The following is a 99,120-nucleotide window of genomic DNA, read 5'->3' as shown; positions in this document are numbered from 1 at the left end:
AAACCATTTGTTCGCTCATGCGTAATATTTTGCTCACGGTCTTGGGCGACTCTCCTTCGTGCAAAGCCAATAAACCCAAGGCGCGTGGGCGAAAATTGGCGTGATGATGCTGTTGCGCCATGCTCTCTAACATGACGATTTCATCGGGCGTGAGTGGTTGACCTAAAAGATTACGTTTCAAGCTTGGCTCCTATGAAGAGCCTATTTTGAAGCAAAATTCATTCCAATTAGTTGCAAGGAACTACTTAGATCGATCTAAGCCATTGGCCGTGCGGCCAATAGCTATCAACTTCAAAAAGAAGGCTACTGAATTTGGATTGCAAACCTATGCTGGCAAAGTTAAGCACGCCTTGCTCAGTGATCTCGTCATCTAAAAATTTGGGCGTGAATGGTTGCAGGCCGTCATGCCTAAACTCGCAGCAAAGCCAGAGGGTAAGATATTAAATTCTATTGATGGTGTGCTCTATTGTTATAAGAGTTCATCAACATCAGTCGCCTATTTGCTTGCCGCATGCGCCTTATTTGAAACATATGATCAAGCTATGCTGGCGCTTGAAGCGACTGATCAAGAAGAGCAAGTGGTCAGTAGTCGCCAAACGATACGTATTAATGAATACGAATTACTCAAATACTATGCAGCGTCAAATGGCGACTATCGAGCAACCACGGAGCTGTTCCCAAACATCAATGACTTTGTGGTTCGCAATCGATTACAAGCACTTGGCTTGCCAAACTTTGGTGGTAGGGGCCACCCTAATTTGTTACAAGCAGCTAGTGCTTTTTATCTGGAGCAAAAATCATTAATTGAGTCCGCTACTGTATTTGACATTCCCTTGCCACAACTGGAAAGTCTAGTGCGAAATGTTGGAGTGAGCATGGCGAAGGTGCTGAAAATGATTGCTCAGGGCGGAGAACAGCGATTCTTTACGAAGACACAACAAAATCTGCCGACTGTATGTTTTGCTAACTGAACCAAAAGCAATGAATAACTAATCAAAGGAGTGACCAGACTAATCTGCACTCTATGCTATGTGCCTTAATTACGATATAGAGCACCTTTGTAAGCGTTAGTCACAACTTTAAAAATGCCCCTTCGCTGCAAGTGGCATTTTTAGTGGGTTCAATTTCACGACTATATTAGACAAGTTGCGACTTTAATTGCTAAGTTGCGACTTTAATAGGTTGGAATATCAGAAGCGTCCGGGATGCAACAACTATTCGACAGTCACCGATTTGGCGAGGTTTCTAGGTTTGTCTACATCAGTGCCTTTGCGATGTGCTGTGTGATAGGCCAAGAGTTGCAAGGGTATACTAAATACAATCGGTGCGAGTGGGCCGGTGTTCATTGGCAAAATCAGGGCTGATTTGACGTAGGGCAGTGCGGCTTCGCAGCCTGGCTCGGCGATGAGGAAAATTTGCCCTCCGCGTGCTTCGACCTCGCGCAAATTTGACATTAATTTTTCAAACAATGCGTCATTGGCAGCACACACAATCGCGGGCATGTTTTCATCCACCAGCGCCAGCGGGCCGTGTTTGAGCTCGCCTGCAGCATAACCCTCTGCGTGAATGTAGGCGATTTCCTTGAGCTTGAGCGCACCTTCCAGTGCAATAGGGAATAAAGTGTTGCGGCCTAGATAGAGCGCATGCTGGAAGTGGCTCAGTGCTTGCGCCCAGCCTTCCATCTCGGCTTCCTGTGCCAATACCGCAGTGATCATCGCAGGTAGGCGCGGTAGCCAGTTGGCCAGCTCGGCTAGCTGCGTCCCATCTAGGGTTTGCCGTGCCTGAGCCAGACTGCCAGCCAAGACATAAAGTGCAGCCAGTTGCGTGGTAAAGGCTTTGGTGGAGGCGACACCAATTTCAATTCCGGCCTGGGTCAGCAGCACCAGATCGGCTTCACGAGTCAGGGTGGAATGGGCCACATTGCACAAGGCCAGGATTTTCACGTCGCCGCGTTCTCTGGCATTTCTGATGGCAGCCAGCAAGTCAGCCGTTTCACCCGATTGCGAAATGGCAATAATCAGGGTGCCTTGCTGTTCAAGGCCTTGGCTATAGCGGTATTCGCTGGCGATGTCCACGCTGACTGGCATACCGGTATATGCCTCTATCCAGTATCTGGCGACTAGCCCGGCGTGATAACTTGAACCGCAGGCAATAATCCGTACCGCGCTAGCCCGGCTAAAAATATCTGCAGCGGTGTCGCCAAACAATTCAGGTTTAAACCCCTGACTGAGCGCCTGATTCAGGGTGTTGGCCAGCGCGACGGGTTGCTCGAAGATTTCTTTTTGCATGTAATGGCGATAAGGGCCAAGTTCGGCCGAATCACTGCACACATCCAGCGTACGCGTCTGGCGTTCGGTCGGCAGCCCGGCGTGATCCCAAATCCGGATGCCGCTAGCATCCAGCAGCGCTATGTCACCTTCTTCGAGATAAATCATTTTCTGCGTCAGAGGGAGCAAAGCGGCGATATCGGAGGCAAAAAAACTTTCCTGAAAACCCAGACCGATGACCAGAGGACTACCTTGGCGGGCACAAATGACTTCAGTCGGATGAGCCAGATCAAGCACGCCAATTGCAAACGCGCCTTTAAGTTTCTGAATGGCCAGGCGGACAGCGGAGAGAAAATCAGCCGTGATTTTGGATTGCTGTGCAATCAAATGAGCGATGACCTCGGTATCGGTATCTGAGCTGAAAGCAAATCCGTCGCAGATCAGTTCTGCTTTGAGTTCGGCAAAATTCTCAATAATGCCGTTGTGTACCACCATGACACTTTCTCCCCCCAAATGGGGGTGTGCGTTTGCTTCGGTAGGGGCGCCATGCGTTGCCCAGCGCGTGTGGGCAATGCCAATGAGGCCATTTGTAGTTGATGCTTTTTGCGCCAGATCGGCCACACGCCCAGCTACACGAATCCGCTTCAGTTTCGACGCATCGCCGGCATGCTCAATAGTGGCAAGACCACTTGAGTCGTAGCCGCGATATTCCAATCGCGCCAAACCTTCCAGCAACATGGGTACAACATTTCGAGTCGAGATAGCGCCAACAATTCCACACATAAGCCAAGATCCTTAATTGATGCAGTGCAACGCCCGAACTGTAGGCGAGTTGCTTGCTAGTGTCCCTAAACAAAACACCTTATAAGCAGAGTGCAAGTGCTTTAGCGGGTCTTGACCGTTTGACGGATGGCGCTATCAATGCCTAGCTGGCTCACTACATTGAATTAAAGGTTTATGCGGGTTGGAGCTTGATATGGCCATTCAATTATTAAGTCTAGGCGTCATTGGAGTGCGCTTGCTTGATCGAATTCTAACGGCCAAAGCAATTTACCCAGAAGAGTTGGCCGATCAAATCGTAGATGAAATCAATCAATATTTAAGCCGGGCACCAGAAGCCGAAAAAGCCATGTTGTTTAATCTGGCTTGCGAAGTGCACGAGGCGCTAGCTGATCGCTATGGTCGGGTGGATGCACCCCAAACTCGTCTTGATATTTCACAGATAATGGGTCTTTTGGTCTATCGCGCCAAAATGACGGCAAATCAGGGACGCTGAAGCTGCCATTTTTCATCCCCGTTTGTTCAATATGAACTACCAAAACTCACCGTATGGTTTGTGGCTATTTGTTGTATCAATCCCAATTTACAGTCAAATTCAATGCTTGCTCAGCCTGTTTACTGCAGGCTGGCTTTGAATTGCTGCTCCAACTGTGCATATTGGCCATTGGCTTTGATGGTGCTCAGACCTTGCTCGAACACTTGGCGCAGGCGTAAGCCGTCGGGGTGTTTTTTGCTAAAGCCGATATAAAACCTGGCCTGATTGACCAGACCCACTTCGATGATTTGTGTGCGGTAGCGCTGGTTGTTTTTCTGCATCAATTTGGCGGGCGTGCTATTGACCAGCGCATATTGTACCCGTCCGGCAAGTAGCTTTTTGAATTGCACCTCGTCGCTGGGCGAGCCGTCTTTGAGGATTTTACGGTTATTCATGATCAGTGGCGGGTAGGTGTAGCCATTGGTGATGGCGACCGTGTGGCCTTCCAGATCGGCCACCGTGATTTTGCGATGCGGTGCTTTGGCAAAAATGGATAGGCCTTCTACAAACAGCGGTGTTTTGTGAAAGTGGTATTGCTGCTCGTTTTCACTATTGATTTCGATGTCAAAGCAGGCCAGAGCTGCGCCCGATAGTGTTTCGCGCAGGCAGCGGGTAAATGGCACCGCGTTGTAATTGACCTTGATGCCCTGGCTGGCAAAGGCTGCGCTGATCACTTTGGGGGCAAAACCCTGTATTTTGCCTGCGGCAACGTAGGAGTAGGGGGCCCAATCGTCTTCGGCATTCAGTGTGATGCTTTCGGCGGCGTTGGCGCTCGGTAGTGACACGCAGGATAAAGTCAGCAGACTCAGAGATAAAATTAGGGCAAAAATCTTGTGCATGGCCATATTCGTGCGTTCTTTTATACTTGGTCTTTTTGCCACTGCCTCACAGGCTTTGGAGTATTTCTATAGGGTATATCTAGCTAGGCTAGTTATTGATTGATTGCTATCTGGCTGTATACCCAATTTGGTATCTGCCAGCTTATCAGCACAATTCTTGTGCGTTATCCAGACTGTGCTGCTGTAATGATTGTCGGCGCAATCGATTTGCCGTGCAATCTTCAACTGGGCTTTGTTCAGATAACTGGCCTCATTTGCACAGTTGCAACTGCGTCCGTGCCGCTGATGCTGTACTCCTGTACTAGCTGCTGCAAAGGCCAACGCCCGTCTTCATAAGGCAAGATCAGTGGTGCCAGGCTGTGCTGGGCCAGACGTTTTTCGCAGGCGTCGGCAATATTGGGGTGACACATTGCCGCTGATATTGATTCTTGCAATGGATCGTCCGACCAGATGATGTGCTCAAGTTGAAAGCTGCGCAAAGCGCTATTGCGCTGGTGGTGGCTGGAGAGCACTGCCTGATTGCCTGTTAGCAACACCATACCGATTTGCTGCACCAGATCCCATTCGCTCGGCCCCAGGCAGGCAATGCGCCCCAGGGGGCGATAACGCAGTTCATTGTATTCGCCCAGAATGCCGGGAAGGGCTAGCGCCTGTTGCAAGGGACTGCGTCTGGCGGCATCTTCGAACAGGATTTCCAGATCCAGCCCCTGATCGATGTCGGGCCAGAGCTGGGCGATTTTGCGCAATTCTTCGACATTGCTCGCCAGCTCGCGGTAATGAGGCTGGCAGGGGCTGGCGTGGCGCGTGAACTGCCACAAAGTCCACGGGCTGGCCAGCTTGCCGAGCGGGTGGCTGCCCACGATGGCATCGGCCAGATTGCGGTTGATTCGGTAGTTGCCAGCCCTGGTTTGTGCGATCAGTTGCTCGATGTGCTGGCTAATCCGGCTGTGGATGCCGAGCGTAGTGCAATTGGCTCGCGCGTTAATCAGGTGCCCCAATTCATGCTGCTGGTCTGCGTGGTAAGCCCAGACATAGAGAATCGGGCCGGGGGGGGCTGGCTTGAGCGTGGCTGGGTCGTCAATTTCAATCAGGGTTGGCGCCATGAATTGCCCGTCTGCCGCACTGGTACTCAGTTGTGGCTGAAATATCTGGCAGCCTTGCGCTCTGCGCTGGCTTATTTCCTGCTCAAGCGCGGCCAGTGCGGCGGGGTTGAGCATCGGCCCCAGATCGCTGGCAGCATGCGCCGGGTCTCCCACCACTAGGCTGTCCATCGCCTGTTTGAGCTGCAAAATCAACTGTTCCGCAATCTCTTGTTGCACACATAGCAGTCGCAAGGCTTCAGGGTGCTGACCGGCATTCGGCCACGCCGAATCCCGTACATCCCTGATTAGCAATGGTAGGGTGGCGCTGCTGTCCGCAACCATCACATTCAGGCTATGGGGATGTGCCAGCAGAACGCGGCCAGCGCCAAATTCGGCCAGCGTCTGGCGGACTTTATGCGCGCTGGCCTGCGTGCCCTGAAAGCAGACGCCTTGGCAACGCTGATCCAGCGTCAGTGCCGCGCCCAAGGCTGCGCCGCCGGGCAGCATTTGCAAGGCCGCCTCGGGAATGCCAGCCTGATGAAAACACCGGATGGCCTGCGTGGCGATCAGGCATGCTTCGGGCGCGGGTTTGGCAATTACCGTATTGCCAATGAGCAGGGCGGCGACAATCGGCGCGATCCACATCGCCAGTGGCGAGTGGCGATCACCAATCACAATCACAATGCCCAGCGGCGCTGGTGCTGTTTCAGGCCAGGCTGATCGGGCTTGCTGGGCATGGTAACGGCATAGATCAATGGCCTGACGCAATTCATTTCTTGCTTGCAGCAGGGTGTAGCCGCATTCGCTGACCAGCAGGTAGATCAGCGCGGCCTGGCGCTGCAACAACTGGTTTGAAACGGCGTTGATCAGTCTGGTGCGCTCCTTGATGCTGCGTGCATGCCAGCTGGCCAGCTGGGCTTGTGCGCTGGCAAACGCGGGCTCGATGGCGGCAAATGGTGCATCGTAGCAATGCCCGATCACTTGCCGGGTATCGGCGGGTTTGTAGCAGATGCGTGGTGCAGTATTGCTCTCTGGCTCTTTTTCCATAATGGGTCTAGCGATATACCCTTCACTATGATTTGAATTCAATAATGAATACCAGGCCAGACCCTGAGGCCAGAATAAAGGATCGTCAAGAGCCGGGGTTTCCCGTGGGGAAAAAATCTTGCAGGGCGCAGGAAAATGGCGCTCGCCCTTGGCGAGCAGCTCGCCAGCCTCTGTGCTCCCCGGCAGCTGTTGCACGGTGTCCGGATTGGCATGATGCTGCAAATAGCGTCTGACCAGATACGGCAATAAATCATGATGAGCGCCCACCGGGGCATACAGCCGGCACGGCCGGTCGATCCCCAGCTCTTTGGCGAGCTGATACAGCGTTTCACCCAGCCCAAAAAGTGCCTGAAATTCAAAATCATGCGACCCGGCCATCTGGTGAAGGTAAGACAGGGTAAAGGGATTGTGCGTGGCAAATTGCGGGTGGATACGCCCACCGCTTTGCAATAGTGCCTGGGCGCAGGCCAGATAACATTGCTCGGTGTGCTCGGCTTGTGTCCAGACCGGGTAGTGGCCGAGCGCTGCCTGCTGTGCCTGCCGGATTTCTCGCTCCCAGAATGTGCCTTTGACCAGCCGAACCTGAATCTGGCGTTGCGTCTGCTTGGTATACTGATTCAGCCATTTGACCGTATGCAGGGCATTTTTCTGGCAAGCCTGTACTGTGATTCCCAGCCCATCCCAGTGCGCCAAATGATCGGCCTGCAGCAGCCGTGACAATAACTGCAGCGTCAGTAGCTGGCGGCTGCTTTCTTCGGCTTCGATCATCAGGCCAATATCATAGTGCTTGGCCAGCAGGGCTAGCTGGAGCAGCCGCGGATACAGCACTTCCTGCACTTGCTGGTAATGCAGCAGAGTAAATTGCTCGTACAGTGTGGATAGCTTGACCGAGACGCTAGGGCTGAGCCGCGTGCCGCCCTGATGGGTACGGCCAATCAGGTGGATCGCAATTTCGTATTGCTCAAAGCAATAAGCCGCGTCTTCCCGGCCAATGGCCGGCTCGCCCGAGAGGGCAAACGCGTATAGAAAATCCGGGTCTTGCTGCTTCAGGGCGCTTTCAATGTCCCGGGCGATGATCAGCTGGCTTGCCAGCATATGCATGGCTTTTTTCATGCCTTCGCGGATGACGGGCGTTGCCAGTGGCTGTGGTAGATGTTCTGCCACATCCAGCCCCAATGTCGCCAGATTGATTGCCCATGATGGGCTGACACCGCGATAGGCGTGCCACTGGGCCGAGTGCAATTGCGTTTCAATAAAACGGTCTAGCTGTTGCTGATCGCCGATGCGTAAAACACCTTCGGCAAGATTGAGCAGGGCTTGTCCGGCAGGGCTGGACAGCGGGTATTGCGTCAACAGATTATCCACGCTGCCTTGCGCTTGCCGGGCAAATTGCAGCTTTTGCTTGAGTAAATGGGCCAGTGCATCGGCGCGCAAACTCTGCTCGGCCACCAGATGGACTGCGCCCCTGATTTGCCTGGCCAGGCTTAGCTCGTCAGCCAACTGAGCCTGGGCCAGCGGCGCAAACATGGTGGGTAAGGCGGGAAAGGCTGGCTGGGCCCGGATCATGGGCGGCTCCAGAAAAGCATCAGTGCAGAAGGCAATGTGTGGCCCTGTTCTGAAATGATCGGGTTTGCTGCCCTAGACTTTAAAGCGGCGGATGGTGTTATCCAGACTCTGTGCAATCTGGCTTAAGCGCTCGGAGAGCCGGTTGGTGCTGGCGGCTGCGCTGTGATTTTCTTCGCTGGCCTGGGCGATCTGCTCGACATGGCGGGCAATCTCATGGCTGGCCGTGCTTTGCTCCTTGATTGCGCTGCTGATGCTGGTAATGTGCTCGACCGAGCGCCGTGATACCACTTCAATTTGCGCCAGCGCCTCGGCAACGCTTTGCGTGCTGCGCACGCCGTTTTCAACCAGATGCGTAGCGGCCCGCATCCCTTCGGCGGCGGTACTGGTGTCTCTTTGCACCGAATCAATCTTGCTGGTGATTTCTATCGTCGCCTGCGTGGTTCGCTCGGCCAGCTTGCGCACTTCATCGGCGACCACCGCAAAGCCGCGCCCCAGATCGCCCGCTCGGGCCGCTTCAATCGCGGCATTGAGGGCCAGCAAATTGGTCTGGTCGGCAATATCCTTGATCACCATGGCAATGCTGCCAATTTCATCCGAGCGCTGATTAAGCTGCACGATCACCTGTGAAGAATGATTGATTGAATCGGCAATCTGGTTGATTTCAGTCGCAGCTTTTTGCGCCGTTAGGGCGCCTTCGGTCGCGGTTTGTGCTGCTTCGTGGGTTTCATGCTCCATATTGTGCGCGTTGTCGGCAATCATGTTCACGCTCACAGTCAGCTGCTCAATCGCTGCGGCCGTTGACGCCGACGCTTCGGCTTGCAGATGAGACGACTGGGTGATTTGCGACGAGGCGCTGGTGAGTTCGTGCGCGGCACTGATCAGCTCGCTGGAATTGCGGTTGGCCTGCGAAATCACCTCGCACATACCGGTAAACAGCCGATTGAGTGCGCTGGTGGTTTGGCCGATTTCATCCTGATTATGTGCTTTCAGGCGCAAACCAATATTACCGGTTCTGTCCATCTCGCCGATATCGCGCTGCATTTCATCTAGCGGCCTGCGGACGGCTTGGCTGATAAAATACACCGCAACAACTGCGACAGTTGTAGCTAGCAACATCAAAATCAAAGTGTTGCGCAAGGTGCTTTCTTCATTGGTGTTTACTTTTTCTGCAATCGCATTGACTCCTTGAATCGCCGCTTCTGCATGCTCATCAGAATCTTCGGATAGCTTGCGGATTACGGCCTTGTATTTATCAAAAGCCTCATTTGCTTCCTGAGTGGTGGTAAATTTGCCAGCAGCTACTTGCGCAGCAACTTCATTGAATGCAGTTGCATACGCATCAATCCCTTTTGAGAGCCCTTGTAAATCATTCGCTTGTTCAGTGTTGGCTACTTTGTCCAACTCGCTTAAGGTGATTTTTGAATGGTTTAGAGTTTTATCCCATTTTTCTTTGTATTCTGTTATTTTCTCGGGCTTGTTCAAATTCATGAATAAATCTTTCTCATAGCGCCGCAGCAAAAGTATATCTTCGGTAAAATCTGTCATCCCGACACCGTAAACGAGATCAGTGCTTAGCAATTGTTTGACCATCGCTGCCGAACTGCGCATGTGGTAAATTCCAGATATTCCAACCGCTATCAACAGTGCGATCAGGAATGCAAAGCCGACAGTTATTTTTTTGGAAATTGTAAGCTGGTTGAACATAAGGTGCCTCAATTTAATAGAGAACTGTTACTCAGTATAAAACCCAATCTTGTCTTAGCAAGCTGAACGATCAGTTGCAGGATTTGTTAGTCGAAAACAATATACAAAATTAACAATATTGTAATAAATATGTATTAATTAGTGGTGGTAGGGAGTGGTTATGTCAGGTGCTTGTGAGTTAAGCCCGTATGAGTTATTGGGTGGTGCAGCCGTGTTACGCCGATTAGTGGATCGGTTTTATGACATTATGGCGACAGATCCACGGGCGGCGGGCATCCACGCCATGCATGCGCCAGACAGCGCGCTGATTCGTGACAAGTTTTTTGATTTTTTGTCCGGCTGGCTGGGCGGGCCGCAATTATTCATTGAAAAATACGGTCATCCGCGTTTGCGGGCGCGGCATATGCCGTTTGCCATTGGCGAGGCCGAGCGCGATCAGTGGCTGCTCTGCATGTATCAGGCGATGAGCGAAATTACGATGAGCGATGCGCTGCGCGAGCATCTGGAAGAAGCATTTTTCAAAACGGCTGATTTTATGCGGAACAAAGACTAGGGTATATCGCTGTAGCCCTTGCTGAGATTGGTTTGGCGATGAATGCTAAGGTGAAGTATGTAAAGGCCGCAAAACAGCGGCCTTTTTCACCCCTAGGCGTACTTAAAAAATACCGCCCGCAAAATCATTCTGTCGCCAGGCTTCATACACCGTGATGGCGACGGCATTGGATAGATTCAGGCTGCGATTGTCCGGGTGCATCGGCAGGCGAATCCGGTCTTGCGGGGCGAATTCGGCCAGAACTTCGGCGGGCAATCCGCGCGTTTCCGGGCCAAACACCAGCACATCACCGGGTTTGAATTGCACCAGATCGTAGCGCTGCGAGCCTTTGGTGGTGCCGGCAAAAAATCGCCGTCCAGCCAGGGCGGCGCGGCAATCGGCCCAGTTTTCATGCACCTGCATGTGTGCGTATTCATGGTAATCGAGCCCGGCGCGGCGCATTTTTGTGTCGTCAAGCGGAAAACCCAGTGGTTTCACCAGATGCAGCGTACAGCCGGTATTGGCGGCCAGACGGATAATATTGCCGGTATTGGGCGGGATTTCGGGCTGGTATAAAACGATGTCGAACATAAGCTCTAAGGGTCACATGACAGCAGGTTGAAAAGCGCGGCAGCGGGCGGCTAAAGCTGGCAACAACGAGCGCCACGCCGAGTGCGGCAATGATACCAAAGCCGTGGCGAGGCTGTCGCAGGAACTGACTTGCCGCCTATTGGCGGCCCTGGCTGCGGCAAATGAGCTGATCAGGCACAAAACTCGTGGCTTTTGCCTGACATCAGCGGCGTGTGGCTGTTAGAATCGTTGCAACTTTTGTTTGCGAATCCATCATGAATCAAACTGCCACGCTCCTGATCAGCTGCCCAGACCGCAAAGGCCTGTCTGCGGCGATTGCCAACTTTCTGTATACCTATAACGCCAATATCGTTCACTCCGACCAGCATCAGGACAATACCGATAATCTGTTTCTGATGCGGATCGAGTGGGATTTATCCGATTTCACGCTGGATATGAACGCTTTTTCGGCGGCTTTTCAGCCGATTGCTGACCGATTCGAGATGACCTGGAAAGTGGCGCTGTCCAATCGCCCGCAGAAAATGGCCATTTTCGTGTCGAAATACGATCACTGCCTGGTTGATTTACTGCACCGGCACAAAAGTGGCGAACTCAATTGCGAAATCCCGCTGATTATTTCCAATCACGAAGATTGCCGCGCGCTGGCCGAGTTCTACGGTATCGAATACCACGTGATTCCCGTTACCAAAGACAATAAAGTGCAAGCCGAGGCCAAGCAAAAAGCGCTGCTGGTCGAGAAAGAAATCGATCTGATCGTGCTGGCGCGCTATATGCAGGTACTCAGCCACGAATTTACCGCGGCTTACCCGCAGCGAGTGATCAATATTCATCACAGTTTCCTGCCCGCGTTTGACGGTGCCAAGCCATATCACCGTGCTTTTGCGCGTGGCGTGAAGCTGATCGGCGCGACCAGCCATTATGTGACCGAAATTCTCGATGACGGCCCGATTATCGAGCAGGACGTAAACCGGATTTCTCACCGTGATGATGTCGAAGCGCTGATCCAGAAAGGTCGCGATCTGGAGCGCGTGGTGCTCTCGCGCGCGGTGCGCTGGCACCTGGAGCACCGCGTACTGGTGTATTCAAACAAAACAGTGATTTTCGACTAAGCGATTTTCGATTAAACCATCTTCGACTAGCTCAGCGGTGGCGGGCTAGACACAATGCGCGGCGATACCGCGCATTGTTTTTTTGCTGCACGAATTACAGGCAGACCAGCGCAGTGCCAAGCAGGATGATGATTGCACCGGCAATGGTATTGCCGCCGATATGTTCACCCAGAAACACTGCGCCCCAGAGCACGCCAAAGACCGGAATCAGAAAAGTAACCGTCAGCGTTGAAGCCGCGCCGATCTCCCTCACCAGACGGAAATACAACAAATAGGCAAAGCCGGTACACAGGACGGCCAGCGCAATAATTGCCAGCCAGACCGATGGCGTGGGCGTTGCTAGCGGCTGGCTGCTCAAAAATAGCGGCGCCAGCAGCAGGCTGGCTCCCCACATACTGCCGTGCGCGACCTGAAACGGCGCAATATGCTGGGCTTTGAGCTTGGTGTAGGCACTGGCAATTCCATAGCACAAAGTGGCTCCCAGGCAGGCCAGAATGCCCAGACCGGCCCCGACCTGAGTGCTGATCCGGTCAAACCCCACCAGCACCGCCACCCCCAGCATGCCAAGCAATAAGCCCAGACACACTTTGCGCGCTGGCATTTTGCGCATTAGCAAGGCCATGATCACCGCGCCCCAGATCGGTGCCGTGGCATTCAGAATCGACATCATCGACGCATTGAGGGTGCGGGCTGCAAAGCCGTAAGCCAGAAAAGGCAGCGCGGTATTAAACAGGCCGAGAAACAGATATTCCCGCCAGTTCTGCCAGTCAAACCGGTGCTTGAGCGCCGCAGCCACCAGCCCCAAGAACACCGCCGCCAGCCCGATGCGGGCGCTGATCAGCCAGATTGGCCCTAGGCTGGGGACGGCAATACGCATAAACAGAAAGGAAGCGCCCCAGATCGCAGCAAGCAAAATTAGGCGGGTGGCATTGGCAAAAGTCATGGCGGGCATCGCATCAGCAAGGTGGCTTTATTGTGCGATGCCTTGGCGGTGATAGCTAGGGTCTGTTGACGTTTGGGTTGCAGTCGCGCCAGCCGGATGTTTTATATAAAGTCTCGATTTGGCCGCTTTTGAGCTGACCCTGCGTTGCAAAAACCTTGCATAGAATGACTATGCGGTGGTTTTCGCGCCTGGTTTCAGCTCAAAATCAGCACAAACGCGATCTGCAAACCAAACGTCAACAGACCCTAGTGGTCATTGCTGCCGGATTTCCCGTATTGCCAATAGGCGATAAAGCCGTAGTGGCCGAGTATCGCAATTGCCCACGTTGCCAATGTGCCGGATTTATTGCCGCCAGTTCAACTGCTCGTGCAGTTTGACCACATCGCCAATAATGAGCAGCGCTGGCGGTTTGATGTGGCTGTCGTGAATGGTTTGCGCCAGTGTGCTGAGTTCGGCAATCACGACTCTTTGCTGCGCCGTGGTGGCGCGCTCAATGATGGCGACAGGGGTATTGCCTGCTCGGCCATGTTCAATAAGCTGTTCAGCAATATACCCTGCCTGTGCCACGCCCATGTAAACGACGACGGTTTCATTAGGATTCACCAGACGTGGCCAATCGAGCTCGAGTTTGTCGGCGTCGCTGTCGGTGGCGCGGCGATGGCCGGTGACAAAAGTGACCGATTGCGCGTAATCGCGGTGCGTCAGCGGAATGCCGGCGTAGCAGGAAGCGCCTGCCGCCGAGGTGATGCCGGGGACGACTTCAAACGGAATTTGCGCAGCGGCCAGCTCGGCAATTTCTTCGCCACCCCGGCCAAAAATAAAGGGGTCGCCGCCTTTAAGCCGCAATACTTTTTTGCCTTCCTGCGCCAGACGCACCAGCAGCAGATTGATTTCTTCTTGTGGCAGCGCGTGGTTATTCGATTTCTTGCCGACATAAATCCGCTCGGCGTCGCGGCGCACCAGCTCCATAATTTCGGCGCTGACCAGATTGTCGTACAGCACGACATCGGCTTGCTGCATCAGGCGCAGCGCGCGGAAAGTGAGCAGGTCAGGGTTGCCCGGGCCGCTGCCTACCAGATATACCGCACCCCGTATTGGCACCGAGCCCTTGTTAATTGCGTCCTCCAAGGCAATACGTGCCGTTTCAAGCTGGCCGGAAAAGACCTGATCGGGGATGGGGCCAGCCAGAACGTTCTCCCAGAATTGGCGTCGGCTGGCCGGATCGGGCATTTTTTCCTTGGCCAGTGCACGCAGCTGGCTGCCCATTTTGGCCAGCTCACCCCAGCCGTGCGGGATCAGTGCTTCCAGCTGGCTGCGCAAATGTCGCGCCAGCACCGGCACGCCGCCACCAGTGGATAAGGCGATGGTCAGCGGTGAACGGTCAACAATCGCCGGGGTAATAAAACGGCTGTGCGCCGGATCATCGACCGAGTTGACCAGAATGCCCGCCGCTTCACAGGCGGCAAACACCGCCTGATTGACGCTGGCGTGATCGGTGGCGGCAATCACCAGCCTTTGCCCGGCAATGTGCGAAAGTGAAAACTCGGCCGGACGCCAATGCACTTTGCCGTGCTTGACCATTTCACGCATTTCATCGCACAGCTCGGGCGCGACCACCGTAATATCTGCGCCAGCCGAGGCCAGCAGCCGCAGCTTGCGCACGGCAATTTCGCCACCACCGACGATCATGCAAGGCTGCTGTTTCAAGTTGATAAAAAGCGGGAAGTAGTCCATGGGTTTCACCTGCACAGTAAGGGGGCTATTGTCGCTTGGATTGGCCACTTTGCGCATAGAATTTGCCCGCTATTATTGATTTAAGTCGATTATTTGCCGGGCAAAGCATGGCATTATCGGCAGAGTGCGCGCAGCGACTCGCCTTTTAAGCTGCGCGCGGCGGGACCGGCGTTCGCCAAAACCATGAGCAATCTATCAGGAGATAACGATGAAAAAGCCAGTTGCATGGATGATGTTGGCCTTGGGCCCCTTGCTGGCCTTGCCAGTGCAGGCATCGGGCGTTGAGGCATTGATGAAATCGAAAAGCTGCTTTGCCTGTCATGCCACCAATACCAAAATGGTCGGCCCCTCGTACAAGGATGTGGCGGCCAAATACAAAACCGACAAAGGCGCGGTCAGCAAATTGGCGCTGAAAATCCGCAAAGGCGGTTCGGGAGTCTGGGGCGGGGTGCCCATGCCAGCCAACGCGGTCAGCGAGGCCGAGGCCAAACAGATGGCCGAGTGGATTTTGAAAGTGAAATAATACCGCGGCAGATTTTGCGGTTGTCTTGGAACTTCGTTGTCAGATCCGGTCTCCCATTACGACTAATCGGAAGTCATCCGAATGAATGTGGAGCCTGATCATGCTGATTCGTCGTCCCGGCGATATATTGCCATCCGAAATTACACCCAAAGACGTGTTTTTAAATCGTCGGCAATTTATGACTGCGGCAGCCGGCACTGCTTTGCTGGCTGGTGAAGCTGCCGCAGCCTTAAAAGGCATCCCCAGCCGCTATTCGGCCTCCGAGCAGCCCAATAGCCGCAAAGAAATCACTTCCTACAATAATTTTTACGAATTTGGCACCAGCAAGGAAGACCCGGCCAGAAATGCGGGCAGCTTGAAAACCCGCCCGTGGCAAGTGGTGGTCGAAGGTGAGGCGGGCAAACCCAAAACCTTCGGCATTGAAGAGATATTAAAGCTGGCCCCACTGGAAGAGCGTATCTACCGCCTGCGCTGTGTGGAAGGGTGGTCCATGGTGATACCTTGGGTGGGTATCCCGTTGGCCAGCTTGCTCAAAGCCGTACAGCCAACGGGCAACGCCAAATTTGTCGCCTTTGAAACGCTCAATGATCCCAAGCAGATGCCGGGGCTGGCGAGCCGGGTGCTGGACTGGCCGTATCGCGAGGGCTTGCGCATGGACGAAGCTCTGCATCCACTGACCATACTGGCGGTGGGCTTGTATGGCGAAGTGCTGCCCAATCAGAATGGCGCGCCGATCCGCCTGGTGGTGCCGTGGAAATATGGTTTCAAGAGCATCAAATCCATCGTGCGGATCCGCTTGCAGGCGCAACAGCCCGCAACGAGCTGGAATCTGGCTGCGCCCAATGAATATGGCTTTTATTCCAATGTGAACCCCGCAGTGGCGCATCCGCGCTGGAGCCAGGCTACCGAACGGCGAATCGGCGAATTTCTCAAGCGCAAAACGCTGCCGTTTAACGGCTACGGCGATCAAGTGGCCCGCTTGTATCAGGGGATGGATCTGACGAGATTTTTCTAGGGTATAGCCTGGAAGTTATTTTTGATATTGCTCTGTAGCGATATACATATGGGGAGTAATTCAGGTGTTGCTGCGCTTACTGCAAAGCGGGTCTTTATGGTTTGTTCTGTCGCTATTGCCATTGCTGCGCGCTGTGTTTCTGCTCTGGCAGGGTGAGCTGGTCAATCCGGTTGAATTTATAACGCGCTCTAGCGGTACCTGGGCGCTGGTTTTTTTATTGCTGACGCTGGCGATCACGCCATTGCGGCAGATGAGCGGCTGGTCGGGCTGGCTGCAGTACCGGCGCATGCTCGGGCTGTATGCGTTTTTCTACGCCGTGCTGCACTTTGGTATTTATCTTTGGCTTGATCAGTTGTTTGATTGGGCTGCAATCGTGCGGGACATTATCGAGCGGCCTTTTATTACGGTCGGCATGTTGGCCTTGCTGCTCTTGATACCGCTGGCCATCACTTCGACCAAGGCCATGATGCGTCGACTCAAGCGGCGCTGGGGGCTATTGCATCGCCTGATTTATCCGATAGCCATTCTGGCGGTGGTGCATTTCTGGTGGCTGGTGAAAAAAGACCTGAGCGAGCCGATGATCTATGCCGCCGTGCTGGCGCTCTTGCTCGGCTGGCGCTGCCGTGCCTGGTTGTTCGGTTTTACAGGCCGCCTGAAGCAACAAAATGTACGCGCTCATAGTCCGCGCCGCGACCCAGCAGGGTAACCAGACGGATGCGATTCATCTGCTTGCCATCCCAGTAATCGAGCAGCCGCCCCTGTCTGAACCAGCCGGGAGGCAGCAGCAGCGTGGCTGGTGACTTAAGCGCAGGCATCGCGCCGAGCATCAGCACCTGGGTGAAGTCACCTTGGCCAAAGCGGGCCGCATCCTGCGCGCGGATACAGGCTGCTTCGGGAATGCCGGGTAGCAGCTCGATGCCGATTTCCCAGTGCGCTGCGTATTGTGATAACCAGCGGATTTGCCCCAGAAATTGCGCTTTGCCGTCGGCCAGCAGGATTAACTGATGCAGTTGCAGGCGCTGGGCGAGTGCGCCACTGCTGTTTAGGCACATGCCTTGCGCCGTTTCATTCACAATTTGCCATTGCTGTGTTTCCGGCGCTGCTGGCGCGATCACTGGGCGAGCGCGGGTCTGACCAAACATCCGGATCTGCATCAATTCGGTGCTGCTCATTTGATGTTCGTTTTGCGGCGGTGGTGCAAATTGATGGCGCGCCAGCCACAGGTGCAGATTGTTCAGGCCAACTCCGGCCTCAAGATATTGCTCGCTACTGCGGCGTACCAGCGTGCGCTCCATGGGATGATCGCACCAGAGCCGATACAGATCACGCAGGATTTCTTCGGCTGCCTGCGGCCCAAGCTCATTGCCCAGACCAATTTTCTCCGGCATTTCACCCAGTTTGAGTAGTTTGATCCGCTTGCTGATCACCTGAGCCAGTGCCAGCGTATCAATTTCGAGTTCGCTATCCTGTGTGCGAGGATTGGCGCGACGTGTGGCCGGGGCCGGGGTGGCCAGATCGATGCAGAGTGGCGCACGCTGCGGCAGGGTGGGTGCCTGTGCCTGCAGTGAGGTGCGCGTAGCGAGAATTTCCAGCCGGTTATTAAGCCAAACTTGCTGCTTGAATGAATACTGCGCCGGGTTGGCCATATTGAATAACAAGGCGTGCAGAAAAATCGATTCCGGCGTACTGGTGCCGCTGATGGGGATCAGGCTGTCGCGTGCTTTGAGTTTTTCAATGTGCTGGGTTTTGGCCAGTTCGTAATAAGCAAACAATTGCCGCCATTCCTTGTCTCCCGGCTTGCGGTAGATATGCGCCAGATGTTGCAGATTTTTATTGGCGTAATACAGCGTGCGCTCGGCCAGGAGTGGCAAAAATTCAGCAATCCCCAATTGATTCTTGCACGCGGCATGCCAGGCGCGCGCATAGGCTGTTTCAAGCAAGCGCCACAAATTTGCAATTGATTGCCAGATTTTCTCTTCTTCGTCGCTCAGAGGCAGCGCTTTACCGATCAGTTTGCTCAGTGTTGCGTCTTGCAATACGTGCACTGACTCGCGGAACTGTTCAACAATTTTCAGGCTTTCCAGCGCGGCCAGATCACTTTGGTTCAATTCCGACAGTGCCTGGCTGATTTCTGCATGGGCAATCGGCACATTGATCATCGGGAGTAATTTGAGCCAGTCACGGGCAGTACGCACATCATCAAATTGTGGTGTGCTACTGCCGCCCAAAGCGGGGAGTGTGCGCTGAATCAAAACCTCGATCATGGCTTTAATTGCTCAAGTTGGTGTTGCAATTGATCAAGAAGCGCTAGCGCCGGGGTGTAAACCTGACGATCCCGACTCGCGTTGGCCCAGATCGGGGCAGGAAAGTGCAGATCGTCGTGCCAGCGCGGGATAATGTGCCAGTGCACATGTGGCACCATATTACCTAAGCTGGCCAGATTGATTTTAGTCGGATTTAAAACGCTGCGCTGAATGCTTTCAACGGCCCAGACGATATTCATTAATTCGGTGCGTTCTGCAACGGACAGGTCAGTCATCTCGGCCGCATGACGATTCAGAATAACCCGGCAAAATCCGGGGTAATCAGGCTCGTCGGCCAGTACGACGCGTGCCAAGTTATTGCGCCAGACAATTTTGCCGCCGTCTTGCTGGCAGAGTGGGCACTGGGTAGGCATGGGTGAAGTCCGTCAGCTAAATAATCTTTTGATTATATTACGCGCAGGAGGGATTGAGCGGGCATTCTGCTCGAAGGGAGCCATTTTGCGTGAAGAAGATTACAAGATAGCGACAAACGCTGGCTGGTAAAAGGCTGAAAAAACAATGGCGTCAGAATCCTTGCAGATTCTGACGCCATGATAGCTTACGACAATAAGCTGAAATTACAGCAGGACGCGCTCGATACCACCATTGCCTGCTTGCGTAACGTATTCGGGCATCCAGTTCTCGCCCAGTACCGCCTTCGCAATTTCGACCACGATGTAATCGGCTTCAGTGCCCGAATCTTCGTTATAACGGCTCAAGCCCTGCATACAAGATGGGCAGGAAGTCAGGATCTTGACTGGCGCTTTGGCATCGCCCGCATCGGCGCGCAGTTTGGCCGCGCCTTTTTCCATCTCTTCTTGCTTACGGAAACGAACCTGAGTCGATATATCAGGGCGCGCCACCGCGAACGTACCCGACTCGCCGCAGCAACGATCATTCAGATCAACACGTTGACCCATCAGCTCGTTGGCCACGTCGATACCTTTATACGTTTTCATCGGCGTATGGCACGGCTCGTGATACATATACTGGGTACCGCTCACACCTTCAAGCTTGACGCCCTTTTCAAGCAGATACTCATGGATATCCAGCAGGCGGCAGCCCGGAAAAATCTCCTCGAAACGATATTTGAGCAGTTGATCCATACACGTCCCACACGACACGACCACGGTCTTGATATCGAGGTAGTTCAGCGTATTGGCCAGACGATGGAAGAGCACGCGGTTTTCCATCGTGATCTTGTCGCCTTTGTCCTGTTGGCCGCTCGAAGTTTGCGGGTAACCACAACATAGATAGCCTGGCGGCAACACTGTAGTCGTCCCCACATGCCATAGCATCGCTTGTGTGGCCAAACCGACCTGACTGAACAGGCGTTCCGAGCCGCAACCGGGGAAGTAGAACACCGCTTCATTTTCTTCGTTCAGCCGTTTCGGATCACGAATGACTGGCACGACATTGCTGTCTTCAACGTCCAGCAGCGCACGCGCGGTTTTCTTCGGCAGGCCACCCGGCATCGGTTTGTTGATGAAATGAATCACCTGCGCCTTGATGGGGGCCGTGCCAAGTGTCGATGGCGGCTGTTTGGTTACGCCCTTGAGCAGGCCAAAGCGTTTCGCCAGCGAATGCCCCAGACGCTGGGCTTTATAGCCCCAGCCTATCATCAAGGCACGCATCAATTTGATGGTGGCCGGATCTTTTAAGGTCAAGAAAGTCATGCCCAGTGCTGAGCCCGGGTTGAATTTCTTTTTGCCTTCTTTGCGCAGGAAATTACGCATCGCAACCGACACATCGCCGAAGTCGATTTTCACCGGGCAAGGATTCACGCAGCGGTGGCACACGGTACAGTGATCCGCCACATCGCCAAGTTCTTCAAAGTGCTTGAGCGAAATACCGCGGCGAGTTTGCTCTTCGTACAAGAATGCTTCGGTCAGCAAACCCGTCGCCAGAATCTTATTACGCGGGCTATAGAGCAAGTTCGCGCGCGGTACGTGCGTGGTACACACAGGCTTACATTTGCCACAACGCAAACAGTCTTTGACCATATTGCTAATGCTGCCAATATCGGACTGCTCCAAAATCAGCGACTCAGTGCCCAAGAGGCTAAATGACGGCGTGTACGCATCGGTTAGATCGGCGCCCGGCATCAACTTGCCTTTGTTGAAGTGGCCGTTCGGATCGACTTTTTGTTTGTACGCTTCAAATGGGGCAAGTTCTTCGCGCGTTAAAAATTCGTACTTGGTAATACCAATGCCGTGCTCGCCCGAAATGACACCATTCAAATCACGTGCCACTTGCATAATGCGCGCCACTGCGTGGTGGGCACGCTGAAGCATTTCATAGTCGTCTGAATTGACTGGCAAGTTGGTATGCACGTTGCCATCGCCCGCGTGCATATGCAGCGCAACCCAGGTCCGGCCTTTAAGTACTTTCTGATGCAGCGCATGGATCGCGTCCAAAATCGGCTTGTCGGTACGGCCGCTAAACAGTGTTTCCAATTCGGTCAGCAATTCGCGCTTGTACGAAATGCGCAGCACAAAGTCGCGCAGCGCGTGGAACACGCTTTGCGGCAACTCATTGGCGTCAACCGCTTTTTCCAGCGGCATATGTGGGAATGCGGTTTGGTACAGCTCGAAAGCGTCGTCCAGATTGGTGTTAATCCATTCCCAGTGTTTGCGCGTTTGCGCAATAAACGCCAGCGCCGATTCACGACGATCTCCGATCAGCACATCGTGACTGACGGGCGCGTCGCTGGTATCGAAGGGTAGACGACCTTGGGCGAAGAAATCGCTCAGATGATCGAGCAACTCGAGTTTGTTATGGATCGACAGCTCGATATTGATGCGCTCAATCGCGTCCGAGTATTCGCCCAGCCGTGGCAATGGAATGACGACGTCTTCATTGATCTTGAAGGCGTTAGTGTGTTTGGCAATCGCGGCGGTGCGGGCGCGATCAAGCCAGAATTTTTTGCGCTGCTCAGGCAATACGGCAACAAAGCCTTCGCCACCACGGGCGTTGGCCAGCTGCACCACATGGCTGGTGGCTTCACCGAGCGCTTTTTCATCGTCCGATACGATATCGGCGATCAATACCATTTTCGGGCGACCTTTGGATTTGGCCTTGGTCGCATAGCCGACGGCACGCACATAGCGCCAATCCAGATGCTCCAGACCAGCTAACTGAACCGTCGGGTGCGCATCCAAATAATCTTTGATTTCAACAATCGATGGGACCGCGCGGCTGACTTCACCGAAAAATTCCAGACAGACAGTACGGATGTGATCGGGCATGCGGTGCAGCACAAAGCGCGCACTGGTGATCAAACCATCGGTACCCTCCTTCTGTATACCCGGCAAACCCGCAAGGAACTTGTCGGTCACGTCTTTACCCAGGCCTTCTTTACGGAAGGTGGTCCCTGGAATCACCAGAGTCTCGATGCCCAGTGCGGTTTTGCCGTCGGGTTTGAATTTGCTGATGCGGAAAGTCGCTTGCGCTGCATCGTGGATTTTGCCCAGATTGTGATCCATCCTCTCGATGAACAACCAGTTGCCATCGGGGTCGACCATTTTCCAGCTCACCAGATTGTCAAGCGCAGTACCCCACAGCACAGCTTTTTTTCCGCCGGCGTTCATCGCGACATTACCGCCGATACAGGAGGCATCGGCCGAGGTTGGGTCGACGGCAAACACAAGACCAGCTTCTTCAGCCGCTTCCATGACGCGGCGGGTGACTACACCGGCACCGCACTGGATCGTTGAAATTTCGTGTTCAACACCCGGAATGCGCATTTTCTCAACGCCCTGATGGCGATCGAGTTTTTCCGTGTTAATCACGGCGCTCAGTGGGGTAAGCGGCACAGCGCCGCCGGTGTAACCCGTACCACCGCCACGCGGGATAATGGTTAGCCCCAGCTCGATACAGGCCGCCACCAGCGGAGCCATTTCGGCTTCGGTATCAGGGCACAGTACGACAAAGGGGTATTCAACGCGCCAGTCGGTGGCGTCGGTCACGTGAGACACGCGAGCCAGACCATCAAACTGGATATTATCCTTGCGCGTAAGCGAGCCCATTTTGCGCATGACTTTTTTACGCAGGATCGCTACATCACGGAATTCACGTTCAAATTCATCAACGGCTTGGCGTGTCCGCGCCAGCAGCACATTGACGCGCTCGTTTTCCTGGCGGCGTTTTTCAATTTCGGAGAGCCGGTGATGCATGGCTTCAACCAGCAGCTTCAGGCGCTTATTATTTTCCAGCAAATCATCCTGCACATAAGGATTGCGCTTGACGACCCAGATATCACCCAGCACTTCAAACAGCATGCGGGCAGAGCGGCCTGTTTTGCGTTCCTGACGCAGCTCATCCAATACGCGCCAGCCATCTTGGCCAAGCAGGCGAATCACGATTTCACGGTCGGAAAATGAGGTGTAGTTATACGGGATTTCACGCAGGCGTTCTTGCGTGTGAGCGAGGGGCGCGGCAGTCTGGTCGGCCATGAAGGGCATCTCCGGCGGGAAATACGACTAAAGACCGAATTTTAACGGAAAAACGTCAGGTAAAACTCGCAAATTTAATAAGGATATGGCGAGTAAGGTAGAAAATATTGATATTTAGCTAAATTTGCATCCAGTTCATGCTTAAAAAACGATCTGATTACGACCCGCTTGCTTGGCTCGATATAAATTCTGATCGGCCCGCTGGACGAGCTGCATCAACTGGGTGTCATTCTGATAGTGTGTCACGCCAATGCTGATGCTCATGCTCAGCCCATGTTCGATTTTGTCCCATGACCAGTTTTGTACCATCAGGCGCAGGCGCTCGGCCACATCGCGCGCGGGCATGCCATTGCGCGACGGTAGCAGGATCAGAAATTCTTCCCCGCCCCAGCGGCAGACCAGATCGTCCTGACGGCAGCCGGATTTGAGCAGGGCAGCGACTTGGCGCAACACATAGTCGCCAACCAGATGACCCCAGCGGTCATTGACGCCCTTGAAAAAATCAATATCCAGCATCAGTAGTGCCAGCGGTTCACGGTGTTCCGGGTTCGATTGCAGTAGTGCGTGTCCACGCTGCTCGAAGCCACGGCGGTTTAAGAGCCCGGTCAGTTGGTCTTGCGACGCGATATGGTCGCTGTAAAGGCGTGCTTTGCGCTCCTGATCGTTTTGCGCGCGCAGATGGATGTTTTCCTGTCTGGTTCTTTCGGCTTCCAACTTGGTTTCCATGGCATGCAGGCGTTGCAATGAAGCCTGGCGCAATAACTGGTAGTGATGCTGGTAGGCTTGCTGGTGCAGCTTGAGCGCCAAAGCAAAGTTACCGCTGTATTCTTGGGCTTCGGACAGGGCGAACTCCAGTTGATAAATTAAATGACCTGCACTCATCTGTTCAGCTGCCTGCAGGCCCAGATTGAAAAACTCGATAGCCTTGTCGAGCTGGTTTTCCCGGCGCGCCAACAGTCCGAGGTTATACAGATTGTGCGCTTCTCCCCAGCGGTTTTCATGTCGCTGGTTGATCCCGCGAGCACGCTCCAGATAAGAGCGTGCAAGGGGCAAATCATTTTCCGCCAGCGCCACACGGCCTAGCGTGCCCATGGCCGCAGCTTGATATTCCAGATTGTGCGCTTGTTGTGCGTACACCAGGGCACGTTTCAGTATGGTTTTGGCGCTATCGAGTTGCTTGAGTTCAAACTGGTCGGTACCAATATTGATTTCGATTGCGGCCAGAATATTCTGATCCTGGCATTGGTAAGCGTGATCGCGGGCCTTGAGGTGGTGATTGAGCGCATTGTAAAAATCATCATGCGCAAAATACAGCTGACCCAGTCCAATCTGCCCCTTGATATAGATGTCTTTGGCGTCAATGGCCAAAGCGGCATCCAGACACAACGCCCAAGTATCCAGTGCATTATCGTAGTCGCCCATCGTGTAGCAGGCTCTGGCAATTTCCTGCAGGCAATCGGGGGTTAGCGTTTGAAACTGGTGCAGATTGGCCATATACAGAGCGTGGCGCATCAGGTGCAGTCCTTCGGCCACATTGCCCTGCAAGCTCATAATGCTGCCCTGAATGAAAATGGCCTCGGTGAAGCCAAAATCATAGTTGAGCTGGATGGCGTAAATGGCGGCTTGCTGCGCACAGGCCAGCGCTTCGGTAGGATGCTCGCGCGAGAGAGCGCGCGCACGCTGATTCAGGTTGTTTACATCTTGTTCTGTGGTCATACGTGCATCCCTGCGTCAGCGCTATAGCAGTTCCAGGCGCAATTCCATGGTTTCCAGATCACTTTCCAGTGTGCTGGCCAGTAGTTGATTGCGCAAAGTCTTGTGCAATAAAACATGCCCTTCGGCAATATCGCTTTTACCGAGCTTTGAATAAATTTCAGCCAGCGCCAAGTGGGCATTGTATTGCAGATGAATTGCACCCAGACCGCAGGCTTTGTTCAGTGCCTCAACCAGCTGCTCCCGTGCCATCTCGATATGGCCGCTGGCCAGATAGACTTTGCCCAGCGTGAGCATGGCACTGGCTTCGCCCCACTGATTGATGTGCATGCGGTTGATTTTCAGTGCCACGAGCAAACTCATCCGGGCTTTGTCATAGTCGTCGCGCAGTAGCTGGATTTGCCCGATCAGTGCATAAATCTCGGCTTCATTGCGGTAATTGTGGTCGGCTTTAACCAAAGGCAGCGCGCCTTTGAGCACCACGTGGGCATCGCTAAGCTTGTTGCAGCTAATCAGGTCGGCGGCAATATTGATCAGGATGGCCGCTTGCAGCTGGTAGTCGTCCGAGCTGGCGGCCAGTTCTTCGGCCCGGCGATGATGAGCCAGTGCCGACTCATAATGTTCATGCGCGTAATACAATTGGCCCAGGCCAATATGCGCCTTGATACGCGTATCCAGAATGATGGCCGAGTCGGGCAGGGTGAGGCAGCGTCGCCAGTAGTCACTGGCCTTGGCGTACTCGCCCATCGTGTAGTAGGTGCGCGCATACGTTTGCAGCAGCTCGCCTTCCTGTTGCCCGATGTGGTTCTGGCTGGCCAGCTGGGCGATTTGATCAAGGTAATCGAGTACTTCAGCGTAATGGCCAAAGTCATAAACGCACAGGGCAGTGATGCACAGAGCATTGGCTTCTAGCTCGGGCAATTGCAACGCTTTGGCGTGCTTGCGGGCATCCAGAACGATGGCCAATGCTTCGGTGCTTTGCGAGTGTAGGAGTTTGCGTGCACGGGCGATTTGGCGCCTTAATTCTGCCTCGTTCATGGGTCTGCTGTCGGTGAAAGGCTCAAAGCGCAAGAATACCACTGTGTTCTGGCTTACACCGCAATCGCCTATGCCGCTGTCAGCAAAATGGCACGGCAATCGTTGGGCGTGAGATCCTGGTTTTCTCCCAGTTTTAGACGCTGATGCCGGATTAGCTGGGCGGCAACGCCATCGGCGGCTTCTTGCGCGTCAATGCCGTAATCGCCGAGCCGAGCAGACAAGCCCATCTGGGCAAAAAACTGGCTGGTCGCTTCGATTGCTGCGGCAGCCACTGTGGCATCATCGCCGGTCAGCGCCCAGACTCGCCGCCCGTATTGTGCCAGCTTGGCCTGCTTGGCGGTAAAGCGATAGCGCCATAAAGCGGGCAGTACAATGGCCAGCGTGCGCGCATGATCCAGACCAAAGAGCATGGTCAGCTCGTGCCCCATTGCGTGAGTAGCCCAGTCCTGAGCCTGCCCCAAACCGACCAGGCCATACAGAGCCTGATTGGCCGCCCACATCAGATTGGCGCGAGCATCGTAATTGTCCGGCTCGTTGAGTGTGATCGGGCCGATTTCGATCAGTGTTTGCAAAATCCCTTCGGCCAGTCGGTCTTGCACGCGGGCTTCGTTTGGGTAGGTGAGGTACTGCTCCAGTGTGTGCACGAAGGCATCGACCACGCCGTTGCCAATTTGCCGTGCGGGTAGTGAAAACGTCAGTGTCGGGTCCAGAATGGCCAGCTTGGGAAACACCAGCGGATTTTTGAATGACAATTTGTCATTGCTTTCCCGTCTTGAAATGACCGCGGCAAAATTGCTTTCCGAGCCGGTAGCGGGTAGCGTGAGGACGGCTGCCAGCGGCAGGGCTGTTTTTAGTTGTGTGCGGTTGCCGATAATCAGCCAGCAATCGCCGGTGTGCGGCACGGCCGCGGCGACAAATTTGGCCCCGTCAATCACCGAGCCGCCACCCACCGCCACGATGTAATCAAGCGCATGCTCGCGCGCAAACTCCACCGCCCGCATCAGTGTTTCATATTCGGGGTTGGGCTCGATGCCGGAAAATTCCTGCCAATGATGCTGCTGCAATGCCGCGCTGATCTGCGCGTAAGCACCATTGAGTTTGATGCTGCCACCGCCATACAACACCAGCACCCGGGCCTGTGCAGGAATCAGGCTGCCCAGTTTGGCAATCTGTCCTGCACCAAATTCGATCTGACAGGGATTATGAAAGCTGAATGCATGCATGTCGGCGTCCTTTGCTTAAGGCGGGGAAGGGGTATTGCTTTGTGGCAATTGTCTGGGTTGATTTCCAAGCAGATACTGGCTTAGGTATTTTCGAGTTGGGCTTCCAGCTGCTGCAGGCGGGCAAAAATCTCGGGTGAGCCTAGCCGATTGAAGTGTTCCTGGTAAAGCCGTTGGTGTTTTTCGGCCAGAGCATGGTTGCCCACCCTATCGTAGGCGCGCGCCAGCACGGCATGCACCACATGAACTTTGCTATTGCATTCGTACTGGTTGGCCAGCGCCAGCGCTTCTTCAAATGCGGTGATGGCCTCATTATTGCGCTCTTCGGCTTGCAGGATTTTGCCGGTCACGATTTTCCAGCTGATTTCACCCCAGGCCCAATAGCGCTCCATTGTGTGACCACGCTCCAGTAGCTGGGTGATTTCATCGAGCCGGTCTTCTTCAAGCAGAATCAGTGTGCGGTAGCCTAGCGCCTCGCCCAGATATTCAAAATGCTGGATTTCTTTGGCCAGCGTTTCGGCTTCATCCAGATATGTCAGTGCCTGCTCATGCTGCCCCAGCTCACAATAATCAGCGACCAGATTGATCAGCAGACGCACATACAGATCAGTTGCGATCTGCTCGTTCACCCACTTGAGTGCACTCAAGTGGTGGCGCAAGGCGTCAGTTGGCATGTGGAAGGCAAAATACAGCTGGCCCAGCGAGATATAGGTATTGATCCGTGTGGCTGCCGAAAAACCCTGGTTTTCCAGGTTCAGGCAATCGCTCCAGTAGTCGATCGCGGTGCCAAAGTCGCCTAAGGTGTAATGCGCGATGCCGATATGGTAGAGCAGCTCGCCGCGTTCGGCCTCCAGGTTTTCGGTTTCGGCGATCACCAGAATCTGGTGCAATAAAATCAGCGCTTCATGAATGCGGCCAAAGGCGGTGAGCATTTCCACTTGCTGATAAATCACCGCAACGCGGAGCGCCGGCTCGTCTGCTGGGCTCAGCAGGGCAACGGCCTCGTCGATCAGGCGCAATGATTCTGCCGAGTCGACATAAATCAACTGTTTGCTTTGCTCGTAAAGCTCGCGGATGCGCTGGAGATTGGGGTTCATGGCAATGGGGGTGATTGGATGCGTTACGATAACGCTTTCTGGTGCCGGATTCAATGAGTATTTCATCATCCTGACAAGATAACCCGCGGCGCTGTTGGGCGCGGCGGGTTCGGGGGATCATTGATCGCTGCTGATCTTTTGACGAATAAGATCAGCAGATCGAGCAGAGCTTACTTCGGTAGTGCCTTCAGCGTGGCTGAAGTCGGTTTGGAGAAGTTGTAGCCGTCTTTTTTGTCCCAGTTGATCGACCACGTCATTACGCCGCGATAATCCGGGTAGGCTTGTTTGGGCTTCACCATGCCGCAGTTTTTCAGCTGCGTCAGGCAAGTGAGTGCATCGGTTACTACTTGATTGCTCACAAAGCCGGTATTGGCCGAGCTGCGGCCACTTGGTACGCCAAAAGCGACTTGATCAGCACGCAGGCCTTTGAATTCCCAGCCGGTGCCGCCAACGGTTTTAAAGCCTTCGATCAGCATTAATGAACCGCCAACTAGGCCATCGACTGTGCCTTCATTGAGCGCGCCATTCGAGTATGGTGTCCACAAGCCGCCATTATTGTAGTACTGCACATGGATCATGTTCAGATCATCGCGCAGCGCGTCAATAATGGGCAGATAAGCACCCCAGATACCAGAATAAGCCACGTAGCCACCTTGAACATATGGATGTTCCGGTGCCATTGACAGATAGAAGCTTGGCCCCACTTTGGCTTTGAGCTGTTTCACTGCGTCGATCAGATTATTGATAATCGGCGTACCCAGCACAACACCGGCACCGCTTTCCAGATCCAGATCGATACCGTCAAAACCGTACTTGGTGATGATGGCGTGCAGACTGTTGACGAAGTTGGTGACGTTTTCCTTGCTCGACAGCGTCATGCGGCCTTCCTGGCCACCCAGTGAAAGGATGACTTTTTTGCCTTGTGCCCGTTTGGCAGCGACGTCGGCAATAAATTCAGCCTCGGTGCCGCCATTTTTGTCCAGATTAAACGCCACCGCACCATTGCCCGCATCGTCGGCAAACGAAATCATGATCACGTCCCATTCCGGTGCCACATCGCGAATGCGATACGTGTCACCCGATGGATTGGTGAAGTTATGCCAGTAACCAATCAACGCGTGTTTAGGTAGTCCGCTAGTGCTGCAACCGCCATTGCCAACGACGGTTGGGCAAGGGGTTGGGCTCGGCGCTACAGTCACATAAGGCGTAGCTGTTGGTGCCGGAGTTGGCGTGCATTCAGGCGTAAAGCCTGGACTAATGCAGCTACCAATCGGCGTTACTTTAGGAGTTGGCGTCGGTGTGACTGCTGGTGTTGCCGTGACGACAGGCATGCTCACTAGTTTCCATGGACCCCAATCGCTTGAGCTAGGTGCTTCGCCTTGAGTCCACCATTTGGCTTCATAAATCGAGCCGTTGTAGCTGACGCGCTGGCCCGCAGTATAGACCGCTGAAGAATTCCAGTTATTGCTTGCCGGTGAGCTGGTGATATGTGGCGTGGCTGTTGGGGTGACTACAGGGAGTGGCACTTTGCATTCCCCATCGACAAATGGGCTACCTGTTGGGCAGGTAGGCTGCCAGCGTTGAACTGGGCAATTATTGGCGCCATTGGTCGTGATCAGTTCCCAGCGCGCAGGCGGTTTAAGCTGCTCGGTGGGCTGGGGAAGTGGCGATGCAACCGGACACAGGGTGGTCTGTGGTGTTGGCGATGCAGTAGCGCTGCTGCCTGTTTCTTTCCACAAGGTAGGTGTTGCTGCCGGATTCCAGTTTGCACCGGCAAAAGCCGTGTGCGTTACCAGTGCGGTATAGGTTTTACCATTGTAATCGACACTGTTTCCCGCCGTGTACGTCGTGCCTTCTTGCCAGTTTGCCGCTTGTACCGTGGCAGCGAGCAGCATTGTGCTCAGCAGCAGCGCAAGGCGGCTGGCCTTTCCTGATAAATGTTGACTCATTTGAGTTGACTCCATCCTGTTGTTTTTGGTGGCGGCCTGATGAATTGCCGTTATTGTTTCCTGACTTTGCATTCAGGAATCGCAATGCTAGGACGATTTTGAGTCGATGACAATGAATCCAATCTCAGTGTAAGTAAATGATGTTTTACTAATAAAACTGGCGGCAAAATATGTCTAGATCAGTTCGATGCCTTCGTGGGGTATATGTCTAGACATCTTGATTTTATTGACCTAGGTTAATATACCCATGCTTTGTTTATGAAAATAAAAAAGGGCAGCGAAGCTGCCCTTTTTGTGATTGTTGCAATTGTGCTGATCAAGCTTTTTTGCCTTCAATCGCCAAGCGAATCTCGTCCATATGGTGTTCCAGATAATGAATGCTGGTGCCACCTTTGATAAATGCTTTGTCCAATAACAATTGCTGGTGCAATGGAATATTGGTTTTAATGCCTTCAACGACCATTTCCGACAAGGCAATCCGCATCCGCGCCATGGCTTGCTCGCGCGTATCGCCATAAGTGATGATCTTACCGATCATACTGTCGTACGTCGGCGGAATCGTGTAGCCCTGATACACGTGCGAATCGACGCGAACGCCGGGGCCGCCTGGCATATGCCATTTGGTGACTTGGCCTGGGCTTGGAATAAATTTCAGTGCGTCTTCGGCATTAATCCGGCACTCAAAGGAATGGCCTTTGAGCTTGACGTCTTCCTGTGTGTAACGCAATGGCAAGCCCGCAGCAACGCGGATTTGCTCCTGAACGATGTCGATGCCGGTAATCATTTCGGTCACCGGATGCTCAACCTGAACGCGGGTATTCATTTCGATGAAATAGAATTCACCGTTTTCGTACAGGAATTCAAACGTACCCGCGCCACGGTAGCCAATCAAACGACACGCCGCCGCGCACGCTTCACCGATACGCTGGCGTTGTTCTTCGGTGACGCCTGGAGCTGGTGCTTCTTCGATCACTTTTTGGTGACGGCGCTGCATCGAGCAATCGCGCTCGCCCAGATAAATCGCATTGCCGTGCTGGTCGGCCAGGATCTGGATCTCAACGTGACGCGGCGTTTGCAGAAATTTCTCCATATACACCATCGGATTACCAAAGAACTGATTGGCTTCCTGCTTGGTGAGTGCCACCGATGAGAGCAAATCTTCTTCGGCGTGCACCACGCGCATCCCGCGGCCACCGCCACCGCCAGCGGCCTTGATAATAACGGGGTAGCCGACTTCGCGACCGAGGCGCAAAATTTCGGCTTCGTCGTCAGGTAAACCGCCTTCCGAGCCAGGTACGCACGGCACGCCAGCTTTTTTCATCGCATCTTTGGCGGCAACTTTATCGCCCATGATGCGGATTGATTCGGGTTTCGGGCCGATAAAGACAAAGCCGGATTCTTCAACGCGCTGCGCAAAGTCAGCGTTTTCCGACAGAAAACCGTAACCGGGGTGAATTGCTTGCGCGCCGGTTACTTCGGCAGCGGCGATCAAACGCGGTACGTTCAAATAGCTTTGCGCGGAAGGATTGGGGCCGATACACACCGATTCGTCGGCCAATTTGACATATTTGGCTTCGCGGTCAATTTCAGAGTGCACAACAACGGTTTTGATGCCCATTTCGCGGCAGGCGCGCAAAATACGCAAAGCAATTTCGCCGCGGTTAGCGATTAATACTTTTTCAAACATTTTCAAACTCCGTGAGGAGTGAGCTGGGTGCAAGCAACTTGCAGTCGCTCTCACGCACCACGCATCACAGAATTAGCCAATAACAAACATCGGTTCGCCGTATTCAACCGGCTGGCCGTTTTCTACCAGAATCGCTTTGATCACGCCTGAGTGTTCAGCTTCGATTTCATTGAGCAGCTTCATCGCTTCGATAATGCATAGCGTGTCACCTGCATTCACCGACTGACCCACTTCAACGAAAGACTTCGCGCCAGGGCTGGATGAGCGATAGAAAGTACCGACCATCGGTGATTTTTGCACATTGCCTTCAACAACTGGCGCAGCAGCTTCGGCTGCAGGTGCTGCAGCAGGCGCAGGTGCCGCAACGGGTGCAGCAGGAATTTGATATTGCATAGGGGCTTGCATATAGCCGTGGTTGGCTACGCTACGAGTGATGCGTACCTTCTCTTCGCCTTCGGTCACTTCCAGTTCGGCGATGCCCGATTCTTCAACCAGGTCGATGAGTTTTTTCAGTTTACGCAGATCCATTGATGCAATCCTCTCTGTAATAAAGGTGGAGATCAAAGCTTTTATAAGCTTATTGGTGTTATTGGGTTTTGAGCTTCTTGATCGCGAAGGTGAGTGCGAACTCATATCCTTGCGCGCCTAGGCCGCAGATCACGCCAGTGGCGAGATCGGAAAAATAGGAGTGATGCCGGAATGCTTCGCGAGCATGCACATTCGATAAGTGCACTTCAATAAACGGGATTTTTACGCCAGAGAGTGCGTCACGCAGTGCCACGCTGGTATGGGTAAAAGCCGCCGGATTGATCACGATATACGATACACCTTCGGTGTAGGCGGTGTGGATGCGCTCGATCAGTTCATATTCGCGATTGGACTGGAATGTGCTGACTTCGATTTGATGGCTTTTGCCCAGATCGACCAGGTTTTGGTTGATCGAATCAAGTGTAACGTTGCCATAGTGCTGCGGTTCACGCAGCCCAAGCAGGTTCAGATTGGGGCCGTGCAGAACCAGGATTTTGTCGTTGGACGACATAAAGCAATCCTTATATTCGCTGTGAATCGTCGGAGTTTGCCGCAACTTCGGCGAACTTGTCCAGAAAAAGCCGAGAAAATATTTAATTGGCTTGGTGCTTACACAATTGAAAGCTTTTGAAAAATTCTGTTACATGAGGATTGGCGCGGGTTACATGGCGTTTTGCTGATATAATCGCGACGATTTTTTATCCTGGCTTACGGCGTGCGTGCGCGATGCAAATTTCAGATTTTGATTACGATTTACCCGAACAACTGATTGCCCAGTTCCCCCCACAAACCCGGGGTGCAAGCCGGTTGCTGCATGTGGCAGGTGCTGCGCTCGACGATCGGGTTTTTACCGAACTCCCGGCGCTCTTGCAAGCGGGCGATGTGCTGGTGTTTAACGACACCAAGGTGATCAAGGCGCGGCTATTTGGTGAAAAAGTCAGTGGCGGCAAGATCGAGGCCCTGATTGAGCGCGTACTGGGCGAGCATCAGGCTTTGGCGCATATCAAGGCGTCTAAAGCGCCCAAGCCCGGCAATCTGCTGCATTTTCAGGGTGGTTTTATTGCCGAAATGAGCGAGCGCCAGGGCGATTTGTTCAAGCTCGATTTTTCTGCCGCGCATCCGGATTTAACCGTGCTGGATATTCTGGAACAATCCGGCCTGCTGCCCTTGCCACCGTATATTACCCATGTACCCGATGAGGAAGACGCCAAGCGCTATCAAACGGTGTACGCGCGCGATCCGGGCGCGGTGGCTGCGCCGACGGCGGGCTTGCATTTTACCGATGATTTGCTCGAACAATTGCGCGTAATGGGTGTAAAAACCTGTTTTCTCACCCTGCATGTCGGTGCTGGCACTTTTATGCCGGTGCGCGTGGATAATATTGCCGAGCACGTGATGCATCACGAGCGCTACCGGATTCCGGCTGACACGCAAGCGGCGATTCGTGAAGCCAAGGCGCAGGGGCGGCGGGTGATCGCGGTGGGCACCACATCGCTGCGCGCGCTGGAAGCGTCGTCGCAAACGGGCTTGCTGGCTGAGCCCGAGGGCGATACCAATATCTTTATCAAACCCGGCTATCAATTCAAAGTGGTTGATCGTTTGATCACCAATTTCCACCTGCCCAAATCGACTTTGCTGATGTTGGTGGCGGCGTTTGCCGGTTTTGGCACGATGCGTGCGGCGTATGCCCACGCCGTAGCGCAGCAGTACCGCTTTTTCAGTTACGGTGATTCGATGCTACTTGAGCCTGAACAGGGCGCTTGAGGCGGGTATTGAAGGCTTAAGGCATTGCCGACCAGTGGGTGAAAATCTGCTGGTCTTCGCCTTTTTTCTGCATGTCCTGCCAGCCCTGATCAAAACTGCTGGCCCATTGCTGCGCTTTGGCCGCTTTGGGGTTGAAAGCAATATACAGTGCCGACTGGTCTATCTGGCCCCAATCGCGAATATGCTTTAATTCGGCCTTGTCCAGCTGCTTGCTCAATGTCGCCAGTGTGCCTGCCGAAAGCAGCATAAATTCAATATTGCCAGCCGAGAGCTGGCGCAAATTGGCCAGCTCGCTGCTCGACTCCACTTTCAGCAGGCCGGGCTGGCTGAGCATTTTATCGGGGTATTCGTATCCAGCCGTTAACCCGACTCGCTTTCCAGTCAATACCCCATAGTACAGCTCGGCAGGAGCTGCAAGCTTGCTATTGGCGATCAGATGCAGCTTCATCACCAGATACGGGTGTTGCGGCCAGACAAACTGCGGTGTGCGTTCCCGGTTTTTGCCTACGTCCAGCATCGCGTCGTACTGGCCTGCCAGCGTCAGCCGCAGGCAGCGATTGTAGCTGCCGCTGATAAAGCTGGTTTCTACGCCGGCTTTTTTAAATGCGGCACGCACCAGATCAACCGAAGCGCCCACTGCCAGACCTTTTTGACTGAAGGAAAATGGCGCCCAGTCATTTTCGGCGCAAATCCTGATGGGCGCAGCATGGGCTGTGGCGGTGAAGGCGAGAAGGGCAAGGGCGGGGAGCAGGCGCATTGTTTGGCAGGACTCTTAAAGAACAAAAAAAGCTGGGCACTAGGGGAGCGAACACTGGCAATTTTAGATTATTTCGCTGTTTTTAGCCTAATGTTTTGTTTTTATTGAGCAATATTGCGCTTGCCATCGGCCTTGTGCGCCGTTAATCTTGCCGCCTCGCGCTGGACTGTGTCTCCGGCTGCTTTTTCAGGATGTTTTTCATGCAATTCGAACTCAAAACGACCAGTGCCGGCGCGCGCCGTGGCACGTTAACGCTCAATCATGGCGTGGTGCAAACGCCGGTGTTTATGCCGGTAGGCACGTATGGCACCGTCAAAGCGATGACGCCGCGCGATCTGAACGATATTAAAGCGCAGATTATTCTAGGTAATACCTTCCACCTTTGGCTGCGCCCGGGTCTCGAAGTCATCGAGCAATTTGGCGGCCTGCATCAATTTATGGGCTGGGATAAGCCGATGTTGACCGACTCGGGTGGTTTCCAAGTATTTAGCTTGGGCGCGATGCGCAAGATCACCGAAGAAGGCGTTAAATTCCAGAGCCCGATTAATGGCGACAAGTTATTTCTGACGCCAGAAGAATCCATGCGCATCCAGAAGGTGCTCAATTCTGATGTGGTAATGATTTTTGATGAATGCACGCCGTATCCGGCCGATCATAAAACCGCAGCTGAATCGATGCGCCTAAGCCTGCGTTGGGCGAAACGCTCGAAAGATGAATTTAACAAGCTGGAAAATCCGAACGCGCTATTTGGCATTGTGCAAGGTGGCATGCACGAAGACTTGCGCAATGAGTCGCTGGCAGGTCTGAACGAGCTGGATTTTCACGGTATGGCGATTGGCGGCTTGTCGGTCGGCGAGCCCAAAGAAGAAATGGAACGCATTCTGGCGCACACCGCGCCGCAACTGCCGGTGAACAAGCCGCGCTACCTGATGGGTGTCGGTACGCCGGAAGACTTGGTGTTTGGCGTCAGTCAAGGCATCGACATGTTCGACTGCGTGATGCCGACTCGCAATGCGCGTAACGGCATGCTGTTTACCCGCTATGGCAATGTGAAGATCAAGAACGCGCATTACAAGAAAGATATGCGCCCGCTCGACGAGAGCTGCGATTGCTACACCTGCCGCAACTTTAGCCGTGCCTATTTGCACCATTTGTTCCGTAGCCAAGAGATTTTGAGCTCGCAGCTCAATACCATCCACAATCTGCATTACTATCAAGTGCTGATGCAAGAAATGCGCGATGCGATCGAAGCGGATCAATTCCCGCAGTTTGTGGCCAAGTTCAACGCTGATCGGGCGCGTGGCGCAGATTAATCCAGAATAAAACCAAGCAAGAGCAATCAGACGGCGACCCTAGGGTCGCTGTTTTCATATGGGGTATATCTCTGTAGCGGTTACTCTATATTTTATACAGAGCTATACCGATGGTATGTATTTGGGCGGAGCAAATACGCCTCGATTCGTCTGGGCGCAATTGTCTATTCTGGAAACTTCAACAAGCAAGGTGCGTGTATGAGCGAATCATTGAAACTGGCGGAACTCCTGGGCGCGTTGTCCTACGCGCTGGATATGACCGAAGGCCAGCCCGAAGGCCATTGCGTGCGTTGCTGCTGGATTGGCGTGCATATCGGCAAGCAGATCGGCATGAGTGAGCAGGCGCTGTGGGAGCTGTATTACACCTTGCTGCTCAAAGATCTGGGCTGCAGCAGCAACGCCGCGCGGATTTGCGAGCTGTATCTGACTGACGATCAGAGCTTTAAACGTGATTTCAAGCTGGTCGGCACCAATCTCTCGCAAGTGCTCGGCTTTGTGTTCGAGCACACCGGGCGCAATGAAAGCTGGACCAAACGCCTGACGGCGATTCTGAATATCATGCGCAACGGCGACACGATCGCCAACGAGCTGATCCAGACGCGGTGTGATCGCGGCGCGCGGATTGCGCGGCAATTGCGTTTCCCCGAATCAGTGGCGCTGGGGATTCATTCTCTCGATGAGCACTGGAACGGCAGCGGCCGACCAGACGGTTTGCAAGGCGAGCAGATTCCGCTGTATGCCCGCATTGCTTTGCTCTCGCAGGTGATCGACGTTTTTCAATTTTCGCATGGCCCACTTGAGGGGAAGGCAGCTGCGCTGAATGAAATCCGCCAGCGTGCCGATTTCTGGTTTGACCCCTTGCTGGTGGCGGCGTTTGAAAAAGTCGCCCTTGACGATACGTTCTGGCAAACGCTGGCTGACCCGCAGATCGCGCAAGCCGTGCTTGAGCTTGAGCCTGCACAATTTACCGTGCCGCTCGATGATGACTACATGGACGAAATCGCCTCGGCTTTTGGCCAGGTGGTTGACGCCAAAAGCCCGTTTACCGCCGGCCACAGCGAGCGCGTCGGTTTTTATGCCGATCTGATCGCGCAGGAGCTGGGTTTTGATGACCGGCGCCGTAATTGGGTCAAACGCGCTGCGCTATTGCACGATGTCGGCAAGCTGGGCGTGAGCAGCGCCATTCTGGAAAAACCGGGCAAGCTGACCGACGACGAGTTCCGCGCCATTCAGCAGCATGCACGTTTAAGCGAGGAGATTCTGGGCAAAATTGCCCAGTTTGCCGACTTGGCCTTTGTCGCCGGCGCGCATCACGAACGGCTGGACGGCAATGGCTATCCCCGCCGCCTGAGTGCGCCCGATATCCGGCTGGAAACGCGCATTATCACCGTGGCCGATATTTTTGATGCCATCAGCGCCGAGCGCCCATATCACGCGGCCAATTCACCGGAAAAAACCATCGAGATCATGTCCGGCATGGTCGGCAACGCGATCGACCCAGCGTGCTTTGCTGCGCTCAAAACCGTGCTGGAGCGCGAGCTGGCTGGCGTGTTGTAGCAAGACCTTGCCACGGAATGGGCTGATCTGGCGCTTTGTTTGATGCAAATCAAAATGGTACTTGGTGCTCTGGGCAGTATGCAGGCTACACAATAGCCAGCGTTGACTGGTAAGGAGTACGAGTATGAGCCTGCTTATCGAATGGAATGAATCGTTGTCGGTTGGCATTCAGGAAATCGACGAACAACACAAAGTGCTGGTCAACCTGCTCAATGAATTGCACGATGCGATCCGCCACCACCATGGCCGTGATGCCTCGATTGCCGTGCTGCAGCGGCTGGCCGATTACACCCGCACCCACTTTACGGTAGAAGAGAGCCTGATGCGCATTTTGGGCTACCCCGAATACGAGACGCACAAAGCACACCACGAAGACCTGATCAGCCAGATGAACGATTTGCAAGCGCGGCTGAATAATGGCGAAGCGGTGTCGTTCGAGCTACTGCATTTTCTGCGCAATTGGCTGACCAATCACATCATGGAAGGTGATCAGCGCTATGTGGAGCATTTCCTGTCACGCGGCGCGCAAAAAAGCTGGCACAAGAAAAGCTGGCTGGAGCGCTTCTGGTCTTGATAGGGTATATGGCAGCAGATCAATCTAGTATTTGCTCGTAGCAATATACCTGCCTTGATTGGCGTGGAAGAACGCTTCAGTCGTCGGGTATCGCAGCCGCCAGCGCAATTCACGTTTGGCGCGCTGATTACTCAGCCGCCGTGACTCATTCATATACGACCACATCGTTGGCGAGAGCTGGCTTTGCGCAGTTTGGCGGCTGAGCTTGGGCACGCGGGGCAGGGTGGTAAAGTCGGCAACTTGGTCAAACCACTCGCTCATCGTGTGCGGTGCATCGTCGACAATATTGTAGCTACGCTGCGGCAGGCCGCGAAACAGCGCCAGGCAGACGGCATGCGCCAGATCATTGGCATGAATATGATTGCTGACGCTATCTTCGCTGGCGATGATGCCGAGCTCGCCCCGCGCAATACGCGCAGTGGGCAGGCGATCGAGCGCATAGATCCCCGGCGCGCGCAGCAGGCACACGCGGCGCGGCGCTGATCGAGTCTGTGCCCATTGCCGTAACTGATTCTCCGCGTTGATGCGGCGCAGGGCGCGGCCAGTGCTGGCCAGCTGCGGCGAAGTTTCATCAATCCACGCGCCGCCATGGTCGCCGTAAACCCCGCTGGTGCTGATATAGACGATGCGGCGCTGTGCTAAAATCGCGTTTTGCGGGGCGAGCGCGCCGCAGGTTCGCGGCAGCGAGAGCGTCGCCAGCAGGCGGCGAGTGCGCAGGTCAGCTTTGTCTTCGCCCGGTGGCGTGCTGTGGATAATCAGATCGGCCAGACCTGCCAGGCGCGATAAAGTCCGGCGCTGATCCAGATCGGCGATGATGGGGTGGATGCCCAGGGTATGCAGCTGCAGCGCTTTACCAGTGCTGCGTGCAGTGGCATACACCTTGAAGCGCTGCAGCAGCCAGGGCAGCGCCCGCCGAATAACGTCACCGCAACCAATAATTAACAAGCGTTTTTTTCGCACAAGTCGGAAATCCAAAAGAATGAGCAAGCAACTTATCATTGAACCTTCAGGTCAGCAACTGAGCGTGTTTGACGGTGAAACCCTGCTAGATGCAGCGATGCGCGAGGGCTTTAATATGCCCTATGGCTGCAAAAATGGCTCATGCGGCGCGTGCAAAGGTAAGGTGCTGAGCGGCGAAGTGGCGCACGGCGATCATTCGGCCAGCGCCTTGAGCGAGAGCGAAGTAGCGCAAGGGCTGGCGCTGTTCTGCTGCGCCACGCCAGTGAGCGACAGCGTGAGCATCGAATGCCGCGAAGTCACCGCCACCAAAGACATCCAGATTAGAACGCTACCAACCCGCATCGAGAAAATCGACAAGGTGTCGCACGACGTGGCGGTGCTCACGCTCAAGCTGCCATCGACCGAAAGGCTGCAGTTTCTGGCTGGCCAATACATCGACATCCACACCAAAACCGGCAATAAACGCAGCTTCTCGATTGCCAACGCGCCGCATCAGGAAGGTTATCTCGAATTGCACATCCGCCATGTACCGGGTGGTGAGTTTTCCGGCTATGTGTGGGAGACGATGAAAGAGCGCGAGATTTTCCGCTTCACCGGCCCGCTGGGCAGCTTCTTTTTGCGCGAGGACAGCGATAAGCCCATTATCTTTATCGCCACCGGCACCGGCTTTGCGCCGATCAAAGGCATTATCGAACACGCACTGCACCACAACACCCAGCGCGAAATGGTGCTGTACTGGGGCTGCCGCTCGCTCGATGATTTGTACATGCCTGCCGTACCGTCCGACTGGCAGCAGCAACACCCCAATTTCACCTTTATACCGGTGCTCTCCGCGCCCAAGCCGCAAGATCAATGGCAAGGCCGCACCGGCCTGGTTCACGAGGCCGTCTTGGCCGATTTTGCCAATCTGGCGCACTACCAGGTCTACGCCTGCGGCGCACCCGTGATGGTCGAGGCCGCAGTGAAAGGCTGCGTCGCCCAAGGCCTGCCGGCCGAAGAGTTTTACTCGGATGCGTTTTTTAGCAGTAAAGATTTAAAATAAGCGGTTATAGTGCTTGCGTATTTTTAAAAATAGTGTAGAATGCGCAGCTCTTAGCCGATGTAGCTCAGTTGGTAGAGCACCTGACTTGTAATCAGGGGGTCGCGAGTTCGATTCCTGCCGTCGGCACCAAGAATATAAGGGTTCCAGTTTTTTAGCTGGAACCCTTTTTTCGTTGGCGCTCGGAAAAAGCCGTTTTATGGTTACAATTCTGGTTACACTTGGCGAAGGCTAGCAGATCACTTATTATGCTTTAGCAGCTAAGCGCTGCCACTCAGCACCGAGACACAGTCGGCAATGCAATCGTGGTGGTGAGTGAGGTGGTCTTGCTGCTTTCTGCGCTTGCCGTCATTCAATCTGTTGCCACAGCCATCGGCAAACAATCAGTACCAGTACAAACCCCCACCAACTGAATTTGCGTTTTTGCATGCAATACCAGACCCAGACAATACTGCCTGCCGAGAGCAAGTAATTGCTCGATAGCAGGCCGATCAGCATTAACGCCAAAAAAGCTGCGGCGATTTGCAGATATATGCTGACCGGTGTGTTGGCATGGGCAGCTAGCGGCGGCGCTTGCTGCTGTTCGAGAAGCACCACATCTGGGTCGGCTGGGATCACTGCGCGCTGGCTGTTTGGCTGCTGCGCTGATTGTTTGGCCTGCTGGTGCTGCTCTTGAGTTAGCTCAATAATGGGTATTGCACGCTGTGCCATTTGAGTAATGCCCTTCGGGGCAATACCCTTGCTGCTGGCCGTGCGAAAATCGCGGTAGTAGCTACTGCGGGCGGCTTCTGGTGCAGACCATTTCAGTTGCGCGGCATGTACTCGGGCCAGTAGCGGGCGGCCTTTTTCGGCATCCACCATCACGATAAATTGCGCGTAGCCCGCTAGCGCAGCCAATACATTTTCGTTTCCATTCCAGTGCTTGCCGGTTGGCCCCGTTTGCTCAACTTGAAACAGCACCGCCCGAAAGCGGCGCAAAGTTTCGCGGCAGACTGCAGGCCGCTGATTGACGACAATGCCGGTGACTTCTTGCCGTGCATGGCGGCGCATCACTTTTTGTTTGTCGGGGTGCAGCGTAAAGCCTTCTTCCCGAATCACTCGCTTGGCTTGCCATAATAGGCGCGGTAATTGGCTATCGTCTGCCGCAGAAAAAGTCATGTCGTCGGCGTAGCGGGTATAGCGAAAACCCAAGCGCTGCGCCAGCGCACTAAGCCGCGTATCGAGCCTGCGGCATAGTAAATTGGTCAGCGCGGGGCTAGAGGGCGCGCCTTGTGGCAAACGCCGCACGCCGGTTTGGACAAAATAGTGTGCGCCGTCGACCGCCACTTCATCGCACGGCGTTTCGCTGCAAATCAGCGCCAAAATCGTCGCCAACTGCTTGGAATAGCCCATAGACTGGAATAGGCCCGATACGCGCTGCCAGTGTATAGATGGGAAGAAATCTTGTAAGTCGAAGTTGACCACCACCGCCTGTCCGGTGTGTGGCGTGGCATTGCTAACGATCGAGCGCCCAGCGACAAAGCCTTGCGCTGCGGCGTGCACTGGTAATTTCAGCAAAATTTGCTCCAAAATCCAGTATTGCAGTCGTTTCAAGCGCGGCATCGGCGCAGAAATCAGCCGCACCCCGCCGGTTTTTTTGGGTACAGTAAAACGCCGGTAGTGACTGATTCGCGTGACATTGCGGCTAAAGCTCAGAAAACGCAGCTCGGCTACCGTCACCCCCATCGCTTGTGCCAAGGCGGCGACGCTGCTGAAATGAGGCAGGCCCTTGCTTGCCAGCCGCGCTTCATCGCTGCGCGGATCAGCCAAGCCTTGCGATACGTCTTCACCCAAATAAGTAATATCGTTTTGCTGCTGCGTATGCCAAGCGAGCGCGCGATCATAACGGCGTTGCGCTTGCTGGCGGCGGGTGACTTCGCGCTTTTCTCGCGCTAGACGCATTCGCTCCTTCCGCATGGCTTTCAGTGCCGCTTGCGGCTCTTCCACTTGATGCAGCTGCTGGCTTAAATCGTGCAAAGCACGCACCAGCTCACCTTCGCGTTCGATCAATGCAAGGGCAGCGGCTTGCTCGGGGGACGGCTCATCTTTGGGCCAGAAGCCCTGACGGCGCATTTCTTCTAGAATCACCTCGTCCTTACTGCTGTTGCGCATGCGCTGCAAAATGGCTTCGCGGCTATTGGGCGGCTGGGCAGAATTGGACTGATTCGGATTGGACTGGCTCGGCTGGCTCATAATTTAAGCCGGGACAAGCAGTACACCTTAGTGTCTGGCTCGAATGAGCTACCCGTCGTCGTCATTCCCGCGTAGACGGGAACCAAAAAGCACGGCCAGTATCACCGATAAAAACCTTTCGGGATGACTGACATTTCAGGGGTTTATTTCGAGCCAAATCCTAGATACCGCTTACATCAGCAACTCGGAAGGGTGTGGCAGGGTTCTCATCGAAGAGCCTGTAAGACTGGACTGGTCCACTCGAAGCCGGTACGTGCTACCTGCGACATTGGGCTTGGCACAAGCCGCACCGTCATGTCGCAGGTAGCACGTACCGGCCCAGTGAAGAACAGGCCAGTGACGCGTGGAACAGCAAAAGACAAGGCTGGCGATGCACCAGCCGGGTTGCAAGAGCCTCCCCACCACACCATTCGAGTCTAACAGACCCGGAAATCCCCCTTCAATAAAGCGTTAATTAACAAGCGTCTTTACAACAGCAACAAGGCAAACCGTCAGCTGGGTTTAAAGCTAGGTCACCGACACGGCGCTTTTCGTTTTTTGTCTTACCATGTCCCGCTGTGCAGCCAGCCGGGTGGCGATAATGTGTTCGCAAGGCCCACGGTACAAGCGGTTCTGGGTATAAAAATGACACTGGCAGCCAGCGTCGGTCATTCTTTCGTCTACATCAATGAGACAATATGGGGTATAGCTCTGGCCATTAACTTTAATCTGTGCGGTAACGCTATACCCAGATTCAACCTGCTCAATCTGAATCTTTTTGACTTGCCCAGCCGCCACCAGCGCAGCCGCAGTGTTTTCACGTTCGCTGACTAACTGGCTGATCTTCAGCGGTTCTCGACTTAGCTCGCGCAGGCGGTAAGCACCTTTGCTTAAGTCGTAAATCACGCGCCCATCTTGCGATAGCAGCAGCAAACCGGATGCCACGACCTCTGAATCCAGCGCACACTGCTGCGCGAGCTGAGCCACCGTCGCGGTGAACTGCTGCGCCAGAGTTTGCAAAATCCGCTCGCAAGTCGCGTGATCGACGTTTTGCCGCGCACCCAGCAAATCAAACTGACCGCAACGCGACCAATCATTCGCAGTCCAGCCCGACAGTCCCAGCGTAAATTCCCAGCCGGGCGCTGCCACTTGCCAGAAACTGGGCATGCCGCTACCTAGAAGCAGCACGTCCACGGTGGTGGCCAGCGGAATCAGCCGCTCCAGCTGCAACAGACGGCGGCGCCCCCATAAGCGTATTGTTTGCGTTTCGGTGGCGCTGTGGCTGGAGCGCGGGCATTCCAGCACCGTATTCCACGGCTCGAATACCATTCTGACTGGCTGCCCCGGCACCAGCTCGCAGCGAATTGAACGCGGCCCGACGCGCTCTTTGCGGCGTTTGAGCAAGTGGCAAATATTGTGCAAATCCATCGGATCTAGCGTTAATTTGATGCCGGGTTGCGCCATCGCGCTGCTGACTTGCAAAAAGCCGCGCACCCAGCTGTCGGGTACGTCGATTTTATGTTCGACAAATTGATCCGCTGCAGCGGTTTGCACGCTTAAGCCCGTACCGGCGATTTCCAAGCGGGTGGGGTGGTAAGGCCGGATGCGTTGAAATTCATCGTACAGTGCCTGCGAATAATCGATATTGGTCGTGCCATACACCGTTTCCCCCTGCGCTTCAAAAAACGTGTGATCAAACGACAGCCGCGCGTAGGTGGATTCGTCTTGACTAAAGCATTCAAAGAACACCAAATCGGGATGTACGGTAATCACCGGATCGAGCACGTACCACCATTCACGATTGTGTTGATACAGATGGTCAAAATAAGCGTGCTGTGCTTTGAGGAAAGGCGATAACACCGCGTCTTTTTGCTTGCGCAAGGCCTTTAATTCATCCTGCAGCGCGGCGACCTGCTGTTTCAGTACGCCCGCTTGGCTCATGAATTCGGCGAGCAAATTGCTTTCATTGGCTTGCAGCCAGGCTAAGTAAGCCGTGTGGTCGCGGCCGCGAAAACGCAAATCAGCCAGTACCACGCGATGCAAGGCCGACATGGTTTCGCGAAACGCCACATGCTGCCTAATCTCGGCGATAAACTGCACCGGCGCACGCAAGGTATCGGCCGCAAAAGAAACTGCCGTGGCACCGCCTTGCTGACTGACTGCACTTTCTCCGGCGTATTGATATTTGAATTCCATCAGGCAACTCCGCGTACTGGCTGCTGACACTCTGTTTGCCGGCGCTCTGGCTGTCGATGCTCTAGCGGACAAATTTGCAGGCCGGTTTCGATGTGCGGATAGTACTGGCGGATTTTGGCCAGCGCTGCAATGTATTGCGCCTTGTCGGCGATAGCGACAGTGAGTACCAGCCGTTGATACAAACTGGCGACTTCCTGCGCCAGATTCTCCGATTGTAATGACAACGCCGACAGTAATTTAAACAGTGCCTGCTTGGCAGCTCGGCCTCGGTTGACTTGGGATAGCACCGTCAGCAGAAATTGACGGTACTCGGCCAGCTGCAGATGTTTTGCTTGATGGGCGTCGTACCCCGACGACTCGCTCGCATCCAATACCTGCGCCAGCCAGCTCGCTACAAAACGCTGCACCTGCAATGAGGGATGCGCTGCCAGCGCCAGCAAGCATTCTTGATCGCGCTGCTGTGCCAAGCGTTGTTGCAGTAAGTCGCAGCCCAAGGCGCGCACTTCTGGGTATTCGTTATCACACAAGGCAATCATTGATTCAGGCGACCATGCGTCGGGGTCGACCCGTTCCAGCAGCCAGCCCAGCGCCTGCTGGCGCGTATCAGGCCAACGGCTTAACAAGACGGGCAATACGCCGGAAACGCCAATTTGCGGCCAATTCGTGTCTAGCACCTGCATCGCGCGCTGCCGCACCGCCAGCGCCTCGTGCCGCGCCAGCCAAGACCAGTCGCTTAGCGCGACTTCATGATCCTGACTTTGCTGCAATAGCCAACTGCCATACGCTTGTGCGCCACGGCTGCGCGCCAGCAATAAGCGCAACATTGTGGCCTGATCGGCGCGCAAATGCATAAATTCGGCCAAGGTGGCGGTGAGTAAAGTCAGCAAGTCTGCGTGCAATCCCTCGCTGCTTTCAGCGCGGAACAAGGCATCAAATAGCGGAGCCAGCGCATTGGCGGGCAAGCTAGGCGCAATCTGCTGCAAGGCCTGCTGTGCAGCTTGGCGCACTTGCGCTGCGTCGCTGAGGCAGAAATTGAGCAGCATGCTGCTTTGCGTGAGCAGGACATCGGTTGGCAATGCGGCCAGTAAACGTACGCCAGCGGCTTGAATCTCTGGCTCAGGGCTGGATAACAAGCGCTGATACGCCGTTGCCGGGCAATTTTGTGCCGGATAATGCAGCAAAGCGCCAGCAGCCAGCAGCACAATCGGCTGCGCTGTATGCTGTAGCAAGGCTAAAAACTCAGGGTATACATCGGTAGTTAAGGTTTTAATTAGCGGATTAGCCAATACCCATGAGAGGTTTTCGCAAATCTCGGCCAGCGCAAAGCTATGCTGATCACGCAGCTTGAGCTCGGAGAGCAGTTGCACCAGTAATGCCGTCAACAGCGCTGGCTGGCTGGCAGCAATCTGACATAGTACACGGCCAAAACGGCGCACTTCCGGCGTACGCGCCAACACCACTGCGCTCAGTGTGGCTAAGCTGCCTGTTGCGGCTTGAGGGTTTTGCTCGAGGATTGTTAGGCCAGCTTGCGCGACCGCGGGATGGCGACTTGCTAGCAGCAAGGCCAGCCAGTGCTGTGAGTTGTCGCTACTTACTTTCGGCAAAATCCAGCGCATGGCCGCTTCGGCGGTGACCGCCATCGGGCTGTTAAGCAAACGCGCCCAATAGTGTTCGTCCAACTGTTGCAGATAAATTTGCTGCGGGCGGGTCGGCTCGCCGTCTGTGCTTAGCAGCAAGGGCGCGGCAAACGAATGCACCAGCTCGGCGCGGCTGGTCAGCAATAGGTGTAGCAAGGCATCAGGGCGCTCGGCCCACATAGCGGCAAACGGCGCAGGCTGCTGCGTCTGCTCGCCGTGCCACGGCGTCGCCGACCACCATAATTCGCTATTGCGTCCGCAATGTATCGAGCCAGATGCCTTAAATAATAAACGGTTGAGCAGCATGCTGCGTGAAAACGGATGGCAATAGCGGGTTTGCATTTGCCAGCGACCTTGCTCAAACACCGAGGTATTGTGCTGGGTGTAGCCGCTCAAATCGGTGCGGGCATCGTCGTATTGCAATAAAGCGGCCGCCGCCAACGGTACAAATTCTGCACTACCCTGCACCGCCAAGCGGCGTAAATAGCGCCAACCACGCCGCACCAGATAGGCGCGGGTGTGGTTGGAATAAGCCAGCCGGCTATCGTTACGTGGCAATTCCTCGTTTGAACGCAGCCATTCATTATCAAACGCCACCCATTGCATGGCATGCGAGCGCGTGAATTGCGCCGGTGTTTGCTCAAAACGGCGCTGCAGCAAAGACCAGACCGCCGCGTCGCCACGCAGCTCGGCGGCTTTATAAATATGTCGCGCTGCACGGAATGTTCCCCCGAGCAACGGTAAAGTGCTCAAAGCCTGCAATAGCAAGGGCCGCGCCCAGTTGGCGGACAAACTCACTCGATCAAATTCTTCTAGCCAGTCGCCGTACGGCTGGCGCAGCAAGGCTTGATCCCACTCAGTTGGCGCACTGAGCCGCGCTTGCAAAGTGGCAACATCTTGCTGCTGCCACGCTTCTCGCAAAGGCAGCGCCCAATCGGCGATCTGGCGCTCAGCCCATTGGCTGCGCTCGGATTCGTTCGCCAAGGCCAGCCAAGCATCGCGGGCGATGCGCTGCGCAGCAGGATGAGTCGCGCGGCGGCTTAATTCATCAAGCGCCGCCATTGCGCCGCGATCATGGCAACGCCCCAAAACCCAGGCAATACAATAATCGAGCAGACCGTGCTTCGTTTTTTCGCTGCCGAGCAATTCAATGAGCCTTGGCACCGCAGCAGCGGCGCGCACTTCACCGATGCGCCAGACCAAGCGAGTGCGCTGGCGAGCACTGAGTAAGCGCCAAGCATCGGCGTGTAAATCTTTGATTAATCGAGTATCAAGTTCGGCTTGCTGTGAGGTATGGCGCGGATCAGGCGATGTGGCGGATTTCGAATCGGTTTCTGTGTGGACAGCCGGAATAGCGGTATCGGCTTGCAAAAAACCATCAGCCAGTCGGGCGGCCAGTACCTGCTGCTGCGCGGCCAAGGCGGCAGCGTGGTTGGAAAAGCGCGCCAGCACTTCAGGCGCGCTAGCTGAGTACTGCTGCAATAACAGCCAGTCATCTTGCTCTGGCTGCAGCCAAAGGCTGAGCTCCGATTCACCGGGTCGGTAAAGCTGATCTTTGCTCGCAGTCATACTGCTGTCTCTTGTGCTGACTTGGCCTGCAATCATAAGCGACAACTATTGATGGTTTCCATGCCTACTATGAGTCAGGTAAGGTAATTAACATAAAAACAACGAGTCTTTGTAAAGTTGGCATGGGCAAATTGCGCACATCACGGCCAAGATTGGCCACGGATGTCGCGCCAGCGCAACCGTTAACCCAACGTCAGCAGACCCTAGTGCAATAATCTGGGGCGACTCAATCTAAATTGGCGAGCTGCAGCAGGCTTTCAACCATGCCAGTGGCTTGGCGCAATGTGAGGCCGAATAGGTATTTGATAGTGAGGCAGAACTGAATGGTGGCGTCGCTGAAAGTAGGGGCTCGTCCGTGCTTGCCAGTCGGTTCAGCAGCCCATTTCAGCGTTGGATCAAGCCAAAGCATCAATGCGCCACACGATTTCAATGCGGCGTGATAGCTTGGCCAGTGGGTGGTTTTGTACTTGTTAGGCGCGGGTTTGCTCATACAGCCATTCTACCAGCGGCACTACGCCGCTGATTTGTGCAACAAAGCCCTTTGCCTGCCGAGCTCACCAGTTAATTCTGCTTCATTATTCAGATGCATGCCTACGTATTGCTAGCTAGGACAGTGCTGCAAACGCCTGCATTAATATACCCTGCCATATTGCTCTGCAATGCCTGCTCAGCTGCTCTTGATCGCCGGGATGATCAATGCGCGCAATCGGGCATGTGCTTGTGCCTGCTCATTCAATCACCGCTTTGAACTTACTGCTTTCATGTTGAATCAGCTGGCTTTCATAATTCACGCCCACCGAATAGGCGGCGATTTTGCCTAGATGGGTGTAGGGCAGGCCGGTTTCTGCGGCCCAATCATTAAATAGCTGCTGGATTTTGTTTAAATCGCGTTTAGCTGTTGGCTGATCGGGAATGTCCAGGCCAGCCAACTGCAGCGCCAGCACCACGTCTGGCGTTAAAACAAATGCATCTTTGCCGATATAGCGCAGCAACCATTGCCCCGTTTGCCCGCCCAGGCAGCTGCCGTGGCTTTTGAGAAAGGCCATCAACTCGACTTGCCGTGAAGGAGGGTATGTATTCAGAAAGCGCGCAAAGCTGCCGTGTTCATGGCTATACGCTCGCACAAAGCTGACATTTTCCATCAACGCTTTAATCTTTGGCCAATGCCGCACCACGCGGGTGTCGTTGCAATACGCTTCCCATTGCTCGGCGGACAGCATCGCCAGCGTATCAACATCAAAGCCGAAAAAAGCATCTTCAAACTGCGGCCATTTATTGCTAATCACTGTCCAGTTAAAGCCCGCCTGATTAATGGCTTTGCACATCATCGCCAGAATGCGGTGATCGGGCAGCGCCAAAAACTGCGCCTCGCTCGCTACCGAGGGCAATAAATCCTGCAGAGCCTGCGCGCCGCCTTTGCGCGCTATGGCGCGGGCTTGGATTTCAGCGAATTTTTGCATATTGACCTCAGGTTTTGATTCGGGGCTAGTCGTCAAATTAATCTCGATGTATTGCCCGCTAAGCCTTGCGGATGAATGCTTGCAGTCAAATACATCGTGGTGGTATCAGCAGGGTGGATTTTATCCTATGTGGGGTGGTGGGAGACTTGTCATCCGGGACTGAGTGGGATGCAGCGGGATTAAACTCAACGGCGGTGCGGGTTTGCGGCTGCTCTGGGTTAAAAAGTGCGTGGCGGCAGCTTTGGCACGGCTTGGACTGGAAACAGCTATATTTGTGCGATATTTGGCGCGGACTGATTCGGGGAGTGCTTCTCCTGAATTGTCCGCGCTTTTTTATGCCCAACAGCGTTAAAACGTAGGTTTTATTGAGGTTGTCGCATTAAATCTTGGTATTGAGGTGGATAGCGCGACCGATAATGTCGATTTCGTGCTCGGCCATCTGGCTTAGATTGATTTCAAAGCTGGCATAGGCCGGATTGTCGCTCATCACCCGCACCACGCCGCCAGGTAGTGGCTGCAAGCGCTTCACCAGCAGCTCATCATTCATCCGTAATACAAATACGCCCTCGGCCACGCGGCGTTGTGCCGTATCGACCAGAACAATACAGCCATCCTTCAGGCTCGGTTCCATTGATTCGCCCTTCACACGCATGCAAAACACCTGGTGTGGTTGCACGCCCATATAGCGCAGGAAGCTGGCCTTGAACATCAGGGCTTCGGTTTCCTGCTCATCCATATAGTTCACCAGGCCATTGCCCGCCGCCGCGCACAGCTTGGGCGCATAGATCACGGGTACAAACAGCGAAGTATCGATGCCTGCCGCCCAATTCTGCCAGGCATTGAGCTGTGGCTCGCCGTCGGGGTTGGGCCAGAACGTCGCCACAGCAGGGGCGCTTGCGAGGATGGGGCTGCTGACTGAACTGGTGCGCGGCTCTTCGCGCAGCAACTGGCGCGCAGCGGATTTGATCTCGGGGGTTAGATTGCCTTTGAACATCTGGCCTTCGCCTGTTGCAAGCCAATCGAGCTGAATTTTTGCAGCTTTGGCAAGATTTACCATTGCCTCTAATGGTGGCTTGCTGCTGCCCCTGATGTAGCGATAGAGCATATCTTCAGAAATCCCCGCAGCTTCAGCTGCAGATTTGCGACCCCCGAGAATGTCGGCTGTTGCGGAAATTCTAGTTCCGATTTCTTGTTGCAGAATCGGAACGCTGGATTCTTCGGACATAGATAGTTCCTTTTCTAGCATAAGCCTATGTTTTGCATGGTAAACCTAGTATTTGTGCGTGTCTTTTTTATCCGACAGGAAACAGAACGAAAATTGAGAACGCATAAATACTAGATAAAGAACGCAAATATTCTTGATTGCATAGAATATGTGCGTTAGTATGCACACATCGACAACCGAGGAGGGTTTAGGCGATGAGTGCATTACTAAGCCAAAAAAATACCGCCGATGATTGGCATCGGGCGGATATTTTGGCGGCATTACATAAAAAAGGCTGGTCGATGCGCGCCTTGTCGAGAGAGGCGGGCTTGAGTGAAACCACACTCAAAACCGCACTAGATCGACCTTATCCAAAAGCTGAGCGGATTATTGCCGCCGCCATAGGGCTCGCACCAGAGGCCATTTGGCCACAGCGTTATTACAAGCGTAATTTTAAGCCGGTTTTCCCTGCCTTGTCTGTAATCGTTGCGGGAAAAGGCCTCAATGATACGGAGAGGGGCCATGAGTAATGAGCCTGTCGAAATTAAAACTCACTACAGCGCCGCCGAGTTGGCTGGGCTGAAATTACCGGATTTGCCTGGCAGCGAGCGAGGGGTTTCAAAGTGTGCTCAGCGTGAGAGCTGGGCTTGCCGTCGCAAAACAAAAGGTAAAGGTGTCGAATACGCCATTGCCAGCCTACCCAAATCCGCGCAACAAGCGCTGCAAAAGCGTCAGGCTGATGCACTGCTGGCAAATTTGCCAGTGGCCGATGTGGCGCAACGCCCTTTGCCGAGCGAACTTAAAAAAGCCCGCCGCGAACAGCAACTGAATTTAACGCTGGTGTCGGTCGACGAATTGAGCGATGCGCAACGCGCGGCGGCTGATGCACGGATGGCGCTGGTGTGCGAAGTGTTCAATATCCAACGGGTGCTGAAATCGAAGAAAAGGGCGGCGGTGTATGTGGCCGAGGCGGCGAAAAATCGCACCTTGCCCGAGCTGCTGCAGCAACTGGTCGATCATGCCAATGCGCGCAGCAGTGCCGATCGTGTCGTGAGTGATCGCACGCTACTGCGGTGGTGTGACAAATACGAATCGACCGATAGCCCGAGCGAGCGCTTGCGCCGTTTGGCACCGCAAGTGCGGCAAAAAGACATGCGCACACCGTGGTGGCTGGGCGAATTTCTGGCGGTGTATCGCCGCCCGAGCAAGCCTGCGCTGGTCGAGTCGTATCGCGAGTTTGTCAAAGCGCTGCCAGTGAATGAAGTGCCGCCGAGCATTGATGCGGTGCGCCGAATGCTGAAAAAGCTGCCGCCGAAAATGCTGTACGTCGGTCGCCATTCCGGTGCGGCCTTGAAAGCCAAGCTGCCGTTTGTGCGGCGTGACTGGAGTTTGTTGACGCCGGGCGACGTGCTGGTTGGCGACGGGCACGGCATGAAATGCAAGGTGATCAACCCTGAAACGGGGCAGCCGATGGTGATTGAAGTGACGTTAGGACTGGATTGCAGCAGCCGCCTGGCGATGGGCTGGAGCACCGCCCTATCGGAAAACGTGATCGCCGTGTCAGACATGATCCGTCATGTGGCCAGCAAATACCCGCCACCACTGATTTATTACTCGGATAACGGTGCGGGTGAAACCGGCAAGGTGCTGGATGCGCCACTGACTGGGATTTTGCCGCGACTGGGCATTCATCACGAAACGGGTATTCCGGGCAACCCGCAAGGGCGCGGCCTGATTGAGCGGGCATGGGGAACGATCACGATTCCGCTGGCGAAAAAATACCCGACTTATCAGGGCAAAGACGCCGACCGCGACACGCTGCGACTGGTGAATCGGGATATCCGCCGTGCACAGACGGTGCAGCGCAATGCAGGGGAAGGCATGACGGTGAATTTGCCGCATGTGCCTAGCCTGGCTGAGTTTGTCGCTGATTTGGATGCTGCGATCAATGAATACAACCAGCGGCCACATAGCTCGCTGCCGAAAGTAAATGGCGTGCATATGTCGCCCAAAGCGTATTACCAGGCACACCGTAGGGCCGAGGATGTGATGCTCGATGAGATGGAATTACGCGACTTATTCCGCCCTACGTTTACCCGCAAGGCCATGCGTGGCGAGGTGAAGCTGTGGAACAACGTGTATTTCAGCGAAGAGCTGATGGAGGTGGATGGGCAGGAAGTGCAGGTAGGCGTGGATATCCACGATGGATCGGCGGTGTCGATCCGCAATATGGACGGTAAGTTTATCTGTATGGCTGAGTTTGACGGCAATAAACGCGCCGGATTCCAGGTACCCGCCCAATGGTTTCAATTGCCGTTGTCGTGTCCGGCCTGTGTCAAAGTCAGCGCTTGATGAAGAAGGTCTGCGCCTTGAGTCATCCGAAGGTCGCTTATCGACAATTACCGTGGAGACCGGCACCAACAAACGTACAGGTGAAGTGTACGAGACACAACGAACGGGCATCAAAGTGTCGGGCAGCGATGGGCGCACACACTGGTTTGCTCCTGATGCCGGTTTTAACAGCAATCCGGGTGTGCAGCGCTACCAACCAGACCTGGACAAGTACGACTATCACGATGCGCGGCAATATGTGGCCGATACATTGCGTGGTGCTGATTTTGAGGGGTGGTACAAGGATCTGGCCACAGTTGTTGAGCGTGGCCTGGCCGAAGGTGGCAGCTCAACCGAATTGCGTCAGGTGCTTGCAGCAAGGCAGCGTTTTCCGGTTGCGGTGCTTGATGCGGATGGGATGGATAAGCTGGGAAGTCAAAGTCAAACGGTGTGGCTGTCTGACGATACTTTGGCTAAACAGCTGGTACATCGGCAGGGTCAGGCCGTGGGGCTGGAAGATTATTGGCGAGTGCAACAAGTGCTTGAAGCGCCGCAGATGATCATTGCTGACCGTGATTTGCACCTGAAATTTATCCGACAGGACGATAAGTGGTGGGTTGCCGTGGTGAAGGTGACGCGCACAGGGAAAGAAAACTATTTGCAGTCGTTCTACATCACGACAGAAAAAGAGGTGCGCCGGTTGATGCGTAACAGCGCGAATGTTGAGGGCAATATTTAAAGGAAGGTGCCAGGAGAGGACTCCCGCTTCACTCTCACGCGATCCGTCTTGCAACGTTCTACGGCAGGGAGGTATTCACCGTGTTTCTGGCACCAACTCAGTATGACAAACCGTTGCAATAGGTGCAAGTCGAATGAAATCCAGTATTGATATCCGCTCGGAAGACGTCCACCCACGCCGCACCATAGCGGCATGAAACGAGAAACCCCACTCACTCCGATGATCGCCGCGCTGGCTATTGAAGTCAGCCTCACGCCCAATGCTGAGCGTCAGACGATCAAGCTATTTCCCGCTGGCGAGTTTCGCGGCGTCGATGGTCGACCTGCTGAGTGCGCGGCATGGATATTGGATAGCACCAATGCCGAGCTGTTGGTTGCCACCGCCTTAACCCGGCAGACCCGCTATGTGGTCGACTACGAACATCAGACGCTGAAAGCCGCCGAGAACGGCAAGGAAGCGCCCGCATCAGGCTGGTTTAAAACGCTGGAATGGCGTGAAGGTGATGGTCTGTATGCCGTCGATGTGGAATGGACTGCCAAAGCAGCCGCCCATATCGCGGCCAAAGAGTATCTCTATCTTTCTCCCGTTTTTCTGTATGGCCTCGACGGTCGTGTACTGAAACTGCTGCACGTTGCCTTGACCAATACCCCCGCACTGGATGAGTTGCCACCGTTGTCATTGGCTGCGTTGTCACGTCTGGCGTGCCCACCCCCTGTTTCCATTACTGAGGAGAATCCTGTGAAACGTGAAGAACTGATTGCCATGCTCGGCTTGGCCGCGACAGCGACCGATGTCGAAATCACCACCGCGATGGCCGCGCTGAAAGCCAAGGCTGACAGTGCGGATGCGCAAATTGCGGCCTTGTCTGCGAATCAAGTCGATCCTGCCAAGTTTGTTTCTGTTGATGTAATGCGCCAATTGCAAGGCCAAATTGCGTCGCTGACGGCTCAGACACAGGCAAGTCAGACCGAGCAGTTGCTGACGGCCGCATTGAGTGACGGCCGCTTACTGCCCGCACAGGAAGCCTGGGCGCGTGATCTGGCCAAAACCAATGCTGCTGCTTTGACGGCCTATCTCGACACTGCGCCAAAAATCGCGGCGCTAACTGCAACGCAAACCGGCGGCAAGCCACCAGTTGATCAGCCGCTGGGCGGGCTGGATGACACCACGCTGGCCGTCTGCAAAGCCTTCGGCAATAGCGTCGAAGATGTTCAAAAAACCATCGCAGCAGGGAGTCAATCATGACCGTTGCCATCGCAGATCGTAATACCCCGCTGAAAGACGGCGAGCTGGTTCGCATCCCAGTGGCTGCAAACGCCAAGATTCTGGCCGGAACGATTGTTTGTGCCAGCGCAACCGGCTTCGGTACGCCAGGCGCTACGTCAACCACGCTGGCTTACCTCGGCATGGCGGATGAATGTATCGATAACACAGGGGGCGCGGATGGCGCTGTCACTGTTGGCGTGCGTCGTGGCAAGGCATTCAAGTGGGCCAACGACGGTGCTGATCCTGTAACGCAGGCCAGCTTGGGGCGCGTTTGTTACATCGTCGATAACCAGACCGTGGCAAAAACCAACGGTACCAATACCCGCTCGCAAGCCGGGATCGTCGTCGGCCTTGAAGCTGATGGCGTTTGGGTTCAATAAGGGGAGTATGCGCAATGATTGTTAATGCACCGGCTTTGAAAGCCATTTTCGTTAATTTGAAGACCACGTTTAACAATGCCTTTGATGCCGCGCCATCGTCCTGGCAAAAAATTGCCATGCTGGTGCCATCGGGCACCAAGACCAACGATTACAAGTGGCTATCCAATTTCCCTCGCATGCAGAAATGGATTGGCGAAAAAGCAGTTAAATCGCTGGCAGGCTTTAGCTACACCATCACCAATGATGACTGGGAAGCGACGGTCGAGGTAGATCGGAACGACATCGAAGACGACCAGTTGGGCGTTTATGCGCCACAAGCACAGATGGCCGGTTTCTCAGCCAAGCAGCTGCCGGATGAAATTGTGTACAGCCTAGTGAATCAGGGTTTTGCCAGCGTTTGCTACGATGGCCAGTACTTCTTTGATGTTGATCACGCAGTGAATGGTGCATCGGTATCGAATAAAGGCACCAAGAAACTCTCTTGCGTATCGCAGGCTGCAGCAATGGCCAGCTACGGTAGCGTAAGGGGGCTGACCATGATCCGCATTACTGCAAAAGTAAACGGTTTCCGCCGTGCGGGTCTGGCCCACCAAGCCAGCCCGACCGAACATCCGAACGACACCTTTACCGAGGCGCAACTGGCGCAGCTGCTCGCTGAGCCCATGCTGGTGGTCGAAGTGTTGGACGACCCTGAGCCAGCAGGCGGTGACAAAAATCCCGCTGCTGCGCCTGTTGTTGATGCAGCGGTGAAGACTGCCGCGAAACCTGCCGCGAAACCTGCTGCGAAATCTAAAGCGGAAGGTAAGTCGGAAGCAGACAAATACGTCGCGGCAGGCAAGGCGGCTCAGTAATGACCTACGCCACGCAGGCTGACATGCTGTTGCGCTTCGGTGAGGACGAGCTACTCGGCCTCACCGACCGTGAGAACACCGGCACGATTGAAGCAAGCGTCGTCGAGCGAAACATTGCCGATGCCGACGCTGAAATCGACGGTTATCTGGCGGCGCGTTACCAGCTGCCCTTGGGGCATACGCCGCCGATTCTCAATCGCCTGTCGTGCGACATCGCCCGCTATCACCTGTATGGCGAACGCGTCACCGACACCGTGCGCAAGCGTTACGAAGATGCAGTGCGCCTACTGAAGGGGATGGCAGACGGTAGCGTCAAGCTGGGGATTGATAACGGTGCGCCGGTGGACAGCAGCAAAGGCGATATGGCGGTCATGACGTCCAGTGCGCCGGTGTTTGGTCGGGGGTACTAATGAAGATCAAACCCATCATTGAGTATCTGAAAGCGCAGTGCCCATTGCTTAAATCAGTTGGCGGCGCAGCGGATTATGCGGAAGGCAAAAAGTTACTCAAGCACCAGTTGCCCGCTGCATTCGTAATTCCTCTTGGTGATATTGACGGCCCCAACTCTGTTGTGGGTGAAGTGCACCAAGAACGGCGCACCGCTTTTGCGCTGATTTTTGCTCAGAGCAATCTGAAAAAAGCCGGGGGCGTTGACGACGTCGATGAGCTGCAGCAATTGAGAGCGCAAGTGCGCGATGCACTGCTCGGCTGGTTGCCGCCTGAATGCGATCAGGCTATCGAAGCGGCGGGCGGCAAGTTGCTCGACTTTGATGATGCCGTGCTCTGGTGGCAAGACGACTACGCCACCGGCTATGCCATTTACAGTCAATAAGGAATCGAAAGATGCCCCCAAAAGTAAAAGCTGAAGCAGCACCTGCTGTACCTGAAGCTGCCGAAGTCCGTGACGAAAATCATGGCCACGGCGGCAGCTACATCGTGAATGCCGATGGCACGCGTACTTTGCAAGCGCGCACCGAGCTGGCTGAAGCACCAGGCGCGGCTGATGAGCCTACAGAGAATAAGGAGTAATCATGCCAGCTGTTGCTAAAAAATACCGCAATGTCTTGGTCACGGCCAAGCCTGAAGCAATTTATGGCACCGATGCAGCACCGGAGGCGACGACCAATGGCGTGCTGTTGCGCAGCATGACGCTCAATCCACTCGAGCAGGAAATGGAGTCGATGGATTACCTTCGACCGTATTTCGGCAACGGCGAAGAAATCTCGGTAGCCGAATCATGCAGCGCTGAGATTGAGGTCGCCTTAGCTGGCAGTGGTGCGGCTGGCACTGCTCCCGCGTGGGGTGCGTTGGTACGTGCATGTGGTATTAGCGAATCAATCACACCGGGTAGCAAGGTTGAATATCGACCGATCACCAACTTCATGGAGTCACTGACGCTATATGCCTATTTAGACGGTCACGTGCATAAAATCGTCGGCTCTCGCTCGGATCTTCAATTGAGCTTTACAGCAAAAAAAGTGCCTGTGATGAAATTTAAACTCATGGGTTTGTTCGCCCCTGTCATCGATTTGGCAACGCCAGCCGGTGCCGTGTTTACGAGCTGGAAAAAACCCGTGCCGTTTTCTACTGCATTCACACCGGATATTAGTCTGTTTGGCGTTTCCGACCTCGCAGTTGAATCGTTTGAATTCAACCTCGGCAATGATCTGCAGCATCGTGTGCTGGTCGGAGCGGACGGTGTCGAAATTGCGGATCGCAAACCCAGTGGCAGCAGTGCTTTCCGTATGCCGCCAATCGCGGCCAAAAACTGGTTTGATGTCGCACGCAATAGCGATACGGGCGCGGTGCGAATCATCCACGGCACTGTGCCGGGCAACATCATCCAGTTCGATGCTCCCGCCGCACAGATCAAAAACCCGTCGTACAAGAATAGCGAGGGCGATTTGATGTTGGACGCAAAAATGACGTTCTTGCCAGTGGCTGGCAATGACGAATTCGTGATCACGGTGAAATAAGGAAAACCAATGGAAGCGTTAAGACTTGAATCCCTCGGGGCGTATTTTCACACGGTGACTGTGGATTTCCCGATGGGGAATGGGATATTTAAATCGGCAAGCTTTGACGCCCAGTTTGCTCGTTTGGAGCAAGAAGAGCTGGAAGAACTATCAGCCAAAATTGTGACCGGCGCGATCCCTGATCGGGAGGTCGTTGAGCGGGTATTGGTCGGCTGGCGTGGCCCGCTTGATGCCGCCGGTAACCCGCTGCCATTCAGCCCTGAAAACCGCGATGCCGTGCTCAAGCTGTACCCGACCCAGCCCACCATCGTGCGTGAGTTCGTGCGCTCGATTGAGGTGGCTAAAGAAAAAAACTGATCGGGGCCGTCGAGTACTTGCTCGGCGGCCGTAAATGCAAGCTCGACGAAGCGGCCAACAAATTGGGAATCACGCTTCCCGCCGACTGGCAGCAGGAAGATGAATACGAGCTGTGGCCAGAGCATCTGGCCGTTTTTTATCTGTTTCTGGACTGCCAAACCCAATGGCGCGTGCTGCCCTCCGGGCATTTTCAGGGCTTTGATTATCTAGCGGTGGAATCTGTCATGCGCATGCAGCGAATCAAACCCGCAGATCGTGCGGCCTTGCTGGCCGATCTGCGCGTCATGGAGCAAGCCGCGCTCGATATCTGGGCTGAGGAAGATTAGCGTGTCGAATATTCATATCAAGATCACCGGTGACGGCAAAGCCTTTATCAGCGAAGCGGGTAAAGCGGATACTGCCATCGACCACCTAGGCGACACTGCACGCAAAACCAACACAGACCTCAACCATCTGGGTGATACCACACGGAAAACCGGCGCGGGCATCGACCATCTGGGTGACACTGCTCGCAAAACTGGCACCGAGATGCAGCGCGGCGCAGAGCAAGGCGGCAAAGCCGTCACCGACATGGGCAACAGTGTGGGTGCAGCGGCGACAAAGTCGGAGGCCGGTCTGGAGCGCATCGACCGTAAGCTCAAACAAACGGCGCGCACCGGCGAAATCAGCGCCGCGCAAACCACCAATGCGCTGCGCCAGCTGCCGATGCAGATGACCGATATTGTGACCCAGCTGGCGGGTGGGCAGAACCCGTTTTTGATCATGGTGCAGCAAGGTGGCCAGATCAAAGACAGCTTTGGCGGCATTGGCCCGGCGATCAAGGGCATCACTGCTGCCATCAGTCCGATGGCAGTGGCTGTGGGTACTGCTGCGGCGGCAGGTGGCGCGCTGGCCTATGCGTTTTACAGCGGTAGCCGCGAAGCGCAGGATTTTAGCAAAGCCATTGCCTTCACAGGGAATGTCACTGGCGTCACGACGAATCAGCTAACCGACATGAGCTCACGGATTGGCGACACCATTGGCACACAAGCTCAGGCTGCCGAAACGCTGGCCCTGATTGCCGGATCTGGCCGTATTGCCGCTGAAAGTATGGAGCGCTACGGTGAAGTGGCCGTGCGAGTGAACAAGGCCACAGGCAAAGAAGTGGCCGATACCGTGAAGGAATTTGCCAGCCTGGCCGACGCATCCGTGGCGGCGTCACTCAAGCTCAACGATACTTATCACTACCTCACCGCCTCTGTGCTGGAGCAAATCCAGGCACTAGAAAAGCAAGGCCGCACGCAAGATGCGGTGAAGCTGGCACAGGATACGTTTGCCAATGCGACGGACAGAATGTCCAAGCAAGTGATCGAGAATGTGGGGAATATCGAACGAGCCTGGCGAGGGCTGAAAAGCACAATAGCTGGGGTCTGGGACGATATGTTGAATGTGGGGCGTAAATCCACCCCCGCACAAGAACTGGCTGCGCTCCAGGCTCAGCTCAAAGCAACTCAGGCGCAGCTGAAAATGACGCCTGAAAATGGTCGACGTTCTGATTATGGTAATCGTCTAATCGAAGATCCGGGCGCGGCTCAGCAACGTCAGGATTTGCTCGCCAGAGAGAAATATCTAAAAAACGAAATCGACAATCGTTTGGAGCTGCAGCGTCTTGAAGGTAAGCAATCCGCCATTTTGGCCGAGCAAAATCGAGTCCGTGAAGATGGCGTGGCGGCATTTACTTATCTGTCCAAAGCCACTGAAGACGCGGCCAATAAGCAGGAAAAATACAATACCGCGCTGGCGAAAGAGCGCGACATGCAAGAAAAGCTGCGCAAGTCGCAGCCCGATAGCCCACTGCTCAAACCTGCCGCGATTGCCAAACGCGAAGCAAAAATCCGCACAGATATTTACGGCGATGAGAAAAAGCCTCGCTCTCCGCGTGGAGCCATTGGCTCGCCCACCGATAACGAGCTGGCCAGCCTGCAAGCCAAGATTGCGGCGGTCAAAGAGGAGCTAGCATGGGGCAATAAGCTCAATGACGGCGAAAAGGAAGCACTGCGCATTCGCGAACAGCTCGGCTTTGTCACTGACCGCACGATCCGGCAAAAGCTGGCGCTAAAGCTGATCTCGGCTGAAGAATATGCCAGCTTGCTCCGCGTAGCCGATGCGAGCAAAGCACGCGCCGACGCGGTTAAAAAGCAGGAAGACGCTGATGCCCGCGAGATCAAGCAGCTGACTGAATCGGCCGTATCCTGGGAAAACAAGCTTAAATTTTACGGGATGGCAGAGAGCGAGCTGGACGCCTACACATTGGCGCAGCTCAACGCGACTATCGCTGACAAAGAAGCGCTGGCCACCCGCACGGCGGATACCGGTGAGCTGGCTAAAGAGATCGCGCTGCTCAAAGAAAAAGCGGAATTGCTCGGGCGCAAAGTCACCGCCCGCCAGGGCGTTGAAAAACTGGATGCTGCAGCCAAAGCAGCCAAAGACTTTGAGGAAGAGCGAAAAGCGGCGGCTAAAGAGCTGCAAGGCACCTATTCCGGCTTGTTCCAGGGCATGGAAGACGCTGCGGTCAATGCATCCAAAGGTATTAAAGTCAGCTCAAAAGACATGTTCAACAGCCTCATCAGTGATCTGGTTCGCTACCAGTGGCGGCTATCCGTCACCAAGCCACTAATGGGCTGGATGGACAAAATGGGCGGCTTTGGCGGCCTGATTTCGTCTGGCCTCAATCTGTTATCCGGCGGTGGTGGCGTCGGTAGCAATGTGGGCGCAGCAAGCAACGGCTTTGGCATGTTGAGCAGCCCAGTGCCGTTTGCCAACGGCGGCATCATGACCAGCGCTGGCCCGCTACCTTTGCGCACCTACTCAAAAGGCGGCATTGCTAATTCACCCCAGCTCGCGCTGTACGCCGAGGCTGGAATGAGCGAAGCCTATGTGCCGCTGCCCGATGGCCGCTCTATCCCCGTCACCATGCGTGGCGATTTTCGCGCTCGGCCGCCAGCTGGTAATGGGGGCAATGGCGGCACTAGCCCAATCAATATTTATCTGCAGCCCACTATCGACGCTCGCGGTGCAGATGCGGCCGCTGTATCCCGTATCGAAACCGCGCTAGCGCGGCTGGCTGATAACGTGAAGCCAATGGCCACTGAAGCCGTGCGGGCGGCGATGCTGCGCAACCGGCAGTCGCCACAATTTTAGGATTACTCATGGCGCAAATGCCTAACTTCCCCCCAGCCAGCCTCACGCCAGGCACGAGGGACACCACGTTTTCCAGCCGGGCGCATTCCGGGCGCAGCCAGTCGCGGCGGATCGGTACCACGCTTCTGACGTTTGATGTGGCCTGGTCGAGCCTGGATCGTGCCAAAGGCCAGCAGCTGTGGGCGTTTATCCAAGCCCAGAATGGCCGATTCGGCCGTTTCGAGTTTCAGCCGGCATTGCTTTGCGATAGCGCCAATTCTCACGCGCCTGCCATGGCTACGGTGCGCGATGCGGCCAATTCGCGGCAAAGGACGCTGGTGCTCAGTGGCTTGCCCGCTTCAAAAACCGTGTTGAACGCGGGTGACTATGTGCGTTTTGGCAATCACAGCAAGGTTTATGCCCTCGCTGCTGATGCAGTTTCCGATGCCAGCGGTGCAGCTGCAGTAACGCTGACCTGGGATCTGATCGAGCCTTTAGCCGCTGGCGTATCGGCCAAGCTGCGAGGCATCACTGTGCGCTGCTCGCTGCAAGAAGACACGCAGTCGCTGAATGTGCGCCCGCCGTTTCGGCATGACATCAGCGTCAAGCTGATCGAGGAGATTTAATGCGTGATTTAAGCCCCGGCACCATCGCAGAGATGAGTGCAGAGCAGCAACGCTGCGCGCATCTGCTGTCGATTGCCCTTGACGACGAAGTGATCTGCCTGACTGACGATGCGACCGCCATCCAGTTCGGCGGGCAGACGTTTTACGCGGCTGGCCAGCTGCTCAATATTGAGTTTGATGGCGATGCGGATGGGCTGGCGATCAATGGCACGACGGCGACGCTGTCGGGTGTTGATCAAGCTTTGATCGCAGCCACACTGCAGACCCGCTTTGTCGGCCGGGCGATGAATGTCTGGCGGGCGTATTTCAATAGCGCGGGCGTGATGCAAGAGCCGCTGCTGCTGTTTAGTGGCCGCTGTGATGGCCCAGCCATTGAAGAGAATGTTGATGATGGCAGCTCGGTGGTGCAGATCCGCGCCAGCAGCCACTTTGTCGATTTTGAGCGCGTGAACGGTCGGCTAACGAACGATGAATCGCAGCAGCGCCACTTCCCCGGTGACCGTGGTTTTGAATTTGTCACGACGCTGGGCAAAGAGCTGCAATGGGGTGGCCGATGAGAGCCGAATTTACGCAGCGCTTGTGCGATTTCGCTGAAGCGCAGATTGGCAAGCCTTACCGTCGCCCTGACACCGTGTGCATGGCGCTCGCGCTGCAAGGCATCGATTTCGCAGCAGCGACGGATTTTTACGGGCCCCATCGCCAGCACTTTAAATCTGCCGCCAGCCTGCAGCGTTTTATTGGTGCTACCGGGCTAGATGGTTTGATTACTTATATGGCGCAGCAGGGCTTTGACGAGATTCCAGTGTCGCAGCTCGCGGCGGGCGATATCGGCTTCACAGGGCAAGGTGCGCTGGGTATTGGCGCGGCGCTGCTGGTTGGCCGTCGTGCTTTGACATCGCACCCGGATACGGGTGTTGCGTTGTACCCAGTACCGTCGCTGTCGTTTGTGCGTGCGGTGCGTTTAACTCGGAGAGATTTATGCCAGCAGTAGCCGGTGTTGCCGCCTGGCTATCGACCTCGATTACGGTAACGGTCGGTGGGGCTTCGATCGCCATTGCCTCCTATGGCACGGTGATTGCGTTTGCCGCGACGACGGCATATGGCATGTCCCGTTCGGCATCGATGCGCAAAAAAGCCCGTGCAGCGGCGGCAGCACAGCGCGCTGAAATGAATGTGAAGGTGAATACGGTGGACAGCGTCGGTGCGCTGCCCATCGTGTACGGCCGCGCTCGCGTCGGTGGCCTTTTTGCGCTGCAGGCCGTTAGCCCTGACAAAAAGTATTTATACCTGGCACTGGCGCATTCCGAAGGCCGTTGCGGCATTCCGACCGATGCGGATTTATATCTTGATGATGTGCACTGGAAGGATGACCGGTTCAAGTTCGAGCACGAAACCCAGGTGCCGCGTGAAGAGTCTGGGGTCAGTGCAGGTGGGCAGGCGTACACGCAGACCGTGTATGACACGGTTCGTGAGCGCATTAGCACCGTCGAGTGGTTTTATCACGACGGCAATGACGGGCAGGCGGCGGATGCCAAATTATTAGCCGATCTGCCGCAATGGACGGCTGCGCATAAATTGTCTGGCGTCGCATACTCGGTACTCGTGCTGCGCTTTGAGCCCGATGTCTGGCGTGCAATGCCGGTGATCACGCTCGATCTGCCCGGCGTTCAAGTATTCGATCCGCGTACCGGGCTGTATGGCGCATCGAGCAATCCGGCGCTCGCGCTGCGTGACTATCTGCTGTCAGAGCGCTACGGCCGTGGCTTGCCTTTAGGCGCATTGGATGTGGATAGCTTTATCGCTGCGGCAAACTACTGCGATGCGCTGATCGACATGGGGCATAAAAACGCCGATGGCAGCATCAAACTGGTGCCGCGCTACGAAATCAACGGCATTCTGGATACTTCAAAGCCGACGCTCGACAACGTGCAAATCCTGCTCGATCACATGCGTGGCTCGCTGCTGTTCAGTGAGGGCAAGTATTCACTGGTGATCGACCAAGCCGATGTGTCGGTGATGACTTTTGACGAAAACAACATGACTGGCGGCTGGCAAGTCAAAGCGGCCGACCGGCGCGGCAAGCTCAATGCTGTCACGGCGCGTTTCGTTGATCCTTTGCGCCAGCATGCCGAGACGATTGTTACAGTGAAATCGCCATCTTGGTTGGCAGAAGACGCGGGGCTCGTGCTTGAGTCGACGCTGGAGTTCTCGCTGGCCAGCGACGAGCGCCGCGCGCGGTTTTTGGCGACTCGCGTGCTGCGTGATTCACGCAATGGTTTTGTGGTGACCTTCAAGGCATTTGCAGCAGCAGGTCGTTTGCAGCCGACCGATGTGATCAGCATCAGCCACGGTTCGACGGGCTGGATCAACAAGCGCTTTCGGGTGCTGACGGTCAAGCCACTGATCTCCGGCGATGTCGAAATCACGGCGCATGAGTACGACCCCAGCTTGTATGCAGATGATCCGCTCACTGCGGCACCGCCGCCCGTGGATTCGAGTTTGCCCGACCCGTTCGCGCCGCTGGCTGCGCCTGGCAATCTGGTGGTGGTCATTGACAACAATCTGGCCGCACCCGCCTTGCTCGCAACATGGGACGTGCCCATCGGCTTTGTGATTGGCTATCAGGTGCGCTGGCGACACGAAACTTCGCCAGATTGGCTAAGCCAGTACACCCGTGAGCTGGCAGCCAGCTTGCCGGTCTGGCTGGAGGGTAATTTCTTTGTTGAAGTCCGCGCCCAGTCGGCAATGGGCAAATATGGCAACGCGGCAGAAGTGCTGGCCACATTTGCGCCTGCAGCGCTGGTCGGCGTGTTTCCGCGCCCGGCCAGTGCGGCGCTGTACGGTCGTGTGAACGATGCGGGTGACATGAATAACGCCAAGCTGGTTTTAAAGTTCGACCCAGCGTTAGACGACAAACCAGACGGCGTGATGTTCAACTATGCGGTCACTGACGCCCCGAACGGCTTTCGAGTCCGCTCCGGCTCGGGTACGGGCAGCACGATCAAGATTGAAGCGGTGGCAGAGCTGGATAAAGGCATGCTGACCGCACTGGCGGGCTCGGACGTGCATCGCGTTGTGACGGCAACGCCCGAATTTCCTAATCGCACCAACATCGTGCTGGCGGGGATCTGGGCAAAGGTCGGCGCGTCGGCCTGGCGCAAAGTCGTGCGCTACGACTCGACCAGCTTCTACTTCGAACAGCCGCTCGATGTCGCCCCACAAGTCGGCGATGTCGTCGAGTGGGTAGACATCGCGTGGGTTGATGACCGCATGGCTTATCTGCGGCTAGGCATTCTAACGGATGGCACAAACTATGAAATCGTCCGCTGGGGTGGCGTTCACAGCAATGGTGCGCAGCACGAGTTGATCCATTGCGAGCGTGCGATTGAGGGCAGCACGCTGCTCGCTGCAGATGGCCTGATGTTTTACTACTTTCCGGCTGCGGGTTTGGGTACAACCCAGCTGGATTTGCCGGCAGCGGATTTTTCCGATCTGGGTGGTGGCACGTACAGCATCGCGGGCAATCTGGACTTGAATTTACCCGCAGGCGGCTGGGCATCGGCATCCGTGTACTTATATAAGCGCACGCCGCTGGGTATAGCACGGAGCTTTGCCATGCCTGTGAGCTACGGAGGTGAGCAATGACGCTATTAATTGGCCGTAGCTTTTCGAATGGCGGCATCACGGCTCCAGCAGAACCCGCAGGCCCGGTGATCGACCCGCGCAGTTATGCGGCCATCGACGCAATGGCCGTGATCAATGATCTGGCACAGCGGTTGAGCAATGTTGAGCGCGGCGTGCGCTATGCAGTGCAGGGTGATCGCGTTCTAAGTCAGATCGCGATTTGCCCGGAAGCAATTCTGATTCAGTCCAACAAAGTAGCTGTCGTCGGCGAAGTGACTTTTGCGGACTGGCATCGTGATGTGTCTGGCAACCCGACTGGCCAGATTGACCCGTCAATCACGCAGATTCGCGGCGGCGTGATTCGCACCGGCAAAGTGCTCAGTAACGACGGCCAGAGCTGGCTCGATCTTGATGCCAAGCTGGCGACCGAAGCTTTTATCAAATGCCGTGACACGGTATCGATCATGTCCACTGGCAATTTCAGTTTCGGTACCGGCACAAAGGCACTGACGTGGGATGGCGCAAATCTCAGAGTCGGTGCCAATGCGCTGATCAACAACTCGCTCGCGGCAACGGTTGAGAGCAATGCCAGCTATGGCGCTACGCGGGCGGTTGGCGATCTGACGCGGGATATTTTGAGTAACTCCTCGACTACGGTCATCCCCGTCACCACGAGTCAGCTTTTCCAGATGGGCAACTCAACGACCGGCGTTTTCATCGGCGCGGGCGGGATTCAAGCGAAGTCGGGTGGCAATACGACTTTTGCTTTAAACGCCGCGACGGGTGAGGCGTTTTTCAAAGGGAATGTCGATACGACTGGGCAAGTGCGCAGTGTGAGTAACGTCGCGTACTCAACAACGACAAACATGCCGTGGGGCAGCAACGTGCAAGTGGGTGCCTCGATCTGCGGTGACAACGTGAGCGCTGGCGGCGCGGCATTGCGTTCAGGGGTATTTGGCCGTGGCTCTGATTGCGGCGTATTGGGCATCGGCGGCACCTATGGTGTGGTCGGAGTCGGGACGTTCGGCGCTTACTTCGCGACAGCATCGCCGGGCAGCAAGGTTGAGCTGTGTCAGTTTGACAAAGCCATCGATGCCTACGGCAGCTCGCAATTTCGCGGCAGTGTACGAATCGATGGCGCGCTCGAAATGGTGAGTGGGGCGCTTGTCACGAATCTAAATGCAGATCGCGTGGACGGCTATCACGCGGCTGATCTATTCAACTTGGCCAATTTCATTGGGCAAGGCCCTTTTCAATTTTCAACCGACGGCGGCGCAAATTGGACATCCATTTTGCTGCGCAAAGCATAGGAGCAAATCATGCAACGTACCGAAGAACTGAGCGCAATTCAAATCCAATTCCAGGCCGGTGTCGCACCGGTACTCGGCCAGAAAATCGTGACGCTAAAAAAAGGCGAGCAAGTGCTGAATCAGCAACAGCACGTAGTACCCATGATCGGCGGCGATTTTGATGAGCCGATGCTGGACAAAATTAATGCACAGCTGGCCGAAGTCGGGCTCAAGCTGGTGGAACTGGAGGCGTAATGAGTCAATCGTTGCTTGAAAACCAGCTGGCACTGCAGCAGCAAGTCAGTAGCCTGCGAGCGCTAGTCCAAGGCTCGCGAAATCAGGGCTTGCTGTATGCGCTGATCGGCTCGCACGTGGTTTTTGGCTGCAAGATCGTGCCGTTCTCGGGGCTATACCTAGGCCTGACTGGCGACGATGCGGCAGACGTTGCAGCAAGCAAAAACCCGGATCGCAGCGCAAATCCTGTCCGGCCAGAGCAGTACAGCAATATCGCAAACATCTACGGCGAAGTGCTGCTGATGCCGAACCAGAACGTCGGCGTAAACAACAACGCCGATCTGAAGATCGCGACCGCGCCCGGCACTGGGCTGTACCGTTTTGACGTGGTTTACGCTTACGTTGGCGCAGCTGGGCCTGGGCTAGGCATCGCAACAGGAACGCCGCACGCCACTGCCCCGGTCGTGCCAGCGATTCCGCAAGGCGCTTTGGCGCTGGCACAAGTCCGAGTTGATGCGAATGTCACGACGATTGCAGCTAACAAAATAACTGATCTGCGCAACTTCAATGGGCGCTTGCGTGGCGCGCCGGGCAATCCGGGTGCTGCAGCGACTGTAGCCATCGGCTCGGTGGCTTCGGGTGACACGCCGTCAGTCACTAATTCAGGGACAAATACAGCGGCAACACTGGATTTTGTGCTGCCCAAAGGTGATGCGGGTACTGCCGCAACTGTAGCCATCGGCACTACAACAACTGGTGCGGCGGGCAGCTCGGCATCGGTCACTAACTCAGGGACTTCAAGCGCTGCAGTATTGAATTTCACTGTGCCTGCGGGCGGACAAGGTGATCCTGGCGCAGCGGCGACTGTAACGGTCGGAACTGTGACATCAGGCGCTACGCCATCGGTAACTAATGTCGGTAGCAGCACAGCCGCGACACTCGATTTTGTCTTACCCAAAGGCAATGATGGGTCGGCTGCAACTGTCGCGATCGGGACGGTAACCACCGGCGCGGCCGGTAGTAGCGTTGTGGTGACGAACTCAGGCACGAGCAGTGCGGCCGTGCTTAATTTCACAATCCCCAAAGGGGCAGATGGCGGCGTCACAGACGGCGACAAAGGCGACATCGTTGTCAGCGTTTCGGGCTCGCAGTGGCTCATTGACCCCGCCGTCGTCTCGACATTTGCACGCTCGTACTTGTCGCTAACGACTGCTGCCAGTGTGCGCTCGACGTTGGGTGCTGAGCCCAGCTTAAGTGCCGGAACTGCAGCGCAATATTATCGTGGCGATAAGTCCTGGCAGACTTTGAACAAGGCCGCGGTGGGTTTGGCAAACGTGGATAACACCGCAGACACGGATAAACCTGTTTCAACCGAACAGCAAGCCGCGCTCGACGCCAAAGCTAATCTGGGCGGCGCAAACACATTTTCGGGCGTACAGACATTCGGTGCCGCAGTGCGCGAAGACTACGTCGCGCTGGCCGCGAACAATATTGATCTCGCGTTGGCTAACTACTTCAGCAAAGCCATCGCAGGCGCGACCACGCTCACAGTGAGCAATGTGCCTGCTGCGCCTGCGGTCGCCAGCTTTATCCTTGAACTCACAAATGGTGGGTCGGCAGTGGTGACGTGGTGGTCTGGCATCAAGTGGGCCGGTGGCGCGGCTCCCGCGCTGACTGCAGCAGGCCTGGATTTGTTGGGCTTCTACACTCGCGACGGCGGGGCAACTTGGCGCGGCATGATGCTCGCAAAGGATAGTAAATAATGCTGCGAGATTTACTGTTTGCCGCGTCAGTCCAGGGAAAAGGCGATACGTTTATCAAGCTGCCTGACACGGTTGACTTATCGCTCACCAGTCGATTTTCGGCGGTTTTTAGCCCAGATGGGGCACGATTCGTTACAACCGGCTCGTCAACAAACAAGGTGCGGGTTTACAACCGTAGCGGCGATACTTTTACGCTAGCACAGACGCTTTCACCGGTGGCTTCAACGGTGCGCCGGTCGGCTTTTAGTCCAGACGGACAGTTTCTGGCGGTGGTCGGCGCGGCGGGGACGTATGACTCGGCGGTGACAGTTTATAAGTACAACGGTAGCAGTTTTGTGATCACAGATAGTCAGTCCTTGGCGGGCATGGACTTGCAAGGATGTGTGTTTACTCCTGATGGGGCGTACTTGCTGCTTGTGCATCACAACGGCGCTTATCTGTATAAGCGTGATGCAGGCGCTACAAAGTACAGCAATGCCCAAGGGGTCTTTGATAACTCGACTTATCGTAGCGTAGCAGTTGACCCCTCCGGCGTGTATTTCGTTTTGGCGGGCGGTGGTGCTGTAAAAATGTATAAGCGCAGTGGCGATACGCTCACCTTGGTCTACACCGTGCCGAGCTTGGCCACCGCGCATGGCGTTGCGTATAGCGACACGGGTAATTATGTTGCGGTGGTTGGTGAATTTAGCGGCTACATCAAATTATTCCAGCGCAGCGGCGATACGCTGGTGGCCTTGCCCGCACCTGCGGTGTTGCCCACCTATTACCCCACCTACGCGGCCTTTAGTAGCGGGGGAGCATATTTGGCGGTATCAAGTTATTCGCAGCCTTCAACAATTGTGTACAAGCGCAGTGGCAGCACGTTTACCAAGTTGCCTGACTTTGGAACCCCCACCCCAACCAATATGCATCATGTTGATTTCAGCCCCGATGCCGACTATCTGGCGGCGACGACGGTGGTGGGAAGCGGCCAAGGCGTATTCATTTACAAACGGACATAGATAGAGGCAGGCCATGTATTACTGCAATCGAGCGACAGGGCAATTCGGCGTAACGCTACACGATGCTGCCGCTGCGGCGGGCGCATCTGTGCCGCACGGTGCAACAGAATTCGGGGACTGGGAGGGTTATGCGGACACGAATCCGCCCGAACACAACCGCCTCACACATGCAGTTGCGGAACAAAAGCCTAAACGTATCGCCGGGGTGCTGACTCAGCAATGGTCGGTTCTGCCGCTGACTTCCGATGTTGTAGCAAATAATGAAGCTGCGTGGCGGGTGGTGTTGCATCAGCAAATCAACTCGTGGCGTGACCAGCAAGAAAGCGGCGGTGTTGATCACATGGGCCATCACTGGGACACCGATCAAGCCGCCCGCGACCGCATCCAGTCTGTCCTGCTGTGCGGCGCAAACCCTTTGGGCTACTGGACTGATGCACACAACAACAATGTTGCGATGGACTTCGCTGGCCTGCAGCAGCTGTGGGCAGCAATCGTGGAACAAGGTGCGGCGATCCACGCTCGACAACGACAGATGAAAACCGAGATTGCGACACTGGCGGGTGACTCATTATTGGCCTATCAGCCGGGGTGGTGATCAAGAAAGGCGGAGGATTTAGGAAGAGAAATATCAGTTGTACGATTTACCTGGAACAGCGACTGGATAAGTGCGGGAACACTCATCCAGTCAGCTGACCGCAGATTAGGCCTGCAAGTCACCCCAAGGCTGCCACTTCCGCGCGGAAGAATGCGCAGTTTAGCGGGATATTTGTCACTTATGAAAGGGACTTGCAGTATGTGCAATATCCGTTGCGACCAATGCAACAGAAAACTCGCGGAAGGGAGTTATACCTTTCTCAGTATTAAGTGCCCACGATGTGGGCATCTGAATCAGTTCAATAACCAAGAGCGCCGCCGAGCGCCAAACCAAGGAGCAAACGATGGAAGCCTCTCCAATCGTTCCCTGGCTAGGCGGTAAGCGTCGCCTGGCTGACCAGATCATCCCGCTTTTCCCCAGGCACGATTGCTACGTCGAGCTGTTTTGTGGCGGTGCGGCGCTGTACTTTTTACGCCATATCCCGGCAAAAACCGAAGTGCTCAACGACGTTAACGGCGAACTGATTAATCTATACCGCGTCGTGCAGCACCATATGGAAGAGTTTGTACGGCAGTTCAAATGGGCGATCAGTAGTCGCCAGGTATTCAAGTGGCATCAGCTGACTCAGCCGGAAACGCTCACCGACATCCAGCGTGCTGCGCGGTTCTATTATCTGCAGCAGCATGCTTTTGGCGGCAAGGTGCAGGGGCAGTCATTCGGCACTGCGACGACGGGTAGCCCGATCAATCTATGCCGGATCGAAGAAAACCTCAGCGCCGCCCACCTGCGCCTGGCGGGGACTTACGTCGAAAATTTGAGTTGGCTGGAGTGCCTGAAGAAATATGACCGTCCGCACACTTTCTTCTACGCTGACCCGCCGTACTGGCAAACCGAAGGCTACGGCGTGCCGTTCGAGTGGCAGCAATACGAGCTGCTGGCCGAGGCAATGCGAAGCTGCAAAGGCAAGATGATGATCAGCATCAACGATCATCCAGACATCCGACGCTGCTTCGCCGAGTTTCACATTGAAGAGCTGGGTATTAAGTACAGTGTGGCCAATACGCACGGCGCACCGGAGACCAGTCGCGAGCTGGTGATTACAAACTGGGAACCAACTATTATGGGGGAATTATTCTAATTGGAGTTGAAATGTGCGTAAGCCAACCTGTTTTGAATTTGGAGTAGCCGCGTCGTTTCTGTGGATAGTTTTTGGTGTCTATTTGGCTTTTTTTTCAAAGGTTGCCCATCCACCCGCTCTGGATGGTTGGGCAAATGTGCTGGCCGGTTTCTTTTCTCCAATTGCTTTTTTATGGCTTGTGCTTGGTTATCGGCAGCAGGGGGAGGAATTAAGACAAAACACGGAAGCATTGAGGTTGCAGGCTGATGAATTAAGGCTGGCCGTGGAGCAGTACCAAGACATGGCTAACACGCAGCGTGAGCAGTTTGAGCACGAAAAGAAGTTGGCTGCCAAGGCAGAGGAGGATTTGGCTAAAGAGCGTCGGCCTAAATTTGAATTAAAAGAAAAGCCTACAGCCGCTCTAGGAGGGCAGGGTCTTCGGGAGTTCAGGTGCTTATTGATTAATCATGGTGGCGAAGTGACTGATGTTCAGTTTAATTTGCCGTTTGAAGACTGCTCGGTTAAGCCTTCGAAAGTTCACAGGATATCAAAAGGAGAATCAGCTGAGCTGACATTCTGTCTCCGAGACCGCATTCCTTTTATGCTCGAAGCCCATTACCGTAAGCCGGATGGAGAGGGCGTTGCGCGAATACAAGTAACTTGGAATCCTTTTTCAGCTGAGGAGTTAGTACCTTCTACTTAATGGCGTTCGGCTAGGTCATTGTGCCAAACATCGCGCAATATTCTTTAGTGGGCAAATGACAAATATTGCGGGATATGGTGACAATAATCGCGCCGCGCTACACCTATTGCCTTGCTCCTGATGAAACCGAGGCTATTCACAAGTGGCGTGCATAAGAAAATGTATAGGCTGTGGGTAAGTGCTGTAAGCGCTTGTCGCAATGGGTTTTTCTTGCGCTGCCTGTTTTTTAATCTATTATGCCGCCTTTTCCCCAGTTATCCCGTGTCGGGCAGGACAGTTGCTGGGGTAAGTTGTGGATAAGCGGCTTAAGCGCTTGTATCTGATTGCTATTTTTGTGCTGCTTATATTTTAAGCGGTACTTAATCGATTTCCGCGCCGGTTTGGGTTTCGCTAGTGGCCTGCTTGCTGGCTTGCCGGTCTTTCTGCCATTGCGCGATACGGCGGAATATCCAGCTTTGTGCCTGCTCTTCGCCGGTGCGGATATAGTCGAGCAGGGCAATGCTTTCCTGTACGGCGCTATGCGCCAGACGGGCATGGTGGTCGCCAATAAACAGCAGCTCGTCGCCAAACTGCAGCAAGGTTTCGCTGCCGGGCAGTAGCTGGTCGCGGCCTGCGTGCCGGTGCAGTAGTGCCAGGCAGTGCAGGGTATTGCCGTGGTTCAGTGCGTCGTGCGTGTAATGGCCAATGCGCAGTGGCGGCACGGGCTGCGCCAGCATGGCGTGCACCGCGCTGGCATTCTGGGCGTTGAAGCGGATGCGCCAGATTTCTGGCACTTCGCCCCGGCACAGGTCCAGCAGCTGTGGCAACAGGTTTTGCGCCCATTCTTCGCTTTGCTGCTGAATCAGCGCCATGGCGTCGGCCAGGAGTGGGTTTTCCATGGCGCGCAGGCATTCATGCGCGATGATTTCGGCGCGGATTGACGTGATATTGGGTTTGAATGCTTCAAATAGCAGGTGATTGTGCGTCAGGTTTTGCCGCGCCACGGTAAACAGCGCGGGGTTGATTTCGCGTGCAGTGGCCAGCGCCGATAGATTGTTGGCGTCGTGGTCGTGGCTGACCAGCAGCCCTACGGCACGCTCGATGCCGGCCTGGCGCAGCGATGCCGCTTCTACGCCCAGCGCTAGAATAAAGTGTTCATGGTCCAGATCGCTCTGCGGTTCGGGGTCGATTACCGTCACGGTGCAACCGGCGGCGAGTAGTGATTTATGCACCGCCGTACCAAAGCGCCCGTAACCCACAATCACCCAGTGGCCAATCGGCGGGCTGGGCTCTTCGGTAATCATTTTGCCGGGAAAGTCGGCCAGAATGTCGCAGACGCGCGAAATCATGGGCTGTTGCAGCCGGCGGCTGAATTTGCGCCCAACGGTTTGAAACAGGTTGATCACCTTGTTGGTGCCAAACGAGGCCATGTTTTGCGCGACAGCCTGATTGCGGCTGCGGCAGATCGACAGCAGCTTGGGCCGCAAAACATAGGCGCTGATGGCAATGGCCAGATTGGCCTCCTCGTTGCCGGTAATGCCCAGGATGCCAATGCAGTGTTTGTGCTCGATACCGGCGATTTTCAATAGCTCTGGGTTGGAGGCATCACCTGCAAAGCTGGGGGTGTCAAATTTGAAATTGGCCAGCGCTATCTCATTCACCCGCTCGGCGCGCTGCTCGACGATCACAAAGCGGATGTCCAGATCATCGAGCACCTTGCACAAGAGCCGGGCGGTTTGCCCGTAGCCGCAAATCAGATAAAAAGGCTCGCTAATGCGTTGTACCTTGTTGCGAAAGCGCGCCTGCGCAATGGCCTTGCGCAGCGACTCATCGCGCATCAGGCCGAAGATCGAACCTATCGTATACGCCCAGCCAGTCACCGCCAGATAAATACAGCACAAGACCCACAGCCTTTGCTGGTAAGTGAATGGGTTGGGAATCTCGCCAAAGCCGATGGAGGTAGCGGTGTAGCTGATGAAATAAAACGCGTGAAAAAAATCAATATGGTAGGGTTGGCCGTTGGCATCAATGCCGGGGATCAACACCAAGCCCAGTACTGCGATGCCGTAGATGGCGATCAGTGTGACAATCGGCGCGCGCAGGCGCCGTAGCATCAGAAAGAATATGCCGTCCATTTTTAGCGACGATGCTGCAGGGTTTCACCAATCAGCAGCACCACCGACACCAGATTGGCCGCCAGTGCGCCAGCGGCAAATGACACCACCATTGAAGTAACCCCCGGCGTCATGCCCACGCCGGAGACATACACCGCGTGCCCCCATATTAGTGAGGCGGTAATCAGCTGCAAATCGGCCACCAGACTGGTGGCCAAATGCAATGCACCGACTTGCGTACGGTCACCAAATTTAAGTGCCGTGGCGATAAAGTTGATCACAATCGCCAGAAATAGCTCAAACACATCATGCTGGTGCGGTACATCAATTTCACCCAGCACAAAACCGAAATTGAGCGTAAACGCCAGCAGGATAAAAAAACCGAAAATAACTTTTTCAATATTCATGATCAGGCCCGGTGAAGTGCAGGAGTTGGGCAACAGATGGATGGCAGTGCTACCGCCGCCGCTGCCGATTACCCAAGGGGGTATAAGGCTGCAGCGCCGTTGGCAGGTCGCTGCAGCGCTATACATGCCATACCGATTGTGGCTTAGTCCACAGGCGAGTTCAAGCCGATTGCGCTTTTATCCACCCGTGGCGTGGATAAAATTGCGGCGCGCTTGTGGATAGTTGGGCTAACTGGCTGATCTGACTGGCAGTTTGCCGATTGCTGCAAAAAGCAGCAGCAGCGGGGTAATTGGCGCATCTTTTCCACGCATTGCTGGCATAGCTGGGTGGGTAAGCTGTGGATGAATGCGCTAAGCCCCTGTTCTGGCGGGTTTAGTTGTTGCTGATTAAAAAATAATCAATGTTTAAGCCATTTTGAGTAATGAAATACCAATCGCCACCATCATCAGCGCAATCAGAGCGTCCAGCACGCGCCACGCTGCGGGTTTGGCAAACAGCGGGGCCAGCTTGCTGGCGCCATAGGCCAGCGAAAAAAACCACAGGCAGGAAAAGCTCACTGCGCCCAGCAAGAACATCGGCTGATTGGCGGGAGCCTGCTGCGCGCCAATGCCGCCGACCAGTACCACCGTATCCAGAATCGCATGCGGATTGAGCAGCGAAAAGCCCAGCGCGGCGGCCACTACGCTTTTGGCTGTTCTGGCGCTGCGGGATTCATCGTCGATCTGTAGCTGGCCGGGGCGGATGGCTTTTTGCAAGGCTTGCCAGCCAAACCAGAATACAAACGCTGCGCCTGCCAGCGCCATCCAGCTTTGCAGCTCGGGTAGCGTTTGCAAAATCTTGCCCATGCCCAGCACGCCTGCCGACATCAGCAAAAAGTCGCAGCCAATGCAGGTGATGACCGCAATAAACAGATGCTGGCGGCTAATGCCCTGGCGCAAGATAAAGGCATTCTGCGCCCCAATCGCCATAATCAGGCTGGCGCATAAAGCCATGCCCTGAAAGAAAACGCTGCTCGCCATGCTAAACCTTCACCTATGTATTTGATTGTTAATGTGGATGGAAAGGGCTTTGCTGAGCGGGGTTGGCGCTGCAAAGCTTGGAGCTATTGTGCTAACTGTGGCTTGCCAGATAAAGAATATTTAAATTATCTTTACTAGATTAAAAAATTCTTAATATCGGGTAGGCCATGCAGTTTGACCACAAACACGCCGAAGCCTTGCTGGCGGTGATTGATAGCGGTAGCTTCGAGCAGGCGGCCAGCGCGCTGCATCTGACCGCTTCGGCGGTGTCGCAGCGGGTTCGCCAGCTGGAAGTGCAGCTGGGTGTGCCGCTGCTGGTACGCTCGCGGCCTTGTCGCGCCACCATGGCGGGACAGCAGCTCTTGCAGTATTTGCGCCGCGCCAGATTACTGGAGCAGGATTTTCTGGCCAGCTTTTCCGGCGAAGCGGCCGCACCGCTGACGGTGCCGCTGGCGGTGAATGCCGACACGCTCAGTACTTGGCTGCTACCGGCCTTGAGCGATTTTCTGATTGCCGAAAATGTGCTGATCAGCCTGACGGTGGACGATCAGGATCACACCTATGCGCTGATGCAGGAAGGGCAGGCACTGGCCTGTGTCTCGGCCGAGCCGCATGCCATGCAAGGCTGCGTGGTGCATGAGCTGGGCATTTTGCGTTACCGCATGCTGGCCTCGCCGGCTTTTCATGCGCGCTGGTTTGCCCGGGGTTATACGCGCGATGCGGCCCGACAGGCGCCGGTGATGGTGTTTAACCGCAAGGATGCCTTGCAGGCGGGCTTTCTGGAGCAGCAATTTGGCTTGCGGGTCGGGGCTTATCCCGAACATCATGTTCCGGCCAGCGAGCCGTATCTGCAATCGATCCTGCTGGGGCTGGGCTGCGGGATGGTGCCGCATCTGCAGGCCGATCCGCTGATTGCACGCGGTGAGCTAATTGATCTGGCTCCGCAGCAGCCCACCGATGTCACGCTGTACTGGCACCACTGGAAGGTGCAATCGCCGCGTCTGGAGCGGCTTTCACGCCGTCTGGTTGAGGCTGCGCGTGGCGCTCTGTTGGCGCGGGTTTGAGTCGGGCGCTGCGGATCATGGCGCTGTAAATAGCTGGCAGATACACGGGGTGGGTATTGCCCGCCCAACCTTATTGGTACTAATTTAGCCAGCGATACCTATTTATTTCTCTATCCTTTCATTTTTATTTCTGCAGTTACAATTAACTACTTGCGCTGTGAATTTTTAACAGAAATCCGTTGCAAATGAGAATGGTTGCCAGTAACATATGGGAATGATTCTCGATAGCAAAATAACTGTAGCCGGGGTTGTGCTGGCGCATGCCGCCGCTTTTTATCTGCTCACACAAGCGCAGCGCCCGCAAGCGCCGCAAGAGCCGATCTTTATGCAGGCCGTGCCGCTGGCCATGGGCGAAATCGCCCCTGAACCCAAGCTCGAACCACAAAAAGCGCGGCCCAAGGTCAAGGAAAAGATCAAGGAAGTACGCCAGAACGTTCGCCAGAAAGTGCAGGAGCGCAAGGCACCTACACCGCGCGTTCAGCAAGCGGCAACGCCGGAGCGCAGCGCAACGATGGAAGTGGCCGCAGCCAAAACCACGCAAACCGAAGAAGTAGCGGATCGCAGCGGCAAAACGGCCAATGAGTCCGCGGCTGCGCCATCCAGTGGCGGTCAGGAAGGGCAGAGCCGACAGGCCGAGCCGGTGGTGAGCGAGCCGAGTTTTCATGCCAATTATTTAAGCAACCCCAAGCCGCCTTATCCGCCAGCGTCCGCTGCGCTGGGCGAATACGGCACGGTGTTGTTGCGCGTGCGGGTCAATGCTGCCGGTTTGACCGAGCAAGTGGAGATCAGCAAAAGCAGCGGGTATGTGCGGCTCGATGCCAGTGCAGAAAGAACTGTACAGCGTTGGCGCTTTGTCCCCGCCAAACGCGGTGATGTTGCAGTAGCCGGTACTGTCATTGTGCCGATCAAATTTTTGAAACCGAATACTTGAGGTTAGTGATGGATTTATCGTTGGTTTTGCATTCGGGTGATCCGATTTTGCAATCGGTCTTTGCTTTGCTGGTGCTGATGTCGGTGGTGAGCTGGGTGGTGATTATTGCTCGCTCGCGTTTGTTGTGGGTGATGAAGCGCCATCAGCAGGGCTTTATGAGCTCGTTCTGGGAAGCGAGCGACTGGCAGGAAGCGCTGAATCTGGCCGCCAAACATCAGGCGCCTGCAGCCAAGCTGGCGCGTGCCGGTGCCGAAAGCCTGCGTCACTACCGTGCGCATGAAGGTGGCGGTCTGGGCAAGGCGGTGTCGCTGGACGATTATCTGGTGCGCAATCTGCGCACCAAGCTTAGCCAGGAAACCGCCAAGATGGAGCGCGGCCTGACCTGGCTGGCGACCACCGGTTCGGTTGCGCCATTTATTGGCTTGTTTGGTACGGTATGGGGTATTTATCACGCGCTGGTGGGGATTGCCACCACCGGTAGCGCCTCGCTGAGCACAGTGGCTGCGCCGATTGGTGAAGCGCTGGTGGCTACAGCGGCGGGTCTGGCTGTGGCGATTCCGGCAGTGATTGCGTACAACGCCTTTATCCGCACTAACCGCCGTTTTGCGCAGGAACTTGATGGTTTTACGCATGATCTGCATGCCCAGTTGCTGACGGAGGGTGGCCATGGCGTTCGGTAGTTTTTCTTCTGATGATGCCGCCCCCATGGCCGAGATCAATACCACGCCGCTGGTCGATGTGATGCTAGTGCTGCTGGTGGTGTTTATCGTGACTGCGCCGGTGATGACGCATGCCGTCCGGGTTGAATTGCCCAAGGCCAGTACCACGGTGGTTGAGCAAACCAAGCAGCCGATCAAGCTGACGCTGCAAGCCGAAGGTGGCCTGCTCGATGATCAAACCCCAGTGCAGCCTGAAAGCCTGGATGCGCGTTTTGCCGCTGCATTTGCCGCCGATCCGCTAACCGAAGTGCATTTGTACGCTGATAAAACCGTGCAGTACGAACGGATCGCACAAACCATGGCCGCAGCGCAGCGCGCTGGCTTGACCCGCATTGGTCTGATGACCAGCGGCGAGAACGCGGCCAAATAAAGAGCACGCTTGAACGGCGGGATTATGGCCGTGAGCTTGTTAAATCGGGAGTCTAGCTCCGCAGGGATGTGATGAAGGTTAGCGAAATATTGAATACATTTTTTGGCCGAACTGGTTGCAGACCTGCTGCCCGCTGCCGTTCTGGCTGCACGCCCTGAATATGGTTTTGATCTGATTAACAAGCACTCGGCGGGTTGATCCCGCCCTTTTTTTGCCCATTTTTTGTCGATTAATTTTTGTCAACACACTAGAGAAAACCATGAGAGAGATACATAAAAAGAAAACCGGTGTTCGCCACTTGGCGAAATACCCGGCTGCAGCCGCGCTATTTGGCGTGGTAGCCGGTGGTGCACATGCCGCCGACGCGGTGCTGGCACCAGTTGAAGTGGCTGCGCCCGTAGAAAATAAAAACGGTACTGCCGATACGTATGTGGCGCCAACCGTTTCTGTAGGCCGCACCAAGCAAGATACCCGTGATGTACCGCAATCGATCACCAGCATCACGCAGCAATTGATGCATGATCAGGATGCCAATAGCGTGAAAGAAGCGCTGCGCAATGCCGTTGGCGTGACATTCAACGCTGCCGAAGGTGGTAGCAGTGGTGACGGTATCCGCATTCGCGGTTTTGCTGCTTCCAATGACCTGTACGTGGATAACTTCCGTGACTCGGCGCAATACAATCGCGACACTTTCCAGACCGATTCAGTTGAAGTATTGCGCGGCCCGGCATCGATGATTTATGGCCGTGGTTCAACGGGCGGTATTGTTAATCAGGTCAGCAAACAGGCTTTCCGTGGCGATCTGACGCAACTGACCGGTACCATCGGTACTGATGCTTTCTACCGTGGTGAAGTGGATGTTAACCGCTCAATCGGCGAAACCGCTGCAGCGCGCGTGGTGGTGATGGGGCAAAAAGCTGGTAGCTTCCGTGAAGGCGCGGAAATGAACCGTTATGGCGTAGCACCGAGCGTGAAATTCGGTATTGGCGAGCAAACCGAAATTACCTTGAATGCCTTGCACTACCGAGAAGACAATGTGCCTGATTATGGCGTACCCTACTACAACAAGAGCGCATCGGTGCATGGCACAAATACGCCGATTGATCGGGTTGATACCTTCTACGGTCAGAAAGATTTTGACTCTGAAAAAACTAAAACCGACGTACTGGGCGCCGTAATCCAGCATCAGATCGCTCCCAATATGCAGCTGAAAAACAGCACCCGCTTCGGCCAGTACGATCTGGATTTGCGTGCTAGTGCACCTAGCCTGCGTTTTGCCAATCGCAATGAAGCTTTGAGCGACAGCACAGTGATCGGGCGTAGCCGCAAATTGCGTGAACGCGAGCAGGAAATTCTCTCTAATGTAACCGATCTGGTTTGGGGATTTGATACCGGCACCATTCGCCATGAAGTGCTGGCCGGTGTGGAGCTGACCCGCGAAGAGCTAGTGAGCTTCAGCCGCGTTCAACGCAACACTGGTGCTGCCACCAGCTGCACTGCGCCAACCACCACCGTGGGCAACCCGGTAACCAACGGTCGCCCTAAGTGTGATGAGCCAGTGAGAACCCAGGCTGATACATCAACGGCCAATACCGCTGCGGTGTATTTCCAGGACATGATTTCACTCAATACCCAGTGGAAAGTGTTGCTGGGCGCACGTTACGACAACTTTAAAGCTGAAACCAAGCGCAAGAGCCTGACCGCGACGCAGCCAAACCAGCCTGACGTGAGCCGTACTGATAATGTGTGGAGCTGGCGTACCGGTTTGATCTACCAGCCTGATGCACAGCAGTCTTACTACGCCTCATACGGTACATCGTTCAACCCATCGGCCGAAGCGTATTCGACCGATCTGCGTGGCTCAATGACGCAGCCTGAGAAAAACGCCAACTACGAAGTGGGTGCAAAATGGACTCTGCTGGGCGGCGACTTGGCCTTGCGTACGGCCTTGTTCCGCACGATTAAAACCAATGAGCGTCAAACTGATATCGAAGTGGGCGTGATTAAACCGGCCGTACTGTCAGGCCAGCGCCATACCGACGGGATTGAGCTCGAAGGTGCGGGCCGTATCACGGACAAATGGCAAGTCTTTGCCGGTATCGCCTACATGGAAGCGAAAATCGACAAAGTTGGCCCATTGGCATCGCAACAAGCCAACCTGGGTAAACGCCCGGATAACGTACCCAGCCACACCGCCAACTTTTGGACTACGTACCAGATCGACGGTAACTGGAAAGTAGGTGCTGGCTTTAACGCCATGGGTAAACGTTATACCAATTTGGCCAATGTGACCAATATCCCTGCCTTTGTGCGCTGGGATGCCATGGCCGAGTGGAAGCACCGTGACCTGAACGTACAGCTGAATGTTTTCAATCTGTTTGATACCAAGCACTACGAAGGCCTGTACGGTGGCTTCGCAGTACCAGGTATGAGCCGTTCTGCTCGTGTGACCGTAGGGTATAGCTTCTAAGTTTATATCTTGATTGATGTTCATGGCTATGCCCTCATGGGTATGGCCAATTAGCAACAGGGGATGCCATCATCCCCTGTTTGTTTTCATGATGGATTGAAGCGAGTCTTCGATTCATGATGAAAATACCATACGGAGACTTGAAATCATGTTATTGCATATTCCGCAGGTACTGAGCCCGGCTGAGGTTGTAGACTGTCGCCAGCGCCTCAATCAGGCGCAGTGGCTCGATGGCCGGATTACGGCAGGTAGCCAGTCGGCCAAAGTAAAACACAATCAGCAGCTGCCCAATGATGATGAACAAGCCGTGGCAGTCCGCAAAGTGATCCTGGCGGCGCTAGAAAAAAACGATTTGTTTTTTTCCGCCGCGCTACCCAAGCGTATTTTTCCGCCGCTGTTTAATCGCTATAGCGAAGGCATGACTTTTGGCAATCATGTGGATAACGCCATGCGGCGCATTACCGATACCGGCGAATGGGTGCGCTCGGACTTATCGGCCACGCTGTTTTTCTCCGACCCTGCCGAGTACGACGGTGGCGAGCTGGTGATTGAAGATACGTTTGGTCTGCATGAAGTGAAATTGGCCGCTGGCGATCTGATTCTGTATCCATCCAGCAGCCTGCACCGTGTCGAGCCAATTACGCGTGGCACTCGGCTAGCCTCGTTTATGTGGTTGCAGAGCATGGTCAAGGATGTGGGCGAGCGCGGCTTGCTATTTGATCTGGATACCAGCATCCGCCAGATTCGCGCCGAGCTTGGCGACACGCCCACTGCAGTGCAGCTGACCGGGGTTTATCACAATCTGTTGCGTAAATGGGGTGAAATTTAAGCGCTGGCTGCCCAGGGAATATGCCGGTGGTATTGGCGCTGTGACCTTGTTCTGTCTTGATTTAAAGCGTGTTTTTAAAATCTTCTACGGGTAAACCCTAATCACTGTGTGGGTTTTATTCCGCTATAAAAGTGGTTTTTATCCCGAGCTAACCCATGCCCGTTGCCACTCGCTTGCCTTGCCGCCCCTTGCTGGGTTTGCTGCTGCCACTGACAATGGCGCAGGCAATGGCACAGGGGATTGCTGAGCCACTGGAAATTCTGGTTGAAGACGCGGCCGAGCCGTTTTCTCGTGCTGATGGCAGCGGCTACGCCAACGAGCTGGTCGTTGCGGCCTACGCGGCGGTGGGCATTGACGTCAAACTTGGCGTGGTGCCTTATTCCCGTTGCAAAGCCATGGTGCTCGATGGCAGTGTGGCGGCGTGTTTCAATATGGCCTGGGAAAAGGCGCTGGAGGGGCGGGTAAAATTGGCCGACGAGCCTTTATACAAAGCCCATGGCGTTTACTTTCAGCATAAAGCCAGACCGCTGGCGGCCAGAAAAGAATCCGAGCTGGGCAAACCGCTGCGCATCGGCACGGTCAAGGATTATGAATACGCCGATTCGGCACTGCAGGCCCGATTGCGCGGCGCGGTGTTTTTCCCCGGCCGCAGCGAGCAGGTCAGCCTGAAACGGCTGGCGCAGGGCAAGCTTGATGCCGCGCTGGTGATTGGCAACGATTTGCAAGGATCGCGCTATTGGGCCGAAAGCGCCGGCGTGGCCGATCAGGTCGAGCTGGCTTTTCCCAGTACGCCCACGCTGGTTTACATCGGCTTTAGCACCAGCCACCCACAAGGGCAGTGGGCGCTAGATAAATTCAATCAGGGCTATAAATTGCTGCGTGAGACTGGCTATATCGGGCAATTGCGCAAAAAATGGGTTGCCCAGTTAAGTTTGCATTAGGGTATTGCCCTGTAGTGCTTATCAGTGCTTGATTGTAGCGATATACCTACCAAATAGCCCGTCATTCTTCTGCACTCGCCGCCGCATTGGCATCCCGCAATTGTCTACCGCTTGATTTTGCTGACTGTGGCACAATATCTGCTACTTCTTCATTACCCAATCAAATCAATGGAAATCTTTATATTGCTCGGGCTGATTCTGCTCAATGGCGTCTTTGCCATGTCCGAGATTGCGCTGGTAACTGCGCGAAAAGCACGTTTGAGCAAAATGGCCGAAGCGGGTAATACCGGAGCCAGAGTGGCCTTAGAGCTAGGCGCTGATCCGACCAAGTTCATGTCCACCGTGCAAATCGGGATTACTTCCATTGGTGTTCTAAGCGGTATTGTCGGCGAATCGGTACTGGCCGCGCCGTTTGCCGACTGGCTGATGACCTTTGGCCTGCCGGAAAACCTCAGCGATACCAGCGCAACGGTCTGCGTGGTGGTGTCGGTGACCTACTTCTCGATTGTGCTCGGCGAGCTGGTGCCCAAGCGCCTGGGGCAGATCAGCCCCGAGCTGATTGCCACGCTGGTATCGCGTCCGCTGCAAATGCTGGCGCTGATTACGCGCCCCTTTGTGCGCCTGCTGAGCATGTCAACCAGTACCATTTTGCGTCTGCTGGGCGCGAACCAGAATGCCATGCAGAGTGTGACGCAAGACGAAATCGACGCCATGCTGGCCGAGGGCTCCGAAGCGGGCCTGATTGAAGAGCACGAACACACCATGGTGCGCAATGTCTTGCGGCTGGACGATAGGATGGTGACCTCGCTGATGATTCCGCGCGGCGATATGGTCTACCTCGATCTGGCCGAACCGCTGCAGGACAATCTGGCGCGCATCGCCCAGGCCGATTATTCGCGCTTTCCAGTTTGCCGTGACGGGCTGGAAAACCTGCTGGGCGTGATCAGCACCAAGGAAATCCTGAAAAAAGTCCTGAAAAGCGAGCCCGTCGACTTTATCGCCCAGCTACAGCCCTGCGTCTTTGTACCCGAGACACTCACCGGCCTGGAGCTGCTTGAGCAAATGCGCTCATCGGGCGTCGAGATGGTTTTTCTGGTCGACGAATACGGCGAAGTACAGGGTCTGGTGACATTGCAGGATGTGCTGGAAGTGCTCACCGGCGAATTCACCCCGCAAAATATGGAAGACGCCTGGGCCGTGCAGCGCGCCGATGGCTCGTGGCTGCTCGATGGCCTGATTCCAGTGCCCGAGCTGAAAGACAGGCTCGCGTTCACCACCATGCCGGACGAAGACAAAAACAGCTATCACACCCTGAGTGGCATGGTCATGCTGCTGCTCGGCCGTATGCCGCGCACAGGTGATGTGACTTACTGGGAAAACTGGTCGCTGGAAGTGGTGGACATGGATGGACACCGCATCGACAAGATTCTGGCCGCCGAACATGTTTCTGCTGATGCGATCGAGAAAAACGGCTAAGCAATTTCTCAATTTCTGCCAAGTTGCGATTGCGGCCGCCGTGGATACAGGCCGCTGTGGATAGAGGCCGGGGCGCTGATTTCACCTACCCCGGCCCTCCAGTGTTTATCCCGCCGTTGCTGCAAATACACCAAGCGCGTGATCAAGATTCAAGCTGCGGGGGTAGCTTGCATCTGTCGAGCAAGCTATCCCCGGCAGGACATCGCAGTGATTAAAACAGCCAGCTCCTAGCTGGCTAGCAGCATGCCGCGCAGCATGAAGTACAGCATGGCGGCGAGCAGGGCGGAGATGGGCACGGTGACAACCCAGGCCGCGGCAATTTTCATGATTTGCGAGCGTTTTACCAGCTCCTGGCGGTACACTTTTTTCAGGCCTTTGCGTTCCATTTTTGAAAAATGGGCCGGGTCAAGCTGCTGTTTGGCCTTGGTTTTCAGCTCGGCCAGTAGCACGGCTTTTTCATTCACACCGGCCTTGTTAAAGCGCAGCATAAACGCGTCAATCGCCGCCTGATCATCCTCGGGGTGGTGCGCCTTGATTTCATCGATGGTGCGGGCGTGATTGGCTTTCAGGTATTCGCGCAAAAAGCCAACGCCAAATACGCCACCCACGGCAATATGCGTCGAGCTCACCGGCAGCCCCATCTGGCTGGCCACAATCACGGTAATGGTTGCGGCCAGTGCAATGCAGAATGCGCGCATCTGATCGAGCTCGGTAATTTCCGAGCCGACGGTGCGGATCACTTTCGGGCCGTACAGCGCCAAACCCAGCGAAATGCCGATCGCGCCAATCACCATAATCCACAGCGGAATACTGGCTTTGTCGTGCAGGCTGCCATCGCTGCTCATCAGCGCGTCATTAATGGCTGCCAGCGGGCCGATGGCATTGGCTACGTCATTGGCACCGTGGGCAAAGCTCAGCAGGGCGGCGGCAAAAATGAGCGGAATGGTAAAGAAGTTGTTGACGCTTTGCTTGGTGTTTTGGACCTCGCTAATGCGCGCCTTAATCATCGGCATCAGTACCGCGCATACCAGCGCGCCGACGGCAAAGCCGATGCCCACGGCGACGGCAAAATCCACTTTCCAGATTTTATTGAGCCCTTTGAGCATCAGATAGGTGGTGAAAGTCCACGCCATTAGTCCCACCAGCAGCGGCACCATGCGTGCAGCAGCGGCGATCATGTTTTCCTGATAAGTAATCGTGCGTTTGATCAGGTACAGAAACAGCGCGGCAAAAATGCCGCCGAGCAAGGGCGAGATCACCCAGCTGGCGGCAATGGTGCCCACTTGCGCCCAGTCGGCAATGCCCATGCCACCCGCAGCCACACCCGCGCCCAGCACTGCACCCACGATGGAATGCGTGGTTGATACTGGCGCGCCGATTGCGGTGGCTACATTCAGCCACAAGGCACCCGCCAGCAGCGCGGCCAGCATAATCCAGATAAAGGTTTGCTTATCCGGAATCAATGCCGGATCAATGATGCCGCTGCGAATGGTCGATACCACATCGCCACCCGCAATAATGGCCCCTGATGCCTCAAAAATGGCGGCAATTAGCAGCGCGCCGCCCATCGTCAGCGCTTTGGAGCCCACGGCCGGGCCGACATTATTGGCGACATCGTTGGCGCCAATATTCATCGCCATATAGGCACCAATCACCGAGGCCACAATCAGCATCAGGCTGGGTGTGGTGCCACGAGCTGCGGTATAGAGCACGATGCCGACAATAAACAGCAGGGCAATGCCCAGCCGGAACAGTTCAATGCGTCCGGAATTGGCCGCGTTGTGGATTTTGTTAATTTGCTGGTGATTCATGGTTTCACTATCGCGAGTTTTGATCGGTAACAGCGCTTGGTCAGCGCGGCTGTGTAAAAATTCACACAAGTGAAACAATTATGTCACGCTTTGGCTCTGCCCGCTTCATTGCCTGCTTACTGGCTGGAAAGAACACAGAACAATTTTGGTTTTGCTATTAATTGAGAACGACTCTTGTTTGTGTTATCGTTCCGGTCATTGCGGGTCGTCAGTTGTGCCGCCTATTTAACTCCCACTGCATGTTTTGATTGGAGCTGTAGAAAATGAAAAAAATCGCGATGGCCTTGCTGCTCGGCGTAGCTGTATATTCCACCGGTGTATCTGCCACTGATGTAGATCAGCAGCAGGTTGTGAAGCAATACTCTGTGCTGGTATCTGCAAGCTATCAGGATAGCCTGAGCAGTGCGCGCGATATGCAGGGCAAAATCAACGCCTTTCTGGCTGCGCCATCGCCCCAAACGCTGAAAGCGGCGCAAGCGGCGTGGCTGGAAGCACGTGAGTGGTATGGTCAGAGCGAAGCATTCCGTTTTTACGGCGGGCCGATTGATTCGGAAACCGGGCCTGAAGGCTTTATCAACGCCTGGCCGCTGGATGAAGCCTATATCGATGGCGTTAAAGGCAAACCCAAAGCCGGCATTATCAATAGCAAGGCCGCGATCACCGAGGCCAAATTGCGCAGCCTGAATGAGCGCGGCGGCGAAGAGAACATCGCCACCGGCTGGCACGCCATCGAGTTTTTGCTCTGGGGCCAGGATTTAAGCCGCGATAGCGCCGGTCAGCGCCCATTTACCGATTACACCACCGCACCGAACGCCAAACGCCGTGGTGAATACCTGAAATTAGTTACGCAAATGCTGGTGGATGACTTGGCCAGCGTAGAAAAAGAATGGCAGCCCAATCAGCAGAATTTCCGCGCCCAGTTCGAGCAGGGCGGCAATGACAGCATCAAGAAAATCTTCACCAGCCTGGGCACGCTGAGCCGTGGTGAGCTGGCGGGCGAGCGCATTGAAGTGGCGTTGGATACGCAAAATCAGGAAGACGAGCATTCATGCTTCTCGGATAACACGCACCGCGATATCGTCAGCAATGCCAAAGGCATCCAGAATGTCTGGGAAGGCCGCTTTGTGCGCCGCAGCGGCGAAGTGGTTGCCGGAGCCAGCCTCAAGCAGCTGGTTGCGCAGAAAAGTGCGGCAGTTGCCGATGCGGTCAGCAGTGATATGGCAACGAGCGTCAAAAACGCCGAAGCAATTGTGGCTCCGTTTGACCGCGAAATCATTGGCAAAAAAGACGCACCGGGCCGCAAACGCGTACTAGCCGTGGTCGACGCGCTGAAAAACCAGACCAAAAATCTGGTTGAAGCCGCCAAAGCACTGGGGATCAAACGCCTGAATACCAGCGTTTAATTGAGCCTACTCACCGCAGAAAACCCCAGTTCAGCAGGACTGGGGTTTTGACGTTCAAGGATATGAAGATGAATAAGACATTCGGCCTGATTGCCAGCCTGCTGGCGGGCTCGGTGCTCGCTTTCGAGGGCGCGGCTTTGCTGGCGCTGTACGATCCGGCCGAGGAAGCGCCCGGCGGTGAAGTGGGGACGATTGATGATCATGGCAAAAATGCCTTTTCACTGCCGTACCCGGGTTTGTCGGATCGGCAAAAAACCGATTTTGTCGTTGGCAACTCGTTTTTCAAAAAAGCCTGGGTTGAAGCGCCGTCGTCCACGACGGCACGCGATGGGCTGGGGCCGCATTTTGTCGCTCAATCTTGCGGGGCCTGTCACGCGCTTGATGGCCGTGGTGCGCCGCCTGATTTTAGCCGTGGCCTGCAAACCGATCTGCGCAATCCGGCCGAGCAGCCGATGGCGCTGCTGATTCGGCTGTCGATTCCGGGTCAACCGTATCCGAAGCCTGATCCGGTCTATGGCGGGCAGCTGAATAACCGCGCGATTCCTGGCGTTAAGCCGGAAGGTAAAGTGCATATCCGCTATGAGCCGGTGCGCGGGCAGTTTGCCGACGGCACGCCGTATGAATTGCTCAAGCCCACGTACAGCATTGCGCAGCTGGCATATGGCCCTCTGCATAAAGACATTATGCTCTCCCCCCGTATTGCCCCGCAGATGATAGGGCTCGGGCTGTTGGAAGCAATACCTGAGGCTGACATTCTGGCCAACGCCGCACGTCAGCGTGCCGAGGGCAAGGGCATCGCCGGGCAGCCCAATTATGTGTTTGATGATTTTGCCAAACAAAAAATGCTTGGCCGCTTTGGCTGGAAAGCCAATGTGGCCTCGATTGCGCACCAGACGGCAGGCGCTTTTCATGGCGACATCGGGATTACTTCGCGGATTAATCCACGGGAAGACTGCATGCCCGCGCAAAAAGATTGCCGCCGTGCGCCCAGCGGTGGCGCCGTGCGCCAGCCGGAAATCGACGATAAAACGCTTAATCAGGTGATTCTGTACTCGCAAACGCTGGCCGTGCCCAGCCGCCGTGCGCCGGATAGCGCGGCGGTTTTGCGGGGCAAGCAGATTTTCAGCGAGGCCAACTGCGTGAGCTGCCATACGCCCAGCTATCAAACTGCCGAATTCAAAGCCATTCCGCAGCTGGCCGGGCAGACTATTTTTCCGTACACCGATTTGCTGCTGCACGATATGGGCGAAGGCTTGGCCGATGGGCGTCCGGACGGGCGCGCCAATGGCCGCCAGTGGAAAACGCCGCCGCTCTGGGGGCTGGGGCTGATTAAAACGGTGAATGGCCATACCCGCCTGCTGCACGATGGCCGCGCGCGCAATATGCTCGAAGCCGTGCTCTGGCACGACGGCGAGGCCAAGGCCAGCAAAGATTACGTGCTGAAACTGAGCGCGAAAGATCGGGAAAATCTACTGACTTTCCTCAGTTCGCTGTAAGTAGATGGCCACCGTTTTCAGGCAAGGCGAAGTCACGATACATGAAAACTCTGGATTGAGTACTTAACGCTTTAAAAGGATGTACTGATGTCATTTTATGTAAGTAATCAGGCAAAACTCCCCGCACTGCCTTGGTTCGCCTTGCTGTACGAATTGTCTTGCTTTCGGCTTCACTGCCTTGTGCGAAAACTTTCGGCCAGTTACTTATTGATTTTGCTGACCGCCCTGGGGGTGCAGGGCTTTGCGATAGCGGAATCTTCTGTGGCGAGTGAGAAGCAGAGTGACGATCTGGCCGCTGCGAGCGAGCCTGATCCGCGCTGGGCGCAGGGCTGGCTCGATAGCGGCTATTTCCCGCGACATCAGGCCTTAACGCGCGCTGCCGATCAACTGGCTGCCAGCAGCGCTGCGCTGTGCGCCCAGCCAGATGCCGCTGCGCTCGCGAGCGCCCGGCAAGCTTGGTTGGCGACTAGCACCGCCTGGCGCGCGCTCGATGGTGCGCCCGCAGGCCCCATGGTGCTGGCTCGTTTGGGGCGCAAGATTGATTTTCGTCCGCTACGCCTGCCCGAACTCAATAGCGCCATCGCGGGCGGTGAGGGCAATGTGGCCGCCCAAGGGCTGGCCGCTGTTGAATATTTGCTGTGGGGTGATGAGCGTGCAGCGCCCAAGGTGGTGCTGGCAGCGCTGAAAGCTGCGCCAGCGTGCAATTATCTGCAGCGTATCAGCGCCGATATTGCCCGCGAAACGCATGCGCTGGACGAGGGCTGGCAGCTGTATCGCAGCCAGCTGGCCGCCGACAATCCCTTCTTCCGGCAAAACATGTTTTCCGAACACGTGAATTTGATGCTCGCCAGCCTGACCAGTCTGGGCAAGCGCGTGCCCACGGGCAGCAGCATTGAAGCAAGTCAGTTGCCCGAGTGGCGCAGTGGCAGTGCCAAAGTGCAAATGTTGGCGCAATTGCAGGGTGTGGCCACTGCCAGTGCGGGCATTGCCGATGATCTGCAGCGCCATGGCGAAGGCCGTCTAGCCACCGCCCTGCAGAGTGATTTGCAGCAGGCACGTCAGCTATGCAGCCAGCTGGCCGAGCCGCTGGAGAAAGCCAGCGCCAGCTCGCGTCTGGCGTGTAATAAATCCATCGGGCAAATTAAAAAACGCCTGCAGGACGAAGTGGCCGAAAAGCTGGATTTAACGCTGGGCTTTACCGAAGGTGACGGTGATTAATGGTGGTGATTAATTGTGCTTGATGGTGCGCACATGCCGCGAAAGCGGGGCACAGTATGAATCGGCGACATTTTCTGCAGCTGAGCGTGCTGGCCTTGCCGCTTGCCGGGTTCGCCCACGCCAGCAAAGCGGATCTTGCTGTGAGCCCCCGTTTGCTAAGCGCCTATTGGGGCGATGACGGACAAGGGCTGGTGCTGCCGCAGCAGCGAGCGAGCATCGCCCTGCCGGGGCGCGGCCATGCGATTGTGCCGCTGCCCGATGGCGAAGCGCTGGTGGTTAGCCGCCGTTTGGGGAGCTGGCTGGCCAAAATCAGCTGGTGGGATCAGCAATTGCTGCAGCTGGTTGACGCTGCGCCGGATCGGCACTTTTTTGGCCACGCGCTGCGTGGCGCGGATGGCGATACGCTGCTGCTGACCGAGAATGATGACGACAGCGGGGCAGGGCTGGTTGGCGTTTATGATGCTCAGAGCCTGCGTAAATTATCCGAAATACCCTCGTATGGTATTGGCCCGCATGAGCTGCTATGGTTGAGCCCTGGCAAGATACTGGCCGTGGCCAATGGGGGCATCCTCACCTTGCCCGAAAGCGGGCGCACCAAGCTGAATCGCAGCAGCATGGCGCCCAACCTTAGCCTGATTGAATGGCCCAGCGGGCAGTTACTGGCGCAATACAGCCTAGCCGACAAGGCGCTGAGCTTGCGCCATCTGGCGCTGGCCGCGGATGGCACGTTGGGCATTGCCATTCAGGCCGAATATCTGAGCGCGGCGCAACACCGTGACGCACCGCTGCTGGCCATCTTGCGCCCCGGCGCTGACGCACTGCAGCTGGCCGGGCAAAAAACCAGCCTGATGGGCTACGCCGCCAGCATTGCCGCGCATGGCAATGAGTTTCTGATCAGTGCAATGCGTGGTAATCAGCTGGCGCGCTGGCGCAGCGACGGCAGCGCACTCGAGAGTCTGCCTGTGCCCAGACCAGCCGGAATTGTGAGCGATGGTGCCTCGGTCTGGCTGAGCAGTGAAGCGGGTAGTCTCTATAGGTATAGCCAGCAAGATCAATCTATCGCTGAGCTAGCGGGATATACCCATAGAAAATGGGATAACCACCTTAGCCTGGCCATCTGAAGCAGATTTCATGGTGGAACAGGCTATATTTGAAGCACTTTACCTTTCCACCCCGAGTGATCTGCCTTGATGCGAATAGCGATTGTTCTGGCTGTTTTATTGCCTGCTGCCACTTGGGCGGAGCAGCCGCTGGTGCTGGTCAGCGACCCTTGGTGCCCGGTGGCGTGCGCGGCGAGTGATCCACGCCCCGTTTATGTGGTCGAGATTGCCAAAGCGGTATTGGAGCCGGCTGGTTATCGCATTGATTACCAGATCGTCCCTTTTGCCCGCGCCGAGGCCATGACCAATAGTGGCGATGCAGCAGGCTTTATTGGCGTGCTAAAACTGCCCAAACGCCAGCACTGGGCGTTTCCCGAGCAAGCGCAGGCGCAATCTCGCGTGTGTTTTTATACCCGTGCCGATAGCCGCTGGCATTACGCTGGGGCCGCATCACTAAAAAATCAGCGCGTGGGCACCATTCGCGGCTATAGCTACGGCACGGAAATTGATGGGGTATTGCGCCACGCGAAGGTCGATCAGGTGAGCGGGTTGAATGGTTTCAAGCGTGGGCTGGCCAAGCTGCAGGCCAAGCGGATTGATGCCGTCGTCGAGTACGAGCTGGTGGCGCAATACCAGCAGTTTGCCAGCAACGCATTGCTGCGCAATGCCGGGTGCAGCCAGATGGCCGATCAGCTGTATTTGGCTTTTTCCCCCGCCCGCAGTGATGCGCCGCAACTGGCCAGAATACTGAACGAAGGTGTGCAAAGACTGAAAAAAACCGGCGAGCTAAAGAAAATACTGCAATCCTATGGCATCAACGAGCCATAAACGCAGCGTATCCCCGCGCCCACAAGAAGAAAGCCCCGCTGCGATGCAGACGGGGCTTTTATTTAGGATGCTATTTAGCTCATCAACCAGCTCGCCACCCAGCTTGTGAAGGTAGCGGCTTGTGTGCTGGTTTATCCGGCTTTAAACGCGGACGCAGTCGACAAAGTAGTGCGTGCCGCTATCGGTTTTCTCGGCCACCAGACCGTGCGTGTACGTCTCGAAGCCCGGGAATTTGCCGTTAAACGCGCGGACAAATTTCAGGTAATCAACGATGGTTTTGTTGAACACTTCGCCCGGCACCAAGAGCGGAATGCCTGGTGGGTAAGGGGTCAACATCACGGCGGTAATGCGGCCTTCGAGCTCGTCGAGCGCTACGCGTTCGATTTCCTTATGCGCCATCTTTGCAAACGCTTTTGACGGCTTCATCGCCGGAACGATGCCCGATAAATACATTTCGGTCGTCAGTTTGGCCACATTGTTTTCGCGGTAAATGCCGTGAATTTGCTGGCACAAATCGCGCAAGCCGATGCGCTCATATTGCGGGAATTGCACGATGAATTCCGGCAATACACGCCATAGCGGCGCATTTTTATCGTAATCATCTTTAAACTGCTGCAGCGCCGTCACCATGGTGTTCCAGCGGCCTTTGGTAATACCGATGGTAAACATAATGAAGAAGGAGTATAGGCCGGTTTTCTCAATCACCACGCCATGTTCAGCCAGATACTTCGCCACAATCGCCGCCGGAATACCCTGATCGGTAAAGTCGCCATCCACATTCAGACCCGGCGTTAAAATTGTCGCCTTGATCGGGTCAAGCAGATTGAAGCCTTCGGCAATATCGCCAAAGCCGTGCCAGTTTTCACCCGCTTTGAGCATCCACGCATCGCGGTGATCCAGTCCTTCGTCGGTCAGATCATCTGGTCCCCATACTTTAAACCACCAGTCGCTGCCGTATTCTTCGTCCACTTTGCGCATTGCGCGGCGGAATTCCAGCGCTTCGGCGAGTGATTCTTCCACCAGTGCAGTGCCACCCGGCGCTTCCATCATCGCCGCAGCCACGTCACACGACGCGATAATCGCGTACTGTGGGCTGGTTGAGGTGTGCATCAGATAGGCTTCATTGAATATATCGCGGTCGAGTTTATTGTCGGTCGCGTCTTGCACCAAGATTTGCGAGGCCTGCGAAATCCCCGCCAGCAATTTATGCGTCGATTGCGTCGAGAAAATCATCGAATCTTTACAACGTGGGCGGTCTTCGCCAATTGCGTGGTAATCGCCGTAGAAGTCGTGGAAAGCTGCGTGCGGCAACCAGGCTTCGTCAAAGTGCAGCGTTTCAATCACGCCATCCAAGAGTCCTTTGATTTCTTCGACGTTGTACAACACGCCATCGTAAGTCGACTGCGTAATCGTCAGTACGCGTGGTTTGATGTCTGGGTTTTCAGCCAATTTCTCACGGCAGAATGGGTTGGCCAGCATTTTTTGACGAATTGATTCTGGCTCGAATTCGCTGCGCGGAATCGGTCCGATAATGCCGTAGTGATTGCGTGTTGGCATCAGGAAAATCGGCACCGCACCAGTCATCATGATCGCGTGCAGAATCGATTTGTGGCAGTTACGGTCAACGACGACGATGTCGCCCGGCGCAACGGTTGAGTTCCACACGATCTTGTTTGATGTAGAAGTGCCATTGGTCACGAAATACAAATGGTCGGCATTAAAAATACGCGCCGCGTTGCGCTCGGACGCGGCAACGGGGCCGGTGTGATCGAGCAATTGGCCGAGTTCTTCCACCGCGTTACACACGTCGGCACGCAGCATGTTTTCGCCAAAGAATTGGTGGAACATCTGGCCAACTGGCGATTTCAGAAACGCCACGCCACCCGAGTGCCCCGGACAATGCCATGAGTAAGAGCCGTCTTGCGCGTAATTAGTCAGCGCGCGGAAGAACGGTGGCGCAAGGCTGTCGAGGTAGGATTTGGCTTCGCGAATAATGTGGCGCGCAACGAATTCAGGGGTATCTTCGTGCATGTGAATAAAGCCGTGCAGCTCACGCAATACGTCATTGGGTATATGACGCGCGGTGCGGGTTTCACCATACAGATAGATCGGAATATCCGGGTTGCGGCGGCGAATTTCTGCGACGAAAGTGCGCAGGTGCTCGAGCGCATTTTGCGTTTCTTCAGCCGAGCCGCCACCAAACTCTTCATCGTCAATCGACAGGATAAAACCGCAAGCACGGCTTTGCTGCTGCGCGAACGAAGTCAGATCACCATAGCTGGTATAACCCACCACATCCGTACCCTCGGCCTCAATGGCCGCCGCCAATTCACGGATACCGGAACCGCTGGTGTTTTCCGAGCGGAAGTCTTCGTCAATGATGACGAGGGGGAAGTAAAAGCGCATGGTAATTCCCAATTTAGACATCTGAAAAAGAAAGAAGAGGGCTCAATGAGCCCCCTTGTTTTTGTGCCAGTATTTTACCCCACTATCCAGTCACCGTAATGAAGTTTCTGTTATTCACAGAGCCCTTCATCCGACCAGGCATTTTGCCAAGCCCAACCTGTGCCGGGTGCATAGGGGCCTCCGGTAGTGCACCAGCCACCAACAGTACATTTGTATTTTCGGCCCAGATTTCTAACAAAGCCGCCTGTGGCATAGCTGCTGCCATCCACATAAGTACTGGCCGTGCAGGGCGCTGGGGTGTTGGAACTGGGGGGCATGGTTGGGACGGACGTGGCGGTCGCCGCGACAGCGACCACACCAATTTGAGTGCTAAATGACATTTCCTGCTTAACGCCAGTAACGTCTGTCCAGCAGACATACACCGACATATCTTTGATATTGGTCGTGCCTGCCACATTGGCTACGGTCCAAATTCGATGCGGACTTGGCTGGTTGCATCCCCCAGGCGTGGTATCTGCGCCGCTGATCACTTGGGCAAAATCAAGTGCGCGGTAATTATCGATGAGTTGCTGTGCGCTGGCCATGGCCTTGGCGCGGTCATTACTGTAGCGCACGCTTTTATACAGATTGCCATTAAATCCAGCCAATGCCAAAACGCCAATCGAGAGTATGGCCACCGAAATAAGCACTTCAAGTAAGCTAAAGCCCATATTCCGTTGCATCAGAAATCTCTCCATGAACCGAGTGTTAAATTGGATTTAACCCCGCTACTGCCAGCGGGTACTTTCGTATATCGAGTGTCGGCCGTCACATTAAATGAGAGATTGGCTGTAACATTACCCGCAAACGCAGCGTTGCCAATGGCATGGAATGCTCCATCCAATGAGCTGCCAGTGTTGCCCACGACGTAAAGTATGCCGTACATTGAGAATGAGGCACCTACTAGATTTAAGTCGCCACCAACGATGAGCTCTAATCCCTTCGGGAAGGAGTATCCAGCCCAAGGGGTCGCGGCTGTAATGTTTAAATCACCAGTAATATAAATTTGACTCAATCCCGCATCGGTGCAAGTTTTTAAATTTGCTTGTGTGGCATTGCCAGTAATGTAGCAGGCGGTTTTTGTGCTGGCAGTACTAGCAGCCAGCATTTGCGCTTGTTTGGTTGCTTGTGTGGTGCCCCAGTATTTTTGGAAATGGGCATCTTTACCAGTGGAACCCGTAACTTGATAGGGCGGATTGTAGTTGCCCGCATCGCCAGCATTACAGCTACCACTTTCACAACCAATCACATCGCCGAGAGAGCCGCTGGCTGACCCTACTGAAATGCCGCAATCAAAGCCAGGCATACTGTCGACCAGGCCGTGAACGCTGCCGCCACTCACTACTGTGAGACTGCCATTGATATCCAGTGGGCAAATGGCCGATGCACCCAGTGTGAAATCGGTTGCCACAAAGGCTTCTGCATAAGCCTCATTGCAGTTGGTGCTATCTGAGCAGCCTTGTGAAATCAAAGTGAATTGATTGGGCGTGCCAGTGGAGGCAATAAAAACCTTATAGCCTTGGCTGATGTTATTCAGGGTATTGCCTGCATTATCTTTCGGTTTGGCTAGTGCGACAGTCATCGCTGGCTTGCCCGTGCTGAAGTTATGGCTGTATTGACCATCTGTCGTATTTAAATAGCCTTGGCTGTTCAGCGTGTTGGCATAAGCTGATTTGAGAGTGATCGTTGATCCACTTTGGCTGAAGTATTTATTCCAATTGCTGTCGGCGTCGCTGCCAGCGAGTTGACCCATAAAGGTCGCTAGGCCCGATTGCGCTGCTTCGAGGGCTTGAGCCTGCTTGAACTCATTGGTGGCGCTACGCTGCTCAATAATCACCGAGCGATTGGTATACAGCGTCATAATGGCAAGCACTAGCAAAATGATGACTGATACCAATAAAGTAGCAACACCACGTTGGTTGTTGGGGCTGTTAAGACTTCGCATGCTTATGTTCCAGACGTCACTGAGCCCGAATTGGGCGCGTTGGGTAAAACAATCTGTAAATTAATCGGCAATTTAACCGTTATATCATTGCTCAGACGAGACTCGAGGCTAATAAGAACCCGCGGCCGATTACCATTCCCAAAATAATCAATTTGAAAGCTCGTGATTTCCACATTGCGGGCTGATGTTACTTCACTCCAATCGCTAGACAGGCTGCACGTGTTATCTGTGCCTGCGGTTTTCATGTAAATTTTGCCATCGGTATGCAATAGAAACCCGCTGTTACGTAAATTGGCGCGTTCATCTACGTAGCGGTAAATTATGCAGTTATCCTTAGCAAGGCTGGAAACGGTTTTGCCTACCCATACTGTACCAACGGTTGTTTTTGTAGCCGCCGTACTGCTTTCTGGCCGATAGCCCGCACGGCGAATATCGCGCTGCATCAGCGTGGTGGTGCTGCGAATATCCTGCTGCAATTTGCTTTGGGACAGCAGCGATTTGCTGGTCTGCAAAGTGCTCAAGAAATATCCAAAAGCGGCACCTACCACAAGAAGCCCAAGCGCTAGTGCAACTAAAATTTCAACCAGCGTAAAGCCGCTTTGCTTTGAAGGATGTCTAGCAGGCATTGGGGTATCCGCCTATTTTCTTTGTACCACTTGGCGAGCTGATACATACCCCACCAATAATTGTTAGTTTGATCTGCGCTAGGTGTGTGCTATTGGCAATAGCGATATTTTGAGTACTTGCTAAAGTGCCAAAAGTATTAGATACGGGTAAGCCTCTTATCGCATCAAAAATCAGCCGGTCAAATTGCCCTGAAGTCGGGCTAAGGCTCACTGCGGAGGTAGAAACCTGCTTGACTTCGCAATAAGCACTGCTGCTGATATCTGTGACCGTGCAATTGCAGTGCGCCCCACGTGCGCTCATTCCATAACAACTGCTTTGGACGTTCAGGTAGATGGGGCTATTGTTCCGAATAGCTTCGGACCTAGCCATGATTAGATCTTGCGCCATATTTTCGGTCACTGACTTCACGCGTGTTGTATTAACAAACGACATCAAGTTTGGCACTGCAATCGCTAGCACGATCCCTAAGATGACGACCGTAATCATCATCTCGATGAGGGTTAAACCACGTTGAGAAGCAAGCATGCTGATTCGTAAGGGTTAATGTCGCTCGGATTATTGCAGAAAAAAAGCCTCAGCTTACAAAATTTGGGCTGAGCGGTAGCAGGTGGGAGCAGAGCGGTAAGAAAGGAAAGGGTGTGCAGAATTTTGTGTAAATCGGCCTCGTTGATTACTGAGGAAGTCGTTCCTCAAACTGGATAGTAAACCGGGTTAGCGCCGCTTTCCAATCCCGCAGTGGCATCGTCCATTTCTGGCTGATATTACGCAGCGCTAGGTAGAACAATTTCAGCAACGCTTCGTCGCTCGGGAATGAGCCTCGGTTTTTCGTCAGCTTGCGCAGGCTCATGTTCATCGACTCAATCGCGTTGGTCGTGTAAATCACCTTGCGAATTTCCGGCGGGAAGTCAAAGAAGGGAATCAGCTGCGCCCAATTGCGCCGCCAGGATTGGCTGATCGGCAAATATTCTTCATCCCAGCGCGCTTCAAATTCAGGCTGAATCGCACCGGGTTTCGCGGAGGCTATTTGGTTTGAGTCAGATCAACATGGCCTGCTCGCTTTGGTTGCGATAATAGTTTGCTTCTGCTTCCGCAGGTGGGATATGGCCAATCGACCCAAGCAAACGATGGTGATTGAACCACGAAACCCATTCCAATGTCGCTAGCTCCACAGATTCTAGGCTTTTCCACGGACCTAAACGATGAATTACTTCCGCTTTGTAGAGCCCGTTAATCGTTTCGGCTAGCGCATTGTCGTAACTATCACCCGTCGTACCCACGGAGGGCTCGATCCCTGCTTCAGCCAATCGTTCGGTGTAGCGAATCGACACATATTGCGACCCGCGGTCGCTGTGATGAATCAGCGCCTCACGCTCTGGCTGTCGCGCCCACAACGCCTGCTCTAATGCATCCAGCACAAAC

86 protein-coding genes, 1 tRNA gene and 2 pseudogenes are annotated in these 99,120 nt (G+C 55.0%); 51 read left to right on the top strand and 38 right to left on the bottom strand.

Going from position 1 to position 99,120, the window contains the following annotated elements; all coding sequences use genetic code 11:
• The coding region (locus FLS37_RS10865) for a hypothetical protein (protein WP_157315105.1) at positions 1-181 on the bottom strand (181 nt) is incomplete at its 3' end.
• Positions 182-404: 223 nt separating this feature from the next.
• On the opposite strand from FLS37_RS10865, the gene FLS37_RS10860 reads away from it, so the two are divergent.
• Positions 405-971, top strand: coding sequence for a hypothetical protein (locus FLS37_RS10860; RefSeq protein WP_157669951.1), 567 nt, complete (start codon positions 405-407; stop codon positions 969-971).
• Positions 972-1,214: 243 nt separating this feature from the next.
• On the opposite strand, the gene glmS is transcribed toward FLS37_RS10860, so the two are convergent.
• Complete coding sequence (gene glmS, locus FLS37_RS10855; protein ID WP_157669950.1) at positions 1,215-3,050, bottom strand: glutamine--fructose-6-phosphate transaminase (isomerizing); 1,836 nt, start codon at positions 3,048-3,050, stop codon at positions 1,215-1,217.
• Between the two features lie 193 nt (positions 3,051-3,243).
• On the opposite strand from glmS, the gene FLS37_RS10850 reads away from it, so the two are divergent.
• Positions 3,244-3,543 (top strand): hypothetical protein, encoded by a 300-nt coding sequence (locus FLS37_RS10850; RefSeq protein WP_157669949.1) that lies wholly within the window; start codon positions 3,244-3,246, stop codon positions 3,541-3,543.
• A gap of 119 nt (positions 3,544-3,662) precedes the next feature.
• Here FLS37_RS10850 and FLS37_RS10845 read toward each other — a convergent pair whose 3' ends face one another.
• The 3 genes from FLS37_RS10845 to FLS37_RS10835 form a co-directional block, all read right to left on the bottom strand.
• A complete protein-coding gene (locus FLS37_RS10845; protein WP_157669948.1) occupies positions 3,663-4,421 on the bottom strand; it encodes an ABC transporter substrate-binding protein in 759 nt (252 codons plus the stop codon).
• Between the two features lie 236 nt (positions 4,422-4,657).
• Positions 4,658-8,116 carry a bifunctional proline dehydrogenase/L-glutamate gamma-semialdehyde dehydrogenase PutA gene (putA, locus tag FLS37_RS10840; protein WP_157669947.1) on the bottom strand — a complete coding sequence of 1,153 codons (3,459 nt, stop codon included), beginning with the start codon at positions 8,114-8,116 and terminating at the stop codon, positions 4,658-4,660.
• Positions 8,117-8,188: 72 nt separating this feature from the next.
• Entirely contained in the window at positions 8,189-9,820 is a 1,632-nt protein-coding gene (locus FLS37_RS10835) for a methyl-accepting chemotaxis protein (RefSeq protein WP_157669946.1), read from the bottom strand.
• Between the two features lie 160 nt (positions 9,821-9,980).
• Here FLS37_RS10835 and FLS37_RS10830 point away from each other — a divergent pair, with 160 nt between their 5' ends.
• Entirely contained in the window at positions 9,981-10,373 is a 393-nt protein-coding gene (locus FLS37_RS10830) for a group II truncated hemoglobin (RefSeq protein ID WP_157669945.1), read from the top strand.
• A gap of 102 nt (positions 10,374-10,475) precedes the next feature.
• On the opposite strand, the gene FLS37_RS10825 is transcribed toward FLS37_RS10830, so the two are convergent.
• A complete protein-coding gene (locus FLS37_RS10825; RefSeq protein WP_157669944.1) occupies positions 10,476-10,943 on the bottom strand; it encodes a tRNA (cytidine(34)-2'-O)-methyltransferase in 468 nt (155 codons plus the stop codon).
• A 254-nt stretch (positions 10,944-11,197) separates the two neighbouring features.
• On the opposite strand from FLS37_RS10825, the gene purU reads away from it, so the two are divergent.
• Positions 11,198-12,052 carry a formyltetrahydrofolate deformylase gene (purU, locus tag FLS37_RS10820; RefSeq protein WP_157669943.1) on the top strand — a complete coding sequence of 285 codons (855 nt, stop codon included), beginning with the start codon at positions 11,198-11,200 and terminating at the stop codon, positions 12,050-12,052.
• Between the two features lie 94 nt (positions 12,053-12,146).
• Here purU and FLS37_RS10815 read toward each other — a convergent pair whose 3' ends face one another.
• Together FLS37_RS10815 and cysG are read right to left on the bottom strand one after the other, a co-directional pair.
• Entirely contained in the window at positions 12,147-12,995 is an 849-nt protein-coding gene (locus FLS37_RS10815) for a DMT family transporter (RefSeq protein WP_157669955.1), read from the bottom strand.
• Between the two features lie 342 nt (positions 12,996-13,337).
• Positions 13,338-14,729, bottom strand: coding sequence for a siroheme synthase CysG (cysG, locus tag FLS37_RS10810; RefSeq protein WP_157669942.1), 1,392 nt, complete (start codon positions 14,727-14,729; stop codon positions 13,338-13,340).
• A gap of 208 nt (positions 14,730-14,937) precedes the next feature.
• Between cysG and FLS37_RS10805 the strand changes: the two genes are divergently transcribed.
• The 3 genes from FLS37_RS10805 (at position 14,938) to FLS37_RS10795 (ending at position 16,973) form a co-directional block, all read left to right on the top strand.
• Positions 14,938-15,252: a c-type cytochrome gene (locus FLS37_RS10805; RefSeq protein WP_157669941.1), complete on the top strand. Its 315-nt coding sequence runs from the start codon at positions 14,938-14,940 to the stop codon at positions 15,250-15,252.
• A gap of 100 nt (positions 15,253-15,352) precedes the next feature.
• Positions 15,353-16,267, top strand: a complete 915-nt coding sequence (msrP, locus tag FLS37_RS10800) for a protein-methionine-sulfoxide reductase catalytic subunit MsrP (RefSeq protein WP_157669940.1) — start codon at positions 15,353-15,355, stop codon at positions 16,265-16,267.
• A 64-nt stretch (positions 16,268-16,331) separates the two neighbouring features.
• A complete protein-coding gene (locus tag FLS37_RS10795; RefSeq protein ID WP_232522568.1) occupies positions 16,332-16,973 on the top strand; it encodes a sulfite oxidase heme-binding subunit YedZ in 642 nt (213 codons plus the stop codon).
• On the opposite strand, the gene FLS37_RS10790 is transcribed toward FLS37_RS10795, so the two are convergent.
• The 11 genes from FLS37_RS10790 to aroQ form a co-directional block, all read right to left on the bottom strand.
• The gene (locus tag FLS37_RS10790) at positions 16,909-18,531 is read right to left on the bottom strand and encodes a hypothetical protein (protein WP_157669939.1); all 1,623 of its coding nucleotides are present in this window, start codon (positions 18,529-18,531) and stop codon (positions 16,909-16,911) included. The two genes, FLS37_RS10795 and FLS37_RS10790, sit on opposite strands and share 65 nt — an antisense overlap.
• Positions 18,528-18,944, bottom strand: coding sequence for an HIT family protein (locus FLS37_RS10785; protein WP_157669938.1), 417 nt, complete (start codon positions 18,942-18,944; stop codon positions 18,528-18,530). The genes FLS37_RS10790 and FLS37_RS10785 overlap by 4 nt, the downstream gene beginning before the upstream one ends.
• Before the next feature lie 204 nt (positions 18,945-19,148).
• Positions 19,149-23,024, bottom strand: coding sequence for an FAD/FMN-binding oxidoreductase (locus FLS37_RS10780; protein ID WP_157669937.1), 3,876 nt, complete (start codon positions 23,022-23,024; stop codon positions 19,149-19,151).
• Positions 23,025-23,165: 141 nt separating this feature from the next.
• Complete coding sequence (locus FLS37_RS10775; RefSeq protein WP_157669936.1) at positions 23,166-24,740, bottom strand: tetratricopeptide repeat-containing diguanylate cyclase; 1,575 nt, start codon at positions 24,738-24,740, stop codon at positions 23,166-23,168.
• A 21-nt stretch (positions 24,741-24,761) separates the two neighbouring features.
• Complete coding sequence (locus FLS37_RS10770; protein ID WP_157669935.1) at positions 24,762-25,775, bottom strand: hypothetical protein; 1,014 nt, start codon at positions 25,773-25,775, stop codon at positions 24,762-24,764.
• A 68-nt stretch (positions 25,776-25,843) separates the two neighbouring features.
• Complete coding sequence (locus FLS37_RS10765; RefSeq protein WP_157669934.1) at positions 25,844-26,998, bottom strand: iron-containing alcohol dehydrogenase; 1,155 nt, start codon at positions 26,996-26,998, stop codon at positions 25,844-25,846.
• An 80-nt stretch (positions 26,999-27,078) separates the two neighbouring features.
• On the bottom strand, positions 27,079-28,092 hold the full coding sequence (locus FLS37_RS10760) for a tetratricopeptide repeat protein (RefSeq protein ID WP_157669933.1): 1,014 nt from the start codon (positions 28,090-28,092) through the stop codon (positions 27,079-27,081).
• A gap of 170 nt (positions 28,093-28,262) precedes the next feature.
• Positions 28,263-30,041, bottom strand: a complete 1,779-nt coding sequence (locus FLS37_RS10755; RefSeq protein WP_157669932.1) for a chitinase — start codon at positions 30,039-30,041, stop codon at positions 28,263-28,265.
• Positions 30,042-30,357: 316 nt separating this feature from the next.
• Positions 30,358-31,728, bottom strand: a complete 1,371-nt coding sequence (accC, locus tag FLS37_RS10750) for an acetyl-CoA carboxylase biotin carboxylase subunit (RefSeq protein WP_157669931.1) — start codon at positions 31,726-31,728, stop codon at positions 30,358-30,360.
• Between the two features lie 72 nt (positions 31,729-31,800).
• On the bottom strand, positions 31,801-32,256 hold the full coding sequence (gene accB, locus FLS37_RS10745) for an acetyl-CoA carboxylase biotin carboxyl carrier protein (RefSeq protein WP_157669930.1): 456 nt from the start codon (positions 32,254-32,256) through the stop codon (positions 31,801-31,803).
• 58 nt (positions 32,257-32,314) lie between these two features.
• The gene (gene aroQ, locus FLS37_RS10740; RefSeq protein ID WP_157669929.1) at positions 32,315-32,767 is read right to left on the bottom strand and encodes a type II 3-dehydroquinate dehydratase; all 453 of its coding nucleotides are present in this window, start codon (positions 32,765-32,767) and stop codon (positions 32,315-32,317) included.
• A 215-nt stretch (positions 32,768-32,982) separates the two neighbouring features.
• Here aroQ and queA point away from each other — a divergent pair, with 215 nt between their 5' ends.
• A complete protein-coding gene (gene queA / locus FLS37_RS10735) occupies positions 32,983-34,020 on the top strand; it encodes a tRNA preQ1(34) S-adenosylmethionine ribosyltransferase-isomerase QueA (protein ID WP_157669928.1) in 1,038 nt (345 codons plus the stop codon).
• A gap of 16 nt (positions 34,021-34,036) precedes the next feature.
• Here queA and FLS37_RS10730 read toward each other — a convergent pair whose 3' ends face one another.
• A complete protein-coding gene (locus FLS37_RS10730; protein WP_157669927.1) occupies positions 34,037-34,777 on the bottom strand; it encodes an ABC transporter substrate-binding protein in 741 nt (246 codons plus the stop codon).
• A 200-nt stretch (positions 34,778-34,977) separates the two neighbouring features.
• On the opposite strand from FLS37_RS10730, the gene tgt reads away from it, so the two are divergent.
• From tgt to FLS37_RS10715, 3 genes are all read left to right on the top strand, one after another.
• The gene (tgt, locus tag FLS37_RS10725; RefSeq protein WP_157669926.1) at positions 34,978-36,090 is read left to right on the top strand and encodes a tRNA guanosine(34) transglycosylase Tgt; all 1,113 of its coding nucleotides are present in this window, start codon (positions 34,978-34,980) and stop codon (positions 36,088-36,090) included.
• A gap of 198 nt (positions 36,091-36,288) precedes the next feature.
• Positions 36,289-37,647 carry an HD-GYP domain-containing protein gene (locus tag FLS37_RS10720; protein WP_157669925.1) on the top strand — a complete coding sequence of 453 codons (1,359 nt, stop codon included), beginning with the start codon at positions 36,289-36,291 and terminating at the stop codon, positions 37,645-37,647.
• A 124-nt stretch (positions 37,648-37,771) separates the two neighbouring features.
• Positions 37,772-38,221 carry a bacteriohemerythrin gene (locus tag FLS37_RS10715; protein WP_157669924.1) on the top strand — a complete coding sequence of 150 codons (450 nt, stop codon included), beginning with the start codon at positions 37,772-37,774 and terminating at the stop codon, positions 38,219-38,221.
• A 24-nt stretch (positions 38,222-38,245) separates the two neighbouring features.
• On the opposite strand, the gene FLS37_RS10710 is transcribed toward FLS37_RS10715, so the two are convergent.
• On the bottom strand, positions 38,246-39,181 hold the full coding sequence (locus tag FLS37_RS10710) for an NAD-dependent epimerase/dehydratase family protein (protein ID WP_232522567.1): 936 nt from the start codon (positions 39,179-39,181) through the stop codon (positions 38,246-38,248).
• A gap of 19 nt (positions 39,182-39,200) precedes the next feature.
• Between FLS37_RS10710 and FLS37_RS10705 the strand changes: the two genes are divergently transcribed.
• A complete protein-coding gene (locus tag FLS37_RS10705) occupies positions 39,201-40,223 on the top strand; it encodes a CDP-6-deoxy-delta-3,4-glucoseen reductase (RefSeq protein WP_157669922.1) in 1,023 nt (340 codons plus the stop codon).
• Positions 40,224-40,276: 53 nt separating this feature from the next.
• A tRNA-Thr gene (locus FLS37_RS10700) sits at positions 40,277-40,352 on the top strand.
• A 216-nt stretch (positions 40,353-40,568) separates the two neighbouring features.
• On the opposite strand, the gene FLS37_RS10695 is transcribed toward FLS37_RS10700, so the two are convergent.
• The 6 genes and pseudogenes from FLS37_RS10695 to FLS37_RS10670 all read right to left on the bottom strand — a co-directional run bounded on the left by FLS37_RS10695 (position 40,569) and on the right by FLS37_RS10670 (position 50,518).
• Positions 40,569-42,452, bottom strand: a complete 1,884-nt coding sequence (locus FLS37_RS10695; RefSeq protein WP_157669921.1) for a reverse transcriptase family protein — start codon at positions 42,450-42,452, stop codon at positions 40,569-40,571.
• A 507-nt stretch (positions 42,453-42,959) separates the two neighbouring features.
• Positions 42,960-44,627, bottom strand: coding sequence for an SWIM zinc finger family protein (locus tag FLS37_RS10690; protein WP_157669920.1), 1,668 nt, complete (start codon positions 44,625-44,627; stop codon positions 42,960-42,962).
• The gene (locus FLS37_RS10685) at positions 44,627-47,833 is read right to left on the bottom strand and encodes a hypothetical protein (RefSeq protein WP_157669919.1); all 3,207 of its coding nucleotides are present in this window, start codon (positions 47,831-47,833) and stop codon (positions 44,627-44,629) included. Before FLS37_RS10685 ends, FLS37_RS10690 begins: the two co-directional genes overlap by 1 nt.
• 229 nt (positions 47,834-48,062) lie before the next feature.
• Positions 48,063-48,323, bottom strand: a pseudogene (locus FLS37_RS10680) (transposase); the annotation flags it as partial.
• A 238-nt stretch (positions 48,324-48,561) separates the two neighbouring features.
• Entirely contained in the window at positions 48,562-49,293 is a 732-nt protein-coding gene (locus tag FLS37_RS10675) for a DNA-3-methyladenine glycosylase I (protein WP_157669917.1), read from the bottom strand.
• A 379-nt stretch (positions 49,294-49,672) separates the two neighbouring features.
• Positions 49,673-50,518 carry a helix-turn-helix transcriptional regulator gene (locus FLS37_RS10670; RefSeq protein WP_198314584.1) on the bottom strand — a complete coding sequence of 282 codons (846 nt, stop codon included), beginning with the start codon at positions 50,516-50,518 and terminating at the stop codon, positions 49,673-49,675.
• A gap of 194 nt (positions 50,519-50,712) precedes the next feature.
• On the opposite strand from FLS37_RS10670, the gene FLS37_RS10665 reads away from it, so the two are divergent.
• The 25 genes from FLS37_RS10665 (at position 50,713) to FLS37_RS10545 (ending at position 72,508) form a co-directional block, all read left to right on the top strand.
• The gene (locus tag FLS37_RS10665; RefSeq protein WP_157669915.1) at positions 50,713-51,027 is read left to right on the top strand and encodes a helix-turn-helix transcriptional regulator; all 315 of its coding nucleotides are present in this window, start codon (positions 50,713-50,715) and stop codon (positions 51,025-51,027) included.
• A complete protein-coding gene (locus tag FLS37_RS10660) occupies positions 51,020-52,849 on the top strand; it encodes a Mu transposase C-terminal domain-containing protein (protein ID WP_198314583.1) in 1,830 nt (609 codons plus the stop codon). Before FLS37_RS10665 ends, FLS37_RS10660 begins: the two co-directional genes overlap by 8 nt.
• Positions 52,830-53,567 carry a hypothetical protein gene (locus tag FLS37_RS10655; RefSeq protein WP_157669913.1) on the top strand — a complete coding sequence of 246 codons (738 nt, stop codon included), beginning with the start codon at positions 52,830-52,832 and terminating at the stop codon, positions 53,565-53,567. Before FLS37_RS10660 ends, FLS37_RS10655 begins: the two co-directional genes overlap by 20 nt.
• 192 nt (positions 53,568-53,759) lie before the next feature.
• On the top strand, positions 53,760-54,812 hold the full coding sequence (locus tag FLS37_RS10650; protein ID WP_157669912.1) for a phage protease: 1,053 nt from the start codon (positions 53,760-53,762) through the stop codon (positions 54,810-54,812).
• Complete coding sequence (locus FLS37_RS10645; protein ID WP_157669911.1) at positions 54,809-55,213, top strand: hypothetical protein; 405 nt, start codon at positions 54,809-54,811, stop codon at positions 55,211-55,213. Before FLS37_RS10650 ends, FLS37_RS10645 begins: the two co-directional genes overlap by 4 nt.
• A 14-nt stretch (positions 55,214-55,227) precedes the next feature.
• Positions 55,228-56,064 carry a Mu-like prophage major head subunit gpT family protein gene (locus tag FLS37_RS10640; protein ID WP_157669910.1) on the top strand — a complete coding sequence of 279 codons (837 nt, stop codon included), beginning with the start codon at positions 55,228-55,230 and terminating at the stop codon, positions 56,062-56,064.
• Positions 56,064-56,474 carry a gp436 family protein gene (locus FLS37_RS10635; protein ID WP_157669909.1) on the top strand — a complete coding sequence of 137 codons (411 nt, stop codon included), beginning with the start codon at positions 56,064-56,066 and terminating at the stop codon, positions 56,472-56,474. Before FLS37_RS10640 ends, FLS37_RS10635 begins: the two co-directional genes overlap by 1 nt.
• The gene (locus FLS37_RS10630; RefSeq protein ID WP_157669908.1) at positions 56,474-56,896 is read left to right on the top strand and encodes a hypothetical protein; all 423 of its coding nucleotides are present in this window, start codon (positions 56,474-56,476) and stop codon (positions 56,894-56,896) included. Before FLS37_RS10635 ends, FLS37_RS10630 begins: the two co-directional genes overlap by 1 nt.
• Before the next feature lie 11 nt (positions 56,897-56,907).
• Positions 56,908-57,093: a hypothetical protein gene (locus FLS37_RS10625; protein ID WP_157669907.1), complete on the top strand. Its 186-nt coding sequence runs from the start codon at positions 56,908-56,910 to the stop codon at positions 57,091-57,093.
• Between the two features lie 2 nt (positions 57,094-57,095).
• On the top strand, positions 57,096-58,040 hold the full coding sequence (locus FLS37_RS10620; RefSeq protein WP_157669906.1) for a phage tail tube protein: 945 nt from the start codon (positions 57,096-57,098) through the stop codon (positions 58,038-58,040).
• A gap of 9 nt (positions 58,041-58,049) precedes the next feature.
• Entirely contained in the window at positions 58,050-58,397 is a 348-nt protein-coding gene (locus tag FLS37_RS10615) for a hypothetical protein (RefSeq protein ID WP_157669905.1), read from the top strand.
• Between the two features lie 62 nt (positions 58,398-58,459).
• Positions 58,460-58,723 carry a DUF1799 domain-containing protein gene (locus FLS37_RS10610; RefSeq protein ID WP_157669904.1) on the top strand — a complete coding sequence of 88 codons (264 nt, stop codon included), beginning with the start codon at positions 58,460-58,462 and terminating at the stop codon, positions 58,721-58,723.
• A gap of 1 nt (position 58,724) precedes the next feature.
• Entirely contained in the window at positions 58,725-61,577 is a 2,853-nt protein-coding gene (locus tag FLS37_RS10605; RefSeq protein ID WP_157669903.1) for a phage tail length tape measure family protein, read from the top strand.
• 8 nt (positions 61,578-61,585) lie between these two features.
• The gene (locus FLS37_RS10600; protein ID WP_157669902.1) at positions 61,586-62,182 is read left to right on the top strand and encodes a hypothetical protein; all 597 of its coding nucleotides are present in this window, start codon (positions 61,586-61,588) and stop codon (positions 62,180-62,182) included.
• Positions 62,182-62,739 carry a DUF2163 domain-containing protein gene (locus FLS37_RS10595; protein WP_157669901.1) on the top strand — a complete coding sequence of 186 codons (558 nt, stop codon included), beginning with the start codon at positions 62,182-62,184 and terminating at the stop codon, positions 62,737-62,739. The genes FLS37_RS10600 and FLS37_RS10595 overlap by 1 nt, the downstream gene beginning before the upstream one ends.
• Positions 62,736-63,173, top strand: coding sequence for a hypothetical protein (locus FLS37_RS10590; protein WP_157669900.1), 438 nt, complete (start codon positions 62,736-62,738; stop codon positions 63,171-63,173). The genes FLS37_RS10595 and FLS37_RS10590 overlap by 4 nt, the downstream gene beginning before the upstream one ends.
• Entirely contained in the window at positions 63,161-65,827 is a 2,667-nt protein-coding gene (locus FLS37_RS10585) for a phage tail protein (protein WP_157669899.1), read from the top strand. Before FLS37_RS10590 ends, FLS37_RS10585 begins: the two co-directional genes overlap by 13 nt.
• Complete coding sequence (locus FLS37_RS10580; protein WP_157669898.1) at positions 65,824-67,116, top strand: hypothetical protein; 1,293 nt, start codon at positions 65,824-65,826, stop codon at positions 67,114-67,116. The genes FLS37_RS10585 and FLS37_RS10580 overlap by 4 nt, the downstream gene beginning before the upstream one ends.
• 9 nt (positions 67,117-67,125) lie before the next feature.
• Positions 67,126-67,350 carry a hypothetical protein gene (locus FLS37_RS10575; protein WP_157669897.1) on the top strand — a complete coding sequence of 75 codons (225 nt, stop codon included), beginning with the start codon at positions 67,126-67,128 and terminating at the stop codon, positions 67,348-67,350.
• Positions 67,350-69,092 carry a hypothetical protein gene (locus FLS37_RS10570; protein ID WP_157669896.1) on the top strand — a complete coding sequence of 581 codons (1,743 nt, stop codon included), beginning with the start codon at positions 67,350-67,352 and terminating at the stop codon, positions 69,090-69,092. Before FLS37_RS10575 ends, FLS37_RS10570 begins: the two co-directional genes overlap by 1 nt.
• Positions 69,092-70,093: a WD40 repeat domain-containing protein gene (locus tag FLS37_RS10565; RefSeq protein ID WP_157669895.1), complete on the top strand. Its 1,002-nt coding sequence runs from the start codon at positions 69,092-69,094 to the stop codon at positions 70,091-70,093. Before FLS37_RS10570 ends, FLS37_RS10565 begins: the two co-directional genes overlap by 1 nt.
• A gap of 13 nt (positions 70,094-70,106) precedes the next feature.
• Positions 70,107-70,688, top strand: coding sequence for a DUF4376 domain-containing protein (locus FLS37_RS10560; protein ID WP_157669894.1), 582 nt, complete (start codon positions 70,107-70,109; stop codon positions 70,686-70,688).
• A 150-nt stretch (positions 70,689-70,838) separates the two neighbouring features.
• Complete coding sequence (locus FLS37_RS10555; RefSeq protein ID WP_308418760.1) at positions 70,839-71,069, top strand: Com family DNA-binding transcriptional regulator; 231 nt, start codon at positions 70,839-70,841, stop codon at positions 71,067-71,069.
• Positions 71,032-71,826: a DNA adenine methylase gene (locus tag FLS37_RS10550; RefSeq protein ID WP_157669892.1), complete on the top strand. Its 795-nt coding sequence runs from the start codon at positions 71,032-71,034 to the stop codon at positions 71,824-71,826. The genes FLS37_RS10555 and FLS37_RS10550 overlap by 38 nt, the downstream gene beginning before the upstream one ends.
• Positions 71,827-71,839: 13 nt before the next feature.
• Entirely contained in the window at positions 71,840-72,508 is a 669-nt protein-coding gene (locus FLS37_RS10545) for a hypothetical protein (RefSeq protein WP_157669891.1), read from the top strand.
• Between the two features lie 359 nt (positions 72,509-72,867).
• Here the strand turns inward: FLS37_RS10545 and FLS37_RS10540 are convergent, their stop codons facing one another.
• The 3 genes from FLS37_RS10540 to FLS37_RS10530 all read right to left on the bottom strand — a co-directional run bounded on the left by FLS37_RS10540 (position 72,868) and on the right by FLS37_RS10530 (position 76,028).
• Positions 72,868-74,622, bottom strand: coding sequence for a TrkA family potassium uptake protein (locus FLS37_RS10540; RefSeq protein WP_157669890.1), 1,755 nt, complete (start codon positions 74,620-74,622; stop codon positions 72,868-72,870).
• A gap of 2 nt (positions 74,623-74,624) precedes the next feature.
• Positions 74,625-75,008, bottom strand: coding sequence for a DUF6394 family protein (locus tag FLS37_RS10535; protein ID WP_157669889.1), 384 nt, complete (start codon positions 75,006-75,008; stop codon positions 74,625-74,627).
• A 405-nt stretch (positions 75,009-75,413) separates the two neighbouring features.
• Positions 75,414-76,028, bottom strand: a complete 615-nt coding sequence (locus FLS37_RS10530) for a LysE/ArgO family amino acid transporter (protein WP_198314582.1) — start codon at positions 76,026-76,028, stop codon at positions 75,414-75,416.
• Positions 76,029-76,195: 167 nt separating this feature from the next.
• Here FLS37_RS10530 and FLS37_RS10525 point away from each other — a divergent pair, with 167 nt between their 5' ends.
• The 8 genes from FLS37_RS10525 (at position 76,196) to FLS37_RS10490 (ending at position 84,828) form a co-directional block, all read left to right on the top strand.
• Positions 76,196-77,092, top strand: a complete 897-nt coding sequence (locus FLS37_RS10525) for a LysR family transcriptional regulator ArgP (protein WP_157669888.1) — start codon at positions 76,196-76,198, stop codon at positions 77,090-77,092.
• Positions 77,093-77,300: 208 nt separating this feature from the next.
• Positions 77,301-78,023 carry an energy transducer TonB gene (locus tag FLS37_RS10520; protein WP_157669887.1) on the top strand — a complete coding sequence of 241 codons (723 nt, stop codon included), beginning with the start codon at positions 77,301-77,303 and terminating at the stop codon, positions 78,021-78,023.
• A gap of 8 nt (positions 78,024-78,031) precedes the next feature.
• Entirely contained in the window at positions 78,032-78,703 is a 672-nt protein-coding gene (locus tag FLS37_RS10515; RefSeq protein WP_157669886.1) for a MotA/TolQ/ExbB proton channel family protein, read from the top strand.
• Positions 78,690-79,112 (top strand): biopolymer transporter ExbD, encoded by a 423-nt coding sequence (locus tag FLS37_RS10510; protein ID WP_157669885.1) that lies wholly within the window; start codon positions 78,690-78,692, stop codon positions 79,110-79,112. The genes FLS37_RS10515 and FLS37_RS10510 overlap by 14 nt, the downstream gene beginning before the upstream one ends.
• A gap of 259 nt (positions 79,113-79,371) precedes the next feature.
• Positions 79,372-81,582 (top strand): TonB-dependent siderophore receptor, encoded by a 2,211-nt coding sequence (locus FLS37_RS10505; protein WP_157669884.1) that lies wholly within the window; start codon positions 79,372-79,374, stop codon positions 81,580-81,582.
• A gap of 148 nt (positions 81,583-81,730) precedes the next feature.
• Positions 81,731-82,411, top strand: coding sequence for a Fe2+-dependent dioxygenase (locus FLS37_RS10500; protein WP_157669883.1), 681 nt, complete (start codon positions 81,731-81,733; stop codon positions 82,409-82,411).
• Positions 82,412-82,566: 155 nt separating this feature from the next.
• Positions 82,567-83,352 (top strand): ABC transporter substrate-binding protein, encoded by a 786-nt coding sequence (locus FLS37_RS10495; RefSeq protein WP_157669882.1) that lies wholly within the window; start codon positions 82,567-82,569, stop codon positions 83,350-83,352.
• Positions 83,353-83,520: 168 nt separating this feature from the next.
• The gene (locus FLS37_RS10490; RefSeq protein ID WP_157669881.1) at positions 83,521-84,828 is read left to right on the top strand and encodes a hemolysin family protein; all 1,308 of its coding nucleotides are present in this window, start codon (positions 83,521-83,523) and stop codon (positions 84,826-84,828) included.
• A gap of 227 nt (positions 84,829-85,055) precedes the next feature.
• Here FLS37_RS10490 and FLS37_RS10485 read toward each other — a convergent pair whose 3' ends face one another.
• The gene (locus FLS37_RS10485) at positions 85,056-86,639 is read right to left on the bottom strand and encodes an inorganic phosphate transporter (protein ID WP_157669880.1); all 1,584 of its coding nucleotides are present in this window, start codon (positions 86,637-86,639) and stop codon (positions 85,056-85,058) included.
• A 263-nt stretch (positions 86,640-86,902) separates the two neighbouring features.
• Between FLS37_RS10485 and FLS37_RS10480 the strand changes: the two genes are divergently transcribed.
• The 5 genes from FLS37_RS10480 (at position 86,903) to FLS37_RS10460 (ending at position 92,684) form a co-directional block, all read left to right on the top strand.
• Positions 86,903-88,042 carry an imelysin family protein gene (locus FLS37_RS10480; RefSeq protein WP_157669879.1) on the top strand — a complete coding sequence of 380 codons (1,140 nt, stop codon included), beginning with the start codon at positions 86,903-86,905 and terminating at the stop codon, positions 88,040-88,042.
• Positions 88,043-88,110: 68 nt separating this feature from the next.
• The gene (locus tag FLS37_RS10475; protein WP_157669878.1) at positions 88,111-89,538 is read left to right on the top strand and encodes a di-heme oxidoredictase family protein; all 1,428 of its coding nucleotides are present in this window, start codon (positions 88,111-88,113) and stop codon (positions 89,536-89,538) included.
• A gap of 87 nt (positions 89,539-89,625) precedes the next feature.
• The gene (locus FLS37_RS10470; RefSeq protein ID WP_157669877.1) at positions 89,626-90,756 is read left to right on the top strand and encodes an imelysin family protein; all 1,131 of its coding nucleotides are present in this window, start codon (positions 89,626-89,628) and stop codon (positions 90,754-90,756) included.
• Positions 90,757-90,812: 56 nt separating this feature from the next.
• Positions 90,813-91,877 carry a DUF1513 domain-containing protein gene (locus FLS37_RS10465; protein WP_157669876.1) on the top strand — a complete coding sequence of 355 codons (1,065 nt, stop codon included), beginning with the start codon at positions 90,813-90,815 and terminating at the stop codon, positions 91,875-91,877.
• Positions 91,878-91,946: 69 nt separating this feature from the next.
• A complete protein-coding gene (locus tag FLS37_RS10460) occupies positions 91,947-92,684 on the top strand; it encodes an ABC transporter substrate-binding protein (RefSeq protein WP_157669875.1) in 738 nt (245 codons plus the stop codon).
• 141 nt (positions 92,685-92,825) lie between these two features.
• Here FLS37_RS10460 and FLS37_RS10455 read toward each other — a convergent pair whose 3' ends face one another.
• The 7 genes and pseudogenes from FLS37_RS10455 to FLS37_RS10425 form a co-directional block, all read right to left on the bottom strand.
• Positions 92,826-95,090, bottom strand: a complete 2,265-nt coding sequence (locus tag FLS37_RS10455) for an arginine/lysine/ornithine decarboxylase (protein ID WP_157669874.1) — start codon at positions 95,088-95,090, stop codon at positions 92,826-92,828.
• 110 nt (positions 95,091-95,200) lie between these two features.
• On the bottom strand, positions 95,201-95,812 hold the full coding sequence (locus FLS37_RS10450; RefSeq protein ID WP_198314581.1) for a prepilin-type N-terminal cleavage/methylation domain-containing protein: 612 nt from the start codon (positions 95,810-95,812) through the stop codon (positions 95,201-95,203).
• Entirely contained in the window at positions 95,812-97,074 is a 1,263-nt protein-coding gene (locus FLS37_RS10445; protein WP_157669872.1) for a PilX N-terminal domain-containing pilus assembly protein, read from the bottom strand. The genes FLS37_RS10450 and FLS37_RS10445 overlap by 1 nt, the downstream gene beginning before the upstream one ends.
• 2 nt (positions 97,075-97,076) lie before the next feature.
• Entirely contained in the window at positions 97,077-97,700 is a 624-nt protein-coding gene (locus FLS37_RS10440) for a PilW family protein (protein WP_157669871.1), read from the bottom strand.
• The gene (locus FLS37_RS10435; RefSeq protein WP_157669952.1) at positions 97,690-98,226 is read right to left on the bottom strand and encodes a Tfp pilus assembly protein FimT/FimU; all 537 of its coding nucleotides are present in this window, start codon (positions 98,224-98,226) and stop codon (positions 97,690-97,692) included. Before FLS37_RS10435 ends, FLS37_RS10440 begins: the two co-directional genes overlap by 11 nt.
• 145 nt (positions 98,227-98,371) lie before the next feature.
• Positions 98,372-98,692 (bottom strand): annotated as a pseudogene (locus FLS37_RS10430) (transposase); the annotation flags it as partial.
• A 43-nt stretch (positions 98,693-98,735) separates the two neighbouring features.
• Positions 98,736-99,120, bottom strand: a 385-nt coding sequence (locus tag FLS37_RS10425) for an integrase core domain-containing protein (protein WP_157669870.1), incomplete at its 5' end; no start/stop codon positions are given.

This window comes from Chitinibacter sp. GC72 (genome assembly GCF_009760905.1).
Lineage (GTDB): Bacteria > Pseudomonadota > Gammaproteobacteria > Burkholderiales > Chitinibacteraceae > Chitinibacter.
Note: the sequence above shows the minus strand (reverse complement) of the source record. Positions and strands in the feature narration are given on the sequence as shown.

What these genes read in the sequence shown, in the direction of transcription:
- FLS37_RS10860 (WP_157669951.1), top strand. Translation starts at nt 405, where the DNA reads ATGCCTAAACTCGCAGCAAAGCCAGAGGGTAAGATATTAAATTCTATT.
- glmS (WP_157669950.1), bottom strand. Translation starts at nt 3,050, where the DNA reads ATGTGTGGAATTGTTGGCGCTATCTCGACTCGAAATGTTGTACCCATG.
- FLS37_RS10850 (WP_157669949.1), top strand. Translation starts at nt 3,244, where the DNA reads ATGGCCATTCAATTATTAAGTCTAGGCGTCATTGGAGTGCGCTTGCTT.
- FLS37_RS10845 (WP_157669948.1), bottom strand. Translation starts at nt 4,421, where the DNA reads ATGCACAAGATTTTTGCCCTAATTTTATCTCTGAGTCTGCTGACTTTA.
- putA (WP_157669947.1), bottom strand. Translation starts at nt 8,116, where the DNA reads ATGATCCGGGCCCAGCCAGCCTTTCCCGCCTTACCCACCATGTTTGCG.
- FLS37_RS10835 (WP_157669946.1), bottom strand. Translation starts at nt 9,820, where the DNA reads ATGTTCAACCAGCTTACAATTTCCAAAAAAATAACTGTCGGCTTTGCA.
- FLS37_RS10830 (WP_157669945.1), top strand. Translation starts at nt 9,981, where the DNA reads ATGTCAGGTGCTTGTGAGTTAAGCCCGTATGAGTTATTGGGTGGTGCA.
- FLS37_RS10825 (WP_157669944.1), bottom strand. Translation starts at nt 10,943, where the DNA reads ATGTTCGACATCGTTTTATACCAGCCCGAAATCCCGCCCAATACCGGC.
- purU (WP_157669943.1), top strand. Translation starts at nt 11,198, where the DNA reads ATGAATCAAACTGCCACGCTCCTGATCAGCTGCCCAGACCGCAAAGGC.
- FLS37_RS10815 (WP_157669955.1), bottom strand. Translation starts at nt 12,995, where the DNA reads ATGACTTTTGCCAATGCCACCCGCCTAATTTTGCTTGCTGCGATCTGG.
- cysG (WP_157669942.1), bottom strand. Translation starts at nt 14,729, where the DNA reads ATGGACTACTTCCCGCTTTTTATCAACTTGAAACAGCAGCCTTGCATG.
- FLS37_RS10805 (WP_157669941.1), top strand. Translation starts at nt 14,938, where the DNA reads ATGAAAAAGCCAGTTGCATGGATGATGTTGGCCTTGGGCCCCTTGCTG.
- msrP (WP_157669940.1), top strand. Translation starts at nt 15,353, where the DNA reads ATGCTGATTCGTCGTCCCGGCGATATATTGCCATCCGAAATTACACCC.
- FLS37_RS10790 (WP_157669939.1), bottom strand. Translation starts at nt 18,531, where the DNA reads ATGATCGAGGTTTTGATTCAGCGCACACTCCCCGCTTTGGGCGGCAGT.
- FLS37_RS10785 (WP_157669938.1), bottom strand. Translation starts at nt 18,944, where the DNA reads ATGCCTACCCAGTGCCCACTCTGCCAGCAAGACGGCGGCAAAATTGTC.
- FLS37_RS10780 (WP_157669937.1), bottom strand. Translation starts at nt 23,024, where the DNA reads ATGGCCGACCAGACTGCCGCGCCCCTCGCTCACACGCAAGAACGCCTG.
- FLS37_RS10775 (WP_157669936.1), bottom strand. Translation starts at nt 24,740, where the DNA reads ATGACCACAGAACAAGATGTAAACAACCTGAATCAGCGTGCGCGCGCT.
- FLS37_RS10770 (WP_157669935.1), bottom strand. Translation starts at nt 25,775, where the DNA reads ATGAACGAGGCAGAATTAAGGCGCCAAATCGCCCGTGCACGCAAACTC.
- FLS37_RS10765 (WP_157669934.1), bottom strand. Translation starts at nt 26,998, where the DNA reads ATGCATGCATTCAGCTTTCATAATCCCTGTCAGATCGAATTTGGTGCA.
- FLS37_RS10760 (WP_157669933.1), bottom strand. Translation starts at nt 28,092, where the DNA reads ATGAACCCCAATCTCCAGCGCATCCGCGAGCTTTACGAGCAAAGCAAA.
- FLS37_RS10755 (WP_157669932.1), bottom strand. Translation starts at nt 30,041, where the DNA reads ATGAGTCAACATTTATCAGGAAAGGCCAGCCGCCTTGCGCTGCTGCTG.
- accC (WP_157669931.1), bottom strand. Translation starts at nt 31,728, where the DNA reads ATGTTTGAAAAAGTATTAATCGCTAACCGCGGCGAAATTGCTTTGCGT.
- accB (WP_157669930.1), bottom strand. Translation starts at nt 32,256, where the DNA reads ATGGATCTGCGTAAACTGAAAAAACTCATCGACCTGGTTGAAGAATCG.
- aroQ (WP_157669929.1), bottom strand. Translation starts at nt 32,767, where the DNA reads ATGTCGTCCAACGACAAAATCCTGGTTCTGCACGGCCCCAATCTGAAC.
- queA (WP_157669928.1), top strand. Translation starts at nt 32,983, where the DNA reads ATGCAAATTTCAGATTTTGATTACGATTTACCCGAACAACTGATTGCC.
- FLS37_RS10730 (WP_157669927.1), bottom strand. Translation starts at nt 34,777, where the DNA reads ATGCGCCTGCTCCCCGCCCTTGCCCTTCTCGCCTTCACCGCCACAGCC.
- tgt (WP_157669926.1), top strand. Translation starts at nt 34,978, where the DNA reads ATGCAATTCGAACTCAAAACGACCAGTGCCGGCGCGCGCCGTGGCACG.
- FLS37_RS10720 (WP_157669925.1), top strand. Translation starts at nt 36,289, where the DNA reads ATGAGCGAATCATTGAAACTGGCGGAACTCCTGGGCGCGTTGTCCTAC.
- FLS37_RS10715 (WP_157669924.1), top strand. Translation starts at nt 37,772, where the DNA reads ATGAGCCTGCTTATCGAATGGAATGAATCGTTGTCGGTTGGCATTCAG.
- FLS37_RS10705 (WP_157669922.1), top strand. Translation starts at nt 39,201, where the DNA reads ATGAGCAAGCAACTTATCATTGAACCTTCAGGTCAGCAACTGAGCGTG.
- FLS37_RS10695 (WP_157669921.1), bottom strand. Translation starts at nt 42,452, where the DNA reads ATGAGCCAGCCGAGCCAGTCCAATCCGAATCAGTCCAATTCTGCCCAG.
- FLS37_RS10690 (WP_157669920.1), bottom strand. Translation starts at nt 44,627, where the DNA reads ATGGAATTCAAATATCAATACGCCGGAGAAAGTGCAGTCAGTCAGCAA.
- FLS37_RS10685 (WP_157669919.1), bottom strand. Translation starts at nt 47,833, where the DNA reads ATGACTGCGAGCAAAGATCAGCTTTACCGACCCGGTGAATCGGAGCTC.
- FLS37_RS10675 (WP_157669917.1), bottom strand. Translation starts at nt 49,293, where the DNA reads ATGCAAAAATTCGCTGAAATCCAAGCCCGCGCCATAGCGCGCAAAGGC.
- FLS37_RS10670 (WP_198314584.1), bottom strand. Translation starts at nt 50,518, where the DNA reads ATGTCCGAAGAATCCAGCGTTCCGATTCTGCAACAAGAAATCGGAACT.
- FLS37_RS10665 (WP_157669915.1), top strand. Translation starts at nt 50,713, where the DNA reads ATGAGTGCATTACTAAGCCAAAAAAATACCGCCGATGATTGGCATCGG.
- FLS37_RS10660 (WP_198314583.1), top strand. Translation starts at nt 51,020, where the DNA reads ATGAGTAATGAGCCTGTCGAAATTAAAACTCACTACAGCGCCGCCGAG.
- FLS37_RS10650 (WP_157669912.1), top strand. Translation starts at nt 53,760, where the DNA reads ATGAAACGAGAAACCCCACTCACTCCGATGATCGCCGCGCTGGCTATT.
- FLS37_RS10645 (WP_157669911.1), top strand. Translation starts at nt 54,809, where the DNA reads ATGACCGTTGCCATCGCAGATCGTAATACCCCGCTGAAAGACGGCGAG.
- FLS37_RS10640 (WP_157669910.1), top strand. Translation starts at nt 55,228, where the DNA reads ATGATTGTTAATGCACCGGCTTTGAAAGCCATTTTCGTTAATTTGAAG.
- FLS37_RS10635 (WP_157669909.1), top strand. Translation starts at nt 56,064, where the DNA reads ATGACCTACGCCACGCAGGCTGACATGCTGTTGCGCTTCGGTGAGGAC.
- FLS37_RS10630 (WP_157669908.1), top strand. Translation starts at nt 56,474, where the DNA reads ATGAAGATCAAACCCATCATTGAGTATCTGAAAGCGCAGTGCCCATTG.
- FLS37_RS10625 (WP_157669907.1), top strand. Translation starts at nt 56,908, where the DNA reads ATGCCCCCAAAAGTAAAAGCTGAAGCAGCACCTGCTGTACCTGAAGCT.
- FLS37_RS10620 (WP_157669906.1), top strand. Translation starts at nt 57,096, where the DNA reads ATGCCAGCTGTTGCTAAAAAATACCGCAATGTCTTGGTCACGGCCAAG.
- FLS37_RS10615 (WP_157669905.1), top strand. Translation starts at nt 58,050, where the DNA reads ATGGAAGCGTTAAGACTTGAATCCCTCGGGGCGTATTTTCACACGGTG.
- FLS37_RS10600 (WP_157669902.1), top strand. Translation starts at nt 61,586, where the DNA reads ATGGCGCAAATGCCTAACTTCCCCCCAGCCAGCCTCACGCCAGGCACG.
- FLS37_RS10595 (WP_157669901.1), top strand. Translation starts at nt 62,182, where the DNA reads ATGCGTGATTTAAGCCCCGGCACCATCGCAGAGATGAGTGCAGAGCAG.
- FLS37_RS10590 (WP_157669900.1), top strand. Translation starts at nt 62,736, where the DNA reads ATGAGAGCCGAATTTACGCAGCGCTTGTGCGATTTCGCTGAAGCGCAG.
- FLS37_RS10585 (WP_157669899.1), top strand. Translation starts at nt 63,161, where the DNA reads ATGCCAGCAGTAGCCGGTGTTGCCGCCTGGCTATCGACCTCGATTACG.
- FLS37_RS10580 (WP_157669898.1), top strand. Translation starts at nt 65,824, where the DNA reads ATGACGCTATTAATTGGCCGTAGCTTTTCGAATGGCGGCATCACGGCT.
- FLS37_RS10575 (WP_157669897.1), top strand. Translation starts at nt 67,126, where the DNA reads ATGCAACGTACCGAAGAACTGAGCGCAATTCAAATCCAATTCCAGGCC.
- FLS37_RS10570 (WP_157669896.1), top strand. Translation starts at nt 67,350, where the DNA reads ATGAGTCAATCGTTGCTTGAAAACCAGCTGGCACTGCAGCAGCAAGTC.
- FLS37_RS10565 (WP_157669895.1), top strand. Translation starts at nt 69,092, where the DNA reads ATGCTGCGAGATTTACTGTTTGCCGCGTCAGTCCAGGGAAAAGGCGAT.
- FLS37_RS10560 (WP_157669894.1), top strand. Translation starts at nt 70,107, where the DNA reads ATGTATTACTGCAATCGAGCGACAGGGCAATTCGGCGTAACGCTACAC.
- FLS37_RS10555 (WP_308418760.1), top strand. Translation starts at nt 70,839, where the DNA reads ATGCGCAGTTTAGCGGGATATTTGTCACTTATGAAAGGGACTTGCAGT.
- FLS37_RS10550 (WP_157669892.1), top strand. Translation starts at nt 71,032, where the DNA reads ATGGAAGCCTCTCCAATCGTTCCCTGGCTAGGCGGTAAGCGTCGCCTG.
- FLS37_RS10540 (WP_157669890.1), bottom strand. Translation starts at nt 74,622, where the DNA reads ATGGACGGCATATTCTTTCTGATGCTACGGCGCCTGCGCGCGCCGATT.
- FLS37_RS10535 (WP_157669889.1), bottom strand. Translation starts at nt 75,008, where the DNA reads ATGAATATTGAAAAAGTTATTTTCGGTTTTTTTATCCTGCTGGCGTTT.
- FLS37_RS10530 (WP_198314582.1), bottom strand. Translation starts at nt 76,028, where the DNA reads ATGGCGAGCAGCGTTTTCTTTCAGGGCATGGCTTTATGCGCCAGCCTG.
- FLS37_RS10525 (WP_157669888.1), top strand. Translation starts at nt 76,196, where the DNA reads ATGCAGTTTGACCACAAACACGCCGAAGCCTTGCTGGCGGTGATTGAT.
- FLS37_RS10520 (WP_157669887.1), top strand. Translation starts at nt 77,301, where the DNA reads ATGGGAATGATTCTCGATAGCAAAATAACTGTAGCCGGGGTTGTGCTG.
- FLS37_RS10515 (WP_157669886.1), top strand. Translation starts at nt 78,032, where the DNA reads ATGGATTTATCGTTGGTTTTGCATTCGGGTGATCCGATTTTGCAATCG.
- FLS37_RS10510 (WP_157669885.1), top strand. Translation starts at nt 78,690, where the DNA reads ATGGCGTTCGGTAGTTTTTCTTCTGATGATGCCGCCCCCATGGCCGAG.
- FLS37_RS10505 (WP_157669884.1), top strand. Translation starts at nt 79,372, where the DNA reads ATGAGAGAGATACATAAAAAGAAAACCGGTGTTCGCCACTTGGCGAAA.
- FLS37_RS10500 (WP_157669883.1), top strand. Translation starts at nt 81,731, where the DNA reads ATGTTATTGCATATTCCGCAGGTACTGAGCCCGGCTGAGGTTGTAGAC.
- FLS37_RS10495 (WP_157669882.1), top strand. Translation starts at nt 82,567, where the DNA reads ATGCCCGTTGCCACTCGCTTGCCTTGCCGCCCCTTGCTGGGTTTGCTG.
- FLS37_RS10490 (WP_157669881.1), top strand. Translation starts at nt 83,521, where the DNA reads ATGGAAATCTTTATATTGCTCGGGCTGATTCTGCTCAATGGCGTCTTT.
- FLS37_RS10485 (WP_157669880.1), bottom strand. Translation starts at nt 86,639, where the DNA reads ATGAATCACCAGCAAATTAACAAAATCCACAACGCGGCCAATTCCGGA.
- FLS37_RS10480 (WP_157669879.1), top strand. Translation starts at nt 86,903, where the DNA reads ATGAAAAAAATCGCGATGGCCTTGCTGCTCGGCGTAGCTGTATATTCC.
- FLS37_RS10475 (WP_157669878.1), top strand. Translation starts at nt 88,111, where the DNA reads ATGAATAAGACATTCGGCCTGATTGCCAGCCTGCTGGCGGGCTCGGTG.
- FLS37_RS10470 (WP_157669877.1), top strand. Translation starts at nt 89,626, where the DNA reads ATGTCATTTTATGTAAGTAATCAGGCAAAACTCCCCGCACTGCCTTGG.
- FLS37_RS10465 (WP_157669876.1), top strand. Translation starts at nt 90,813, where the DNA reads ATGAATCGGCGACATTTTCTGCAGCTGAGCGTGCTGGCCTTGCCGCTT.
- FLS37_RS10460 (WP_157669875.1), top strand. Translation starts at nt 91,947, where the DNA reads ATGCGAATAGCGATTGTTCTGGCTGTTTTATTGCCTGCTGCCACTTGG.
- FLS37_RS10455 (WP_157669874.1), bottom strand. Translation starts at nt 95,090, where the DNA reads ATGCGCTTTTACTTCCCCCTCGTCATCATTGACGAAGACTTCCGCTCG.
- FLS37_RS10450 (WP_198314581.1), bottom strand. Translation starts at nt 95,812, where the DNA reads ATGCAACGGAATATGGGCTTTAGCTTACTTGAAGTGCTTATTTCGGTG.
- FLS37_RS10445 (WP_157669872.1), bottom strand. Translation starts at nt 97,074, where the DNA reads ATGCGAAGTCTTAACAGCCCCAACAACCAACGTGGTGTTGCTACTTTA.
- FLS37_RS10440 (WP_157669871.1), bottom strand. Translation starts at nt 97,700, where the DNA reads ATGCCTGCTAGACATCCTTCAAAGCAAAGCGGCTTTACGCTGGTTGAA.
- FLS37_RS10435 (WP_157669952.1), bottom strand. Translation starts at nt 98,226, where the DNA reads ATGCTTGCTTCTCAACGTGGTTTAACCCTCATCGAGATGATGATTACG.